The sequence below is a fragment of the Pseudomonas sp. RGB genome, from assembly GCF_007713445.1.
In the GTDB taxonomy this organism is placed as follows: domain Bacteria; phylum Pseudomonadota; class Gammaproteobacteria; order Pseudomonadales; family Pseudomonadaceae; genus Aquipseudomonas.
On the sequence record NZ_VMSH01000002.1, the window covers coordinates 629,023 to 719,832 of the forward strand.

At 60.8% G+C, this 90,810-nt stretch carries 98 protein-coding genes and 1 pseudogene (1 of these 99 only partly in view); 46 read left to right on the forward strand and 53 right to left on the reverse strand.

The features are described from left to right. Positions 1–717, reverse strand: partial view of a LysR family transcriptional regulator gene (locus tag FPT15_RS06615; RefSeq protein WP_145159415.1) — the 5' portion only. It extends 162 nt beyond the left edge of the window; only the first 717 of its 879 coding nucleotides appear in the window; its start codon is at positions 715–717; the stop codon falls past the left edge of the window. 80 nt (positions 718–797) lie between these two features. Between FPT15_RS06615 and FPT15_RS06620 the strand changes: the two genes are divergently transcribed. Then, positions 798–1,505 carry a CTP synthase gene (locus FPT15_RS06620; protein ID WP_145159417.1) on the forward strand — a complete coding sequence of 236 codons (708 nt, stop codon included), beginning with the start codon at positions 798–800 and terminating at the stop codon, positions 1,503–1,505. Further along, the gene (locus FPT15_RS06625) at positions 1,502–1,822 is read left to right on the forward strand and encodes an antibiotic biosynthesis monooxygenase (protein WP_145159419.1); all 321 of its coding nucleotides are present in this window, start codon (positions 1,502–1,504) and stop codon (positions 1,820–1,822) included. The genes FPT15_RS06620 and FPT15_RS06625 overlap by 4 nt, the downstream gene beginning before the upstream one ends. A gap of 132 nt (positions 1,823–1,954) precedes the next feature. Here the strand turns inward: FPT15_RS06625 and FPT15_RS06630 are convergent, their stop codons facing one another. Beyond that, positions 1,955–2,278, reverse strand: coding sequence for a DUF2025 family protein (locus FPT15_RS06630; protein ID WP_145159421.1), 324 nt, complete (start codon positions 2,276–2,278; stop codon positions 1,955–1,957). A gap of 232 nt (positions 2,279–2,510) precedes the next feature. Between FPT15_RS06630 and FPT15_RS06635 the strand changes: the two genes are divergently transcribed. The 5 genes from FPT15_RS06635 to FPT15_RS06655 all read left to right on the forward strand — a co-directional run bounded on the left by FPT15_RS06635 (position 2,511) and on the right by FPT15_RS06655 (position 8,405). Further along, positions 2,511–3,638: a glycerophosphodiester phosphodiesterase gene (locus FPT15_RS06635; RefSeq protein WP_145159423.1), complete on the forward strand. Its 1,128-nt coding sequence runs from the start codon at positions 2,511–2,513 to the stop codon at positions 3,636–3,638. Between the two features lie 99 nt (positions 3,639–3,737). After that, positions 3,738–4,043, forward strand: coding sequence for a PepSY domain-containing protein (locus tag FPT15_RS06640; RefSeq protein WP_145159425.1), 306 nt, complete (start codon positions 3,738–3,740; stop codon positions 4,041–4,043). Positions 4,044–4,228: 185 nt separating this feature from the next. Further along, entirely contained in the window at positions 4,229–5,401 is a 1,173-nt protein-coding gene (locus FPT15_RS06645) for a GAF domain-containing sensor histidine kinase (protein WP_145159427.1), read from the forward strand. Positions 5,402–5,501: 100 nt separating this feature from the next. Next, positions 5,502–6,524, forward strand: coding sequence for a transporter (locus tag FPT15_RS06650; RefSeq protein WP_145159429.1), 1,023 nt, complete (start codon positions 5,502–5,504; stop codon positions 6,522–6,524). A 264-nt stretch (positions 6,525–6,788) separates the two neighbouring features. Next, entirely contained in the window at positions 6,789–8,405 is a 1,617-nt protein-coding gene (locus FPT15_RS06655) for an inorganic phosphate transporter (RefSeq protein ID WP_145159431.1), read from the forward strand. A gap of 60 nt (positions 8,406–8,465) precedes the next feature. Here FPT15_RS06655 and FPT15_RS06660 read toward each other — a convergent pair whose 3' ends face one another. From FPT15_RS06660 to FPT15_RS06670, 3 genes are all read right to left on the reverse strand, one after another. Beyond that, positions 8,466–9,440: a biotin-dependent carboxyltransferase family protein gene (locus FPT15_RS06660; RefSeq protein ID WP_145159433.1), complete on the reverse strand. Its 975-nt coding sequence runs from the start codon at positions 9,438–9,440 to the stop codon at positions 8,466–8,468. After that, positions 9,437–10,315: an allophanate hydrolase subunit 1 gene (locus tag FPT15_RS06665; RefSeq protein WP_145159435.1), complete on the reverse strand. Its 879-nt coding sequence runs from the start codon at positions 10,313–10,315 to the stop codon at positions 9,437–9,439. Before FPT15_RS06665 ends, FPT15_RS06660 begins: the two co-directional genes overlap by 4 nt. 331 nt (positions 10,316–10,646) lie before the next feature. Further along, entirely contained in the window at positions 10,647–11,450 is an 804-nt protein-coding gene (locus FPT15_RS06670; protein ID WP_145159437.1) for a 5-oxoprolinase subunit PxpA, read from the reverse strand. A gap of 104 nt (positions 11,451–11,554) precedes the next feature. Here FPT15_RS06670 and FPT15_RS06675 point away from each other — a divergent pair, with 104 nt between their 5' ends. Further along, entirely contained in the window at positions 11,555–12,472 is a 918-nt protein-coding gene (locus tag FPT15_RS06675) for a LysR family transcriptional regulator (protein WP_145159439.1), read from the forward strand. On the opposite strand, the gene FPT15_RS06680 is transcribed toward FPT15_RS06675, so the two are convergent. Further along, entirely contained in the window at positions 12,469–13,365 is an 897-nt protein-coding gene (locus FPT15_RS06680) for a LysR family transcriptional regulator (protein WP_145159441.1), read from the reverse strand. The two genes, FPT15_RS06675 and FPT15_RS06680, sit on opposite strands and share 4 nt — an antisense overlap. 106 nt (positions 13,366–13,471) lie before the next feature. Between FPT15_RS06680 and FPT15_RS06685 the strand changes: the two genes are divergently transcribed. Both FPT15_RS06685 and FPT15_RS06690 read left to right on the forward strand, forming a co-directional pair. Beyond that, positions 13,472–14,230 (forward strand): SDR family NAD(P)-dependent oxidoreductase, encoded by a 759-nt coding sequence (locus FPT15_RS06685; RefSeq protein ID WP_145159443.1) that lies wholly within the window; start codon positions 13,472–13,474, stop codon positions 14,228–14,230. 50 nt (positions 14,231–14,280) lie between these two features. Continuing rightward, a complete protein-coding gene (locus tag FPT15_RS06690) occupies positions 14,281–15,186 on the forward strand; it encodes a LysR family transcriptional regulator (protein WP_145159444.1) in 906 nt (301 codons plus the stop codon). Here FPT15_RS06690 and FPT15_RS06695 read toward each other — a convergent pair. Then, entirely contained in the window at positions 15,173–15,613 is a 441-nt protein-coding gene (locus tag FPT15_RS06695) for a multidrug/biocide efflux PACE transporter (protein ID WP_145159446.1), read from the reverse strand. The genes FPT15_RS06690 and FPT15_RS06695 overlap by 14 nt on opposite strands. Positions 15,614–15,701: 88 nt before the next feature. Here FPT15_RS06695 and FPT15_RS06700 point away from each other — a divergent pair, with 88 nt between their 5' ends. Further along, positions 15,702–16,556 carry a LysR family transcriptional regulator gene (locus tag FPT15_RS06700; protein ID WP_145159448.1) on the forward strand — a complete coding sequence of 285 codons (855 nt, stop codon included), beginning with the start codon at positions 15,702–15,704 and terminating at the stop codon, positions 16,554–16,556. Positions 16,557–16,618: 62 nt separating this feature from the next. Here FPT15_RS06700 and FPT15_RS06705 read toward each other — a convergent pair whose 3' ends face one another. From FPT15_RS06705 to FPT15_RS06720, 4 genes are read right to left on the reverse strand one after another with little or no spacing between them, the layout of a single operon-like run. After that, a complete protein-coding gene (locus FPT15_RS06705) occupies positions 16,619–17,842 on the reverse strand; it encodes an RNA polymerase sigma factor (RefSeq protein WP_145159450.1) in 1,224 nt (407 codons plus the stop codon). Beyond that, positions 17,839–18,315 carry an SRPBCC family protein gene (locus FPT15_RS06710; RefSeq protein WP_145159452.1) on the reverse strand — a complete coding sequence of 159 codons (477 nt, stop codon included), beginning with the start codon at positions 18,313–18,315 and terminating at the stop codon, positions 17,839–17,841. Before FPT15_RS06710 ends, FPT15_RS06705 begins: the two co-directional genes overlap by 4 nt. Positions 18,316–18,342: 27 nt before the next feature. Further along, positions 18,343–18,687 (reverse strand): YciI family protein, encoded by a 345-nt coding sequence (locus tag FPT15_RS06715; protein WP_145159454.1) that lies wholly within the window; start codon positions 18,685–18,687, stop codon positions 18,343–18,345. 42 nt (positions 18,688–18,729) lie between these two features. Continuing rightward, complete coding sequence (locus FPT15_RS06720; RefSeq protein ID WP_145159456.1) at positions 18,730–19,149, reverse strand: nuclear transport factor 2 family protein; 420 nt, start codon at positions 19,147–19,149, stop codon at positions 18,730–18,732. Between the two features lie 147 nt (positions 19,150–19,296). On the opposite strand from FPT15_RS06720, the gene FPT15_RS06725 reads away from it, so the two are divergent. Both FPT15_RS06725 and FPT15_RS06730 read left to right on the forward strand, forming a co-directional pair. Beyond that, positions 19,297–19,785 (forward strand): N-acetyltransferase, encoded by a 489-nt coding sequence (locus FPT15_RS06725; protein WP_145159458.1) that lies wholly within the window; start codon positions 19,297–19,299, stop codon positions 19,783–19,785. 21 nt (positions 19,786–19,806) lie between these two features. Then, positions 19,807–20,412 (forward strand): pyridoxamine 5'-phosphate oxidase family protein, encoded by a 606-nt coding sequence (locus tag FPT15_RS06730; RefSeq protein ID WP_145159460.1) that lies wholly within the window; start codon positions 19,807–19,809, stop codon positions 20,410–20,412. 38 nt (positions 20,413–20,450) lie between these two features. Here the strand turns inward: FPT15_RS06730 and FPT15_RS06735 are convergent, their stop codons facing one another. Further along, positions 20,451–20,933, reverse strand: a complete 483-nt coding sequence (locus FPT15_RS06735; RefSeq protein WP_145159462.1) for a GyrI-like domain-containing protein — start codon at positions 20,931–20,933, stop codon at positions 20,451–20,453. A gap of 197 nt (positions 20,934–21,130) precedes the next feature. Between FPT15_RS06735 and alaC the strand changes: the two genes are divergently transcribed. Next, positions 21,131–22,348, forward strand: coding sequence for an alanine transaminase (gene alaC, locus FPT15_RS06740; protein ID WP_145159464.1), 1,218 nt, complete (start codon positions 21,131–21,133; stop codon positions 22,346–22,348). Between the two features lie 122 nt (positions 22,349–22,470). On the opposite strand, the gene FPT15_RS06745 is transcribed toward alaC, so the two are convergent. Together FPT15_RS06745 and FPT15_RS06750 are read right to left on the reverse strand one after the other, a co-directional pair. Beyond that, positions 22,471–23,823: a GntP family permease gene (locus FPT15_RS06745; RefSeq protein ID WP_106578477.1), complete on the reverse strand. Its 1,353-nt coding sequence runs from the start codon at positions 23,821–23,823 to the stop codon at positions 22,471–22,473. Between the two features lie 84 nt (positions 23,824–23,907). Then, positions 23,908–24,441 carry a gluconokinase gene (locus tag FPT15_RS06750; RefSeq protein WP_017139216.1) on the reverse strand — a complete coding sequence of 178 codons (534 nt, stop codon included), beginning with the start codon at positions 24,439–24,441 and terminating at the stop codon, positions 23,908–23,910. A gap of 212 nt (positions 24,442–24,653) precedes the next feature. Here FPT15_RS06750 and FPT15_RS06755 point away from each other — a divergent pair, with 212 nt between their 5' ends. After that, positions 24,654–25,685, forward strand: coding sequence for a LacI family DNA-binding transcriptional regulator (locus FPT15_RS06755; protein ID WP_178119666.1), 1,032 nt, complete (start codon positions 24,654–24,656; stop codon positions 25,683–25,685). A gap of 456 nt (positions 25,686–26,141) precedes the next feature. Then, a complete protein-coding gene (locus tag FPT15_RS06760) occupies positions 26,142–26,375 on the forward strand; it encodes a DUF6124 family protein (RefSeq protein ID WP_145159469.1) in 234 nt (77 codons plus the stop codon). A gap of 133 nt (positions 26,376–26,508) precedes the next feature. Here FPT15_RS06760 and FPT15_RS06765 read toward each other — a convergent pair whose 3' ends face one another. Then, entirely contained in the window at positions 26,509–27,384 is an 876-nt protein-coding gene (locus FPT15_RS06765; protein WP_145159471.1) for a LysR family transcriptional regulator, read from the reverse strand. 109 nt (positions 27,385–27,493) lie between these two features. Here FPT15_RS06765 and FPT15_RS06770 point away from each other — a divergent pair, with 109 nt between their 5' ends. The 5 genes from FPT15_RS06770 to FPT15_RS06790 all read left to right on the forward strand — a co-directional run bounded on the left by FPT15_RS06770 (position 27,494) and on the right by FPT15_RS06790 (position 31,599). Next, positions 27,494–27,928, forward strand: coding sequence for a PACE efflux transporter (locus FPT15_RS06770; RefSeq protein ID WP_145159473.1), 435 nt, complete (start codon positions 27,494–27,496; stop codon positions 27,926–27,928). 59 nt (positions 27,929–27,987) lie between these two features. After that, complete coding sequence (locus FPT15_RS06775) at positions 27,988–28,620, forward strand: glutathione S-transferase family protein (protein WP_145159475.1); 633 nt, start codon at positions 27,988–27,990, stop codon at positions 28,618–28,620. A gap of 15 nt (positions 28,621–28,635) precedes the next feature. After that, a complete protein-coding gene (locus FPT15_RS06780; protein ID WP_145159477.1) occupies positions 28,636–29,373 on the forward strand; it encodes an NAD(P)-dependent oxidoreductase in 738 nt (245 codons plus the stop codon). 140 nt (positions 29,374–29,513) lie between these two features. Continuing rightward, positions 29,514–30,929 carry an MFS transporter gene (locus FPT15_RS06785; RefSeq protein ID WP_145159479.1) on the forward strand — a complete coding sequence of 472 codons (1,416 nt, stop codon included), beginning with the start codon at positions 29,514–29,516 and terminating at the stop codon, positions 30,927–30,929. 133 nt (positions 30,930–31,062) lie between these two features. After that, entirely contained in the window at positions 31,063–31,599 is a 537-nt protein-coding gene (locus FPT15_RS06790; protein ID WP_145159481.1) for a hypothetical protein, read from the forward strand. A gap of 116 nt (positions 31,600–31,715) precedes the next feature. On the opposite strand, the gene FPT15_RS30300 is transcribed toward FPT15_RS06790, so the two are convergent. From FPT15_RS30300 to FPT15_RS06805, 3 genes and pseudogenes are all read right to left on the reverse strand, one after another. Beyond that, positions 31,716–32,285, reverse strand: coding sequence for a methyl-accepting chemotaxis protein (locus tag FPT15_RS30300; RefSeq protein ID WP_372241441.1), 570 nt, complete (start codon positions 32,283–32,285; stop codon positions 31,716–31,718). Further along, a pseudogene (locus tag FPT15_RS30305) lies at positions 32,259–33,035 on the reverse strand (PAS domain-containing protein); the annotation flags it as partial. The gene FPT15_RS30300 and the pseudogene FPT15_RS30305, both read right to left, overlap by 27 nt. Positions 33,036–33,203: 168 nt before the next feature. Beyond that, the gene (locus FPT15_RS06805; RefSeq protein WP_145159484.1) at positions 33,204–34,073 is read right to left on the reverse strand and encodes a LysR family transcriptional regulator; all 870 of its coding nucleotides are present in this window, start codon (positions 34,071–34,073) and stop codon (positions 33,204–33,206) included. Positions 34,074–34,169: 96 nt separating this feature from the next. Here FPT15_RS06805 and gstA point away from each other — a divergent pair, with 96 nt between their 5' ends. After that, a complete protein-coding gene (gene gstA, locus FPT15_RS06810; RefSeq protein WP_145159486.1) occupies positions 34,170–34,772 on the forward strand; it encodes a glutathione transferase GstA in 603 nt (200 codons plus the stop codon). Between the two features lie 283 nt (positions 34,773–35,055). On the opposite strand, the gene FPT15_RS29970 is transcribed toward gstA, so the two are convergent. The 6 genes from FPT15_RS29970 to FPT15_RS06845 all read right to left on the reverse strand — a co-directional run bounded on the left by FPT15_RS29970 (position 35,056) and on the right by FPT15_RS06845 (position 40,201). Continuing rightward, the gene (locus FPT15_RS29970) at positions 35,056–35,325 is read right to left on the reverse strand and encodes a hypothetical protein (protein ID WP_256676379.1); all 270 of its coding nucleotides are present in this window, start codon (positions 35,323–35,325) and stop codon (positions 35,056–35,058) included. Positions 35,326–35,553: 228 nt separating this feature from the next. Then, positions 35,554–36,480 (reverse strand): aliphatic sulfonate ABC transporter substrate-binding protein, encoded by a 927-nt coding sequence (locus FPT15_RS06825; protein WP_145159488.1) that lies wholly within the window; start codon positions 36,478–36,480, stop codon positions 35,554–35,556. Then, complete coding sequence (locus FPT15_RS06830; RefSeq protein ID WP_145159490.1) at positions 36,480–37,493, reverse strand: ABC transporter substrate-binding protein; 1,014 nt, start codon at positions 37,491–37,493, stop codon at positions 36,480–36,482. Before FPT15_RS06830 ends, FPT15_RS06825 begins: the two co-directional genes overlap by 1 nt. A 65-nt stretch (positions 37,494–37,558) precedes the next feature. Then, positions 37,559–38,362, reverse strand: a complete 804-nt coding sequence (locus tag FPT15_RS29975; protein WP_145159492.1) for a sigma-70 family RNA polymerase sigma factor — start codon at positions 38,360–38,362, stop codon at positions 37,559–37,561. Between the two features lie 108 nt (positions 38,363–38,470). Then, on the reverse strand, positions 38,471–39,262 hold the full coding sequence (locus FPT15_RS06840; protein WP_145159494.1) for a phosphate/phosphite/phosphonate ABC transporter substrate-binding protein: 792 nt from the start codon (positions 39,260–39,262) through the stop codon (positions 38,471–38,473). A 9-nt stretch (positions 39,263–39,271) separates the two neighbouring features. Continuing rightward, the gene (locus FPT15_RS06845) at positions 39,272–40,201 is read right to left on the reverse strand and encodes a fatty acid desaturase (protein WP_145159497.1); all 930 of its coding nucleotides are present in this window, start codon (positions 40,199–40,201) and stop codon (positions 39,272–39,274) included. Positions 40,202–40,502: 301 nt separating this feature from the next. Here FPT15_RS06845 and FPT15_RS06850 point away from each other — a divergent pair, with 301 nt between their 5' ends. Together FPT15_RS06850 and FPT15_RS06855 are read left to right on the forward strand one after the other, a co-directional pair. Beyond that, positions 40,503–40,934 (forward strand): GNAT family N-acetyltransferase, encoded by a 432-nt coding sequence (locus FPT15_RS06850; RefSeq protein ID WP_145159499.1) that lies wholly within the window; start codon positions 40,503–40,505, stop codon positions 40,932–40,934. 66 nt (positions 40,935–41,000) lie between these two features. Further along, complete coding sequence (locus tag FPT15_RS06855; RefSeq protein ID WP_145159501.1) at positions 41,001–41,819, forward strand: class I SAM-dependent methyltransferase; 819 nt, start codon at positions 41,001–41,003, stop codon at positions 41,817–41,819. Between the two features lie 75 nt (positions 41,820–41,894). Here FPT15_RS06855 and def read toward each other — a convergent pair whose 3' ends face one another. The 3 genes from def to FPT15_RS06870 all read right to left on the reverse strand — a co-directional run bounded on the left by def (position 41,895) and on the right by FPT15_RS06870 (position 43,766). Beyond that, positions 41,895–42,434 (reverse strand): peptide deformylase, encoded by a 540-nt coding sequence (def, locus tag FPT15_RS06860; protein ID WP_145159503.1) that lies wholly within the window; start codon positions 42,432–42,434, stop codon positions 41,895–41,897. Then, positions 42,431–43,399 (reverse strand): YihY/virulence factor BrkB family protein, encoded by a 969-nt coding sequence (locus FPT15_RS06865; RefSeq protein ID WP_145159505.1) that lies wholly within the window; start codon positions 43,397–43,399, stop codon positions 42,431–42,433. The genes def and FPT15_RS06865 overlap by 4 nt, the downstream gene beginning before the upstream one ends. 181 nt (positions 43,400–43,580) lie before the next feature. Further along, complete coding sequence (locus FPT15_RS06870; protein WP_076015848.1) at positions 43,581–43,766, reverse strand: CsbD family protein; 186 nt, start codon at positions 43,764–43,766, stop codon at positions 43,581–43,583. Positions 43,767–43,964: 198 nt separating this feature from the next. Here FPT15_RS06870 and FPT15_RS06875 point away from each other — a divergent pair, with 198 nt between their 5' ends. Continuing rightward, the gene (locus FPT15_RS06875; RefSeq protein ID WP_106578452.1) at positions 43,965–44,342 is read left to right on the forward strand and encodes a hypothetical protein; all 378 of its coding nucleotides are present in this window, start codon (positions 43,965–43,967) and stop codon (positions 44,340–44,342) included. Between the two features lie 166 nt (positions 44,343–44,508). On the opposite strand, the gene fadD1 is transcribed toward FPT15_RS06875, so the two are convergent. After that, on the reverse strand, positions 44,509–46,200 hold the full coding sequence (gene fadD1 / locus FPT15_RS06880) for a long-chain-fatty-acid--CoA ligase FadD1 (RefSeq protein WP_145159507.1): 1,692 nt from the start codon (positions 46,198–46,200) through the stop codon (positions 44,509–44,511). A gap of 391 nt (positions 46,201–46,591) precedes the next feature. Then, the gene (gene fadD2, locus FPT15_RS06885) at positions 46,592–48,280 is read right to left on the reverse strand and encodes a long-chain-fatty-acid--CoA ligase FadD2 (RefSeq protein WP_145159509.1); all 1,689 of its coding nucleotides are present in this window, start codon (positions 48,278–48,280) and stop codon (positions 46,592–46,594) included. A 222-nt stretch (positions 48,281–48,502) separates the two neighbouring features. Here fadD2 and FPT15_RS06890 point away from each other — a divergent pair, with 222 nt between their 5' ends. Both FPT15_RS06890 and FPT15_RS06895 read left to right on the forward strand, forming a co-directional pair. Further along, positions 48,503–49,447, forward strand: coding sequence for an alpha/beta hydrolase (locus FPT15_RS06890; RefSeq protein WP_145159511.1), 945 nt, complete (start codon positions 48,503–48,505; stop codon positions 49,445–49,447). Between the two features lie 71 nt (positions 49,448–49,518). After that, positions 49,519–49,989 (forward strand): MaoC family dehydratase, encoded by a 471-nt coding sequence (locus FPT15_RS06895; RefSeq protein ID WP_003175719.1) that lies wholly within the window; start codon positions 49,519–49,521, stop codon positions 49,987–49,989. 68 nt (positions 49,990–50,057) lie between these two features. On the opposite strand, the gene FPT15_RS06900 is transcribed toward FPT15_RS06895, so the two are convergent. Further along, positions 50,058–50,525, reverse strand: a complete 468-nt coding sequence (locus tag FPT15_RS06900; RefSeq protein ID WP_145159513.1) for a PA2169 family four-helix-bundle protein — start codon at positions 50,523–50,525, stop codon at positions 50,058–50,060. Between the two features lie 205 nt (positions 50,526–50,730). On the opposite strand from FPT15_RS06900, the gene FPT15_RS06905 reads away from it, so the two are divergent. Both FPT15_RS06905 and FPT15_RS06910 read left to right on the forward strand, forming a co-directional pair. Continuing rightward, positions 50,731–50,967 (forward strand): DUF3820 family protein, encoded by a 237-nt coding sequence (locus FPT15_RS06905; protein ID WP_145159515.1) that lies wholly within the window; start codon positions 50,731–50,733, stop codon positions 50,965–50,967. Between the two features lie 10 nt (positions 50,968–50,977). Next, positions 50,978–52,153, forward strand: a complete 1,176-nt coding sequence (locus FPT15_RS06910; RefSeq protein WP_145159517.1) for an aminotransferase class V-fold PLP-dependent enzyme — start codon at positions 50,978–50,980, stop codon at positions 52,151–52,153. Positions 52,154–52,355: 202 nt separating this feature from the next. Here the strand turns inward: FPT15_RS06910 and FPT15_RS06915 are convergent, their stop codons facing one another. The 3 genes from FPT15_RS06915 to zwf are packed head-to-tail and all read right to left on the reverse strand — an operon-like array spanning position 52,356 to position 55,205. Beyond that, positions 52,356–53,021, reverse strand: a complete 666-nt coding sequence (locus tag FPT15_RS06915; protein WP_106578446.1) for a bifunctional 4-hydroxy-2-oxoglutarate aldolase/2-dehydro-3-deoxy-phosphogluconate aldolase — start codon at positions 53,019–53,021, stop codon at positions 52,356–52,358. A gap of 17 nt (positions 53,022–53,038) precedes the next feature. Then, complete coding sequence (gene pgl, locus FPT15_RS06920; protein ID WP_145159519.1) at positions 53,039–53,752, reverse strand: 6-phosphogluconolactonase; 714 nt, start codon at positions 53,750–53,752, stop codon at positions 53,039–53,041. Then, a complete protein-coding gene (zwf, locus tag FPT15_RS06925; RefSeq protein WP_106578444.1) occupies positions 53,739–55,205 on the reverse strand; it encodes a glucose-6-phosphate dehydrogenase in 1,467 nt (488 codons plus the stop codon). Before zwf ends, pgl begins: the two co-directional genes overlap by 14 nt. A gap of 219 nt (positions 55,206–55,424) precedes the next feature. On the opposite strand from zwf, the gene FPT15_RS06930 reads away from it, so the two are divergent. Then, positions 55,425–56,285, forward strand: coding sequence for a MurR/RpiR family transcriptional regulator (locus FPT15_RS06930; protein ID WP_170039859.1), 861 nt, complete (start codon positions 55,425–55,427; stop codon positions 56,283–56,285). 121 nt (positions 56,286–56,406) lie between these two features. On the opposite strand, the gene FPT15_RS06935 is transcribed toward FPT15_RS06930, so the two are convergent. The 10 genes from FPT15_RS06935 to FPT15_RS06980 all read right to left on the reverse strand — a co-directional run bounded on the left by FPT15_RS06935 (position 56,407) and on the right by FPT15_RS06980 (position 67,656). Further along, positions 56,407–57,252, reverse strand: a complete 846-nt coding sequence (locus tag FPT15_RS06935; protein WP_124418336.1) for a D-hexose-6-phosphate mutarotase — start codon at positions 57,250–57,252, stop codon at positions 56,407–56,409. Between the two features lie 103 nt (positions 57,253–57,355). Further along, complete coding sequence (locus tag FPT15_RS06940) at positions 57,356–58,702, reverse strand: carbohydrate porin (protein WP_145159521.1); 1,347 nt, start codon at positions 58,700–58,702, stop codon at positions 57,356–57,358. A gap of 97 nt (positions 58,703–58,799) precedes the next feature. Further along, on the reverse strand, positions 58,800–59,960 hold the full coding sequence (locus FPT15_RS06945) for an ABC transporter ATP-binding protein (RefSeq protein ID WP_145159523.1): 1,161 nt from the start codon (positions 59,958–59,960) through the stop codon (positions 58,800–58,802). Between the two features lie 2 nt (positions 59,961–59,962). After that, entirely contained in the window at positions 59,963–60,808 is an 846-nt protein-coding gene (locus tag FPT15_RS06950) for a carbohydrate ABC transporter permease (protein ID WP_106578440.1), read from the reverse strand. Further along, a complete protein-coding gene (locus tag FPT15_RS06955; RefSeq protein WP_053257700.1) occupies positions 60,801–61,709 on the reverse strand; it encodes a carbohydrate ABC transporter permease in 909 nt (302 codons plus the stop codon). The genes FPT15_RS06950 and FPT15_RS06955 overlap by 8 nt, the downstream gene beginning before the upstream one ends. Positions 61,710–61,801: 92 nt before the next feature. Then, positions 61,802–63,088 (reverse strand): ABC transporter substrate-binding protein, encoded by a 1,287-nt coding sequence (locus FPT15_RS06960; protein WP_106578439.1) that lies wholly within the window; start codon positions 63,086–63,088, stop codon positions 61,802–61,804. 104 nt (positions 63,089–63,192) lie between these two features. Further along, entirely contained in the window at positions 63,193–64,452 is a 1,260-nt protein-coding gene (locus FPT15_RS06965; RefSeq protein ID WP_145159525.1) for an AGE family epimerase/isomerase, read from the reverse strand. Between the two features lie 255 nt (positions 64,453–64,707). Then, positions 64,708–65,535, reverse strand: coding sequence for an ATPase (locus FPT15_RS06970; protein WP_124418339.1), 828 nt, complete (start codon positions 65,533–65,535; stop codon positions 64,708–64,710). A 127-nt stretch (positions 65,536–65,662) separates the two neighbouring features. Continuing rightward, complete coding sequence (locus tag FPT15_RS06975; protein WP_145159528.1) at positions 65,663–66,661, reverse strand: NAD(P)-dependent oxidoreductase; 999 nt, start codon at positions 66,659–66,661, stop codon at positions 65,663–65,665. Between the two features lie 98 nt (positions 66,662–66,759). Further along, complete coding sequence (locus tag FPT15_RS06980; protein WP_145159530.1) at positions 66,760–67,656, reverse strand: LysR family transcriptional regulator ArgP; 897 nt, start codon at positions 67,654–67,656, stop codon at positions 66,760–66,762. A gap of 100 nt (positions 67,657–67,756) precedes the next feature. Between FPT15_RS06980 and FPT15_RS06985 the strand changes: the two genes are divergently transcribed. The 7 genes from FPT15_RS06985 to FPT15_RS07015 all read left to right on the forward strand — a co-directional run bounded on the left by FPT15_RS06985 (position 67,757) and on the right by FPT15_RS07015 (position 75,356). Further along, entirely contained in the window at positions 67,757–68,158 is a 402-nt protein-coding gene (locus FPT15_RS06985) for an ACT domain-containing protein (protein WP_145159532.1), read from the forward strand. Between the two features lie 5 nt (positions 68,159–68,163). Further along, positions 68,164–68,763, forward strand: a complete 600-nt coding sequence (locus FPT15_RS06990) for a LysE/ArgO family amino acid transporter (protein ID WP_145159534.1) — start codon at positions 68,164–68,166, stop codon at positions 68,761–68,763. A gap of 178 nt (positions 68,764–68,941) precedes the next feature. Then, positions 68,942–69,538, forward strand: a complete 597-nt coding sequence (locus tag FPT15_RS06995) for a superoxide dismutase (RefSeq protein ID WP_003212997.1) — start codon at positions 68,942–68,944, stop codon at positions 69,536–69,538. A gap of 149 nt (positions 69,539–69,687) precedes the next feature. Further along, positions 69,688–69,927 carry a hypothetical protein gene (locus tag FPT15_RS07000; RefSeq protein ID WP_145159536.1) on the forward strand — a complete coding sequence of 80 codons (240 nt, stop codon included), beginning with the start codon at positions 69,688–69,690 and terminating at the stop codon, positions 69,925–69,927. Between the two features lie 200 nt (positions 69,928–70,127). Continuing rightward, positions 70,128–72,179, forward strand: coding sequence for a bifunctional diguanylate cyclase/phosphodiesterase (locus tag FPT15_RS07005; RefSeq protein ID WP_145159537.1), 2,052 nt, complete (start codon positions 70,128–70,130; stop codon positions 72,177–72,179). 126 nt (positions 72,180–72,305) lie between these two features. After that, positions 72,306–73,649, forward strand: a complete 1,344-nt coding sequence (locus FPT15_RS07010) for an imelysin family protein (RefSeq protein WP_145159538.1) — start codon at positions 72,306–72,308, stop codon at positions 73,647–73,649. A 252-nt stretch (positions 73,650–73,901) separates the two neighbouring features. After that, entirely contained in the window at positions 73,902–75,356 is a 1,455-nt protein-coding gene (locus FPT15_RS07015; RefSeq protein ID WP_106578429.1) for a TrkH family potassium uptake protein, read from the forward strand. Here the strand turns inward: FPT15_RS07015 and FPT15_RS07020 are convergent. Further along, the gene (locus FPT15_RS07020) at positions 75,313–76,371 is read right to left on the reverse strand and encodes an AraC family transcriptional regulator (RefSeq protein ID WP_145159539.1); all 1,059 of its coding nucleotides are present in this window, start codon (positions 76,369–76,371) and stop codon (positions 75,313–75,315) included. The genes FPT15_RS07015 and FPT15_RS07020 overlap by 44 nt on opposite strands. Before the next feature lie 158 nt (positions 76,372–76,529). Between FPT15_RS07020 and FPT15_RS07025 the strand changes: the two genes are divergently transcribed. From FPT15_RS07025 to FPT15_RS07030, 3 genes are all read left to right on the forward strand, one after another. Beyond that, the gene (locus FPT15_RS07025; RefSeq protein ID WP_124418341.1) at positions 76,530–76,841 is read left to right on the forward strand and encodes a DUF962 domain-containing protein; all 312 of its coding nucleotides are present in this window, start codon (positions 76,530–76,532) and stop codon (positions 76,839–76,841) included. A gap of 392 nt (positions 76,842–77,233) precedes the next feature. Continuing rightward, positions 77,234–77,407 (forward strand): hypothetical protein, encoded by a 174-nt coding sequence (locus FPT15_RS29730; RefSeq protein WP_178119659.1) that lies wholly within the window; start codon positions 77,234–77,236, stop codon positions 77,405–77,407. A gap of 103 nt (positions 77,408–77,510) precedes the next feature. Beyond that, a complete protein-coding gene (locus FPT15_RS07030; RefSeq protein ID WP_145159540.1) occupies positions 77,511–78,707 on the forward strand; it encodes an MFS transporter in 1,197 nt (398 codons plus the stop codon). Here the strand turns inward: FPT15_RS07030 and arfB are convergent. The 3 genes from arfB to FPT15_RS07045 all read right to left on the reverse strand — a co-directional run bounded on the left by arfB (position 78,704) and on the right by FPT15_RS07045 (position 81,340). Next, positions 78,704–79,117, reverse strand: a complete 414-nt coding sequence (gene arfB / locus FPT15_RS07035; RefSeq protein WP_034109044.1) for an alternative ribosome rescue aminoacyl-tRNA hydrolase ArfB — start codon at positions 79,115–79,117, stop codon at positions 78,704–78,706. The two genes, FPT15_RS07030 and arfB, sit on opposite strands and share 4 nt — an antisense overlap. A 12-nt stretch (positions 79,118–79,129) precedes the next feature. Next, entirely contained in the window at positions 79,130–79,813 is a 684-nt protein-coding gene (locus tag FPT15_RS07040) for a pentapeptide repeat-containing protein (protein WP_145159541.1), read from the reverse strand. A gap of 105 nt (positions 79,814–79,918) precedes the next feature. Further along, on the reverse strand, positions 79,919–81,340 hold the full coding sequence (locus tag FPT15_RS07045; RefSeq protein ID WP_145159543.1) for an amino acid permease: 1,422 nt from the start codon (positions 81,338–81,340) through the stop codon (positions 79,919–79,921). 647 nt (positions 81,341–81,987) lie between these two features. Here FPT15_RS07045 and FPT15_RS29735 point away from each other — a divergent pair. After that, positions 81,988–82,125, forward strand: a complete 138-nt coding sequence (locus FPT15_RS29735) for a hypothetical protein (RefSeq protein ID WP_003237751.1) — start codon at positions 81,988–81,990, stop codon at positions 82,123–82,125. 73 nt (positions 82,126–82,198) lie between these two features. Continuing rightward, positions 82,199–83,158 carry a leucyl aminopeptidase gene (locus FPT15_RS07055; protein WP_145159546.1) on the forward strand — a complete coding sequence of 320 codons (960 nt, stop codon included), beginning with the start codon at positions 82,199–82,201 and terminating at the stop codon, positions 83,156–83,158. A gap of 244 nt (positions 83,159–83,402) precedes the next feature. Here the strand turns inward: FPT15_RS07055 and rluB are convergent, their stop codons facing one another. The 6 genes from rluB to FPT15_RS07085 all read right to left on the reverse strand — a co-directional run bounded on the left by rluB (position 83,403) and on the right by FPT15_RS07085 (position 88,421). Continuing rightward, positions 83,403–84,647: a 23S rRNA pseudouridine(2605) synthase RluB gene (gene rluB / locus FPT15_RS07060; RefSeq protein WP_145159548.1), complete on the reverse strand. Its 1,245-nt coding sequence runs from the start codon at positions 84,645–84,647 to the stop codon at positions 83,403–83,405. Between the two features lie 144 nt (positions 84,648–84,791). Beyond that, a complete protein-coding gene (locus FPT15_RS07065) occupies positions 84,792–84,983 on the reverse strand; it encodes a DUF1289 domain-containing protein (protein WP_145159550.1) in 192 nt (63 codons plus the stop codon). 134 nt (positions 84,984–85,117) lie between these two features. Further along, positions 85,118–86,083, reverse strand: a complete 966-nt coding sequence (scpB, locus tag FPT15_RS07070; protein ID WP_145159553.1) for an SMC-Scp complex subunit ScpB — start codon at positions 86,081–86,083, stop codon at positions 85,118–85,120. A 12-nt stretch (positions 86,084–86,095) separates the two neighbouring features. Further along, positions 86,096–86,794: a ScpA family protein gene (locus tag FPT15_RS07075; RefSeq protein ID WP_178119667.1), complete on the reverse strand. Its 699-nt coding sequence runs from the start codon at positions 86,792–86,794 to the stop codon at positions 86,096–86,098. A gap of 120 nt (positions 86,795–86,914) precedes the next feature. Beyond that, a complete protein-coding gene (locus FPT15_RS07080; protein ID WP_106578417.1) occupies positions 86,915–87,544 on the reverse strand; it encodes an L-threonylcarbamoyladenylate synthase in 630 nt (209 codons plus the stop codon). 13 nt (positions 87,545–87,557) lie between these two features. Continuing rightward, positions 87,558–88,421, reverse strand: a complete 864-nt coding sequence (locus FPT15_RS07085) for a PHP domain-containing protein (RefSeq protein WP_145159557.1) — start codon at positions 88,419–88,421, stop codon at positions 87,558–87,560. An 87-nt stretch (positions 88,422–88,508) separates the two neighbouring features. On the opposite strand from FPT15_RS07085, the gene FPT15_RS07090 reads away from it, so the two are divergent. The 4 genes from FPT15_RS07090 to FPT15_RS07105 all read left to right on the forward strand — a co-directional run bounded on the left by FPT15_RS07090 (position 88,509) and on the right by FPT15_RS07105 (position 90,619). Continuing rightward, positions 88,509–89,105: a septation protein A gene (locus FPT15_RS07090; protein ID WP_106578415.1), complete on the forward strand. Its 597-nt coding sequence runs from the start codon at positions 88,509–88,511 to the stop codon at positions 89,103–89,105. Between the two features lies 1 nt (position 89,106). After that, positions 89,107–89,406: a YciI family protein gene (locus tag FPT15_RS07095; protein ID WP_015885584.1), complete on the forward strand. Its 300-nt coding sequence runs from the start codon at positions 89,107–89,109 to the stop codon at positions 89,404–89,406. A 120-nt stretch (positions 89,407–89,526) separates the two neighbouring features. Further along, positions 89,527–89,934: a translation initiation factor 2 gene (locus tag FPT15_RS07100; RefSeq protein WP_145159560.1), complete on the forward strand. Its 408-nt coding sequence runs from the start codon at positions 89,527–89,529 to the stop codon at positions 89,932–89,934. Positions 89,935–89,941: 7 nt separating this feature from the next. Then, positions 89,942–90,619, forward strand: coding sequence for a response regulator transcription factor (locus tag FPT15_RS07105; protein ID WP_145159562.1), 678 nt, complete (start codon positions 89,942–89,944; stop codon positions 90,617–90,619). Positions 90,620–90,810 lie beyond the last annotated feature (191 nt).

Sequence of the window (90,810 nt, forward strand, 5' to 3'; positions counted from 1 at the left end):
CGCCACGCCCAGGCCCGCGCGTACCAACTCGGTGACCGACAACATGCCGTTGCAGCGATAGCTGGGACGCACGCCCGGCAAATGCTCGCGGCGCCAGGCGACGGTGGGGTGATCGGGCAGGAAGTCGTCCGGGGCGATCCACGGCAGCTCAGCCAACTCGCGGCCTGCGTGCTGGCGCGCAAAACCGGCACTGGCACACACTTGATAGGCGACTGTGCCCAGGCATCGACCGACAAGGTGCTCCGGCGGCGTCTTGGTCAGGCGCAGGGCAATGTCCGCATCGCGGCGGCTGAGGTTGGCGAAATCATTCGATGTGCTCAACTCCAGGGTCAACGCTGGGTATTCGGGCATGAACCGCGCCAGCGCCGGCAGCAGCAAACCTTGCAGCACTGAGTCGGTACAGGTCAGGCGCACGGTGCCGCTGATCACTTCGCCGCCCTGCTCCACGCCAATGCGCGCCGCCTCCAACGCTTGTTCTGCGTGCTCGGCCTGCTGCGCCAGGTTGCTGGCCAGACTGGTGGGCAGGTAACCGGCACGGCTTTTTTCAAACAGGGTCTGGCCCAAGGCGGCCTCCAGCCGACGCACCGCACGGAACACCGTGGACACATCCACCCGCAACAGCGCCGCCGCCCGCGCCAGGGTGCCACCGCGTACCAGGGCGAGGATCAGCGAGAGGTCGGGATAGTCGATTTGATAGTGCGTGGCTGCATTGAGCATGTGGGCGAACGCCAATTTTGATTGCGTGAGCGCCAATCTATAGTGGGCACCAGGACACAACAAGCCATGGGACGTACACGATGAAAGCCAGCACCTTGCACCTTGCCCTGATCGGCGACTACAACCCCGACGTCACCGCGCACCAGGCCATCCCCGTGGCGCTGCAACAGGCGGCCGACGCCCTGAACCTGAACGTTCACGTGCAATGGCTCGACACGGACTCGATCACGCCCACCACTCAGTTGCATATGTTCGACGGCTTCTGGTGTGTGCCCGCCAGCCCCTACCGCGACACCGACGGCGCACTGCGGGCGATCCGGTTTGCCCGCGAACACAAGCGCCCTTTCCTCGGCACGTGCGGCGGTTTTCAACATGCGGTGCTCGAATATGCCCGCAACGTGCTGGGTTGGGCGGATGCCGAACATGGCGAGCTGGCCCCGCACGCCAAGCGTGCGGTGATCACACCGCTCAGTTGCGCGCTGGTAGAGGCCACGGACACCGTGCGCCTGGCGCCCTACACCCGCATCGCCGAGGCCTACGGCACGCTGGATATCCACGAGGGTTATCGCTGTCGCTACGGCATCAACCCCGAGTTCGCCAACGCACTGTTGGAAAGCGACCTGATTCCCAGCGGCCACGACTCGGCCGGCGATCTGCGCGCCATCGAATTGCTCGACCATCCGTTTTTTGTCGCCACGCTGTTCCAACCGGAACGCGCCGCGCTCAAGGACGTTACGCCACCCTTGGCGATCGCTCTGCTCAAGGCCTGTCTGGCGTTGTCACGATGATCGCCAACACACCCGCCACGCCCTACTACGCAGTGATTTTCAGCTCATTGCGCAGCGAGGGCGATCAAGGCTACGGCCAGGCCGCCGCCCGCATGCTGGAACTGGCGCGTGAACAACCGGGGTTTCTGGGGGTGGAGTCGGCGCGCGAGGACGGCTTGGGGATCACCGTGTCCTACTGGGAAAGCGAGGCGGCGATCCTGGCCTGGAAGCAGCAGGCCGAGCATCGCGAGGTGCGCGAGCAGGGGCGCGCCACCTGGTATTCGGCGTTTCACACACGCGTGTGCAAGGTGGAGCGGGCCTACACCTTCCAGAAGTGAAATGCGTTCCCCTGTGGGAGCTGGCTTGCCTGCGATGGCACCAACTCGGTTTTACTCAGAGACCGCGTCGTCTGCATCGCAGGCAAGCCAGCTCCCACCTCTGATCTTCATTGCCGGCAAAACAACAGGTGCTTAGCTCACCAAACTGCGCAACGCACTGATCTGCGGGATTTCTACCCGGCGCATGTACACGCGCAACGGCTCGGTGATGTTGATGCGGTCGTCGATGTTCTGGTCCAGCAGCAACTGCAGGCGTTCGCGCGACAGGGTCATGGTGTGGTCGGCCACTGGCAGCCAGACAAATTCAGCAGTGGGGATGATGCCGTCATCGGCCACGTCCATACCGAAGGCATCTTCGCTGAAACGCACGATGTACTGGCCGGTTTTGCGGTTCAGGCCGACAAAACCGTGGAGCTGGTCGGCGGCCTGGCAGATGAGTTCTGAAGTGATGCGCATGGTAAACCTCACTGAAAAGTCCCACTGGGACTGGAAAGATGGTTTACACGCGTGGCAGAAATTACGGCCCTCTGACGGGGCAGCTGCGGCCAAGAATACTGCAATACAGCACAAAAAAACCCAGAAAAATGGCGCCTGAGCACCTTAATGTCGGTTTGGTGATAGCGCCTTTCGCAATCAATTGTTAAAAAGGACGCCTTCTCAAAGTTACCTCCACGAAAGGACTTCGCATATGCCTGTCACGTTTACCAAGAGCGCCTTGCTGCTCGCTCTGATGCTCGGCCTTGGCCAGGCACAGGCTGCCGACCCGATCAGCCCGGCTGAATTGGCAACAAACGAAGGCATTCCGTACCCGGCCGTCATTGCGCACCGTGGCGCTTCCTACGACGCTCCCGAATCCACCGCGGCGTCCTACAAGCTCGCGCGCGACCTGGGCGCCGACTACCTGGAAATGGACCTGCAGCGCAGTAAAGATGGCGTGCTGTTCGCCCTGCACGACAATAACCTGCAGCGCACCACCGACGTGGCCACCAAGTTCCCCGAGCGCAAAGACGCCCCGGCCAACGAGTTCACCTGGGCCGAACTGCGCACCCTGGACGCTGGCAGCTGGTTCAACGCCGCCTACCCGGATCGCGCGCGCCCTGCGTTCGTCGGCCTGAAAATCCAGAGCCTGGACGAAATCATCAAGATCGCCGAAGGCAACCCGCAGCACAAACCCGGCCTGTACATCGAAACCAAAGAGCCCAAGCAATTTCCGGGCATCGAAGCCGACCTGAAAAACAAGCTGCTGGACAAGGGCTGGTTGAGCTCCGCCGGCTCCAAGCTGGGCAAGAGCAACACGGGCGTCGGCCAGGGCAAGGGCCGCGTCGTGCTGCAAACGTTTGAAAAAGACAGCTTGAAAGAGCTGCAGAAAGAAATGCCCAACACCCCGAAAATCCTGCTGTTGTGGGTCGGCCCTGGCAGCATCGAGCCAAAATCCGCGCAAACATTTGCCGAATCCGGCGAGACCACCAAAGCGGCCTACTACGCCAAGCAAGAGCCCAAAGACGCTGCCGAATTTGAAAAATGGATCGACGAAGCCAAGAGCCTCGGCGCTATCGGCACCGGCCCATCGGCCGAGCTGACCAACCATGGCGACCAGAGCTACACCGACCTGGTGAAGCCGCAAATGAACAAGCTGACCCACGACAAAGGCTTGCTGGTGCACGTCTATACCGTCGATGAGCCCGTGGACTTCGAGAAAGTGATGGCCGCCGGCGTCGATGGCATCTTCACCAACCGCGCCGCCGAACTGCTGAAGTTCTACAAGCGCTGGCCGTCCTCGAGTGTGCAGGACCTGCTCAAGGACAACGGGTACTAAGCGTCAGGCCGCAATAGGTGTCGGTTCGCCATTAAGGATGAATTAAGTTGCGCTGGTTAATCTGGCGCCACTTAAACAGCTCACCCAGAAGGACACACCATGAAAACCCTGACCGCCCTGTTTGCCGCTACCGCCATGACCCTGACTGCCGGCCTGGCCCAGGCGGATGTTCGCCCGGATCACATTGAAGGCCTGCTCAAATCCGGCGCAGTCATGCCGTTCGAGAAACTCAACGCCGCCGCCGTGGCCACTCACCCCGGCGCCAGCATCACCGACACCGAGCTGGACCACAAAAACGGTGTGCTGGTGTACGAAGTTGACGTGACCGACACCGCCGGCAAGCGCTTTGAAGTCAAGCTCGACGCCAAGACCGGCGCGGTGCTGGAAAACAAGCAAGACACTTGAGTCAACCGCCAAAAAAACCGCGCCACTTTTTAAGTGGCGCGGTTTTTTTATGCGTGCTGCAAAGCCAGAGGCAGGAAAAGTACCCACCTGGATAATGAAATTACACCTACAGCGCGCAAGGTCGCTAGAATCCCACTCATTAACCTGGGCACAACGCCCACCCTCCTCCATATCGAGACCGCTGCATGGGGCAGAAAGCCGCCGACATCGCCACTATTGGCCGTATCAGTGCCGTACCTGCGATGCTCAAAGTCATCAGCGACATGACCGGCCTGCGTTTTGCCGCCGTGGCGCGCGTGACCGAGGACACCTGGACCGCCTGCGCTGTGCTCGATCAATTGGAGTTCGGCCTCGGTGTGGGTGGCGAGCTGGACCTGTCCACGACGATCTGTCACGAAATCCGGGGTTCCCACGCCTCCGTGGTGATCGACAAGGCCAGCGAAGACCCGCGCTACCACGACCACCACACCCCGCGCATGTACCAGTTTGAAAGCTACATCTCGGTGCCGGTGTTCCGCACTGACGGGCGCTTTTTCGGCACTATTTGCGCGTTGGACCCCAACCCGGCGCAGCTGCGCAGCAGCACGATCCAATCGACCATGGAGTCGTTCGCCCGGGTGCTGTCCTTGCAGATCGAAGCCGAGGAGGCCTTGCAGAATACCCAGGCGCAATTGCAGGAAGAGCGCGGCACCGCCGAGCTGCGCGAGCAATTCATCGCCGTGCTCGGCCATGACCTGCGCAACCCGCTGTTCGCCATCAACTTCGGTGCCGAGCGGCTGCTGCGCAAACACCCCAACGCGGCGACCGACCCGCTCGTACGGCACATTCTCGCCAGCGGCCGGCGCGCCTCGCAACTGGTCGAAGATGTACTGGATTTCGCTCGCGGGCGCATGGGCAGCGGCATACCGCTGCACCTCAATGATTGCCTGGATCTGCAGGACGCTTTTCGCCATGTGGTCTTCGAAGTGCAAAGCGTAAACCCGCAACGCTTGATCAAGGCCGATATCGGCGACCTGCGTGGCGTCTACGGCGACCGCGATCGGCTGGCGCAATTGCTCTCCAACCTGGTGGCCAATGCCATCCATCATGGTAGCCACGACGGCCCGGTGGAGGTCATGGCGCGGGTTGAACAGGGCCACTTCACGCTGACCGTGAAAAACCCCGGCCAGATCGACGAACTGGCTTTGCCTCGGCTCTTCCAGCCCTACTCGCGGCTGGTCCGGGACACGCCGCAAGCCGGCCTGGGCCTGGGTTTGTATATCGTCAAGCAGATTGCCGATGCCCACGGCGGGCAGCTTGAGGTGTCGTCCTGCGCAGAAAATGGCACGCGTTTCACCTTCACACTGAAAACCCGCTGAACTGGTTTTCAAACCGTCACAAAATCGTCATCCAGCCTTGCAATGATTCGCCCACGCGAACCTGTGAAACGTCCTACAGGCGCTTTCTCTGCGAGCCTCCATGAACCACAGCATCGACCACGGCCATCAGGATCCCGATCTGTTTGGCCTGCTTTACGGGTTTCGTTTTCGACCCGGCGAAAAGGGCGAGCAGATTGACTCGGCCACGGCGCTCGCGGCCTTGCAGGCGCCGCACAACCCGGAGGAATTTCTCTGGCTGCACCTGAACCTGGCCCACGCCGCGTGCGAGCGCTGGATGCAGACGCATCTGGCGCTGCCGGAAGAGTTTTTCGAAGCCTTGCACGAAGGTTCACGCTCTACGCGCATCGAACACGTCGACTCGGCCTTGCTGGCGGTGGTCAACGACGTGGTGTTCAACTTCAGCAGCATGGTCTCCTCGGATATTTCCACGCTGTGGGTGTGCGCCCGCAGCCACTTGCTGGTGAGTGCGCGCCTGCAACCGTTGCATTCGGTGGACAAATTGCGCTCGTCGGTCAAAGCCGGTGAACGCTTTCGCTCGCCGCTGGAGCTGCTGGTGCATTTGTTGCGCGACCAGGGCGAGGTGCTGACCCAGATCGTGCGCAAGACCAGCCTCAGCGTCGACCAGATCGAAGACCAGTTGCTGTCCTCGCGCCTGTCTACCAATCGCGCCGAACTGGGTGCCGCGCGCCGGGTGCTGGTGCGCCTGCAACGCCTGCTGGCGCTGGAGCCGGGCTCGTTGCTGCGCCTGCTCAATCGCCCGCCGCAGTGGCTGCAAAAGGAGGACGTGAAGGAATTGCGCAAATCCACCGAGGAGTTTGCGCTGATCATCAACGACCTGATGGCCCTGGGCGAGCGGATCAAATTGTTGCAGGAAGAGATCGCCGCCAACCTCAATGAACAAAGCAACCGCACGCTGTTCACCCTTACGGTGGTGACCGTGCTGGCGCTGCCGATCAACATCATTGCCGGCTTTTTCGGCATGAACGTGGGAGGCGTGCCGCTCTCTACCGACCCGGAAGGCTTCTGGATTCTGGTGGCATTGGTGGCCACGTTCACCTTGATTGCCGGCCGCTGGGCATTCCGCAAACGCAAAGATTACTGACCTTGTAATGCAATCAACTGTGGGAGCTGGCTTGCCTGCGATAGCATCACCCCGGTGTCTCTGAAATACCGAGGTGCCTGCATCGCGGGCAAGCCCGGCTCCCACACAAGCCAGCTCCCACATTGATTGCACTCTGACATTACTTTTGTGGCGGTTTGTAGACCAGTGGCACGCCCAATTCCCTAAACACTGACTTACCGCAGCATCTCTGTAACATTCTGCAATGATCATCAACGACATCCTCCCCACACTGGATGCTCCGGCATGGCCACCCCTTCCCTGACTGCCTCCACCACCGCCTCACACGCAGACCCCAAACCCCGGCTGGACAAGAAACCCGGCCTGGTGACGGTGATCATCTTCTTCGCCGTGCTCGCCATGGGCCTGCTGTTTACCGCCTACAGCCTGATGCACGACATGCACGAACTGGGCACGGTGGTGACCACCTGGACGCCGTTCCTGCTGCTCGGCGTGGCGCTGTTGATCGCCCTGGGCTTCGAGTTCGTCAACGGCTTCCACGACACCGCCAACGCGGTGGCGACGGTGATCTACACCAACTCGCTGCCGCCGCACTTTGCGGTGGTGTGGTCAGGCTTTTTCAACTTCCTCGGCGTGCTGCTGTCCAGCGGCGCCGTGGCGTTCGGCATCATTGCCCTGCTGCCGGTCGAGCTGATTTTGCAGGTGGGCTCCTCGGCCGGTTTCGCGATGATTTTCGCCTTGCTGATCGCCGCGATCCTGTGGAACCTCGGCACGTGGTGGCTGGGCCTGCCGGCTTCGTCTTCGCACACCCTGATCGGCTCGATCATCGGCGTCGGCGTGGCGAACGCCTTGATGCACGGGCGTGACGGCACCAGCGGTGTCGATTGGAGCCAGGCGATCAAGATTGGTTATGCGCTGCTGCTGTCACCGTTGATAGGCTTCGCGTTCGCCGCCTTGCTGTTGCTGGCCCTGCGCGCCTTTGTGAAAAACCGCTCGCTGTACAAGGCGCCCAAGGGCGACACCCCGCCGCCGTGGTGGATTCGCGGCATGCTGATCGCCACCTGCACCGGCGTGTCCTTCGCCCACGGTTCAAATGACGGCCAGAAAGGCATGGGCCTGATCATGCTGATCCTGGTCGGCACCCTGCCAATGGCCTACGCGCTGAACCGCACCATGCCGGCCGAGCAGTCGTTGCAGTTTGCGGCAGTGGCCGAGGTGACCCAGGTCGCCTTGATGAAAAGCGCGCCGCAAGCACTGCCGGGCGACCCACGGCCGATCCTGTCGACCTACGTGCGCACCAAGGAAGCCACCGCGGAACTGATACCCGCCCTCGCCGCCCTGGCAGGCCAGATTGGTGACGAAGTCAAAGGCTACGGCTCTCTGGCCAAAGTCCCTGCCGAAGCGGTAGGCAACGTGCGTAACGACATGTACTTGAGCAGCGAAACCATTCGCCTGATGGACAAGGACAAGGTCGGCAGCTTCGACGCCGACACCCAAGGCAAATTGAAGCTGTTCAAAGAACAGATCGACAGTTCCACGCGCTTTATTCCGCTGTGGGTGAAAATCGCCGTGGCCATCGCGCTCGGCCTGGGCACCATGGTTGGCTGGAAGCGCATCGTGGTGACGGTGGGCGAGAAGATCGGCAAAACCCACCTGACCTATGCCCAAGGCGCCTCGGCCGAGACCGTGGCGATGCTGACGATTGGCGCAGCGGATATGTTCGGGTTACCGGTATCGACCACCCATGTGCTGTCGTCCGGTGTGGCCGGGACCATGGTGGCCAATGGCGGAGGGTTGCAGATGAAGACCATCCGCAATTTGCTGATGGCCTGGGTGCTGACCTTGCCGGCGGCGATTCTGTTGTCGGGCAGTTTGTACTGGCTGTTCACCAAACTGTTCTGACCCAACGCAATTGGAAAGGTGGGAGCTGGCTTGCCTGCTCCCACAGGGGTTTAGGGTGTGTCAGGAAGTAAAGAGGCCAGCCATCGCCTTCAGCCGCTTCTTGTACACCCGCCGCGCCTCCAAGGCCTCCTCCAGCGTCACCGCCACAAACCCCGCCCGCTGGTTCGGCTGCATCTGCCCGATCAAATCCAGATCCGCACTGATCACCGTGCCAATCATCGCGTAGCCACCGCCCGAGACCGCATCCCTGTGCAGCACAATCGGCTCCAACCCCGCCGGCACCTGGATCGAGCCAATGGGGTAGCAACTGTCGACGATATTCGACGGGTCCGAGCCCGCGCCAAATGGCTGCTCACGCGGCTGAAAACTCAGCGCGCTACCACCCTTGAAGCGATAGCCGATGCGATCCGCCTCGGAGCCCACCGTCCACGGTTCGGCAAAAAAGCTGCTTTTCGCGCCGTCAGTCAGCCGGTCGTAATACAGCCCCGGCACCACACGCAAGGTCACATCGCCGCCGACTGAGCGACGCAGTGCCATCGGCAAACTGTTGCCCGCACGCCCCTGCCCACTGGCATCGCCGATCGGCAGTTCATCGCCCGCCTGCAAGCGCCGTCCCTGAAACCCACCGAGCGCGCCGAGGGTGTACGTCGAGCGGCTGCCGAGCACCAATGGCACATCAATGCCGCCCGCCACCGCCAGGTAGGTGCGCGCGCCCGCCTTGGGAAATTCAAAGCGCAACACCTGCCCGGCGCGCACCTGAAACGCGGTGTCCTGGTGCACCACGTCGCCGTCCAGGCGCGGCGCCATCAGCGCACCGCTGAGCGCCACCAACGCGTCCCGTTGGAACTGCAACTCCGGGCCAATCAACGTGCATTCCAGGCCCGCCGCACCCACCGGGTTGCCCACCAGGTGGTTGGCCGCGCTCAAGGCGTATTGGTCCAGTGCACCCGAGGGCGGGATGCCCAAGTGGTAATAGCCTTCACGACCAAGGTCCTGCACAGAGGTGGCGAGGCCGGGTTTGATGACTTTGATCATGCCAGCGCCTCCTGCAGGGTTTTCGGATAGCCAACGGGGTCGGCAAGAAAGGCGTCGAGGGAAAATTCCACCGGGCGGATTCGCAGGTCGAAACGCCCCGCGTCCACCTCGGCGACCGCCAGGTCATAGGCGTCGCGGTCCAGCGGTTTGAACTGCACGATGTCACCGGGGCGGAAGAACACCATGTGTTCCTTGAGGTACGCCAATTGCTGCGCCGGGTCATAGATCGGTGCCGGGGTCACGCCAAACATCTGGTAACCACCGGCGCCGCGTACCGAGTAGATACAGCCAAAGCAGCCGCCATGCCCGAGGGTCAATTTGGGCGTGTCAGTGCGCGGGCGCAGGTACTTGGGCACCTGCAATTGCCGTTCGCGCTCAACCATCTGGAACATGAACGGCAGGCCTGCGACAAAGCCCACCATCGACACAAACCACGGCGCGCCACTGTGGGCGGCGATAAACGCGTCCACGTCGGCCAGGCCGTTGATGCGCGCGGCGTATTCCAGGTCCGTGCCCGTGGGGTCTTGGTGACGGTCGCGAAAACGCATCAGCGTTTCGTGGGTCCACGGGTCGTTGTAGAGCACCGGGATTTCAATGATGCGCGTGTGCAACGTGCGCTCGGCCACGGCCTGGGCTTCGGCGCTTTGCACGGCGTCGAGCAGCACGTGTGGCGCGATGCGGTCGGGGTCGAAGCGAATCTGAAACGACGCATTGGCCAGGCACACATCCAGCACGCCTTCCAGCGCCAGACGCTCCACGGCGCGGGTCACGGCCATGCCTTTGAAAAAGGCCTGCAAGGACATGCTGTCGCTGACCTCGGCAAACAGGTGTTCATCACCGCCGAAGCTGTAGCGGATGGGGGACGTTTCAGCCATGTCTGTTCCTCTTGGAATCATTGTAGAAAGGCAGGCAAAAAATAATGTGGGGGCGCACGCTTTTTGTTGTGGTGAGCGCATGTCGTTGTGGCAAGCGGTCTTACTGTGGTCAGTGGGCCTACTGTTGCCAGCGGGCCTACTCTGTTCAGTGGGCCTACTGTTGCCAGTGGGCTTACTGTGGCGAGGGGGCTTGCCCCGCGTTGGGCTGCGCAGCAGCCCTTAAATCAGGCGACCGGGTGCTACCTGATACTACGCGGCGATTATTGGGGCGGCTTCGCCGCCCAACGCGGGGCAAGCCCGCTCGCCACAGGCCACAGCAAGTCCGGTTGTCTCAGCAAGCCCGCTCGCCCTCAGAGAGTCCTCTCACCCCAACACGTCCACTCGCCGCAGTGACTACGATGCCCGCCTGGTCCAACGCTTCGCGAGTGGCCTCGACCAATTCCAGCGCGCCGGGCGTGTCGCTGTGCAGGCAGATGGAGTCGAATTCGATAGGCAGGTCTTCGCCCTCTACCGTTCGCACCAACCCCGTCTGACAAGCACGCAAGACCCGCGCCGCGACCGTTGCAGGGTCAAGCGCGCGCACATTGCGGGTAAACACGATGGAGCCGGTCAGGTCGTATTCACGGTCGGCATAAAACTCGCGCACCACAGGCTGCCCGAGTTCCTTGGCGACGCGCCAGATCACCGAGTTGGGCATGCAGTACAGCAGCAGTGTCGGCTCAATGAGTTGCAGGTTTTGCACCAGCAAGCGCGCGGCCTCTTCGTCGCGGGCCAGGTGCATGTAGAGCGCGCCGTGGGGCTTGATGTGTTGCAGGGGCACGCCTTGGGCGCGGGCGATTTCGCGCAGGGCGCCGAGCTGGTAGAGCATGTCGTCCACCAGTTCCTGCGCCGGTGCGTTGATGTGCCGACGGCCGAAACCCACCAGGTCGCGAAAGCCTGGATGCGCGCCGATGGCCACGCCCAGTTGCTTGGCGCGCGCGACGGTGCGGCGCATGGTACCGGGGTCGCCGGCGTGGAAGCCGGTGGCGATGTTGGCTGAGCTGATGTAAGCCATCAGTTCAGCATCCACGCCATCGCCGATGGTCCAGGGGCCGAAGCCTTCGCCCATGTCTGAATTGAAATCCACTGCCTGCATCGGTGTCGCTCCGCCAAAGGTGATGCCAGGAAAGTAGGCTGGCGCTTGACCCCTTGGGAAGATCTATTATCAGATGGCCCATCTTCTGAAAATCAGATAAAGCCATGTCCCTGACTTTGCGCCAAGTTCGCTACTTCGTCGCCACTGCCGAGATCGGCCAGATTTCCCAGGCGGCCATCCACTTGAACATCTCCCAGTCGGCGGTGACCACGGCGATCAAGGAACTGGAAGCCATGCTCGGCGTGCAGCTGTTTGTGCGTTCGGCCCAAGGCATGAACCTGACCGATGCCGGGCGGCACTTTCTCAACCGAGCCTACGTGATTGTGCGCAGCGTGGACGACGCGCTGAACAGCCCGCTGCCGGATTACCGCGCCAGCGGCGTGCTGCGCGTGGCGGCCAGTTACACAGTGCTCGGCTACTTCCTGCCGCATCACTTGCAGCGCATGGAACACTGGCACCCGGACGTGACCATCGAGGTGTTCGAGCAGGAGCGCCAGGCCATCGAACACGGCCTGCTCGACGGTCAATTCGACATGGCCGTGGTGCTCACCGCCAACCTCACTCACCCGGATATCGTCTCGGAGATCCTGTTCAATTCCGAACGCCGCCTGTGGCTGCCCAGCCACCACCCGTTGTGCGAACGCGGCGCCGTGAGCCTGGCCGATGTGGCGCAGCAACCCTACATCCTGCTCACCGTCGACGAGGCCGAACACAGCGCCATGCGCTACTGGGAACAGGCCGGGCAAACGCCCAAGGTGCGGCTGCGCACCAGTTCAGTGGAAGCGGTGCGCAGCATGGTTGCCAATGGCAGCGGCGTGGCGATCCTATCGGACCTGGTGCACCGGCCCTGGTCCCTGGAAGGCAAGCGCATCGAAACGCTGACCGTGACCGACCCGGTGACGCCCATGAGCGTCGGCCTGGCCTGGCACCGCGAGCGCGCGTTCACGCCGGCGATGCAGGCGTTTCGGGATTACTTCCACGATGCCTTCCTGGCACCGCAGCAATTGTCGGCGCGGCGTTAAATCCGGGCTTGCAAGGTGGCGGCCAGCCAATCCATGAACACCCGCACGCGCTGTGGCAAATGCCGTTGCCCGGCATAGAGCAGCGACACGTCCAACGCCGGCGCGGGGTAGTCAGGCAACACGGCCACCAGTTCACCGCGCTCGAGTAAATCGCGAATCCCCAGGACCGGCACCTGAGTGATGCCAAAACCGCCCAGGCACGCCGACTTGTACGCATCGGTGCTGTTGACCGTGACGCGCCCGGCCATCGGCACGCGGTGCACTTTGTTGCCCTGCTGGTATTCGAACCCCGGCGAACGCGAACCCAATGGCCGCACGTAATGCACCAATTGGTGATGCGCCAGGTCGGCCAGGGTCTCGGGCTTGCCATGGCGCTGAACATACTCGGCGCTGACGCAGTTGATCATCGGCATGCTGTACAGCAGGCGCGCGACCACCGACTGATCGGGCTGCGCGCCAACGCGCAACACGCAGTCGAAACCTTCGGCGAGCAGGTCTACCTGACGGTCGGTGGTGCTGATCTCCAGCTCGATCAACGGGTGGGCGTGCATGAATTCGGGCAGGCGCGGCAGGATCAGGTCCCGCGCCATGACGTTGGGCATGTCCACGCGAATGCGCCCGCTCAGTTGCGCTTCATCCTGACGAAACAGACCTTCAAGTTCTTCCATGTGCGACAGCAAGTCCTTGCTGCGCTCATACAGCACGCGCCCGTCCTGAGTGGCCTGCACCTTGCGTGTGGTGCGCTGCAACAGGCGCGCGCCGAGCAATTCTTCAAGTGCCTGCACGTGCTCGGACACCGTGGAGCGCGGCAGGCCCAGGCTCTCGCCGGCCTGGGTGAAACTCGACAGTTCGGTGACCCGCACGAAGGTGCGCAACAGCTCAAGCTTGTTCATGAGATTGTTCGCCTTATCCGGCCAGTGATTCCGATAACGCCCTGTTTATCACGTTACGAGCGGACAAATACACTCAGTCCCACTGATCACACACGAGGACTGCACCATGACCCGTAAAATCGCACTCATCACTGGCGCCAGCCGCGGCCTGGGCAAAAGCGCAGCGCTGCACCTGGCGGCACAGGGCGTCGACATCATCGGCACCTACCACAGCGCCGCAGCCGAAGCCCAAGCGGTGGTGGAACAGATTCAAGCGCTGGGTGGCCGTGCGGCCATGCTGCAACTGGATGTCAGCCAAAGCGGCACGTTCAATGACTTCGTCGGCGAGATCAGCACAGTACTCAAGGATGTTTTCGCACAGGATCACTTCAATTTTCTGATCAACAACGCCGGCATCGGCGCTCACGCCAGCTTCGCCGAAACCACTGAAGAACAGTTTGACCGCCTGGTGGCGATCCACCTCAAGGCGCCATTTTTCCTCACGCAAAAATTGCTCCCGCTGATCAGCGATGGCGGGCGCATCATCAATATCTCCAGCGGTCTGGCGCGGTTCAGCCTGCCAGGGTATTCGGCGTATGCCTCGATGAAGGGCGGGGTTGAAGTGCTGTCGCGCTACCAGGCCAAAGAGTTGGGCCCGCGCGGCATTACCGTCAACACCCTGGCCCCGGGCGCCATCGCAACCGACTTCGGCGGCGGCGCGGTGCGCGACAACAAGGACCTCAACGCAATGGTCGCCAACAACACCGCGCTGGGCCGTGCCGGTTTGCCAGACGACATCGGCGGCGCGATCTCGACCTTGCTGGCCGATGGCAGCCACTGGATCACCGGGCAACGCGTCGAAGCTTCGGGCGGCATGTTTCTGTAGGCATTGTGCGCTAGCATCAATGCCTACAAGTCACAGACAGGCAATCACCGATGAGTTTCGATCCAGGTTTGGCCGGCGGCATGGGCGTATTGGCAGCCGTGGTCGACAGCGGCAGTTTTGCCCGCGCCGCCGACAGCCTGGACATGACGCCTTCGGGGGTCAGCCGAGCGATTTCGCGGCTGGAAAAGCGCCTGGGGATTCGCCTGTTCGACCGCACCACGCGCTCGGTGCAACTGACCGACGAAGGCCGACGTTTTTATCAGCAAATCGCGCCGTTGCTGGCCGGTCTCGAAGAGGCCGCCAGCTCCGCCGCCGACAGTGCATTGACCGTACGAGGGCGCTTGCGGGTAAATATCGACCCGTACTTTTCGCGCCTGGTATTGGGCCCGGTGCTGGGCGACTTCATGCGCCGCTACCCGCAATTGCAGTTGGACTTGCACACCCGCGACCAACTCGGCGACCTGGTCGCCGACGGTTTTGACGTGGCGATTCGCTTCGGCATCCCGCAATCCTCCTCGCTGATCGCGCGCAAATTGATGCAAGTGCGCGTGCTCACCGTGGCCTCCCCCGCTTACCTTGAGCAATACGGCCGACCGGCCACGCCACAAGACTTGGAAACCGGGCATATGTGTCTGGACTTTCGCGACTCGCAGACCGGCCGCCCGTTTGCCTGGGAGTTCCACCGCAAGGGCGAGCAGGTGATCGTGCGCACCGACGGGCGCTTGGTGGTCAACGACGCCAGCACCTTGTACAGCGTGTGTGAACACGGGCACGCGGTGGCGCAAATGCTCGACCTGGGCCTGACGCCGGCGCTCAATGCCGGCAGCCTGGTGGAGTTGTTTCCCGACTGGCCGGACGAGCGTTTTCCGTTGTACGCCTACTACCCGTCGCGGCATTTGCCCGCCGCCAAGGTGCGGGCGTTTCTGGAGTTTGTCGCCTCGCTCAAGCTTGGCTGACCAGCCGGCGCTGTACGAACTTTTCCCGCAGCACGTCATAGCCCCAGTGATACACATAGGTGTACGGCAGGAAGAACAGCAGCACGCCGATGTCGAGAATAAATGCCTGCATCAGGCTGATGTTCAGCCACGCTGCGATCAACGGCACACACATCAGAATCAGGCCGCCCTCGAACATCAACGCGTGCAGCACACGCGTCCAGCCATTGTTGGCGAGTTTCCAGCGTGCCTTCAGGCGGTCGAACAGGCCGTTGAAGATCACGTTCCAGGTCAGCGCCATCAGGCTGATCGCCAGGGTGACCATGCCCATCTCCAGGGCGGGCTTGTCCATGATCCACGCCAGCAACGGGGTGCAGATCAACAACGCCAAACCTTCAAAACCAATGGCTTGGCAAACACGTTCAGTAATCGACTTGGTAGGGTTCATGGCCCGGCTCCGTGAGTGACGACGGTTGCCATGATTACCCCTTGAATCGATACTTCATAACTAATAACCATCGATCAAGGCGATAGTCATGGCCTCTCATGAAGTGCTGCAGGCGTTTGTCCAAGCGGCCACCCAAGGCTCTTTTTCCGCCGCGGCGCGCAAGTTGGGCAAGAGCCAGTCCACGGTCAGCGCGGCGGTCGCGAGTCTGGAGATTGACCTGGATGTGACGCTGTTTGATCGCAGCAGCCGCAAGCCAACGCTCACCCCGGCCGGCCACGTGTTGTTGCAACGCGCCGAGCAGGTGCTGGAGGCCAGCAGCCGCCTGGCGCTGGCGGCGAGCCAGTTGTCACAGGGCCTGGAGCCTAAGTTGACCATCGCCATGTCCGATACTTACCAGTCCGACCGCTTTGAAATCGCCCTCAAAGCGTTTGAACAGCGCTACCCGGACCTTGAGCTGGAATGCCTGATCGCCGAGTGCGAAGACTTGGTCGCTCTGGTGCAGAGCGGCCGAGCGCAGATTGCGTTTATCGAGCAACAGGACACCTACCCGCCCGACCTGACGGGCGCTCCCGTGGAAGAGCGCACCGAAATTGCGCTGTTCGTCGCGCCTTCACACCCGTTGGCCCACTTGAAAAACATCTGCGTGAACACCTTGCAGCAACATCGCGAGCTGCGCCTGGCCAGCATCATCAACCCGAATGAAATCCGTGCCACTGGGCGCGTGTGGTCGGCCCCCAGTTACCTGATGTTGATGGAAATGGCGCAGCTGGGGTTCGGCTGGGCGCCGATACCGCGCTGGCTGGTGGAGCGTTTTGGCGGCGACCACCTGGTGGAGCTCAAGGCCCGTGGTTGGCCACGTTCGGTGGCGGTGGATGCGCTGTGGTCAAGGCACCATCCGCCGGGGCCGGCGGGAAGTTGGTTGCTCGGCAAGATGTTGGAGTGATTGCCCCCAGACAACGCGTTTGCATGTGGGAGCTGGCTTGCCAGCTTCCACAGGGTTGATCCTTATTGTCTGGGGGATTTGAGTTCAGCCAGGCGCCGCTCTAAAAAGCGCTTTTCTGGGGTTTGCTGAGTGAGTGACAGGGCTTTTTCGTACGAAGCACGGGCGTGTTCGCTACGCCCCAACTGCCGACAAAACTCCCCACGCGCCGAATGTGCCCAGTGGTAATCCAGCAACTCGCCTCGCGCAAAAATCGCCTCCACTGCCTGCAGGCCTGCCAACGGCCCATCGCGCATCGCCAGCGCCACCGCGCGGTTCAACTCGATCACCGGCGACGGCACCGCCCTGAGCAACACGTCGTAGAGCCCGACAATCTGCGGCCAGTCCGTCTCCCCCGCGCTCGACGCTTCGGCGTGCACCGCCGCAATGGCGGCTTGCAGGCAATAGGGGCCAAAACGCCGTGTGCTCAACGCCTGCTCCACCAGCGCGCAGCCTTCAGCAATCAAGGACGCGTCCCACAACCCACGGTCCTGTTCATCCAGCAACACCAACTCGCCGTCGGCCGAGGTGCGCGCCGCTCGGCGTGATTCGTGCAACAGCATCAGCGCCAGCAGGCCGATGACTTCCGGCTCTGGCAGCAGCTCCACCAGCAAGCGCCCCAGCCGAATGGCTTCGCGGGTCAGGTCCTCCCGAGTAAGGTTCGCGCCCATCGACGCCGAATAGCCCTCGTTGAACACCAGGTAAACCACGCGTAACACGCTGTCCAGGCGCTCGGGCAATTCGTCGCGGGACGGCACCTGATAGGGAATCTTCGCCTCGCGAATCTTGGCCTTGGCGCGCACGATGCGTTGGGCGATGGTGGTGGGCGTGGCGAGAAAGGCGCGGGCGATTTCTTCGGTGCTGAGGGCGCAGATCTCACGCAAGGTCAGCGCCGCCTGGGCGTCAGGCGCCAGCGCCGGGTGGCAGCAGGTGAACATCAGGCGCAGGCGGTCGTCTTCCACATCGTCCTCACTCCACGCGGCCGCTTCCAGCGCGTCGGCCTGCTCCTGCAACAAGGGGGTAAAACGGGCCTGGCGGCGCAGGCGGTCGATGGCTTTGAAACGGCCGGTCGAGACCAGCCAGGCGCGTGGATTGCTCGGCACACCGTCGTGCTGCCAGCGCTCGACCGCGACGAAGAACGCCTCGTGCAGGGCTTCTTCGGCGAGGTCGAAATCACCGAGCAAACGGATCAGCGTGGCGAGCACGCGGCGTGACTCGCTGCGGTAGATCGCCTCCAGTTCAGGCGTCAATCGGGCATGCCCTGGGTCACCAGCGTCACCAGGCGATCCAGGCTCTGGCCCCAGCCGTCATGAAACCCCATGGCTTCGTGCGCCTGTTTATCGGCTTCGCTCCAGTGCATGGCGCGAGCGGTATACAGCGTCTTGCCTTCGACCTCTTCGAAGGTCACTTCGGCGGTCATGAACGGCTTGCCCGACGGCACCCAGCCTGGCGAGTAAGCATCGGTAAACACCAGCCGGCTGGGCGCCTGGATCTCCAGGAATACGCCCTGGGTCGGGTACTCGGCGCCATCCGGTGCACGCATCAGGGTGCGAAACAGGCCACCGACCCACAGGTTCATTTCGCACTCTGGCGTGGTCATGCCGTGGGGTCCCCACCATTGTTGCAACAAGGCAGGTTCGGTCCAGGCGCGAAACACACGGTTGCGCGGGGCGTCGATCAAGCGGCTGATGGACAGTTCAAATTCGGCAATTGGCGTTGTCATGGGATAAACCTCTTGTGGTTGTTGTTTTCAGAGATTCAATTCACGCACGGGGCGTACTTCCACACTGCCGACCCTGGCCGCCGGTATGCCACCGGCCACCTGGATCGCTTCGTTCAAGTCCTTGGCCTCGATCAGGTAAAACCCGGCGAGCTGCTCCTTGGTCTCGGCAAACGGCCCATCGGTGATCGACAACTTGCCCTTGCGCATGCGCACGGTGGTGGCGGTGCTCACCGACTCCAGTGGCTCGGCGGCGAGCATGCGCCCGCTGGCCTGGATGGCCTCGGCATAGGCAAAACACTCGGGGTCCGCAGGGCTGTCCGGCGAGGTGTGCAACACCTGCTCGTCGCTGTAGATCAGGCAGAGGTATTTCATGGGCGTCTCCGTTTTCGGACTACTGACTATAGTTCGTGGCGGTCAGGGTTTCAGGTCGAACAATGCGCTGCCGCTGCCCATGTCGAAGGGCGCTGACCAATGCTCATGCACCACGCGCCATTGACCCTCGATGCGCTGGTAACCGGCGGTCACCCGCATCCAGCAGGCCTTCACCACGCCATCCGGCCCGGCACCGCCGCAATGCGCCAGCCAATGGGCAAACGCACTCTCGGGTGCCTCGACGATATGCAGCTCATGGAACTCAAAAATACCGGGGCCGGGGCAGTGTTTCATGCAGTCCTCCCAATGCGTGCGGTAGGCCGCCTTGCCCTTGAATTGCAACGCGGTGACGGCGTCGAACGAGACGATATCGTCGGCGTAAAAGCTGACAATTTTGTCGATATCACGGGCCAGCACAGCCTGCTGCCATTCATCGATCAGACGGCGGATTGCAGTGCTCATGGCGATACTCCTGAGGGTGGAAAATCACGTGGGACACCCTTAGTCGAACGCGCTTTGGGTAAATCGACAGCGCGCTGAAAAATAATTTCGCCACGCGCAAACCCGCTAGAATCCACGCCTCTTTGTAGGATTTGGGATGCGCCCTGGATGGAAACCCGCCTCGTGCCCTATGAGACGCTGAGCCTTGTGCAAAAACAGCAACTCGACACCCTGCAAGTGCATCCCGAGCAACTGGCGTATTCAGGCGATATCTACTGCGCGCTGAACAGCCTGCTGGTCAATCCCAGCCCCAACGCCATCAAGGGCTTTGCCCTGCTTGCCGATGACGTGCCCGTCGCGTTCCTGCTGCTTAAACGCCCGCCCTGCCTGCCTCATTGGGCCGATGAACACAGCGCCACGCTGCATGCGTTGCAGGTTGATCGGCATCAGCAGGGCCGTGGGTTTGGCAAAGCCTGTTTGCAGGCGCTGCCGGCGGCGGCCCTGCACGCGTGGCCGCAGATCAAAGCGTTGGAGTTGTCGGTGGACGCGCAGAATGTGGCGGCGATGGGCCTGTATCTGGCGGCGGGCTGGGTCGACAGCGGCGAGGCGTATAAGGGCCGGATTGGCCATGAGCGCCGGCTGGCGTTAGTGCTTTGAAACGATAAGGAGGTGGTGAACATGCTGACAACCCTGGAACAACTCGAAACCCTCTACGGCCTCCCGCACGAGCGGGCGGTGCGCAAGGAGATCCCGTTTCTCAACGAGGATTACCAGGCCATGGTGCGGGCGTCGCCACTGGTGGTGGTCAGTTCATCCGGGCCGGAAGGCATCGATGGCTCGCCGCGCGGCGATGTGCCGGGGTTTGTGCGGATTGTGGATGAGCGCACCCTGGCGATCCCGGATCGGCCGGGCAATAACCGCCTCGATACACTGCGCAACTTGGTCCAGGACCCACGCATCGCATTGCTGTTCATCATCCCCGGAATTGGCGAGACCTTACGCGTGAATGGCCTGGCGCAGATTTGCATCGAGCCCGAGCTACTGGAGAGTTTTGCGGTGAACGGCAAGCCTGCGCGCTCGGTGATTCTGGTGCAGGTGCAAGCCGCGTATTTCCATTGCTCGAAAGCGTTTGTGCGCTCGGACTGCTGGAACCCCGAGAAGCACCTGGACCGTTCGGAATTGCCGTCGGCCGGGGCGTTTCACAAGCGGCTCAATGACGGGCAGTTTGACGCCGAGGCGTATGACCGGGAAATGCCGGAGCGGGTCAAGGCCACGCTGTATTGAAGGACCTGTGGGGCCGGAGCGCCGGCCCCTGTGAGTCATCAGGCTTTCTTTTCGATCGGCATCCAGATCTCAACGGAACCGGTGCCTTTGCGTGCATCAAAATCCGCGCTGTAGCGCTCGAAATCCGCCCCGGCCACCTTGTAGCCAGAGTGTGGCAACCACTCGAACATGATGCGCTCGTAGGTCTGCTCAAGCGCTTGCACCGGGCCGTGGTGCGCGAATACCGCGTAATGGCGGGCAGGCAATTCAACCGATTGGAAATTGCTGGGCACATCGCTTTTGGCCGGTACTTCAACGCCGGCCAGATAGTCGAACTCGCCTTGCTTGGCGTTGTAGCACACGCCGTATGTCTGGCGGTCAACGCGCTTGCTGATGTCTTTGATGTTGTTGTCGAGCACTTCCCACAACTTGGGAATGTCCCCCACGGTGGCTTTGTCGTAATGGCCCTTGAGCCCGGCAATCACCAGGGCTTTGCCCTCTTCCAGGCGTGGCTGCAACGGTAGTTTTGTCTGCTGATCCATCTGAACAGTCTCCTTCTTGTGAGGGCACAAACCCGCATCGAGTATAGGGGCATATTGACGCCTCACCCCAATCGGAAATTTTTCCTGCGCCATCTGGACAACTGGCCATCATCGACCGTATTGTCTGCCCCGCAGGCCACCGCAGTGGCCGACGTCGCTCGGACGGTTCCGGGCGCTTACGTACTCTTGAGGCAACAATGGCAGACCAAGGTTCGCCGCGCCGCTTTGCGCGCATAGATCGACTCCCCCCTTACGTTTTCAATATCACGGCCGAGCTGAAGATGGCTGCGCGTCGGCGCGGCGAAGACATCATCGACTTGAGCATGGGTAACCCTGACGGCGCCACGCCTCCACACATTGTGGAAAAAATGGTCACCGTCGCCCAGCGTGAAGACACCCACGGCTACTCCACCTCCAAAGGCATTCCGCGTCTGCGCCGGGCGATCTCGCGCTGGTACAAGGACCGCTATGAAGTGGACATCAACCCGGAAACGGAAGCCATCGTCACCATCGGCTCCAAAGAAGGCCTGGCGCACTTGATGCTCGCCACCCTCGACCAGGGCGACACCGTGCTGGTGCCCAACCCCAGCTACCCGATTCACATCTACGGTGCCGTGATTGCCGGCGCCCAGGTGCGCTCGGTGCCGCTGATTCCGGGGGTGGATTTTTTCGCTGAACTGGAACGCGCCATTCGTGGTTCGATTCCCAAGCCGAAGATGATGATCCTCGGCTTCCCGTCCAACCCCACCGCGCAGTGCGTGGAGCTGGACTTCTTCGAACGGGTGATCGCCCTGGCCAAGCAGTACGACGTACTGGTGGTGCACGACCTGGCCTACGCCGACATCGTCTACGACGGTTGGAAAGCCCCGTCGATCATGCAGGTGCCGGGCGCCAAGGACATTGCGGTGGAGTTTTTCACCCTGTCCAAGAGCTACAACATGGCCGGCTGGCGCATTGGTTTCATGGTCGGCAACCCGGAACTGGTCAACGCGCTCGCGCGCATCAAGAGCTACCACGACTACGGCACCTTCACCCCGCTGCAGGTGGCGGCGATTGCGGCGCTCGAAGGCGATCAGCAGTGCGTCAAAGACATCGCCGAGCAGTACCGCCAGCGCCGTAATGTGCTGGTCAAGGGCTTGCATGAACTGGGCTGGATGGTGGAGAACCCGAAGGCGTCGATGTACGTCTGGGCCAAGATTCCCGACGCGTATGCCGCCATGGGCTCGCTGGAATTTGCCAAGAAATTGCTGCTGGAAGCCAAGGTGTGTGTGTCGCCGGGCATCGGCTTTGGTGAGTATGGAGACGATCATGTGCGCTTTGCGCTGATCGAAAACCAGGACCGCATTCGCCAGGCAGTGCGCGGGATTCGCGGGATGTTCCGCGCGGATGGGTTGGTACCCAAAACCGGGGCATAACTCGGTCAACAATGTGGGAGGGGGCTTGCCCCCGATAGCAGAGTGTCAGTCACTGCATCGGGTGACTGGTCCACTGCCATCGGGGGCAAGCCCCCTCCCACATTTGTTTTGTGGTGAGCCTGTTACACCACCATCGACAGCAACATGATAAAGATCAGCGCCACCACCGACAGGATGGTCTCCATCGCTGTCCAGGTCTTGAACGTCTCGACCACGGTCATGTTGAAGTACTGCTTCACCAGCCAGAAACCCGCATCGTTGACGTGAGACAACACCAGTGAGCCTGCGCCCGTCGCCAACACCAGCAACTCACGGTTCACGCCTGGGATCATGCCCACCACCGGCACCACAATGCCTGCGCCGGTAATGGTTGCCACGGTCGCGGAACCAGTCGCCACGCGAATCACTGCCGCCACCAGCCACGCCAGCAAAATCGGGTTGATCTGCGCGTTCACCGCCATGTGGCCGATCACGTCACCCACGCCGCTGGTCACCAGCATCTGCTTGAAACCGCCGCCGGCGCCGATGATCAAAATGATCGCCGCGGTCGGCGCCAGGCTGGCGTCGAGCAGCTTGAGGATTTGCTTGGAATGAATGCCCTGGCGATGGCCAAAGGTGTACAGCGACAGCAGCAACGCCAGCAGCAACGCGGTGATCGGGTGACCGATCATGTCCATCCAGTTACGAATGGCGTGGCCGTCCGGCAGCGCGACGTCAGCGAAGGTTTTGAGCAGCATCAGGAACACCGGCAGCAGCACGGTGATCAGGGTGATGCTGAAGCTCGGCAGGTCTTTGGACTCCGGCTCGCGGGCCAGTTGATCGACCAGTTCCTGGGACGGGTTGCCCGGAATGTACTTGGCGATAAACGTACCGAAAATCGGCCCGGCAATAATGGCGGTCGGCAGTGCGACGATCAGGCCGTACAGGATGGTCTTGCCGATGTCGGCGCCAAACACGCCGATGGCCAGCAGCGGGCCCGGGTGCGGTGGCACCAGGCCGTGCACCGCCGAAAGGCCGGCGAGCAGCGGGATGCCGATTTTGATCAGCGACACGCCGGTGCGGCGCGCAACGATAAACACCAGCGGGATCAGCAGTACAAAACCGATCTCGAAGAACAGCGGGATGCCCACCAGAAACGCGGCGAACATCATCGCCCACTGGACTTTTTCTTTGCCGAAGGCGCGGATCAAGGTCTGTGCGATCTGATCGGCGCCGCCGGATTCGGCCATCATTTTGCCAAGCATCGTGCCCAGCGCGAGGATGATGCCGACAAAGCCGAGCACGCCGCCAAAGCCGTCCTGGAATGCCTTGATGATCTTGTCCACGGGCATGCCCGAGGTCAGGCCGAGGAAGCCGGCCGCGATGATCAGTGCAATGAACGGGTGCACCTTGAACTTGGTGATCAAAAAGATCAGCCCGATGATAGTGACCACTGCATCTAGCAGCAGGTAAGACTCGTGGGACATGCCAAACATGGGGGGTCTCTCCTGTTTGTTGTTGTTATTAAAGCGGGTGTTGAATTTCCTGCCGGGGATAGCGCTATCTTTTCCGGCAAAAAATTAATGGGTTGGTTCAAAGCCGTGTTGCAGCCACCAGGCATTGGTTTGCTCGGCCAGGTCCTCGACGCTGTCTTCGCTGGCGTTGAGCGCCAGGGTCAGCGGCTCGCCCACGGGCGATTCAAGGGTGGCGAACTGGCTGTCGATCAGGCTGGCCGGCATGAAATGGCCGGGGCGATGGGACACGCGGTCGGCGGCCACGGCACGGGTCAGCTCCAGGAACACAAAGCCCAGGCCCGGCGCGGCTTCGCGCAGGTGGTCGCGGTATTTTTTCTTCAGCGCCGAACAGGTCAGCACCGGATGCTCGCCGGCTTTGAGCGAGCGACGCAGTTCATCGCACAGGATGTCGAGCCAGCCGGCGCGGTCGTCGTCGTTGAGGGGATGGCCGGCGCTCATCTTTTCGATGTTCGCGGCGGGGTGAAAGCTGTCGCCTTCGATGGCGGTGGCGCCGTTCAGGCGGCACAGGGCTTCGCTGACGCTGGACTTGCCACAGCCAGAAACACCCATGATGACCAGGGCGGTAACAGGTTGACTCATGAAACACCTCAGGACGCAGATAGCGCTACCTTCGCACGCTGTAAGGCTAGTGCAAAAACAGGCTTTTCCCGCGCCGACTTGTCATTTTTATGGAGTGACGCGTGCATCCTCTCCGAAACCGTTGAACCGGATCAGGCAACCCTGCGTTCAAGCATTTGCAGCCTTTTGGAGACAGCGCTACCTTAGTGCCTCGATTTTTGTTTGGCAACCGCCTGATGACCTCCAAGAACGATAAAAATACCCGCACCACCGGTCGCCCGACCCTCAACGAAGTAGCCCGCCTGGCCGGCGTCAGCCCGATCACCGCCTCGCGCGCCCTGCGTGGCATCAGCACCGTGGCCACCGAGCTGGTGGAAAAAGTGCAATGGGCCGCCGCCGAACTCAACTACGTGGTCAACCCCGCCGCCCGCGCCCTGGCCTCGGCGCAAAGCCACTCGGTGGTGGTCATCGTGCCGTCGCTGTCCAACCTGCTGTTTATCGAAACCCTGGAAGCCATCCACCAAGTGCTGCGGCCCAAGGGCTTTGAAGTGCTGATCGGCAACTCTCACTATTCGCGCGACGAAGAAGAAAACCTGTTGCGCAACTACATGGCCTACCAGCCACGCGGGTTGCTGCTGACCGGCTTTGACCGCACCGAAAGCGCGCGCCGGATGGTCGAGGCCAGCAATGTGCCGTGCGTGTACATGATGGACCTGGACCCGAATGCCGGCGTGAACTGTGTGGGCTTCTCGCAACTGGCCGCGGGTGAAACGGCGGCGGCGCACTTGATCTCGCGGGGGCGCAAGCGCCTGGCCTACATCGGCGCGCAATTGGACCAGCGTACGTTGCTGCGCGGCGAAGGTTTCCGCCGCGCGCTGCAACAGGCCGGCATGTATGACCCGGCGCTGGAATTGCTGACGCCGCGCCCCTCCTCCGTGGGTTTGGGTGGCGAGCTGTTTCTGCAGTTGCTGGCGGCGCATCCGGACGTGGATGCGATTTTCTTCGGCAACGACGACCTGGCCCAGGGCGCACTGCTCGAAGCCCTGCGCCACGGCATCAACGTACCGCAGCGCGTGGCCGTGTTGGGTTTCAACGACTTGCCCGCCTCTTCTTTCATGGTGCCGCGCTTGAGCAGCATCAGCACACCGCGTGAAGCGATTGGCCGGCGTTCGGCGGAGCACCTGTTGACGATCATGGCCGGCAACAAGATCGCCAAGCCGGTGGTGGACATGGGCTTTGAGTTGCAAGTGCGCGAAAGCACCTGATTTTTGAAGGCCAAACACACTCAACGTGTGGGAGCTGACTTGCCTGCGATGGCGCAGTGTCAGGCAATGATGTGTTGACTGATTCACCGCCATCGCAGGCAAGCCAGCTCCCACCTTTTTTACCGTGCCCGCTTGAGATGTAGGACGCCTGTAGGACGCGGCTGACATTGCGGTCAGCGCCTTGCCCGGCTGCCTACGCTTACGTCAGAATCCGCCGGCTTGTGCGCTTGGGTGGTGGTCTTTAGGGTTTGACGGTCGCTGAATTTCTCGGTGACCGGGTTTAGTAGCCCGAACCTCCCAACACAATATGCACAAGCCCATTATGGCGGCTGTGCGTAGGGCGCCTTCGGGCGCGCCGGGTTTGTGTGGGATTACCGGTCTACTAACCTGCGTACAGTTGCCACCCAACTTGTTTAGTAGCGATGCGGGTGTTGGCACAAACCAGGTACTTCAACCATGCAAAGCGTCAATCCCCCGAATACGCTCTTCACCATCATCCCCGATACCCCAATCGAATCCTTGCTGATCAACAGCTACGAAACCGTGTGTTCCGTCAGCGCCTTGTTGCTCGACCTCTCCGATGACCTCACCGGCAAGCACCGCGACGTAGCCCTCGCCATTCATCAATTGAGCGAGCTATCAGTGCTCATGGTAGGCAAAGCCATGGACCAGCAAACACCGCGCACCTGACGCCCTGCTCGGTTAAACATGTGGGAGCTGGCTTGCCTGCGATGGCGGCGGGTCAGCTACACATGGGCTGACTGACCCAGCGCCTTCGCGGGCAAGCCCGCTCCCACCTTTACCGTGCCCACTTGAGGGCGGGTTAGTCTGTTTGAGCCAGCATTTTTACCAATGCCGACGCTCCTCTGTGCAACGGCTGATTTTTCAACCACACCGCATTCACCACCATCGCCAGCCCGTTCTCGATGTTCTTGAAGTTCAAGCGCCGCAAGCGCCCCGCCGCCAGCAACGGCGCCACCACCGACTGCGGGAAGTTGCCCCAGCCCAGCCCGGCTTCCACCATCTCCAGCGCCATGCCCAGGGTGTCGGTCCGCCAATAGGATTGCCCCACCAGTGGCCGACGATCGCCGAGAGGCAAGTCCCGACCGGCCACCAGAATCTGTCGCACCCGCACCAAATCTTCCAAAAATGGTTCGCCGCCCGCCTGGGGGTGTCGCGGGCTGATACAGGCCATCAGTTGCTCGCTGCCGACAAACTGAAACCGCTCCAGCACATTCACGCTCAACCCCGCATAGGCCAGGCACAGCTGCACCCGGCCGCTGTGCAGCAGCTGCAAAACGTCATCTTGCGGGGCGGTCAGCACTTCGATGTCGAGCAACGGAAATTGCTCACTGAGTTCGCCAATGGCGGCCAGCAGGCGCCGCGTATTGATGTCGGCGCCCACGCCAATCGACAGCTTGCTCTCCAGCCCCTGGGACAGCTGCAACGCATGCACCTGCAACTGTTTGAGTTGCTCGGCCATCAGCCGTGCATGGGGAATCAACGCCAGCGCCAAGTCGGTGGGCACCGGCTCGCGGTGGCTGCGATCGAACAACGGGTAACCCAGCTCGGCTTCAAGGTTGGCAATGCCCATGCTCACCGCTGAAGGCACCTTGCCCAACGCCCGCGCTGCCGCCGAAAACGAGCCGCGCTCCACCACCGCCAAGAACAACTGGACACTGTCGCTGGTAAAACTCATCGCGCCACCTATCAATAAAACTGAAATCTTCTGACTTTTAGTATCAGCCAAGCTGACGCTATGGTCTGCGCCCTCTGACGTTCCTGTCACGTAAAAAAGAGGAAGTGGTATGCAAGGCGTGAAACGCAAACTGGTGTATGTGTCGCTCTACGAGCTGATCGGCATGACCTTCTCGGCGCTCGGGCTGGCGCTGCTGTCGGGCACTCACCCCTCCAGCACAGGGCCGTTGGCGGTCGTCATCACGACCATCGCGGTCACCTGGAACTTCATTTACACCTCAATGTTCGAGCGCTGGGAAAGCCGCCAGGCCGACCGCACGCGCACCGTCAAACGCCGCATTGCCCACGCGGTCGGGTTTCAACTGACGCTGATCGTCTTCCTGATTCCGCTGATCGCCTGGTGGATGAAGGTCAGCCTGGTGCAGGCGTTTATGCTGGACCTGGCGTTGATCCTGTTCATTCCCTGCTACACGTTTGCCTTCAACTGGCTGTTCGACCGCACCTTCGGTTTGCCCGCGTCGGCGCTGCCGGCCACAACCGCGTAGCGTCGAAGGTTTACCCCTGATAGATTCCCATGGGTCATCTCCATCGTCAGGGAAGTACCATGGGACACTCACTGAAAATCCTGGGTCGCACGTCTTCCATCAACGTGCGCAAAGTGCTCTGGACCTGCCAGGAACTGGGCATCGATTACGTGCGTGAAGACTGGGGCATCGGTTTCAAACCCACCCAGTCGGCCGAATTTCTCGCCCTGAACCCCAACGCCCAGGTGCCGGTGCTGATCGACGACCACGGCGTGCTGTGGGAATCCAACACCATCTGCCGCTACCTGATAGGCCTTTACCAACGCCACGACCTGTTGCCCGCCGAGCCGGCGCCACGCGCTCGGGTCGAGCAGTGGATGGACTGGCAAGCCACCGAACTCAACCGCGCCTGGGGCAATGCGTTCACCGCCCTGGTGCGCAACAACCCGGACGGTCTCGACCCGGCGCAAATTGCCGCCGCCGTGCAGGTCTGGAATGACAAGATGGGCCTGCTGGAGCAACAGCTGGCCAAGACCGGCGCCTACGTGGCTGGCGACGAATTCACCCTCGCCGATATCCTCATCGGCCTCTCGGTGCATCGCTGGCAGAACGCCCCGATGGAGCGCCCGCCCTACCCCGCAGTGGCGGCCTACTACCAGCGCCTCAGCCAACGCCCGGGCTTTCAGACCTTCGCCCTTGGCGGTCATAACTGAAACAAGGACACCCCCGTGAAAGGACTCAACGTATTACTCACCGGCGCCTGCGGCAGAATCGGCAAGGTATTTTTCGAAGCCTCGAAAGACCGCTACCGCTTCACCCTTACTGACCGCATCGCACCGGACTTCGACCTGGGCGAGCACCGTTACATCAACGCCGACCTCAGCGACAAAGCCAGCCTGGACGGCCTGCTCAACGGCATCGACGTGATCGTGCACCTGTCCGGCATCCCCGACGCCAGTGCCGCGTTCGAGGAGCTGCTGCCCAACAACATCCTCGCCACCACCTACCTGTTTGAAGCCGCCGTGGCCGCGGACGTAACACGCCTGGTGTACGCCAGCAGCGCGCAAGCCATCGAGGGCTACCCGGTTGACCGGCAGATCACGCCCGGCATGCAGGTCATGCCCGCCAACCTCTACGGCGTGAGCAAATGCTACGGCGAGGCGCTGTGCAGCTACTACGCGGCAAAAACCGCGCTGTCGACCATTGCCCTGCGCATCGGCGCCTTCGAATCGCGCCAAGCCCCCGACCTGAACAACGCCCGCGACCTCAGCGCCTGGCTCAGCCCGCGTGACGCTGTGCAATTGCTGCAACGCTCGGTTGAAGTCCAAGGGGTCAAACACCTGATCGCCCACGGCATTTCCAATAACCGCTTCAAGCGCCTGGACCTGAGCGAAACCACACGGGTGCTGGGCTATCAGCCGGTGGACGATGCATTCCAGACCTTCGAGATGCCCATCACCTACTGACCCCTTGCGCCATAAAACCTTCAAACCTGAAGCCTTGGCGCAATAAATCGGCAATTGCGTGCCGTGGCGCACGCAATTTCACAAGCACCGGTTGACGTTAGCCCGCTAAGATTCCAGGTCACTGCCCCTGGAATCCGCCCATGTCGACACTCACCGCCTCAGCCACGGACGGCATTGACCCGATCCGTGCCGCCCATATCAGCGCGCGCATTGACCGTTTGCCCGCCGTCGCCACGCTCTGGCGCCTGGTGGCGTTGCTGTCGATCGGCGGTTTTTTCGAGCTGTATGACTTGTTCCAGACCGCCTATATCAGCCCCGGCCTGATCAGCGACGGGATTTTCCACACCGGCAGCGAGGGCGTATTCGGGTTTTCCGACCAGGCCGCTTTCGCCTCGGCGACCTTCCTCGGCCTGTTCCTCGGCGCCAGCCTGCTCAGCCCCATTGCCGACCGCTTCGGGCGTCGGGCGATCTTCACCTTTGCGTTGATCTGGTACACCGTCGCCACGGTGTTGATGGGCATCCAGACCTCCGCCCTGGGCATTATCTGCATGCGCTTTCTGGTGGGCATTGGCCTGGGCATCGAACTGGTGACCATCGACGCCTACCTTTCGGAATTGGTGCCCAAGCGCATGCGCAGCTCGGCCTTTGCCTTTGCGTTTTTCATCCAGTTTTTGTCAGTGCCGACGGTGGCGTTGATGTCATGGTGGCTGGTGCCCCAGGCGCCGTTCGGGGTGTCGGGCTGGCGCTGGGTGGTGCTCAGCAGTGCAGTGTTTGCGCTGTTTATCTGGCAACTGCGCAAGCGTCTGCCGGAGTCACCGCGCTGGCTGGCGCAGAAAGGCCGTTTTGACCAAGCCGGGCAGATCATGGACAGCCTGGAAGCACGCTGCCAGAAAGACCACGGCAAAGCGCTGGATGAACCCGAACCCGAAGCCGTCAGCGTGCAGGGCAACGGCCGCTTTGCCGATATCTGGCAACCGCCTTACCGCCGCCGCGCGTTGATGCTGATTGTGTTTCACGTGTTCCAGGCCATCGGCTTTTTCGGCTTCGGCAATTGGTTGCCGGCGTTGCTCTCGGGCCAGGGCGTGAGCGTGACCCACAGCTTGCTGTACGCCTTTATCATCACCCTCGCCTACCCGCTGGGCCCGTTGCTGTTTGTGAAGGTGGCCAACCGCTTCGAAAACAAATGGCAGATCGTCGGCTCGGCCATGGGCGCGGTGATCTTCGGCAGCCTGTTCGCCCTGCAAACCACGGCGGTGGGGCTGGTGATCTGCGGGGTGATGATCACCTTTTGCAACGCCTGGCTAAGCTTCAGTTATCACTCGTACCAAAGCGAACTGTTCCCCACCAATATCCGCGCGCGGGCGGTGGGCTTCTGCTATTCGTTCAGCCGTTTGTCCACGGTGTTCAGCAGCCTGTTGATCGGTTTTATCCTCGAACACCTGGGCACGCCGGGCGTGCTGGCGTTTATCGCCAGCAGCATGTTGATCGTGATGATCACCATCAGCTGGTTCGGGCCGCGCACGCGTAACCTGGCGCTGGAAAATATTGCGCACTGACGGCAAGCCTTGGCCGCCGACAGGACAATGATTGCCGCGGCGGCGGTGTCATCCCCAATAAAAACGGGCACATCGCCCTCGGCATGCTATTTGCTCCACCTCAAACACCGAACACATCCTCAGGTGACCGATCATGCTGGTTAACAACAACGCCCAAGCGGTGTCGACCGTCCAACAGCTCAAGCGACCCGACATGGACCCGGCCAATGCCGCCGCCAGCACGCTGTACAGCGGTGCCCTGCAAGCGGCGCAGCAAAGCGTGACCGTACCGGCCGCGCAGAAGGACCTGGACAAGGCCAACGACCGTATCGACGAAGCCTTTGCCAAGACCCGTGTGCAGTTGCAAGCCAGCACGGCGGCAACGACCGCCACGACGGCATCCACCACGACGGCAACAAGCACCGATGTGCCTGCCGCCGGCTCGACCACCAGCAGCGCGCGCGCCGACTTCACCGACTACATGAACAAATCCCCGGCCGAACGCATTCGCGAACAGCTGCTCAAGGAGCAGGGTTTGACCGAAGAGCAGGTGCAAGCCATGCCGCAGGAAAAACAGGACGCGATTGCCAAGCAAGTGGCTGATCGTGTGAAGCAGCAGCAAGAACAGCAAGTAGCGGCGAAAGCCACGGACCCGGCGCAGTCGGTGAAAGAGACCCTGGCTGCGATTTAACCGACACGCCCAATCAAACTGTGGGAGCTGGCTTGCCTGCGATAGCCTCACCTGGGTGTACTTGATACACCGGGGTGTCTGCATCGCAGGCAAGCCAGCGCCCACAGGGACCGTGCTTACTGCAGTTGCAGGGTCGAGTTGAACTGACTGATCGCATCCACCACATGCCGTGACCCTTCCTGAATTTCCAGGATCACCTGCCCCGCTTCATTCGCCAGCTCCACCCCAAGCCCGGTGCGGCTCAGGCTCGACTGCATGCTCGAAACCGCGCTCAGCGACAGGTCGTGGTTCTTGCGCACCACATCCACAATCTCCACCGTCGCCTGGCTGGTACGCGCCGCAAGGCTGCGCACTTCGTCAGCCACCACCGCAAACCCGCGCCCATGCTCGCCGGCCCGCGCAGCTTCAATGGCGGCGTTGAGCGCGAGCATATTGGTCTGCTCGGCGATGCTGCGAATGGTCTGCACGATGGAGCCGATGATGTCCGACTGCTTGCTCACCGCATCGATGCTCTGGGCCGCCTGGTTCAGGTCGTGGGAAATCTCTTCGATGATCTGCACGGTTTGCTGCACCACCTCCGAGCCCTTGCGTGCGCAGGCGTCGTTTTGTACTGAGGTGGCATGGGCCGAGTCGGCAGCGGTACGCAGGGTGGTGACCTGATCGGTGATGTCACTGGCGAACTTCACCACTTTGTACAGGCGCCCATTGGTATCGAAGATCGGGTTGTAGGAGGCCTCCAGAAACAGGGTTTTGCCGTACTTGTTTTTGCGTTCGAAGCGGTGGGAATGGTATTCGCCGCGGTTGAGCGAGGCCCAAAAGGCCTTGTACGCCGGGGCTTCCACTTCGCCGCGATGGCAAAACATGCTGTGGTGCTGGCCAATGATTTCTTCGCGGGAATACTGCACGGTGCGCAAAAAGTTGTCGTTGGCGTTGATGATCTGGCCTTGTGGGGTGAACTCGATCACGGCCATGGACCGGCTGATCGCGTCGATCAGGCTTTGGTTCTCGTGTTCATGGTGAACCCGCGCAGAAATGTCCGACGCCACTTTGATCACGCTCAGCACCTGATTGCTGCTGTCCAGCACCGGCATGTAGCTGGCTTCGAGCCACACTTGCTCACCGCGCTTGTTCAAGCGCATGAACGTGCCGCTGAGCGCTTCACCCCGCGCCAGGTCGCGCCACAACTTGGCGTAGGTCTCGGTGTGGGTGTACGCCTCTTCGCAAAAGATGCGGTGATGTTTGCCGCGAACCTCCTCCACGCTGTAGCCCATGGTTTTGCAGAAGTTGAGATTGGCGTCGAGGATCACGCCGTTGCGGTCGAACTCGATCATCGCCATGGAACGGCTGATGGCAGCCAGCTTGGCGTTGGCTTCGGTGAGGGCACAGGAAAAACGTTCGATTTCTTGCAGGTCGGATTTGTGATGGCGGTTGAACATGGTCAGATCACCCTAGATTCCCAGCGCCTGAGACGGCGCATTCCATTCTTCAGTTGGCTATTGCTGGCACACCGTCATGGGGAAAAAACCATCCGAATCGCTTTACATGCCAAGCGTCATCAACGGTTGTGGGTGAGCATAGACAGGGCATGGCGCTATGCAAGGCCACTAGTCAGCCAGCATTTTTAACAATGCACCGACCGCCGCCGAGGGTGGAAGGGTCGGTGAACCGACCAAGGCAAACTCACGGTACAACGGCACCGTCAGCGGCATCACGCGCAGGCCAGTGCGCTGCGCCGGCAAGGCCATTTCCGGCACCAGCGTGACACCGACGCCCTCGCGCACCAGGCTGTAGGCGCTGCTCCATTCACGTACTTCCACGCGGATATCGCGCAGGCGCAAACCGGCGTCGGCCGCCAGGCTGCGGGCATTCGCGGTACAGCCGCCGGTGGCCAGTACGAAGGGTTGTTCGAGCAAGGCTTCGAGCGCCACGCTGGCATCCTCCGCGCGCTGCGCCAGTGCATGATGGGATGGCAGCACTGCCATCCACAGGTCGCGACCCAATACCGTGGCGTTGCGCTCGGGCTTGGGGTTGAGCACCACGCCCAAATCGATCAGGCCCGCGTCGAGCAAGGTGTGCACTTCGCTGTCGGTCACTTCCAGGGTGGTGACCTCGATACCCGGGTTCAACTGGCGGAAACGCTGCAGCAACGGCGTCAGAAAAGTCGCCAGCACCTTCGGAAAACTGGCGATGCGAATGTTCCCACGCAGCAGCGGGCGCGCTTCATCCACCGTGGTGCGAATGGCCTGCAGCGCGCCCATCATCACCCGCGCCTGCGCGATCACGTTGAGCCCAAGCGCTGTGGGCAACGTCTTGCGCGGTTCACGGGTAAACAGTTGCGCGCCCAGCGTCGCCTCCATGGACGCCATGGCCTGGCTGGCGGCGGACTGCGTCATGCCCACCTGTTCGGCAGCCGCCGTGATGCTGCCGTGGTCGGCGACGGCCACCAGCAGGCGCCAGTGCATCAGGTTCATCATGGCAGTAGCTGTCCTTATGGATGGGGTCTGCAGGTTTAATTTTACGCACGGTGCCACGCCCGCGAGACTGGCGCAAACCCAACGGAGTCGCCTTTGATGAAACTGTATTTTTTTCCCAACGCCTGTTCGCTCGCCCCGCATATCGTGCTGCGCGAATTGGCGCTGCCGTTCGAGCTGGTGCAGGTGAACAACCAGGCTAAAACCTTCGGCGACGGCGAAGATTTCCTGCAGATCAACCCCAAGGGCTACGTGGCGGCGCTGCAACTGGACAACGGCGATGTGCTGACCGAAGCCAGTGCCATCCTGCAATACCTGGCCGACCTCAAACCCGCCGCCCTGCTCGCCCCGGCCAATGGCAGTTGGCAACGCGTACGGTTGCAGGAATGGCTGAACTTTATCGCCAGCGAGATTCATGGCGGGTTGGCGATTTTCTTCAACCCGGCCATTCAAGGCGAAGTGCGGACGATGTTTGTGGCCACGCTGTTCAAGCGCTTTGCGATTCTGGTGCAGACACTGGAGCGTCAGGATTACCTGCTGGGCGAGCAGTATTCGGTGGCGGATGCGTATTTGTTTGTGGTGCTGCGTTGGGCGGGTGTCCACGCTATTGATTTGCAGCAGTGGCCGGCGTTGGCGGCGTTTCAACACAGAGTGGGTGAGCGCCAGGCTGTGATCGAGGCCTTGGCTGCCGAAAATCCATGACCTGAAATGCAATCAACCCTGTGGGAGCGGGCTTGCTCGCGAAGGCGGTGGGTCAGTCAACACATGCATCAGCTGATACACCGCCTTCGCGAGCAAGCCCGCTCCCACAGTTGATCTGCTTCGTTTCAAAGAAAGGGTTTCAAGCTGCCATTGGTGATGAACGCACTCAACGCCAGCACATCCACCGAGCCCGACCGGTCCTGATGCAGATGCGCCACTTGGCTGCGCACCGCGTCATGGACCCGCCGCGTGCCCTGCCCCAATCGCGATACACCACGCAGGTCTACCGGCGGGTCTTGTCGACCACCGCCAGCGCCTGCCCGGCGTAGTCTTCCACCCGATCGGCCACCGGCGTGTCCACCGCGGCACCGAGCCCGGTGAAGTGGCCGTTGATGCCGCCGCCAGGAATCAGGTGAGTGCGCGGCTCGATCACCGCCTCGCCACGGCCCTGAAGCGCCAGGCTGGCCTGGATGGCAGTGAGGATTTCCTCGTTGGACAGGTTGAGCGCGTCGATGTCCAGGCCGTTGAGAAAGTCGATGTAGATCGGTTGCATGGTCTGCTCACTGATGGGAGGTTTTAGAGCTGGTTGTGGCGAGCGGGCTTGCCCCGCGTTGGGCTGCGAAGCGGCCCCATTCCAGACCTGCGCGCGTCCCCTGACACACTGCGGTGAATGGGTTTGGGGCTGCTGCGCAGCCCAACGCGGGGCAAGCCCGCTCGCCACAACAAGCCCGCTGGCCACGGGAAGCCCGGTCGCTCACAGGAGGCTTGCTGGCCGCAGGATTCAGGGGGCCTTGAACACGATCTGCTGCACATCGACCTTCTTCGGGATCAGGCCATTGGCAAAAAACAGGTCGGCAGTGCGTTGCTGGTTGGCGATGTCAACGGCTTCCAGCGGACGAATCGGCGCGGGTGAGCGGTGTTCGAAGTAGCTTTTAACCACCGCCGGTGGCAGGCCCAGGGTCTTGGCCATCAGCGCAATGCTTTGCTCGGGGTGGTCCAGGGACAGGCGCTGGGCCTTGGCCAGGGTGTTGATAATCGTGCCGACCGCTTGCGGGTGCTGCTTGGCAAACGGGCTGCTGACCACAAAGAAACTGCCCGCCGGGTTGAGGCCTTGGCCATCGCCCAGCACGCGGGCGGAACCGTCGACCACGGCCGCGGAGTAATACGGGTCCCACACTACCCAGGCGTCGACCTTGCCTTGTTCAAACGCGGCACGGCCATCGGACGGCGACAGGTACACCACGTCGACATCCTTCCACTGCAAACCGGCGCGCAGCAGGCTCTTGAGGAACAGGTTGTGTGCGCTGGAACCCTTGAGCAGCGCCACGCGCTTGCCCTTGAGCTCGGCCACGCTCTGAATCGCGCTGGCTTTGGGCACCAACACCGCTTCGGTCTTGCCCTCGTTCGGCTCGACCGCGAAGTACTGCAAATCAATGCCGGCGGCCTGGGCGAAGATCGGCGGGATGTCGCCGATGTTGCCGATGTCCAGGCTGCCGCCGTTCAGTGCTTCGATCAGCGGCGGGCCGCCGAGGAATTCGATCCATTGCACCTGGGTGCCGGGCAGCGCGTCTTCAAACAACTTGTGCTCGCGGGCCAGCACCATGCTCACCGAGCTTTTCTGGTAGCCGATGCGCAACGTGGAAGGTTCGGCGGCGAGCACATGGCTGGCCACCAGCGAAAGAACCACAACAGCGAGGGCTTTGAGCATCAGAGGGCTCCCTTGACCTTGGCCGCGACATCCGCCGGCACCCATTGCTGCCAGACGTTCGGCTGCTCTTTGAGGAACGCCAGCGCGACCTGGTGTGGCTGTTCACGTTTCTCGCTCATCTGCGCAAGGATGCCGTTGAGCAGGTCGATCGGCAGGTCGACTTTTTCAAAGAACGTGACCAGTTGCGGGTACTGCGCCTTGAACGGCGCCGACACGCCAATCGCCAGGTGCGCCGGCATCGAGCGGGTGCCGATGGGGTGCGGGTTGTTGGCGTCGGCCAGGGTTTTCCAGGCCTCGGCGTTGAACGGCGGTTCTTCCAGTTTGATCAGCTTGAAACGCCCCAGCAGCGGGGTGGGCGACCAGTAGTAGAACAACACCGGTTTGCCGCGGCGGATCGACGACGCCACTTCGGCATCCAGCGCCGCGCCGGAGCCGGTGCGGAAGTTGACGAAGGTGTCGGTCAGGCCATACGCCTTGAGCTTCTGGCTGTTGACGATTTCCGAGGTCCAGCCGGTGGGGCTGTTGAGAAAGCGGCCTTTGCTTGGGTCTTCGGGGTCGCGGAACACGTCCTTGTAGCGCGCAAGATCAGCGACGGACTTGAGGTCCGGCGCCAGGGGTTTGATGCCGCGCTCGGCGTCGCCCTTGATCACGTATTCCGGCACCCACCAGCCTTCGGTGGCGCCTTTGACCGTGTCGCCCAGGCCGAACACTTTGCCTTCGCCTTCGGCCTTGACCCACGCCGGACTGCGCCCGGCCCACTCTTCGCCGATCACTTGAATGTCGTCCTTGGCCAGCGCGGCCTCCAGGCTCACGGTGCTGCCGGGCAAGGTGTCGGTGGGCAGGCCGTAGCCTTTCTCGACGATCAGGCGCAGCACTTCGGTGATCAGGCTGCCGCTTTCCCAGGTGATGTCGCCGAAGTGGATCGGTTTGACGGCGTCGGCGGCGTGGGCCGGCTGGGCCAGGACGGTCAGTGCCAGCAGCGAACCACCGAGCAGGTTTTTTAGTGTTTTCATGAGTAGCCTCTTGGAGATTCGATTCACAACGCATTCAAAGTGGGCAGGGTCACTGAATGAAGCCTTCAGGCCGCATTGACGGTCACCCACAACCCGGTGCGGCGGGTAATGTGGATCGGCAAGGTGCGCGCCAGGGTGTCGAGGATTTGCTGCGGGTTGTCCAGCCGATAAAGGCCGCTGACGCGCAAGCCGGCGACCGACGGGTCCAGGCGCAACACGCCACGGTGATAGGGCCGCAACGCGTCGATGACTTCCGCCAACGGGCGGTCGCGCACTTGCAGCAAGCCGTCGATCCACGCCGTGGCGCCGGCCGAACTGACCCGCACCGGGCCGAAGCCGGCGCGGTCGAAATGCACTTCATGGCCGGCGGCGAGTGGCAGGCAACGGTTGAGCGCGCGGGCCATGTAGTCGCTGACCGAGCGTTGGGAAATCCCCAGTTCGGCGGCGATCTCGGGATACGTCAGGCCATTGAGTTGCGACAGCAGGAAGGTCGCCTTGACCTTGGCCGGCAAGCCGTCGAGCAATTGGTCGATGGCCTGCAAGGCTTCGAGCATGTGCGCCAGGTCTTCGGGAGACGGTGCGGTGCAGGCTTCGTCATTGTCCAGGGCATCGAGATACGCGCGCTCCAGATCGCGCCGGCGCCACAGCTGGTACATCAGGCGCTGGGCGATGGTGGTGAGCAAGGCGCGGGGCTGGCGTATCGGCACCACGCCGGGCGAATTCAGCAGTTGGACGAAGGTGTCGGCGGCGATGTCTTCGGCGTGGGCACGCGAATCGAGATGGCGGTGCAAACGGCTGCACAGCCAGTCGTAATGACTGCGGAACAATCCGCCCACGTAATCGCTGTGAGAAGTGTCGGCGCCGGACATAGTGGCTCCATCTGAGTAGGTTGCGCGTTATGTCCGGTGTTCCGGTGGAGCGATCCTAGCAAGACTGCTTATTCTTTAATAATATTTAAAAGGTATTTTTATATAACCTTATTGAAGCTTCGAATAGCCCGCGTTGACCGCCTGTTGCTGGTAATCCAACAGCACGCGGTAGTCGTCTTCGCGGGCGGGCAGCACTTGCTGGATACCCAGCGTGTCGACCACCTGCGGTAAATCCTGCAACGCCAGGTTCATCGCCTCGCGGATCTGCGCCACGCGTTCATCGCTCAGCTTGAGCGGCCCGATGTAAGGCAAGGTCGGGCTCGGCGCGCTGCGGGTGACGATGCGCAGCCCCGCCACTTCCTGCGGGGCGAAACGCGCCAGGTAGTCGTAGGTGACGCTGTCGATGGCGGCGAGGTCGGCAAGGTTTTCGCGCAGCCAGCGCAGGCTTTCACGGTGGGCGCCGCTGATGCCGACGCTGGCAAAGAAACGGCCGCCGCGCTGCAACGGCGCGAGACGTTCGCGCAGCAGATTCATGCCGCTGTTGGAGTCATGGCCGTTGATCACGCCACGGCTGTGGTAGAAGTCCGCCAGCGCGGTGCGCGGGTTGTCGTCGCGGGTGAGCAGCAGGCTGCAATGTGCGCCCTGGCTGCTGTGGGCCAACTCGTAGCGTGGGCGACCGATCACGCGCACCTGGCCGCGCAGTTGGGTCATCAGCGGATAGCCGCAGGTTTGCGTGACGAGCAGTTCGGGCGCCAGCCACAGGCCGTGCAGGTCGAGGTGGTCGGCGTTGCGGCGGCTCAGGTTCAGACGCTCGACTATCCGCGCCAGCCACTGCTGGTTGGCGCGCTGCACCGCTTCGGGGGCGACGTACATCAGCAGTTCGGCGTAGTGATCACGCATGGGCGTCTCTCAGGCAAAAGGGTGCCGGGGGCTGTCGATGGCCTTCAGGCCGTGGCGGCTGATCAACTGGCCATAGCCCTGCACCACAAACCCGCCGCTGCGCGCCACCCATTGTTCGCGGCGGGCGCGATAGACGGTGGGCAACAAGTACCAGGGCAGTTTCGGCAAGTCATGGTGCACCAGGTGCAGGTTGTTGTTGAGGAACAGCCAGGTCCAGGGCCAGGCCGCTTCGTTGAGGACGGTGCGCTGTTCCGGCTGCCGGTGCGGACGGTGCTCATAGTAGGAACGGATCGACGCCAGGGACAAGGCCGGCACGCTGACCAGCAGCAGGTAATGCCACACCGGCAGTGCGCTGCAGTGGGCAATGAAGCTCAGCATCAATAAAGTCACCACGCCGTGGGCCAGCCACATCGGCCACACGTGGGGCAAGCGTTGAAGCTCATGACGCGCCAGTCGGCCAATCGCCAACGGCGCCGCGAGCAGGAACCGGCCGAGCACGGTTTTGGTCAACCAATGCACGCGGCGTTTGAACAACGAGCTGTTGTCCCATTGCGATTGGTTGAGGTAGCGGCTTTCCGGGTCGATGCCCGGCAGCGTCAGGTCTTCATCGTTGTGGTGCAACAAATGGCTTTCGCGGTACAGCGTGTAGGGATACCACACGGCAAATGGCGCATAGCCGAGCAGTTTGTTTACAAGAAGCGAGCGGGTGGGATGACCGTGGAGCAATTCGTGTTGCACCGACAGCCACAGCGTCACCAACGGGATCAGCAGCAGGGTGCTCAGCCACAGGCCCAGCCATTGACTGGCGAGCATCACGGCGAACCAGCCTGTGTACACGCCGATCAGCAACAGCCAGGTCGGCCATTCGGTTCGGGCGGTAAAACGGTGCACCAGGGCTTCGATTTCCCGGCGCTGGGTCAGATCAAGGTAGTTGGCCATCGGCAGCTCAGAGCAGGTGTTTCCTGCTCTGTGCATTGAGGCTCGAAAATCTTGCAGACCGTTTGGTTCTAAGCTTGTAACTCAGTGACCGAACAGGCCTGTGTCGGACTTCTTGGCTTTCTTGTCGGCGCGTTTTTCATCGGCGGTTTTTGCCGGTTTCTTCTTCGCGGCTTTCTTTGAATCCATACCTTTGGCCATGATGCATGCTCAACTGAAGGGGATGTAACAGTGGGTATACCACCTATTGCCGGGCAGAAGGCGCTTATAATCCCCGGCCCTTGATATTGCTCGCTTGAAGACCATGCCCGAACTGCACCTCGAACCGCTGGCAGCGCCGCTGTGGCCGCTGCTCAACAAGTTTTACCGTAGCCATGATTCGTCGATGAAGGCCATCAAAGGTGGGCGTTTATGGGTGGCGCGCGACGGCGAAATCGTGGCCGGGTTGTGCCTGAGCCCGGTGGTGGGTGGGCAGTGGCTGACCGGGGTGTTTGTGGACCCCGCGTATCGCGGCAATGGGTTGGCGGCGCGGCTGATTCTGCAGGCTGTGGCCGAGGTGGAAGGCACAGTCTGGCTGCTGTGCCATCCGGATCTGGAAGGTGTGTACCAGCGCATGGGCTTCACTCAGGACACGGTGCTGCCACAATCGCTCAGCGAGCGGCTGGTGCGCTACAAACGCAATAAACCCATGATCGCCATGGGGCTTATAACCAAGGGTGAGGTGCACCTCGGATAATGTGTGATCGCCCGGCAGAGGGCCCATGCTAGCCTCGACGGCACAGTGGCCCCTTACAGGATGATCATGAAAACGACGCTTGCAGCTTTGTCCCTCACCGCCCTGCTCGTTCCAACGCTCAGCCAGGCAGCCGACGCACCGATTACCGCCAAGCAGTACGCCAGCGTGCTCGCCGGCAGCTGGCGCGACCCGGCCAACAGCGCGCGCGATGTTTACCGTCATCCGCAGCAAACGTTGGAATTCTTTGGCCTGGGCGCCCAGCAGACGGTGATCGAAATCACCCCGGGCGGCGGCTGGTACAGCGAGGTGCTGGCGCCGTTGCTCAAGGACCATGGGCATTACGTGGCCGCCGTGCAGGCTGCGAGCAGCAGTGCTTACGCCGCGACGTCCGAACAGAACCTGAAAAACAAATTCGCCGCCGACCCTGCGCGTTATGCCAAGGCCGCGGTTGTCGAGTTCGATCCCAAGGCGCCGGTGTTCGGTAAGCCTGCGTCGGCCGATGCCGTTCTGACCTTTCGCAATGTGCATAACTGGGTTGATGCGGGCACCGCGCCGGCCACCTTCAGCGCGTTCTACACGGTGCTCAAGCCCGGTGGAGTGCTGGGCGTGGAAGATCATCGGGCCAAGGACGGGGCGGATCTGGAAGCGATCAAGGACAGTGGTTACCTGACCACCGCGCAGGTGGTGAAGCTGGCAACGGACGCCGGGTTCAAGCTGGCGGGGCAAAGCGAGGTGAATGCCAACCCGAAGGACACCAAGGATTACCCCGGTGGGGTATGGACCTTGCCGCCGGCATTGAAGTTGGGTGAGCAGGACAAGGCCAAGTATGTGGCGATTGGCGAGTCGGATCGGATGACGTTGCGGTTTGTGAAACCGGCTAAATAACCCGCTTTGAAATGCAATGCAAATGTGGGAGCGGGCTTGCTCGCTCCCACATTTGGATCTCATTGGGCCTGAAAGCTATTCGTCAGCCTTCGGATCCATGTCCGGAAACATCACTTCAATGAACCCGAACTTGCTGAAGTCGGTAATTCGCGAGGGATACAACCGGCCGATCAGGTGATCGCATTCATGCTGCACCACGCGCGCATGGAAACCCTCGGCGATGCGTGTGATCGGCTCGCCTTTGGGGTCGAAACCCTCGTAGCGAATCTGCTGATACCGGTCTACCGCGCCACGCAGGCCGGGCACGGACAGGCAACCTTCATAGCCCTCTTCCACCACCGGGCTGAGCGGGGTGATCAACGGGTTGATCAGGATGGTCTGCGGTACCGGTGGCGCATCCGGGTAACGCTCGCTGGCCTCGAAACCAAAGATCACCAATTGCAGATCGACGCCGATCTGCGGTGCGGCCAGGCCAACGCCGCCGACGTGTTCCATGGTCTGGAACATGTCGTCAATCAACTGCCAAAGCTCGGGGCTGTCGAACATTTCCGGCGGAACCGGCGGTGCAATACGCAGCAGGCGCTCATCGCCCATTTTCAGGATTTCACGGATCATCGATCAGGCTCAATGGGTGTGGGCTTGGAGTGGTCCCGGCCTAGGCCTGAGACGTGCTGTTTTTCATCCGTGTCAGAAACCTGTTCGGCGGGTTCATCGAACTCTTTTTCTCCCGGGTCCTTGCCTTCAGTCGACATGTGTTCGATCACGGCATTCATCTCCGCGCCCAGCAGCAGCACCGCGGCGGAAATATAGAAGTACAGGAGCAGGACGATGATCGCACCGATACTGCCATACATGGCGTTGTAGTCGGCGAAGGTTTTAACGTAGTAGCCAAAGCCCAGGGAAGCAACGATCCATACGACCACGGCGAGCACCGAGCCTGGCGTGATGAAGCGGAACTTCTGCTCCACATCGGGCATCACGTAATACATCAGGGCCACGGCGAACATCAGCAAAATCACGATCAGCGGCCAGCGCAGGATGGTCCACAAGGTCACCACGAATTCCTGCATGCCGATCTGCCCGGCGAGCCATTCCATCACCTGCGGGCCAAGCACCATCAACGCGGCGGCGGCGAGCAGCATGCCGGCGATGCCGACGGTGTAGAACACCGAGAGCGGGAAGCGCTTCCAGATCGGACGGCCTTCGACCACATCGTAGGCGGCGTTCATCGCGCTCATCATCAACCGTACACCGGCGGACGCGGTCCACAGGGCGATCACGATACCCACGGAGAGCAAGCCACCCTTGGACTGCTGCAATTGGTCGATCACCGGGTTGACCTGCTCCAGCGCCTGGGGCGGCAACACCAGTTCCGATTGCATGCGCAGCCAGGTGAAGAAGTCCGGCAGGTGCAGGAAACCGATCAGGGCGATAAGGAACAGCAGGAAGGGAAACAACGAGAACAGCATCTGGTAGGCCAGTGCCGAGGCATAGGTGGGCATTTCGTCATCGACGAATTCCTTGACGGTGCGCACCAGCACTTTATGCAGGGGTAAACCTTGTAATACCGGAAAAAGCATAGCGTCTCCTTTCGCCGCAAAAGGGTGAGGTCGTGGGCGACTCAGGGGCCGTTTTCTACATCAAAAGTAGCCTACTTGGCGACTTTGAAACAATTACCAGATTTTAGTTGCAGCATCTGACATAAAAACGGCCATCCGTGGATGGCCGTCGGGCTGCACGCATACAGCCAGCGATTCAGACTTACTTGGTGGCTTTTTTTACCGCATCTTTGGTGTCGCCCACCGCTTTCTGCACTTCGCCTTTCTTTTCTTGAACCACGCCTTCGGCGCGCAGCTTGTCGTTGCCAGTCACTTTGCCAACACCTTGCTTGACGTTGCCGACGGCTTCGTTAGCCAAACCTTTTGCCTTATCCGATGTGCTGCTCATGGTATTTCTCCTGGAACAATCGAGGTTTTTGGTCATTACGTAGAGATTGACCCGAGGCTGTTCGGCAGAGTTTCAATTATTTTTCGACCGGCATTTCATCGCCGCCTGCAGGTTTGGCTTTATGTTTTGCAGCCAACCCACGAGAATGCCCCGCACATTCAGGCTATAACGCTGAATAACAGATCCCGTAGGAAGGTTATGAAACTCAATAAAGCACAGGCTATCGCCCGCAGAAACCAGGAACTGGGCGGTGCCGTACTCGGCCTCAACAACTGCCACTTCACCGACCTGGACCGCAAACGCAACATCTGGTGGTTCGACCTGCCGGTGGGCCGTATTGCCGTGGGCCAGTACGAGTGGATTCACCTGTTGATGCACAACGCCGAGTCCGACCAGTTGCTGCACCTGAAGGTGCCGACAGCATTTTTGCGTGAAAAACTTGAAGGCCTGGTGGTGCGCAATGCAGGCAAGCGCAGCCCGGAAATCACTCTGGAGCTGAGCGCGGACAAGGACTCGTTCCTCACCGATGTGCGCCCGGCAGGTGCGGGTGTGAGCTTCGCGCAGTTTGCGGTGTAAAGACGCAGATCAACAATGTGGGAGCGGGCTTGCTCGCGAATGCGGTGTGTCAGTCGCCGGATGTGTTACTGACCCACCGCTTTCGCGAGCAAGCCCGCTCCCACATTTGGATTGCATTCCAATCCAGGCCATAAAAAAACCCCGCAATTGCGGGGTTTTTATTGGGTTACTTTTTCAGGCCGAGCTTTTTCAGTTCTTCATCACGCAACTCACGTCGCAGGATCTTGCCCACGTTGGTGGTCGGCAACGCATCACGGAACTCAACGGCCTTGGGCACCTTGTAGCCGGTGACATTGGCGCGCATGTGCTCCATCACCTGGTCTTTGGTCAGGGTGGCACCGGGCTTGACCACGATGAAGATCTTGATGTGCTCACCGGATTTTTCATCCGGCACGCCGATGGCCGCGCACTGCAGCACGCCCGGCAAGGTTGCCAGCACGTCTTCCAGCTCGTTGGGATAGACGTTGAAGCCGGAGACCAGAATCATGTCTTTCTTGCGGTCGACGATGCGCATGTAGCCGTCAGGCTGGATGATCGCGATGTCACCGGTCTTCAACCAGCCTTCGCTGTCGAGGATTTCGGCGGTGGCGTCTTCGCGCTGCCAGTAGCCCTTCATCACTTGCGGGCCTTTGACGCACAGTTCGCCGATTTCACCGAGGGCCAGCTCGACGCCGTCATCGGTGATAACTTTGCACACGGTCGATGGCACTGGAATGCCGATGGTGCCGATCTGGATGTTCTGGATCGGATTGACCGTCGCCACCGGGCTGGTTTCGGTCATGCCGTAGCCTTCGCAGATGTTGCAACCGGTCACGTCTTTCCAACGCTCGGCCGCAGCCAGTTGCAGGGCCATGCCGCCGGACAGGGTGACTTTCAGCGCAGAGAAGTCCAGCTTGCGGAAGCCTTCGTTGTTGCACAGCGCCACGAACAACGTGTTGAGGCCGACAAAGCCGCTGAACTTCCACTTCGACAGTTCCTTGACCATCGCCGGCAAGTCGCGCGGGTTGCTGATCAGGATGTTGTGGTTGCCGATCAGCATCATCGCCATGCAATGAAAGGTGAAGGCATAGATGTGGTACAGCGGCAGCGGCGTGATCAGGATTTCGCAACCTTCGTTGAGGTTGGAGCCCATCAGCGCCTTGCACTGCAGCATGTTGGCGACCAGGTTGCGGTGGGTGAGCATCGCGCCCTTGGCCACGCCGGTGGTGCCGCCGGTGTATTGCAGCACGGCAACATCGCTGCTGGCCGGGCTGGCATCATTGACCGCTTGGCCGTGCCCCTTGGCCAGCACGTCGTTGAACTTGATCGCCTTGGGCAAGTGATAGGCCGGGACCATTTTCTTCACATACTTGATGACGCTGTTGATCAGCAGGCGCTTGAACGGCGACAACAGGTCGGCGACTTCAGTGACGATCACGTGTTTGACGGCGGTCTTGGGCACTACTTTTTCAGCCAGGTGCGCCATGTTCGCCAGGCAGACCAGGGCCTTGGCCCCGGAATCATTGAATTGGTGTTCCATTTCCCGCGCGGTATACAGCGGGTTGGTGTTGACCACGATCAGGCCGGCACGGATGGCGCCGAACACCGCAACCGGGTATTGCAGGACATTGGGCAGTTGCACGGCGATGCGATCGCCAGGCTTCAAGTCGGTATGTTGTTGCAGGTAAGCGGCGAAAGCACCGGACAATTCGTACAGTTCACCGTAGGTGATTGTTTTGCCCAGGTTGCTGAAAGCCGGCTTGTCGGCGAAGCGCTGGCAGGACTGTTTCAGTACCGCCTGAATATTTGGATACTCGTCTGGATTGATGTCTGCAGCAATCCCGGCGGGGTACTTATCCTTCCAAAAGTCTTCGTTCATGGAAGCCCACTCCTCAGCGACGCGAATTCATCATCGCATTTGATGCGATTATTATTGGTGTATGTTTTTTTAAAGGTGAGTCTGGCGCTTTCAAGCAGGCCGAGAAGTCACAAAGCGCGCCGAGAGTAGCAGCTTTGCCAAGGGCCGCCTAGAGCCAAAAGGGGCCCCTACGGTCATAAACATGACTGTCCTACAATATTTGGTCACACTTTAAGCTGCGATGAAATATCCCAGCAAAAGGCTCTGGAATAGGGTTTTCAGGGCAATAAAGAATCTATGTGTAAGGGGGCTTGCCCCCGATAGCGGTGTTTCAGCCAACACATCTGCTGACTGATACACCGCCATCGGGGGGCAAGCCCCCTCCCACATTTTGAGTGGATTTCAAGCAGGGTCAGGCGATGTCGCGAAGCTCCCTGCGCAAAATCTTGCCCACCGGCGTCATCGGCAGCGAGTCGCGCAACACAATATGCTTGGGCACTTTGTACCCGGTGAAATTGGTCTTGCAGTACGCCTTCAGTTCTTCAAGGCTCACGCCTTGGGTACGCGCCACGACAAACAGCTTCACCGCCTCCCCGGTGCGGTCATCCGGCACGCCGATGACCGCGCAGTTGGCCACCGCCGGGTGGGCCATCACCACGTCTTCGATCTCGTTGGGGTAAACGTTGAAGCCCGAAACGATGATCAGGTCTTTCTTGCGATCAACAATGCTGACGAAGCCATCGTTGTCGATCACCGCAATGTCACCCGTCTTGAACCAACCGTCGGCGTCCAGCGCCTCGGCGGTAGCGGCCGGCTGCTGCCAGTAACCCTTCATCACCTGCGGGCCCTTGATGCACAGCTCGCCGCGCTCACCCAGTGGCAGCTCGTGCCCGTCATCGTCGATCACCTTCATCGCTGTACCCGGCACCGGAATGCCTACCGTGCCCAGGCGCGATTGGCTGCCGTACGGGTTGGTGCTGGCCACGGGTGAGGTTTCTGTCAGGCCGTAGCCTTCGCCGATGGAACACCCGGTCACCGCCTTCCAGCGCTCGGCCGTGGCCTTGATCAGGGCGGTGCCGCCGGAGTTGGTGATCTTGAGGTGGGAGAAATCCAGGGTCTTGAAGTCGGGGTGGTCCAGCAGTGCCACAAACAGGGTGTTGAGCCCCAGCAGGCAGGAGAACCGCCACTTTTTCAGCTCTTTGATGAACCCGCCGATGTCGCGCGGGTTGGTGATCAGCACGTTGTGGTTGCCGGTCACCATCATGCACATGCAGTTCGCCGTGAAGGCATAGATGTGGTACAGCGGCAGCGGCGCGATCATCACCTCCTGCCCTTCCTTTACCAGCGGCTGGCCATCGTCGGTGACCTGGGACATGCACGCCCGGACCTGCTGCATATTCGCCACCAGGTTGCCGTGAGTGAGCATCGCGCCCTTGGCCAGGCCAGTGGTGCCGCCGGTGTATTGCAGCACGGCGATGTCATCCAGCGTGACCGGATGCCGGATCACCCCTTGCCCCGCGCCCATGCGCAACGCGCGTTTGAACGACACCGCCCGCGGCAGGTGGTAGGCCGGGACCATTTTCTTGACTTTGTCGACCACGGTATTGATCAACCAGCCCTTGGCGGCCGGCATGAAGTCGCCCATTTTGGCTTCGATCAGGTAGTCGATCTCGGTGTCGGCGCACACCTCCTGCACCCTCGCACCGAACAGGTTGAGGTACACCAGCGCACGCACGCCGGCATCCTTGAACTGGTGACGCATCTCGCGCGGGGTGTACAACGGGTTGGTGTTGACCACGATCAGCCCGGCGCGCAGTGCGCCGAACACGGCAATCGGGTAATGCAGCACGTTGGGCAGCTGCACCGCGATACGCTCGCCCGGCTTGAGGTCGGTGTGTTGCTGCAGGTAACCGGCGAACGCTGCACTCTGGCGCTCAAGCTCGGCGTAGGTCAGGGTGATGCCCATGTTGCTGAACGCCGGACGGTCGGCAAAGGCCTTGCAGGGACGTTCGAAGACTTCGATCACCGACTTGTACGTGGTGAGGTCGATGTCATTAGGAACGCCCGCGGCGCGTTTGTCATTCCAGAAATCAGGTTGCATTATTCTTGTCCTCTTACCTGAGTGTGTCCGACCGCTGCAGCGATAAAAAACGTGCTGCTATAAAAAGCGGAGCTTTGGGGACGTTAGCAGCTATGGCCAAACAGGCAAATACAGGAAAGAGCGTCATTAATTGCGTGAATCTTCCTACAAGGGCCTGCACTGATCAGCCGCAAGCCCGAGGATGAGCTATACACTGCAACGACCCTGAGCAAAGGAAGCGCCATGAACCACAGCACCTTCTGGCTGACCGCGAATGACCGCAGCCGCCTGTACGTCAATCAATGGCTGCCGGAAGGCGAGACCCGGGCAATCATCATGCTGTCCCACGGCATGGCCGAGCACAGTGGTCGATATTCACGCCTGGCCCAAGCCCTGTGCGGTGCCGGTTACGGCCTGTATGCGCTGGACCAGCGCGGTCATGGCCGCACCGCCGATGAAGGCACGCTGGGGCTGTACGCCGAAAAGGACGGCTGGAATAAAGTGGTGGGCGACCTGGCCAGCCTCAACCAGCACATCGGCCAGCAGCAACCGGGGCTGCCCATTATTCTGCTGGGCCACAGCATGGGCAGCTACATCGCCCAGGCCTACCTGCTGCACCACAGCGCCAGCCTGAATGGCGCGATTCTCAGCGGTTCGAATTTCCAGCCGATTGCGCTGTACCGCGCGGCGGCGGTGATTGCTCGTATCGAACGCGCACGCCAGGGCTTGCGCGGACGCAGTGCGCTGATCGAGTTCCTGTCGTTCGGCTCGTTCAATAAAGCCTTCAAGCCCAACCGAACGGCGTTTGATTGGCTCAGTCGCGACCCGGTCGAGGTCGACCAGTACATCACCGACCCGCTTTGCGGCTTTCGTTGCACCAACCAGTTGTGGATCGACCTGCTGGGCGGCTTGCAGCAAATCAGCAAAGCGTCCAATCTCGCGCAGATCGATCCGGGCCTACCGATCCTGGTAATGGGCGGCGAATGTGATCCGGTGAGTGAAGGCAAGCGTCTCAAAAGCCTGGCCCATGCGTTGCGTGAGGCCGGCTGTCAGCACCTGCAATTGAATATCTACCCGCAGGCGCGTCATGAAGTGTTCAACGAAACCAACCGTGATGAAGTCACAGCGGATGTACTGGCGTGGTTGCAACAGGCTCTAACCTTGCGCAGGCCGACCCGCTGCGAATAATTTTTCGTTTTAAATCAAACGTTTAAAATCATACTGTTTAATTACCGATTAGCCACAGGATGCACCCCGAGATGACTCAGGTTACCAACACCCCGTACGAAGCCCTCGAAGTCGGTCAGACCGCCAGCTACAGCAAGACCGTCGAAGAGCGTGATATCCAGTTGTTTGCCGCGATGTCCGGCGACCACAACCCGGTGCACCTGGATGCCGAGTACGCCAAGGCGACCATGTTCAAGGAGCGTATCGCCCACGGCATGTTCAGCGGCGCCCTTATCAGCGCGGCCGTTGCCTGCGAGCTGCCTGGGCCGGGCACTATCTATATCGGCCAGCAGATGAGCTTCCAGAAGCCGGTGAAAATCGGCGACACCTTGACCGTGCGTCTGGAAATCCTCGAGAAGCTGCCCAAGTTTCGCGTGCGCATCGCCACTCGCGTGTTCAACCAGCGTGATGAGCTGGTAGTGGACGGTGAGGCGGAAATCCTCGCACCCCGCAAGCAGCAGGTGGTGACATTGACCGAACTGCCGCCGATCAGCATCGGCTGATACCCGGGTATAAAAATCGCCCATAAAAAAGCCCCGCATCAGCGGGGCTTTTTCTATTCAGGAGCGACTCAAGACTGAGCGCGAGCCTGGTTACGCAGGGCTTTCACCTGGTCGTGGTTACGTTGGGCGCCGTGGAACTGACGCTCAACCAGGTCACGAATACCCAGCAGGTTGTGCTTGTTGATCTTCTCGATCGCTTCTTTGTAAGCCTTCAGTGCATGGTCTTCACCGCGCTCAGCTTCGTTCAGCACGGCTTCTTCGTCTTTGCCGGTAACCATCGATTTCACGTCGACCCAACCACGGTGCAGTGCGCCGGCAACCGAACCGGAATTTTCCGGATCGCCACCCAGGGCTTTCACAGCGGTTTGCAGCTCAGCGGCAGCGCTGGCGCAATCGGCGGCACGTTTCTGGAAGAGCGCTTTGAGCTCTGGGTGCTTGATGTCTTCAGCACAAGTTGCGAAGCCTTTCTGGCCGTCTTTGCTGGTCTCGATCAGGTCGTTAAGTACAGAGATCGATTCTTTGTTGATATCAGTCATTTTTCAATTCCTTGTGCGGGTTAAGAAACGTGTATTAATGATTGCAGCGCCCGTGCCAAGTTTTAAAAAACAACTTTTCCCTTATTTTTCAACAAGATAAAAATTATTGAACCATCTGTATGCGAGTTATTTGCATGATCTGTCATTTGGCCTTCATGCAGAATGCCTGTATTTTCCAAGGTCTCGACTTGAACGCTTGAAGCTCATGAACCCCGACAAACTTGAATTGCTGATCACCCGCGAAATGCCCTTCGGCAAATACAAGGGACGGATCATCGCCGACTTGCCCGGCCCCTACCTGAACTGGTTTGCCCGTGAGGGTTTCCCTCACGGCGAGTTGGGCGGCTTGCTGGCGTTGATGCAGGAAATCGACCACAACGGCCTGTCCGAACTATTGGAACCGCTGCGCGTAAAGCACGGCAAACCTGCCCCCCGCCACTGAGAGCCTCGCCATGCCAAGGAACGCAGATAACGAACGTCACTGGCAGGCCATTGCCCAGCGCTATGAGCTGGAACCTGGCCCGATCAATCTGGAAAACGGCTACTTCGGGCGTATGAGCCACGCGGTACGGGCGCAGTACCTGGAGCACGTCGCGTTTATCAACCGCAGCAACTCGCTGTATGTGCGCCAGCGCTTTGAGCAGGGTGAAAACGACGAGGTGTGCCGCCAACTGGCCGGACTGATCGACGCCGACCCGGAGTCGATTGCGTTCACCCGCAACGCCACAGAAGCTTTGCAGTCACTGATCCGCAACTACAACAACCTGCAACCGGGCGACCAAGTGCTGATCAGCGACCTGGAGTACGACACGGTCAAAGGCGCGATGCGCTGGCTGGCGGGCTATCGCGGTGTGGAGGTGATCGAGTTATCCCACGCTCACCCGGCCAGTTTCGACAGCCTGGTGCAGACTTATCGCACTGCGTTTGTGCAGTACCCGCGCCTCAAGTTGATGGCCCTGACCCACGTGACCCACCGCACCGGCCTGGTAATGCCCGTCGAGGCGATTGCCACAGCCGCACGTGAGCACGGCGTGGATGTGATCCTCGATGGCGCCCACGCCCTGGGCCAGATCGAATTCAACCTCGCCCAACTGGGCATCCAGTTCGCCGGCTTCAATTTGCACAAATGGATCGGCGCGCCGCTGACCCTGGGCTTTCTGTACATCGCCCCGGAGCGCCTGGCCGATATCGACCCGGACATGGGCGAGTGTCATTACCCGGCCACCGATGTTCGCGCGCGTACGCCCTACAGCACGCCGAATTTCCCGGCACTGATGACCTTGCCGCTGGTGCTGCAAGAGCACCGTGCACTGGGTGGCTCGGCGGCCAAGGGCGCACGGGTCAATTACCTGCGGGATCTGTGGGTGAACCCGGTGCGTCAGCTGCCGGGCATCGAGGTGCTGACGCCGGATGACCCACGGCTGTATTGCGGGATCACGGGGTTCAAGTTCACCGGACGTGATCAGCAGGTGATGGCGGATCGGTTGCTCAAGGACTACGACCTGTTTACCACCACCCGTGTCGGCGCGGCCTTTGGCAGCTGCATTCGGGTGACGCCGGGGTTGGTGACTTCCGCGGCAGACATCGATGCCTTGGTCAAAGCAATAACCGAGCTAAGCGCGGACTGAAATGTAGTAGCGGGCTTGCTCGCGAATAGGCTGGGTCAGTCGACGAATAGGCCAACTGAACCAGCGCATTCGCGAGCAAGCCCGCTCCCACATTGCTCAGCGTTAGATTTGAGGTTTTCTACAGGCAAAAAAAAGCGGCACACCGACCAAGTGCGCCGCAAAAATGCCGTTAAGCACAGCAACAACGATTCGGTAAATCAGCTCAATCCAGCAGTGCCAGCGCCTGTGCGGTGACTTCCTGGATGCGGGCCCAGTCGCCGTTCTTGATCCACTCCGGATCAAGCATCCAGCTACCGCCCACGCACATCACGTTTTTCAACGCCATGTAGTTTTTGATGTTGGCCGGACCAACGCCGCCGGTTGGGCAGAATTTCACTTCGCCGAACGGACCACCCAGCGCCTTGATCGCAGCAACGCCGCCACTCACTTCTGCCGGGAACAGCTTGAAGCGGCGATAACCCAGGCCATAGCCTTCCATGATGCCGGAGGCATTGCTGATGCCTGGCAGCAACGGGATCGGGCTGTGCACCGAGGCTTCCAGCAGGTCACGGGTAATGCCTGGCGTGACGATAAACTGCGAGCCGGCCACTTCGGCGGCTTCGAGCATGTGACGGTCGAGCACGGTGCCGGCACCGGTGCACAATTCAGGGCGTTGCTCGCGCAGCACTTGAATCGCCTTGAGGCCGAACTCGGAACGCAAGGTCACTTCCAATGCGGTCAAACCGCCAGCTGCCAGGGCATCGGCCAGCGGCAGGATGTCCTGTTCGCGGGCGATGGTGATCACCGGCAGGATCCGCGCCTTGGCGCAGAGGCTGTCGATCAAGGCAACTTTATCCGCCATGGACACGGTCGGTTGAGGGCTTTTCATAGCGGCTGATCCTTGGCTCATGGGCACCAGTAAATCTCTAAAGTAGGTTGCAAAAACGCGCGTATCGGCATGGCAGCAACGTCATCACTGGCCAGCGCGGCGCTCAAGGTGGTCAATTTTGCGCTGCCGGAAATCGACAGCACGGTGTAGTGGGCCGTGGCCAGCAACGCGCGACTCATGGTCAGGCGCTGGTGCGGCACGGTCGGCGCAAGCATCGGCCAGCAACGGCGGGTACCGTCGGCCTTGAGTGCTTCAGCCAGGTTCGGGCTGTTGGGGAACAGCGACGCGGTGTGGCCGTCATCGCCCATGCCGAGTACCAGCACGTCGATGGCGGGCAACTCTGCCAACTGGCGATCGGCCAATTCGGCGGCATCTTCAAGCGTGGCGGCAACGTGATACAGGCTGAGGAACTTGGCCTTGGCCGCCGGACCTTGCAGCAAGTATTTCTTCAGCAGCCCGGCATTGCTGTCGGCGTGTTCCACCGGCACCCAACGTTCGTCGGCCAGCGTGATGGTGACCTTGGACCAGTCCAGCCCCTGTTTGGCCAGGTTCTGAAAAAACGCCACAGGGCTGCGGCCGCCGGACACCACCAGGGTCGCCTCGCCACGGGCACTGATGGCCGCGCGCAGTTGCTCGGCCACGTCATTGGCCAAGCCATCGGCCAGCAAAACGGGCGTGCGGTACTCATGAGCAGTTACGCCCTGAGGCAGTTTCAATTCAGATATCGCCATACCATGACCTCCCATCCCGCGTGATCAGTGCAATTGAGCTCATCGGCCCCCAGGAACCCGCCGCGTACGGCTTGGGCGCATCACCGGACTTTTTCCACCCGGCGATCAACTGGTCACACCACTTCCACGCGGCTTCGATTTCATCTTTGCGAACAAACAGGTTCTGATTGCCGCGCATCACTTCCAGCAACAACCGCTCGTAGGCATCCGGAATACGGGTGCTGCGATAGGTGTCGGAAAAATTCAGTTGCAGCGGGCCACTGCGCAGCTGCATGCCCTTGTCCAGGCCCTGCTCCTTGGTCATCACACGCAAGGAAATACCTTCGTCCGGTTGCAGGCGGATGATCAGTTTGTTGCTGATCTGCAGGCGCTGCTCGGGGGCGAAGATGTAGTGGGACGGTTCCTTGAAGTGGATGACGATCTGCGACAGCTTTTGCGGCATGCGCTTGCCGGTACGCAGGTAGAACGGCACCCCGGCCCAACGCCAGTTACGGATATCGGCACGCAGGGCGACAAACGTTTCGGTGTCGCTCTGGGTGTTGGAATTCTCTTCTTCCAGGTAACCCGGCACCGGTTTGCCGGCACTGTAGCCGGCGATGTACTGGCCGCGCACCACTTGGGTGGTCAGGCCTTCCGGGCTGATCGGCGCCAGCGCCTTGAGCACCTTGACCTTCTCGTCACGGATGCTGTCGGCGGACAGGTCGGCCGGCGGGTCCATGGCGATCAGGCAAAGCAGTTGCAGCAGGTGGTTCTGGATCATGTCGCGCAGCTGGCCGGCCTTGTCGAAGTAACCCCAGCGGCCTTCGATACCGACCTGCTCGGCCACGGTGATTTCCACGTGGGAAATGTAGTGCTGGTTCCACTGGGTTTCGAACAGGCTGTTGGCAAAACGCAACGCGATCAGGTTCTGGACCGTCTCTTTGCCCAGGTAGTGGTCGATACGGTAGGTGCGGTTTTCCGGGAAAAACTGCGCCACGGCGTCGTTGACCTTGCGCGAGGACTCCAGGTCCGAACCGATGGGTTTTTCCAGCACGACGCGGGTGTTTTCCGCCAGGCCAACCTTGGCCAGGTTTTCGCAGATTGCCCCGTAAACAGCCGCCGGAGTGGCGAAATAGGCGATCAGGCGTTGGTCGCTACCGACCTTCTCGGCCAGGCCGACGTAATCGTCGGCTTTCATGAAATCGACATGCACATAGGCCAGGCGCGCGAGGAAGCGTGTGGCCACGGCTTCATCGAGTTCCTTGCCGACGTACTTACGCAGTTCTTTCTCGATGTGGGCCATGTGCTGCTGTTCGGAGCCGGCCTCACGGGCCAGGGCCAGGATGCGCGTGTCGTCGTGCAGGAGGCCCGCGCCATCGAGTTGATAGAGAGCAGGAAATAACTTGCGCAGCGCCAGATCACCCAACGCGCCAAACAGGGCAAAGGTGCAGGGTTCTACGGTTATCGAAGGCATGATGTTTGTTCTTTTATCAAGTTAAGCTACAAATACCTTTTTTCAAGGCATCACTCAAGGAAAAATGTAGTAATAACCACAACATTTTCCCGAAATACGCATTCCGAGTGGTGGTGTTCAGCTACCCTCAGTAGGATAGGCCACCGCAAAGAACCACTCGTCGATTGGTTACCGCCCTTAATTTGCATCGTCGCCCGAAGGAAAGACTGAATGGACCGCGTGCGAAATCTTCTGGAACAGATCCGGAACCGCCTCGAAGAATTGAACAAGGCCGAGAAAAAAGTCGCCGAGGTTATCCTGCTCAACCCGCAGCAGGCGACCCGCTTCTCTATCGCCGCCCTCGCCCAAGCCGCCTCGGTCAGTGAACCGACGGTCAACCGTTTCTGCCGTTCGTTCGGCGTCAGCGGTTACCCTGAACTTAAATTGCAGCTGGCGCAAAGTTTGGCCAGTGGCGCGGCGTATGTCAGCCGCGCCGTGGAAGCCGATGATAACCCTGAGGCCTACACGCAGAAGATCTTTGGCAGCGCCATCGCATCTCTGGACAGCGCCTGCCAGGCCCTGGACCCGGCCCTGATCAGCAAGGCCGTGGACCTGTTGATCCAGGCGCGGCAGATCCACTTCTTCGGCCTTGGCGCTTCGGCCCCGGTGGCCATGGATGCGCTGCACAAATTTTTCCGCTTCAACCTGGCCGTGACCGCCCATGCCGACGTGCTGATGCAGCGCATGATCGCGTCTGTGGCGCATACGGGCGAGCTGTTCGTGATTATTTCCTACACCGGGCGTACCCGTGAGTTGGTGGAAGTGGCGCGCATCGCCCGGGAAAACGGTGCATCAGTGCTGGGCGTGACCGCCGAGAACTCGCCACTGGCCAAGGCCAGTACGGTAAGCCTGAACATTCCGCTGCCCGAAGACACGGACATCTACATGCCGATGACCTCGCGGATCATCCAGCTCACCGTGCTGGATGTGCTGGCGACCGGCATGACCTTGCGCCGTGGGGTGGATTTCCAGCCGCATTTGCGCAAGATCAAAGAGAGCCTGAATGACAGCCGGTATCCGGTGGGGGATGAGTTCAACTAAGCCAGCCTGTGTGCTGGCTTCACTGGCCTCATCGGGGGCAAGCCCCCTCCCACAGTTTGATTTGTGAATACCTTCAAATGTGGGAGGGGGCTTGCCCCCGATGAGGCCATCAGCCGCACCACTAAGCCCCTGCCCTGGCCTGCAAACTCAAATGCGCCCTCTCCCCCGGCGCCAAGCTCGCCCCGGCCATCGCCGACTCCACGCACACAAACCCTGACGCCTCGTTAAAGCTCACGCCCAACAACGGCCGGCTGCCCGGGTGCCACACCACGGTGTCGGCGCTGTCGCCGGTGTCGATGCACAATTCGCGTTGCCAGGCGTGGTCCTTGAGGTGCAATTCGCCCTCGTGCTGGAACACCCGTTGGCACCCGCCATCCACGCGCAGCTCGCCTTCCTGCTGGCAAGCCTGGCGATTGAGCTGGTCGTAACCTTGCGCGCCATCAAGCCCAGACAGCGCTATCTCATCCACGTGACCAATACGCCAATAGGCGTGCAAAGCATGGCTCAATTGGCACGGCAACTCGTCCTGATGCTCGGTGCACAGGCGCAGCTCCAGGGTTTCACCCAGGTGTGCGTGCAGGTCGACCTGCCAGTCGCACAGCTGCAATTGCCAGTGCAGGCGCACGCCGTCGTCGTCGGTGCTGCTGTCGAGCAGCTTCCAGTCGATCAGCCGCGCCCACCCATGGGAAGGCCACGCGTTTTCGCTCGGATGACGCCCATACCACGGCCAGCACACCGGCACGCCGCCTCGGATGGCGCCGACTTGCGGCCACTTGGCTGCGCACCACAGCCAGGGTTTCTGGCCACGCGGTTGAAAGTGCAGCAATTGCGCGCCCTGACGGCTGAACACTGCCTGGCACAACGGATGGTCGATGACCAACACGTCGCGCATCTGAAAGCGTTCCCAGGCGAACACCGGACGCTCGCGCAGGGATTTGAAAAAGCGTTGCAGCGGATGCTCATGCATGTGCCACGGTCCTGAAGTTCTTCACAGTGCAATCCAAAAAAAAGCGGATAGCCATGGCTATCCGCAAAATGCGCACAGAGAGAAGGAGCTTATCGCAACAGTGTTAGAACGTAGACTGAATTTTCAGGCCCGCTACTACCGCGTTGTCGACTTGTTTCACACCACCTGGGTTGGCGATGTATTGCAGGTTAGGACGCACGGTCAGCCAGTTGGTGACGTGGATGCCGTAGTTGAGTTCGACGTTGTACTCGGTGTTACGCAGCGGTGCGTAACCGGACTGGTCGTAGTCGGTGAAGCCACCGGCCGCGTTGAGCAGCTCAGCGTTTTTCTTCACGTCACTGTTGGCATGGATGCGGGAAACACCGATACCGACGTCATCTTTGGTACGCGCGTCGAATGGACCTTTATACACAAGCATCAGCGACTGGTAGTTGTCGACCAGGTTGGTGTCTTTGTCGTGGAAGGTCACGTTGGCCGCAATGTTCAGGCCGCGCGAAGCATCGCCATTGTGCGTGGTGAGTTGCTGTTGCAGAACGCCCCAGTAGCCGCTTTTGCTGCTGCGCACACGGAACGCTGCACCGGTGGTGCCCGCATCGTTACCGTTGACGTCTTCACGTACGTCGGTAGCGTCAGCGGTGCTCTTGTAGTAACCCACACGGTATTCGCCCGGCAGGCCATTGACCTTCGGCGACCAGACCAACTCCACCGGCAATACGGTGCCCTTGGTGCCGCTGCCGCTGAGTTTGAAGCCGTTGCCGTGCTCCAGTTGCGATGGGTTCTGGTTGTACGCACCGATTTGCGCATACAGCTCAGGCGTGATGTTGTACTTCACGCGGATCGCCGCCTGGCTGACAGGCCAGTTGTACCAGGTGTTGACGTAGTTACCCACTTGCGAGCCGCAGAACGACAGGTTCTGGAAGTCGCACGGGAAGGTGTTGAAGTCTTCGCCTTCACCGAAGTAACCGAGCTTCACGTCCAACTTGTTGTCGAACATCTGGTGCTGAATCCAGAACTGGGTCAGACGCACCATGTGGCCTCGGCCATCAACTTCTTGAGACGAACTCAAGGTGCCGGCACGCGGATCACCAATACGGTCATTGGAGATGTTTGCGCCGTTCCGGTTGGTCAGTTGGATCTTGGCCTGGGTGTTATCCCAGCCCCACAGCTTTTGCAGATCCAGTGCTACGCCCAGACCGAACTGGTCAGCGTAACGGGCAGTTTTGTCGTTGTTGTAGCCACCGCTCAGGTTGCCACCGACTTCCCCAACGTAGTCAGCCTTGATATCGATACCTTGCTCGATCAGCTTGGTACGCTCACCGCCCCAATCGCCGGTCATCCACTTGGAATCGGCACTGAAAGCATCGTCCGCCATCGCATTGGCGGACAATACCAGGGCTGCTGCCGCTGACAGTTGGCAGATCAGCCGGGTGTTGTTGTGTTGCTTTTTCATCCCTACATCCTCGTCTTTATTGTTATTAAACTGTTTTTATCTAACGCGGGTTACTTTTTTTAACCAAAACAACAAGTTATCCATTCAGGCGCAACACTCAGCGTCCCTTGAATTGGGCCACATTATCCGCACGGTCCTGTGCTGGCAATGAAGCGGCAGTGCCCAGGCGCTCGCCGGTGTTGGCGTCAAACAGCAGCACCTTGGCTGGATCGAATTGCAGGGTCAGGGTCTCGCCCACCTGCGGCGCCACGTCGGGCGCCAGGCGGCAGCAGACCTTGGTGTCGTTCAGTTGCACAAACACCAGGGTGTCCGGACCGGTCGGCTCGGTGACCTGGACTTCGGCACGAATGCTCGATGCGCTGTCGCCCTCGCCTGCCGCCAGCATGATCTGCTCAGGGCGCAGGCCCAGGATCACATCACGGTCTTCGAGGCCGGCGTCCGACACGTTAAGCGCCAGCTCACAGCGCGCTTGGCCGCTGTCGAGCAGCGCCACCAGACGACCGTCCTTGCGTTGCAGGCGCAGCGGCACGAAGTTCATCGGCGGCGAACCAATGAAGCTCGCCACAAATTGGTTGGCCGGGTTGTTGTAGATCTCTTTTGGCGTGCCGAACTGCTGGATGATGCCGTCCTTCATCACCGCCACTTTGTCGCCCAGGGTCATCGCTTCGATCTGATCGTGGGTGACGTAGACGGTGGTGGTTTTCAGACGCTGGTGCATCAGTTTCATTTCGGTGCGCATCTCGACGCGCAGCTTGGCGTCGAGGTTGGACAGCGGTTCGTCGAACAGGTAGATCTTCGGCCGACGCGCCAGGGCACGGCCCATGGCCACACGCTGTTGCTGGCCACCGGACAGTTGTCCCGGTTTACGGTTGAGCAAGTGTTCGATCTGCAGCAGCTTGGCCACGCGCGCTACTTCGGTGTCGATATCGGCCTGGCTCATTTTGCGAATCTTCAGGCCGAACTCGATGTTCTCGCGCACGCTCATGGTCGGGTACAGCGCGTAGGACTGGAACACCATGGCGATGTCGCGATCCTTGGGGCTCATGCCGCTGACGTCTTTATCACCGATCATGATCGCGCCGCCGGTGATGGTCTCAAGCCCGGCGATGCAGTTCATCAGCGTGGATTTGCCGCAACCCGAAGGGCCGACCAGGATCAGGAATTCGCCTTCCTTGATCGACAGTTCGATGTTCTTCAAGGTGTCGGGCAGGCCGGCGCCATAGGTCTTGTTTACATTGCGAAGTTCAAGCGTAGCCATGATTACCCCTTGACCGCGCCGGCCGTGAGGCCGCGCACGAAATACTTGCCTGCGATCACATAGACCAGCAGGGTCGGCAGCCCGGCGATCATCGCCGCCGCCATATCCACGTTATATTCCTTGGCCCCGGTGCTGGTGTTGACCAGGTTGTTCAGCGCCACCGTGATGGGCTGCGAGTCGCCGCTGGAGAACACCACACCGAACAGGAAGTCGTTCCAGATCTGGGTGAACTGCCAGATCAGGCAGACCATGATGATCGGCGTCGACATCGGCAGAATGATCTGACGGAAGATGGTGAAAAAACCCGCACCGTCCAGTCGTGCCGCCTTGATCAGCGCATCCGGAATGCTCACGTAGTAGTTACGAAAGAACAGTGTAGTAAACGCCAACCCGTAGACTACGTGCACAAACACCAGGCCGGTGGTGGTGCTGGCCAGGCCCATTTTGCCGAGGGTGAACGAGGCCGGCAGCAGCACGGTCTGGAACGGCAGGAAGCAGCCGAACAACAGCAGGCCGAAGAACAACTGCGAGCCTTTGAAGCGCCAGAACGACAGCACATAGCCATTCAACGCGCCGATGGCGGTGGAGATCAATACGGCCGGAACGGTGATCTTGATCGAGTTCCAGAAGTAGCCATCTACAGTGGCCCAGGCCTTGACCCAGCCGATGCCGGTGACCACGGTCGGCCAGCTCAGCAGGTTGCCGGTGCTGATGTCTTCCGGGGTTTTGAAGCTGGTCAGCAGCATCACCACCAGCGGCACCAGGTACAGCAGCACCGCGAGGATCAGCACCGCGTAGATCGCGACGCGACTCAGGCTGATGGTCGGTTTGGAAGCGAGACTAGTCATTACGCTTGGTCCTCAGCTCGGAGTACAGGTAAGGCACGATGATCGCGAGGATCGCGCCGAGCATCAGGATTGCACTGGCCGAGCCCATGCCCATCTGGCCACGACTGAAGGTGAACGAGTACATGAACATCGCAGGCAGGTCGGAGGAGTAGCCCGGGCCGCCGGCGGTCATTGCCGCCACCAGGTCGAAGCTCTTGATGGCAATGTGCGCCAGGATCATTACCGCACTGAAGAACACCGGACGCAGGCTGGGCAGCACCACGCTCCAGTAGATGCGCGGCAGGCTCGCGCCGTCGATCTGCGCGGCACGGATGATCGACTGATCAACGCCACGCAGGCCGGCGAGGAACATCGCCATGATGAAGCCCGAGGCTTGCCACACGGCGGCAATCACCAGGCAGTACACGACGCGGTCGGGGTCGATCAGCCAGTCGAGACGGAAGCCTTCCCAGCCCCAGTCACGCAGAAGTTTGTCCAGGCCCATGCCCGGGTTGAGCAGCCATTTCCAGGCGGTACCGGTGACGATCATCGAGAGCGCCATCGGGTACAGGTAAATGGTGCGGATAAAACCTTCGCGGCGGATTTTCTGGTCGAGGAAAATCGCCAGGGTCACGCCAATCACCAGGGTGATACCGATAAACATCCCGCCAAAAACCGCCAGGTTCTTGCTCGCTACCCACCAGCGGTCGTTGTCGAACAACCGCGCGTATTGCGCAAGGCCGGCCCATTTGTAACTTGGCAGGAAGGTGGATGTGGTGAACGACAGCACGAACGTCCACAGGATGTAGCCATAAAAGCCCACCAGCACGATGAACATGCTGGGCGCCAGCACCAGTTTAGGGAGCCAGCGCTGCAGTGCATCGAACGGCGAGGCCTTGCTGAACACAGCAACAGAACTCATGGGAAAATCCAGTACAGGGAAAAAGGACTACAGGAACAAACCTTGTGAGGGGTCAGGGGGTTTCCCCTCACAAGGATCAGCCGTGCTAACCGTTACTTCGCAGACTTGATCGCAGCGCCGAGTTTCTTGGCGGTGTCGGCCGGGTCGGCTTTCGGGTCGTTGATGTAGTTGGTCACGACATCAAAGAACGCACCTTGCACGGCCAGGGTGGTGGCCATGTTGTGCGCCATGCTTGGCTGCAGGCCGCCCGTCTTGGCGTCAGCCAGGAAGTCTTTGGCAGCGGTCTGGGCGCAGGAGTCGAAACCGAGCTTGTCCATTTCGTTGAGCATGTCGGTGCGCACAGGGATCGAGCCCTTGTTGATGCTGAAGACTTTCTGGAAGTTTTCACCCAGCACGACTTTGGCGATGTCCTGCTGACCGGCAGCAGTGCCTTTGTCTTTCTGCTTGAACACCGCCAGGGAGTCGATGTTGTAGGTGAAGGCTTTGTCGGTGCCCGGGAAGGCTACGCACTCGTAATCCTTACCGGCGACTTTCTTGGCGGCGGTCCACTCGGACTTGGCCCAGTCACCCATGATCTGCATGCCGGCCTTGCCGTTGATGACTTTGCCTGCTTCCAGGTTCCAGTCCTGGCCTTTGCCGTCGACGTCCATGTAGGTCGCGACTTTCTTCAGCTCAGTCAGAGCCTTGACCATTTCAGGACCGGTCAGCGCGCCGTTGTCCAGGTCAACCAGGGCTTTCTTGTAGCCGTCGGCACCCATCACCGACAGTACGACCGCTTCGAATACGGTGCTGTCCTGCCAAGGCTGGCCACCGTGGGCGAGCGGAATGAAGCCCGCGGCTTTGAGCTTGTCGCCGGCTGCGTAGAATTCTTCGAGGGTGGTCGGGTTCTTGGTGATACCGGCTTTCTTGAAGACTTCCGGGTTGATCCACAGCCAGTTGACGCGGTGGATGTTGACCGGTACGGCAACGTAGTTACCTTCGTACTTCACGGTATCGGAGACTTTCTTGTCGAGCAGGGAGTCCCACTTTTCTTCTTTGGCGACGTCTTTGAGCACGTCGGTGTCGAGCAAGCCAGTGGACGCCCATTCCTGGATGTCGGGGCCTTTGATCTGGGCAACGCCAGGCGGGTTGCCGGCAACTGCGCGGCTTTTCAGCACGGTCATGGCCGTGGCACCACCGCCGCCTGCGACAGCACCGTCTTTCCAGGTGAAGCCGTCTTTCTCAACTTGGGCCTTCAGGACATCTACAGCCGCTTTTTCACCGCCCGAGGTCCACCAATGCACAACTTCAACCGTCCCTTTCGAGTCGGCGGCAAATGCACTGAGGGGAAACAACGAGGCAATGGAAATAGCTACGGCGAGGCGATTAATCGCGTTCATCTGAGTACCTTTTCTTGTTGTTATGCATGCAAGTCTAGAGCTTGCGCTGCACGGAGTTTAAACAGGGATTTTCAAGGCGCAGGTAACAAAGGGACGTACAAATGTCACCATTTGGTGACATAACAACCCTGTGCCAAAGCGCTGGTCATGCTGGGTGACAAGGGCAGCGCAGGCAGCACCACCGCTTGCCAGGCGTGATAAAGGTCTGGCTTGCCGCCCCAGATCTTGCTGCTGGGCTGGTTGTGCGGGCTCAGCTCGTGGTGCCAGCTGCCATGGACACGGTCGATAAAGTGGTTTTCGCAAAACTCCCAAAACCGCCGATACCAGGTTTCGTAATGCAGCTCTGCGGTGCGTTTGAGCAACGCTTGGGCAGCGGCGCTGGCTTCGGCATGGGTCCAGTGCAGGCGCTCGCGCACCACCGGGCGGTGGTTCCAATCGAGCGTGTAGACAATGCCCGGCGCACCGTCCACGGCCCAGGCGTATTCGCAGGCACTGGCGAACAAGCCCTTGGCATCGGTGACCAGCCAGTCCGGGGTCGTCAGCCCGGCTTGCAGGCGGGCCGCCTCCAGGTGCAGCAGCAGCCGCGCCCACTCAAAACCGTGCCCGGGGGTGATGCCATAAGGGCGAAAACCATCGGCGGGATTGTCTTCGTTGTAGCCCAGCAGCGGTTGCCACCGGGCGTCGAAATGCTCGATGACCATGAACTGGTTGCCGGCGGCGCAGGTGTGAATAACGCGCTCGACAATACGCAGTGCGCGGTCCAGCCAGCGCGTGTCTGCGGTGACATCGGCCAGCGCCAGAAACGCTTCGGTAGCGTGCATGTTGCTGTTGGCGCCGCGATAAGCCTCCACACCGGTCCAGTCCTGGGCAAAGGACTCGAGCATGGCGCCCTCCGCCTCGCTCCAGAAGAACTGGTCGATGATGTGCACGGCGTCGTTCAACAGATTCTGAGCACCGGGCGCGCCCACTGCCACCGCCGAACTCGCGGCGAGGGCAACGAAAGCATGCAGGTAAGCGGCCTTGCCACGGTTGCCATCGACCGCGTGGGCCGCGGCGAACCAACCGCCGTGCTCGCTATCACGCAATGGGCCACTCAGGGCCGCAACGCCGTGCGCCACCAGGTCGGCGTAACCGGGCAGGCCCATGGCGTGGGCCATGGCAAAGCTGTGGGTCATGCGGGCGGTGTTCATGGTTTCGGCGTGGGCATCGGCCGGCAATTGGCCTTGATCATCGAGGTTGCCAAAACCGTCAGGCAGGCGCGAGGCCTTGGCGAATGCCAGCAGGCGCTGGCCTTCGGTGGCGAGCCAGCTGTGATGGGCAGGTGCGTTCAGCCAACTACTGGCAGGCAGTGGTTGCATGGTCATGGGTAGCCCTTATTATTTTTTATGGGATGACCGGAGTCTAAACAAGGGTGCGATGAGGGCAAGTAACGAAGGGGGCTGGAAATGTCACCAGCCGGTGACAATTCAGGCACGAGCCCTGCGCCCAACTCTGGCCCTCATCTGATTGTGGGAGCTGGCTTGCCTGCGACAGCGGTGGGTCAGTTACAAAGCATGAGCTGACAGACCGCTATCGCAGTCAAGCCAGCTCCCACAGTTAAAACCGGCTCACACCGACTATCACTGCCCTCCTAGAGGCCTGACTTTCGCCGGCTCGTTGAGCTGTTGCTGCAGGTTCTGCACCTGGCTCTGCAACGTGGTGATGTTGCGCGTGGTCTGGATGCGGAACACGTCGAACTCTTTATTGGTCGGCGCATCGCTGTTGGCGGGCTGGTTTTCCTGAGCGCTTTTGAGTACCACCAGGTCCTGCTCCAGGCGCGCAATCGCCGCGCTCGGGTTGCCCTGTTTTTTCAGGGCAGCCACGTCGGCAGACAGGTCCTTGATTTCGCCTTGCGCCGCCTTGAGCGTTGCCACCGCGTCGGTCAACGCCTGCACCTGGCCCTGTAACTTGGCATTCGCATTGGCCAGGTCGGTCGTGCTGGCGGTCATCTGTGCCAGGCGCTGGTCCAGCTCGCTCGCCTGGCCGGCGACGCCGACCTGCTGCTTGCCTTGCTCCTGCAACTGCGCTTCCAGCTGCTTGATTTGCAACTTGAGCGCTTCGCTGCCGTTGTTCACGTTGGCTTCGCTGGCGACCACCTTGCCGGATATGTCCTGCAAACGCCCCGCCGCTTCTTCACTGATGCGCGCAAAGCTTTCTTGCGTGGCAACCAATTGCTGGCCCATCAGGGAAATCTGCTGAAAGCTCCACCAGGCAAGGCCCGCAAAGGCGATCAGCAGCGCGCCCACCAGTGCCCACAACGGGCCGGTCGTGGCGCTCTTGACCTTGACCACCGGCGTATTGCGCGAGCGCACGGAGGTAGCAGGTGTCGGCTCGAAATCATCATCGTCCCCGATGTCTGCCCGCAGGCTGGGAACGTTGTCGAAATCGTCTTTAGCATCGTTACGCATGAATCAACCCTGAATCGGTGAGATGGCTACCTGAAAAGCCGAGCGACGGCAGTATAAACCGCGTTCGCGCCGCACTGATCGACCCGGAACCGCACATTCGGTTCCCGATGTATTGCCGCTTGTGAACCTACTTGAGCCCCGGATCCTGAGCTTTCCACCAACTGCAGAATTCGTCGAGGGCGGTCCACAGGCTGACCTTGGGCTCGTAGTCGAGATAATGCCTCGCGCGGCTGATGTCGAGGGTGAAATCTTTGTTCATCACCTGCATGCCCAAGCGCGACAACGCTGGCTCCGGACGCCCCGGCCACATCGCGCAGAATGCCTCGTTCAACGCCGCCACGCTGTAGGACAAGCCGTAAGACCGATAACGCGTGACCTGCGGCATGTCCATCTGGCGCATTACGTAGTTGACCACGTCCCACACCGGCACAGGCGCGCCGTTGCTGATGTTGTAGGCCTTGCCCAGCGCCGAGCCGGTCGCCAGCAAACTGCTGAGCAACGCTTCGTTGAGATTGTGCACGCTGGTGAAATCGACCTTGTTCAGGCCATCGCCGACGATGGCCAGGCGGTTCTTGCGCTGCATTTTCAACAGGCGCGGAAAAATGCTCATGTCACCGGCGCCCGTGACAAAGCGCGGGCGCAAGGCCAGCACTTCCAGGCCGAACTCCTGGGCGCCGAACACCTTCTGTTCCGCCAGGTATTTGGTAGCGGCATACGGGTGCTTGAAGCGCTTTGGCACTTGCTCTTCGGTCAGCCCCAGGTGATCACGCCCGTCAAAGTAGATCGACGGCGACGACAGGTGCACCAGCCGGCCGACGCGCTGCTTGAGGCAGGCTTCGACGACGTTTTCAGTGACCAGCACATTGCCTTGATGGAAGTCCTGATACTTGCCCCACAACCCGACGGCACCGGCGCAATGCACCACGGCTTCGACGTCTCGGCACAGATCGCGCACAAGGTCGGCATCATTCAAATCACCCTGGATAAACTCGGCACCGCGCCGTACCAGGTGTTCCACACCTTCGGCGCGCCGCCCGTTGACCCGTACGTCCAGGCCTTGCTCCAGAGCGAACCGCGCGAAGCGCCCGCCGATGAAGCCGCTTGCGCCGGTGACCAGAATCTTCATGTAGCCTCCTACGGATGCAGCTGCCAGCGTCAAGCTTCAAGCCACAAGTTAAAAACGATCCGCAAGCTTTTCTCTTGCAGCTTGCAGCTTGACGCTTGTTACTGCTGATAGGGCACCAACCATTGGCCACATGCCTGGGCCAAATGGTCGGTCAACAAGCCCAACAGTTGCCCGCCACTGCGCCAATGATGCCAGTACAACGGCACGTCGATGGGCTTATCTGGCAACAACTCAACCAATACGCCGGTTTGCAGTTGGTCGCGCACCTGTAATTCGGGCACCAGCCCCCAGCCCAGGCCGGCTTCGGTCAAACGGATAAAGCCTTCGGACGACGGGCATAAATGGTGCTCGAAACCGCCATCCACTCCCAGGGACGCCAGGTACCGGTGTTGCAGGAAATCATCCGGGCCGAACACCAGCGCCGGTGTTCGCGCCAGTTGATCGGCGCGCACACCGTCAGGGAAATGCCGGGCAATAAACGCAGGGCTGGCCAACGCGCGATAGCGCATGGCGCCGAGCAACAGGCTGCGCGCCCCAGCCACGGGGCGCTCGCTGGCGCAAATACAGGCCGCCACCTCACCGGCGCGCATGCGCTTGAGGCCAACGGTCTGGTCTTCCACCACCAGGTCCAGCAGCAAATGCTGCTCGGCGCAAAAGTCGCTGACGGCCTCAGCCCACCAGGTGGCAAGGCTGTCGGCATTCAGCGCGATGCGCAAACGCTCGGGCATGCCCTCCTCGTCCAGCGCCGGCACCTGGCTTTGCAGGTCGCGCTCCAGCAAGCGCACTTGTTGCACGTGGTTGAGCAGGCGCCGGCCGATGTCGGTGGGCGTCGGCGGCGAGGCCCGCACCAACACCGGCTGACCGATGCGCGCCTCAAGCAACTTGATGCGTTGAGAAATCGCCGACTGCGAAAGCCCCAGCACCTGGGCGCCGCGTTCAAAGCCGGCCTGTTCCACCACCGCGGCCAATGCGGACAGCAATTTATAGTCGAACATCAGTTTCTCTAATGAGCGATCAGCAATATTGGTTTTTCTTATACAGCGTAGCCCGTGAGAATGACCAGCATTGCTTCTCTCTCTATCAAGGAATTCTCACATGGCCGGTGAAACCGCCCTGGCAACCCTGCTGCGCAGCATGAGCCCGCACCTCAATGACGGCGATTATGTGTTCTGCACCCTGCCCGATCAGCGCGTGCCGCAGGGGTGCGACGTGATCGGCAGCTTTCGCGAACAGGAAGGGCTGACGCTGATTCTAGAGCGCCAACAGGCAGAGCACGCAGGGCTGGCGTTTGACTATGTCGCTGCGTGGATCACCTTGAACGTGCACTCCGCCCTGGAAGCCGTGGGTTTAACCGCGGCCTTTGCCAGCGCGCTGGGCCAAGCCGGCATCAGCTGCAACGTGATCGCCGGTTACTACCACGACCACCTGTTTGTCGGCCGCAGCGATGCTGAGCGGGCCATGGATGTATTGCGCCAATTGGCAGCAAACGCGGAGTAACCCTTATGTGGCAAAGCTATGTGAACGGGCTGCTGGTGGCCCTCGGCCTGATCATGGCGATCGGCACCCAGAATGCGTTTGTGCTGGCGCAAAGCCTGCGCCGTGAACACCACCTGCCGGTGGCCGCGCTGTGCATCGTGTGCGATGCAATACTTGTAGCTGCCGGGGTATTCGGCCTGGCTACGGTGCTGGCGCAGAACCCGCTGCTGCTGGCAATCGCCCGCTGGGGTGGCGCGGCATTCCTGCTGTGGTACGGCACCCTGGCGCTGCGCCGAGCGTGTTCCAGGCAAAGTCTGGAACAGGGCGAAAACCTCAAGGTGCGTTCGCTGCGCGCGGTGTTGCTCAGCGCCCTGGCGGTGACCCTGCTCAACCCGCACGTGTATCTGGACACCGTACTGTTGATTGGCTCATTGGGCGCTCAACAAACTGAACCCGGCGCCTATGTAGCCGGTGCCGCCAGCGCGTCATTCCTGTGGTTTGCCACACTGGCATTGGGCGCTGCGTGGCTGGCACCCTGGCTCGCGCGCCCCGCTACGTGGCGGCTGTTGGACTTTCTGGTGGCGGCGATGATGTTCAGCGTGGCGTATCAATTGATCAGTGCTTGATGAATATTCCAAAACGCTCTGGAACCTCTATCCCACACAGTTGTTGCGTGGTTTTGCCGCACCCCCGGTGCTATGATCCGGACCCTGCGCCGCAAAGAGTACAAACTCCCCGGCGCTTGTTTGGCCGCCCGTGATCGGCCTTGCGCTCACCGCAACTGACCTGATTAGGAGAATCATCATGGCTTTCGAATTGCCGCCGCTGCCCTACGCACACGATGCCCTGCAGCCGCACATTTCCAAGGAAACCTTGGAATACCACCACGACAAGCACCACAACACCTATGTCGTGAACCTGAACAACCTGGTGCCAGGCACCGAGTTCGAAGGCAAGACCCTGGAAGAAATCGTCAAGTCTTCTTCAGGCGGCATCTTCAACAACGCCGCTCAGGTCTGGAACCACACTTTCTACTGGAACTGCCTGGCGCCAAACGCCGGCGGCCAACCTACCGGCGCACTGGCTGAGGCTATCAACGCCGCTTTCGGTTCGTTCGACAAGTTCAAAGAAGAGTTCACCAAGACGTCCGTCGGCACCTTCGGTTCCGGTTGGGGCTGGCTGGTGAAAAAGGCTGACGGTTCCCTGGCCCTGGCCAGCACCATCGGCGCCGGCAACCCGCTGACCAGCGGCGACACCCCGCTGCTGACCTGCGACGTCTGGGAACACGCTTACTACATCGACTACCGCAACGTGCGTCCAAAGTATGTGGAAGCGTTCTGGAACCTGGTCAACTGGAAGTTCGTGGCTGAGCAGTTCGAAGGCAAGACCTTCACTGCCTAAGCAACGCTTGCGGTAAAGAGAGCCCGGCCATCGTGCCGGGCTTTTTTATGGGCAGTGAATTGTGCTCTGGTGGCTGGAACTCGGTGCGCGGATCTTGCCACGTAGACAGTGTGAGGAATTCGCCTCTCATACCTGTCGGAGAAATTACTATGACCATCGGCGCAATAACATCCATGCTCCCTATGGTTGCCGGTTTGGCCCAAGAGGGCCTCAAAGCTGTGACCGAGCTCGCCAAAGCGGCCGGTCAAATGGCTCAGTCGCAATCTGGCAACAAGCAAGGTGAAGGTGATCAAAACAAGATTGCGCATGAAGACATGCACAACAAGGAACGTGTGAATTTTTCGAACAACGAATCCACCAACAGCACCGTCAACATCAACGTCGCGTAAAAAAGCGTCAGTTCCCAGCGCATCCGCTGCGCCCACGGGAATTGCTCAAGGCAGGCGGATCCATGTCCGCCTCGCCCCGGCGCCCCTCTCAAGTTCCTTGTCAAACCTGCCGATGCCCTAATGTTCCTTTGACTGCCATCACGAGATTGCCAATACTCATGGCATATTGAGGCCACCCGCATGGAACAAGGAATGCCCCTTTGAAGCTGGAACTCAAAAACAGCTTGTCGGTGAAGTTGCTACGGGTGGTGCTGCTGTCGGCATTGATCGTGGGCGTGGCGCTGAGCGTGGCGCAGATCGTTTTCGATGCCTACAAGACGCGCCAGGCCGTGGCCGGCGATGCCCAGCGCATCCTCGACATGTTTCGCGACCCCTCGACACAGGCCGTCTACAGCCTGGACCGCGAGATGGGCATGCAGGTAATCGAAGGCCTGTTTCAGGACGATGCCGTGCGCATGGCCTCCATCGGCCATCCCAACGAAACCATGCTCGCGGAGAAAAGCCGCGCATTACAGCAATCGCCCACCCGCTGGCTGACCGACCTGATTCTTGGCCAGGAGCGCACCTTCACCACCTCATTGGTCGGCAAAGGCCCCTACAGCGAGTATTACGGTGACCTGAGCATCACCCTGGACACGGCTACCTATGGCAAAGGTTTTCTGGTCAGCTCGGTGATCATCTTTATTTCCGGCGTACTGCGCGCGCTGGCCATGGGGCTGGTGTTGTACCTGGTTTATCACTGGCTGCTGACCAAGCCGTTGTCACGGATTATCGAGCACCTGACGTCGATCAACCCGGACCGGCCCAGCGAACACAAGATCCCCCAAATCAAGGGCCACGAACGCAACGAGCTGGGCCTGTGGATCAACACCGCCAACGAGTTGCTCGAATCCATCGAACGCAATACTCACCTGCGGCACGAGGCAGAATCGAGCCTGCTGCGCATGGCCCAATACGACTTCCTCACCGGCCTGCCCAATCGCCAGAAACTGCAGGAGCAACTGGACAAGATCCTGATCGACGCCGGCCGCCGACAGCGCCGCGTTGCGGTGCTGTGCGTAGGCCTGGATGACTTCAAAAGCGTCAACGAACAGTTTACTTATCAGGCCGGCGACAAACTGCTGCTGGCCCTGGCCGATCGCTTGCGCGCCCACAGTGGCCGCCTCGGCGCCCTGGCCCGGCTGGGCGGCGATCAGTTCGCGCTGGTGCAGGCGGATATCGACCAACCTTACGAAGCCGCCGAACTGGCACAAAGCATCCTGGATGACCTGGAAGCCGAATTTGCCCTCGAGCATGAGCAGATTCGCCTGCGCGCGACCATCGGCATCACGTTGTTCCCGGAAGACGGCGACAGCACCGAGAAGCTGCTGCAAAAAGCCGAACAGACCATGACCCTGGCCAAGAGCCGCTCGCGCAACCGCTATCAGTTCTATATCGCCAGCGTCGACAGTGAAATGCGCCGGCGCCGCGAGCTGGAAAAAGACCTGCGCGACGCCCTCAGCCGCGACCAGTTTCACCTGGTCTACCAACCGCAGATCAGCTACCGCGACCACCGCGTGGTGGGCGTGGAAGCCTTGATCCGCTGGCAGCATCCGGAACACGGCCTGGTGCCGCCCGATTTGTTCATCCCGTTGGCCGAACAGAACGGCACCATTATTCCGATTGGCGAATGGGTACTCGACCAGGCCTGCCGGCAATTGCGCGAATGGCATGACCTGGGCTTCACCACCCTGCGCATGGCGGTCAACCTGTCCACCGTGCAGTTGCACCACACCGAGCTGCCGCGGGTGGTCAACAACCTCATGCAGATTTACCGCCTGCCGCCGCGCAGCCTTGAACTGGAAGTGACCGAGACCGGCCTGATGGAAGACATCAGCACCGCCGCCCAGCACTTGCTGAGCCTGCGCCGTTCCGGGGCGCTGATCGCGATTGATGACTTCGGCACCGGCTATTCGTCCCTCAGCTACCTGAAAAGCCTGCCGCTGGACAAGATCAAGATCGACAAGAGCTTCGTCCAGGACCTGCTCGATGACGACGACGACGCAACCATCGTGCGCGCCATTATCCAACTGGGCAAAAGCCTGGGCATGCAGGTGATCGCCGAAGGCGTGGAAACCGCCGAGCAGGAGGCCTACATCATTTCCGAGGGTTGCCACGAGGGCCAGGGCTACCACTACAGCAAACCGCTGCCGGCCCGGGAGTTGGCGGCGTATCTGAAACAGTCCGAGCGCGACAACGCGGCGATTCTCTGAACGCTGAAAACAATACTAAATATTTCCCTCGTATAAACCTTTACACAAAATGCAAATCTTTCGCATTATGTCGCAGTTTTTGCGCTCCCCGCGCGCCCCATCAACAACCGAAGCAGGATGTTCGCCATGATTCGTATGCCCCTGGCCACCGCCAGTCTGCTGGCCATTGCCATTTCTCTCGCCGGTTGCGGCGAAGGTAAAGACAAGGCCGCCGCGCCCCAAGCGCCGACCCCGGCTGCCAGCACCACCGCTCCAGCGGCTGCCACCCCGGCAGGCCAGGTCGACGAAGCGGCCGCCAAGGCCGTGGTCGCGCACTACGCTGACATGGTGTTCGCGGTGTACAGCGATGCCGAATCCACCGCAAAAACCCTGCAAACCGCAATCGACACCTTCCTCGCCAACCCGAACGACGACACCCTCAAAGCGGCCCGTACCGCCTGGATCGCCGCGCGCGTGCCGTACCTGCAGAGCGAAGTGTTCCGCTTCGGCAACACCATCATCGACGACTGGGAAGGCCAAGTTAACGCCTGGCCGCTGGACGAAGGCCTGATCGATTACGTCGACAAATCCTACGAGCACGCCCTGGGTAACCCAGGCGCCAACGCCAACATCATCGCCAACACCGAGATCCAGGTGGGCGAAGACAAGGTCGACGTGAAAGAAATCACCCCGGAAAAACTCGCCAGCCTCAATGAGCTGGGCGGTTCCGAGGCCAACGTCGCCACCGGCTACCACGCCATCGAATTCCTGCTGTGGGGCCAGGACCTCAACGGCACCGGCCCAGGCGCGGGCAACCGCCCTGCGTCGGACTACATGACCGGTGACGGTGCCACCGGCGGCAACAACGAGCGTCGTCGCACCTACCTGCGCGCGGTGACTCAGCTGCTGGTCAGCGACCTGGAAGAAATGGTCGGCAACTGGAAACCCAACGTCGAAGACAACTACCGCGCCACCCTGGAGGCCGAACCGGCCACCGACGGCCTGCGCAAAATGTTGTTCGGCATGGGCAGTCTGTCCCTCGGCGAGCTGGCCGGTGAGCGCATGAAGGTGTCCCTGGAAGCCAACTCGCCGGAAGACGAGCAAGACTGCTTCAGCGACAACACCCACAACTCGCATTTCTACGACGCCAAGGGTATTCGTAACGTTTACCTGGGCGAGTACACCCGCACTGACGGCACCAAGATGACGGGGCCGAGCTTGTCGTCCCTGGTGGCCAAAGCTGATCCGGCCGCCGACACCGCGCTCAAGGCTGACCTGGCGTCGACCGAAGCGAAGATCCAGGTCATGGTTGACCACGCCAACAAGGGCGAGCACTACGACCAACTGATCGCGGCAGGTAACGACGCGGGCAACCAGATCGTGCGTGACGCCATCGCCGCGCTGGTCAAGCAGACCGGTTCGATCGAGGCCGCGGCGGGCAAGCTGGGTATCAGCGACTTGAACCCGGATAACGCTGATCACGAGTTCTGATCCGCGCCGCGTTGAATGAGGCGACCTTCGGGTCGCCTTTTTTATGCCCGCTCCCGACCACCCCATAACCCTGTGGGAGCTGGCTTGCCGGCGATGGCGGTAGGTCAGGCAACGCAGTGGCTGAAAGGTACATCGCCATCGCAGGCAAGCCAGCTCCCACATGTGTGAACCGAGTCGCCTCGGACAGCCCGGTTTACAAGCCCTGCACCGCGGGTAGAATGGCGCCACTCTCCCAACACCCGAGCTTTCTTCATGGCGTTGCCGACCTTACGCATCATCGGTTTCATCATCGGCATCTTCCTGATCACCCTCGCGATCGCCATGGTCATCCCGATGGCCACCCTGGTGATTTTCGAACGCACCAGCGACCTGCCCTCGTTCCTGTGGGCCAGCTTGATCACCTTTCTCGCTGGCCTGGCGCTGGTCATTCCTGGCCGCCCCGAACACGTACACCTGCGCCCCCGAGACATGTACCTGCTGACCGTCAGCAGTTGGCTGGTGGTCTGCGTGTTCGCCGCGCTGCCGTTTTTACTGACCCAGCACATCAGCTACACCGACTCCTTCTTCGAAAGCATGTCGGGCATTACCGCCACCGGCTCCACCGTCTTGAGCGGGCTGGACAGCATGTCACCGGGCATCCTGATGTGGCGCTCGCTGCTGCACTGGCTCGGCGGCATCGGCTTTATCGGCATGGCGGTGGCGATCCTGCCACTGCTGCGCATTGGTGGCATGCGCCTGTTCCAGACCGAGTCCTCGGATCGCTCTGAAAAAGTCATGCCGCGCTCGCACATGGTGGCGCGCCTGATTGTGGCCGCGTATGTGGGCATCACTATCCTCGGCAGCCTGGCGTTCTGGTGGGCCGGGATGGGGCTGTTTGATGCGATCAACCACGCGATGTCGGCCATTTCCACCGGCGGGTTTTCCACCTCTGATGAATCCCTGGCCCACTGGAAACAACCGGCGGTGCACTGGGTCGCCGTGGTGGTGATGATCCTCGGCAGCTTGCCCTTCACCCTGTATGTCGCCACCTTGCGCGGCAACCGTCGGGCGCTGATCAAGGATCAACAGGTGCAAGGCTTGCTCGGGTTGCTGCTAGTGACCTGGCTGGTACTGGGCACCTGGTACTGGTGGACCACCGACCTGCCGTGGTTCGATGCGCTGCGCCATGTGGCGGTGAACGTCACGTCGGTGGTGACGACGACCGGTTTTGCACTCGGGGACTACAGCATCTGGGGCAACTTCTCACTGATGCTGTTCTTCTACCTGGGCTTTGTTGGCGGCTGCTCGGGCTCCACGGCGGGCGGGATCAAGATCTTCCGTTTCCAGGTCGCCTATATCCTGCTCAAGGCCAACCTGAACCAGCTGATTCACCCGCGCGCGGTGATCAAGCAGAAGTACAACGGCCACCGCCTCGACGAAGAGATCGTGCGCTCGATTCTGACCTTTTCGTTCTTCTTCGCCATCACCATCTGCGCCATTGCCCTGGCATTGTCGCTGCTGGGGCTGGACTGGATGACCGCATTGACTGGCGCGGCCAGCACCGTTTCCGGCGTGGGCCCGGGCCTGGGCGAAACCATCGGCCCGGCCGGTAACTTCGCCAGCCTGCCGGATGCGGCGAAGTGGATCCTGTCGTTCGGCATGCTGCTGGGCCGACTGGAGATCATTACAGTCTTTGTTCTGTGCATTCCGGCGTTTTGGCGGCACTGACCGCCGACGCTTCGAGCAACCGCGCCCGGTACTCGCCGGGCGTGGCATCGAACCAACGGCGGAACGCGCGGAAAAAATTGCTCGGGTCGGCAAACCCCAACAGGTAGGCAATTTCCAACAGGGTCATGCTGGGCTGCGCCAGGTACTGCTCGGCGAGTTCGCGGCGGGTGTCGTCGAGCAATGTCTGGAAACTGGTGCCCTCCTCCTGCAAGCGCCGCTGCAAGGTGCGCTGGGACAGGTGCAAAGTCTGGGCGACCACTTCGCGTTTGGGTTCGCCCTGGGGCAGCAGACGGCACAGCACTTGCCGCGCCTTGTGGGTCACGCGGCTCTCGGAAAAACGCGCGAGGTATTCACCGGCAAACCGATCATGCAGCAACGCCATGGCTTCGTTCGCTGTGGGCAACGGCGCGTCCATGTCGGCCTGCTCAAAAATCAGCGCGTCATAAGGTGCATTGAATTCCAGGGGCGCATGGAAGGCTTGTTTGTAAGGCGTCAGGTCCGCCGGTTGATCGCCTTGCAGCACCACTTTGCGCGGTTGCAAGGTGCGGCCGGTCAGCCAGCCGCACAACGCCAAAGCACTGGCCAGCGAGGCTTCGGCGCTCTGGCGGGTCGGTGGCAAGTGGTCGCCGTGCACTGTCAGAATCAGCGCGTAGCCTTCAGGTAAGAGTCGGAAGCTCAAGTCGGCGCTTTCGGCGATGATGCGCTGATAACGCACCAGGCGCATAAAGCCCTCGGCCAACGTGTTGCTGGACATCAGCGCATAACCGGCCACATGAAACGACGCCGGGCGAACAACCTTGCCCATGTTCAGGCCGATCGCCGGGTTGCCCGACAGCTCAACTGCCCGTTGCCAAAGCCGCGTCATCGAGTCCTGAGGAAAACGCGCGTCAGGGTCACTGAGGGCGGCGTAGTCCAGGCCCAATTGCTTGAACAGCATACGGCAGTCCAGGCCGTCCATTTCCAACGCCTTGACTATCCCCATCGCCCAGCTTGCAGAAGTTGTTCGTTCGCTCATGGCGTCTTCTTAAAAAGCAGGCTTAACGGCAGCCAGGAAGCCAAGGATACTAAAGTGGCATCTATTGTCACTGGCTGTTACCACTGATCACTCTAGACTCAAATAAGCTCCCCGCCGAACATCTGTTAGGCGGTACAACCACCCAAGGGCCGGCCAACGTGGAAAACGTCAAACAATTCAATAGCTTCGCCGAGTTCTATCCTTACTACCTGAGTGAACACGGCAATAGCACATGCCGGCGTTTGCACTTCATCGGCACCACACTGGTGATTGGCATCCTGGCGTACGCCATCGGCAAAGGTTCGGTGGGGCTGCTGCTGGCTTTGCCCATCGCCGGTTACAGCTTCGCCTGGATCGGCCACTTCTTCTTCGAAAAGAACCGCCCGGCGACGTTTCAACACCCGCTCTACAGCCTCTTGGGCGACTTTGTGATGTACCGCGACATGATCTTGGGCAAGGTCCCTTTTTAAACAGGGCGCCCTTTAAGGGGGCGTCCTTGAAGGTGTGACCTCTTGTCACTTGCCTAAACAATGAAAATTCGTACATACGTCGACATAAAATTCTTTTTGTCATTTTCAGTGCTGTATCCTGCCAAGGCTTTTTGAGAGCGCGCAATCACACTGCGATTGATAAACAGACCTTGCGAGGAGCGACGACGATGCACGAGATACCTAATCTCCCCTTCCCAAGCCTGCACCCAACAGAGCAGCCAACACCGCAGCAGGCCAGCGACAACCGGCCTGAAACCAAAGAAGCACAACCAGTCGACAGCAAAAGCCAGGACTGACGCCGTACCAGACCGTGTGGAAAGCGCACCTTTGAGCGCTTTCCACACTGCCTGAATCACCCCGAGATGCCCGCCATGACTGATACCCTCCCCGACGCCGCTGTACTCGACGCAGCCCTGCAAATGATCGACGTGTGGAACCGCCTCAGCCCTGAAAAACAGGCGCTCCTGCTCAAGCGCTTCGGCACCCAGGAAAACGCCCTGGCTGCCCTGGTGACCACGCAAATGCTGGCGCCGGCCAAACCCTGATCTGTCGGTAATCTGAAGTTTTTACGTTTTGCCGCCCCGCGAGGCGTAAGCGCCGGTATCATTAGCAGCCTATCTTTACCTGCTGCGACAGTGGACCTCTCCCATGCCAGATACCCAGCGCCCCATGGCGGTCACGCTGCAAGTCGTTTCCATCGTGCTGTTCACCTTTATCGGTTACCTCAATATCGGCATTCCCCTGGCCGTGTTGCCGGGCTATGTCCACAGTGAACTGGGCTACGGCGCGGTGATTGCCGGCCTGGTGATCAGCGTGCAGTACCTGGCCACGCTGCTGAGCCGCCCGTATGCCGGCAAAATCATCGACAACCTGGGCAGCAAGCGCGCAGTGTTGATCGGCCTGGCGGGCTGCGGCCTGAGTGGCGTGTTCATGTTGCTGGCCGCGTGGTTTTCCAGCCTGCCGGCCGTCAGCCTGATCAGCCTGCTCATCGGCCGACTGGTGCTCGGCAGCGCCGAAAGCCTGGTGGGTTCGGGCGCCATCGGCTGGGGCATTGGCCGGGTCGGCGCGGCCAACACCGCCAAAGTCATTTCATGGAACGGCATCGCCAGTTACGGCGCACTGGCCATCGGCGCACCACTTGGGGTGGTGCTGGTCAGCCATTTCGGATTGTGGAGCATGGGCGTCAGCATCATTCTGCTGGCGGTGCTCGGCGTGTTTCTGGCCTGGAACAAGGTTGCAGCGCCGATTGTGGCCGGTGTGCGCCTGCCGTTCATGAATGTGCTGGGCCGCGTGCTGCCCCACGGCTGCGCGTTGGCCCTGGGCTCGATCGGCTTTGGCACCATCGCCACCTTTATTACCCTGTATTACACCACCCAGCACTGGGACAACGCCGTGTGGGCATTGAGCCTGTTCGGCGCCAGCTTCATCGGCGCGCGCCTGCTGTTCGGCAATTTGATCAACCGCATCGGCGGCTTTCGCGTGGCGATTGCCTGCCTGTCCGTGGAAATCCTCGGGTTGCTGTTGCTGTGGCTGGCGCCTGACGCCCACCTCGCCCTGGCCGGTGCGGCGTTGAGCGGGTTCGGCTTTTCCCTGGTGTTTCCGGCGCTGGGGGTGGAGGCGGTCAACCTGGTGCCGGCCTCCAGCCGGGGCTCGGCGGTGGGGGCTTACTCGCTGTTTATCGACTTGTCGTTGGGCATCACCGGCCCGCTGGCAGGTGCGGTGGCGGCGGGGTTCGGCTTTGCCTCAATCTTCCTTTTCGCTGCGCTCGCCGCCGCCGGTGGCTTACTGCTGAGCCTGTACCTGTACCGGCAAGCGCCCAAGGCCCGCGAGGCGCGCGACGCTTAAAAGTCGACCTTACCCCGCCCGGCCTTGATGCTGCCGCGCTTGGTCTTGGATTCCAGGCGGCGCTTTTTCGAGCCCAGGGTGGGCTTGGTCGGGCGGCGCTTCTTCTCGACCTTGGTAGCGCTGAGGATCAACTCCACCAGGCGCTCCAGCGCATCCGCGCGATTCTGTTCCTGGGTCCGGTATTGCTGGGCCTTAAGCACCAGCACGCCTTCACTGGTGATACGGCTGTCGCGCAGCGCCAGCAGCCGTTCCTTGTAAAAGTCCGGCAACGACGACGCCGGAATATCAAACCGCAGGTGCACCGCGCTCGATACCTTGTTGACGTTCTGCCCACCGGCGCCTTGGGCGCGAATGGCGGTCAGCTCGATCTCGGCATCGGGCAGGTGCACGTTGTTGGAAATTACCAGCATCACTCAAAAACCTTAGGCAACGGACAAGCCCAACTCGGATAACAACATCGACGCCTGGGCTTTGGAAATCACGGCGCCTTTGAACAGTTTGGCATCATTGAGGCGAAAGCCGCTCAAATCCGCGCCCCGCAAGTCAGCGCCGGCAAAATTGGCACCGTTGATGCGGGCGTGGGCGAGGCTGCAGTCGATCAGTTCGGCCTTGCGAAAGTCTGCATCCGACAAGTCGCTGTCGGAAAAATCCAGATTATTGAGCACGGTTCGGGCAAACGACAGACCGGACAAGAACGCACTGTTGAGCAAGGTCTCGCTGAAGCCCAACCCCAGGGACGCGCAATGGGTGAAGTTGGCGCCGGTCAGTTTGCACTGCGTGAAATGGGCTTGGGACAACTTGCTGCGCTGCCAACGGGTGTTGTTCAGGTCGCAGCTGATGAATTGCGCCTCGAGCAGGTTGGCCGCCTCGAACACGGCGTGCCCGGCCCGGCAACTTTTCCACTGCGTGCCTTCCAGGCGCGCACCGAGAAAGGACGTTTGCGCCAGTGTGCAGCGCTCGAACACCCAATGCTCCAGCACCCTCCGCGACAGGTCTGCCCCGCTCAAATCGACGCCGATCAAGCGCAACGGCCCGCGGTGCTGGTCGATCAGGTCTTGCACCTCATCGCGCTGCAAGCTGCCGCCGTCGATATCGATGTGCTGCATGAAGCCTCCGGGCAAGGGTCGATGAAAAAGAAGGCGCGAGTCTACCCTGTCGGCGCCGACAAAAAACCCGGCAAGGCGCCGGGTTTTCTGTTGAGGCAAGACGGCTTACTTCAACGCCGCACTCGCCGTGGTCAACGCCGCTTCAGCGCTGCGCTTGTTCTTGATCCAGTAGCACAGCCCCATGAACGCCACCCATACCGGAATCGCGTACACCGAGACCTGAATGCCCGGAATCATCAGCATGATCACCAGGATAAACGCCACGAACGCCAGGCAAATGTAGTTGCCGTACGGGTACCACAGCGCTTTGAACAGCGGCACCTGGCCGGTGCGGTCCATGTGCTGGCGGAATTTCACGTGCGAGAAGCTGATCATCGCCCAGTTGATCACCAGCGTGGCCACGACCAGCGACATCAGCAGTTCGAGCGCGTGTTGCGGGATCAGGTAATTCATCAGCACCGCCACCAGGGTGACCGCCGCCGACGCGAGGATCGAACGCACCGGTACGCCACGCTTGTCGATCTTCGCCAAGACTTTGGGCGCATCGCCCTGCTCAGCCATGCCCAGCAGCATGCGGCTGTTGCAGTAGGTGCCGCTGTTGTACACCGACAGCGCTGCGGTCAGCACCACGAAGTTGAGGATGTGCGCGGCAGTGTTGCTGCCCAGCATCGAAAACACCTGCACGAACGGGCTGCCACTGTAGGCATCGCCGGACGCGTTGAGGGTTGCCAGCAAGCTGTCCCACGGCGTCAGCGACAACAGCACGACGAGTGCGCCGATGTAGAAAATCAGAATGCGGTAGATCACCTGATTGATCGCTTTGGGGATCACGGTGCGCGGCTGGTCGGCTTCAGCCGCGGTAAAACCGAGCATTTCCAGGCCGCCGAACGAGAACATGATGATCGCCATGGCCATCACCAAACCGCTGACGCCATGCGGGAAGAAACCGCCGTGGTCCCACAGGTTGCTCACCGAGGCTTGCGGCCCGCCACTGCCGCTGACCAGCAGGTAGCTGCCCAGGGCGATCATGCCAACGATGGCCACCACCTTGATGATGGCAAACCAGAACTCGGCCTCACCGAAGACTTTGACGTTGGCCAGGTTGATCATATTGATCAGCACGAAGAACGCTGCCGCCGAGACCCAGGTCGGGATCTCCGGCCACCAGTAGTGCACGTATTTGCCGACCGCCGTCAGCTCCGACATGCCCACCAGAATGTACAGAATCCAGCAGTTCCAGCCCGACAGGAAGCCGGCAAAACCGCCCCAGTACTTATGGGCAAAGTGGCTGAAGGAACCGGCGACCGGCTCTTCGACGATCATTTCGCCGAGCTGGCGCATGATCATGAAGGCGATGAAGCCGCAGATAGCATAGCCTAGGATCATCGACGGCCCGGCTGATTTAAGCACCCCGGCCGAGCCCAGGAACAGGCCGGTGCCGATGGCGCCACCGAGGGCGATCAACTGGATATGCCGATTTTTCAGGCCGCGTTTCAGCTCGCCTGATGAGGAATGGGGTCCACTCATGAAAAGGGTCTCACGCAAGGTTTGATGATGTTGAATGCACGTTGCTGCCTTGAATCTCGACTCAAGCAGCGCCGCTCAAACCCCAGCGCAGGCACCAGGAGTACAGCGTCTTTCTAACGGTCATGCGTCACCTGTTTGTTTTTATCTGTGACGAAATCGAACCCGTCCGGCTCGTGGCCAGGCGGAGTGATCAGGGTGGATAAACCCTGAGGTCTTGGCCTTTTGCGTAGGTACGCAAGGGAGTCACAGTAAAACGCGGCGCATTGTACACCGCTCGACAGCTTCGGGCCGCCACTGGGGAGCGCCTGTGACAATCTGTCAGGCATTCCTTACAGCGCCGGGTCGCTCAATGACAGCGCGCTTTTAGCGTAAATTAATCGTTACAGCCCGGAAAATAAGCGTTACAGGCGCGCTTGATCCGTCAGAAAACGGAAAAATGTCAGTATGAAAAATCCTACAAATTAGCTTCGCCAGTCCGTTGTTTTTTCTCAATAAAAAACCACCGCGAAAAAACAGAAGAAAAAATCCAAATGAGACCGTGTCAATAAATATTTTGCATTCTGAAACACACTCTCCTAGGTTCTTTCACTTGCCAGCGAAGCCCGTTGGCAAGCCGTTCTCAAACAACGTCCTCTAGGAGATACACCATGCAAGCACTGGAAAAAGACCTGGAAACCGAACTGCAACTCGACGATTGGTTTGAAGCGCCGACCCATGAGGCCGCCGTTGAAATGATGCAAGCTGATGCCGTTGTGCCTTTTGGCACCGCGATGTGGCCTTTCTAACACCCGGCAGGCAACCGGCAGGTGTTGTGCACGGCACCTGCCCCCTTACCCCAGGCACAGAAGGACACACGTCATGGACAAGGCCCGCGCCGTCGAACATTTTCTCTACTACCTTGCGCATCACCCGGCCCTCAACGGCCTGAGCCGCCCCACCGTGCTGCTGGGCCACACCGAGCGCTACGACGCCATTGCCCAGGCAATCACTCACGGCAGCGCCGCCCGATTCAATTTCCAGCTGCAGCGCCTGGACCTGGCCGCCAGCGACACCCTGGCCCAGGCCATCGAAACCTCTGACCTGTATCTGTTTCTCTACGATTCCTCGACCCTGCCCAACCCACGCGCCGAAGGCCCGGACTTTATCCGCGCCCTGCAGGGGGTGATGGCCGAGCACTGGAAGAAATCCCTGCTGTTCAAGGATTACGGCGACTATTTCTACGACACCTTCAGCGTCGAGCCGCAACGCATCGCCGACCTCAATGCCACGCTGATCCGGCGCATGTCCCAGGCCAACGTGCTGAGCTTTACCGACAAACACGGCTCGCGCCTGGAAGCGCCGATGAGCAGCATCAAGAAGTGGACCAATATCAATGGCGTCGGCAACCATGACCTGGCGCCGGGCGAGATCGCCACGCACAGCGAAGCCATCAACGGCCAGGTGCGGTTTGTCGGCACCTTCCTCAGCACCATCCCGTTTGCGCGCAAATACGGCGTACTGCAATCACCGCTGGAGCTGTGGATCGAGAACTCGACCATTTGCAGCGTGGCCAGTGATGTGCCGGGCCTGGCGGACGATTTCAACAAGTACTTGAATGCCAACCCGTCCAACCGTCGCGTGGAAGAGCTGGGGATTGGCACCAATGAAGGGGTCAAGGATTTGTACGCGCGCAATGCCGGGTTCGAGGAGCGCCATTGCGGCTTGCACCTGGGCTTGGGCGGCGGGCAGAAAGGCAGTCATCACCTGGATTTGATCTTTGCCAGCGGCGTGTTGGCGCTGGATGACAAGCCGGTGTTTGATGGAAGGTTTGCGTTCTGAGCACACGGCCTCCGTGTAGCAGCCGGCTTGCTGGCGATGCCGCCGGTTAGCCATGCGCCAGCTTTAGGGCGCTGAAGACCAATGTGGGAGCTGGCTTGCCTGCGATAGCATCACTGCGGTCTGTCAGAAATACCGAGGTGCCTGCATCGCAGGCAAGCCAGCTCCCACATTGGATTGGGTGATCAAATTGAGAGCAAAAAAAACGCCAACCCGAGGGTTGGCGTTTTTTTGTGCAGCACTTACATCACTGCGGCTTCTTGCGACCAAAACCAGGACGCTGGCCGGAACCGGCCGGGGCGCCACGGCGCTTGCCCGACGGCTCGTCCGCGACCAGTTTCGGCCCAGGACGCTTGTTCGCTGCCGGCTTGGCTGGACGCTTGGTGCTGGCGCTGTCGGCTGGGCGGTCGGATGCCGGAGCACCACGGCCTTCACCACGGTTGCCGCGGCCGCCGCTTGGTGCTTCGCCGCCACGCGCAGGACGCGGGGTGCGAGGGGCACGCTCGCCTTCCTGGCGGGACGGAGCGGTTGGGCGACGCTCGCCTTCGATGTGCGGCTCACGCGAGATGCGACCGCCGGTGGCCGGCGCGTTCAGCGCAGGGCGCAGGGTGCGGGCAACACGTTCGGTACGGGCCACAGGACGCGACGATTTACGCTGCATACGCTCAAGCTTGTCTTTGCTCTTGGCGTTCATCTGCGGCATGGCAACCGGCGTCAGGCCGACCTCAGCACTGAGGATATCGACTTCGTACTGGCTCATTTCGCGCCAGCGGCCCATCGGCAGGTCGGAGTTCAAGAACACCGGGCCGAAACGCACGCGTTTCAGGCGGCTGACCACCAGGCCCTGGGATTCCCACAGGCGACGCACTTCACGGTTACGGCCTTCCATCACCACGCAGTGGTACCAATGGTTGAAACCTTCGCCACCTGGCGCCTGCTTGATGTCGGTGAACTTGGCCGGGCCGTCCTCAAGGACGACGCCCGCTTTCAAGCGCTCGATCATCTCGTCATCGACTTCACCGCGTACACGCACGGCGTATTCACGGTCCATTTCGTAGGACGGGTGCATCAGGCGGTTGGCCAGCTCGCCGTCGGTGGTGAACATCAGCAAACCGGTGGTGTTGATGTCCAGACGGCCGATGTTGATCCAGCGGCCTTCTTTAGGCTTGGGCATCTTGTCGAACACGGTCGGACGGCCTTCCGGGTCGTCACGGGTGCAGATCTCGCCGTCGGGCTTGTTGTACATGATGACGCGGCGCACCGATTCGGCGGCCTCTTCACGCTTGATGACCTTGCCATCAATGGTGATTGCATCGTGCAGGTCGACGCGCTGGCCAAGGGTGGCTTCAACGCCGTTGACCTTGATGCGCTTCTGGGTGATCCAGGCTTCGACGTCGCGGCGCGAGCCCACGCCGATACGCGCCAGCACCTTTTGCAGTTTTTCGCCTGCTGGGCCGATTTCCTGGCTGTCGTTCTGGTCTTGGTCGTTCATCTTAAGCACCTCCCGGTGGGTCGATTCAGGCGTGGCCTGAAGAGTGTTGAAAGCGGGGCTTTGGGCGAATACGTCGCCAAAGGGTCGCGAATCATACGCGCATGGCGCGCATTGCGCATCACAGACTAGTCGATTAAGCCGCAGTCATTTGCTTTTCCGCCGACCGGTGGCGCCCAGGGCCAACAGGCGCAGCTCGGCTTCGGCCAGCACTGTGCGTTTGTCGACCTTGTCGAGTTTCTTCCAGGCGCGGATTTCGCGCTTGCTGCGGCCACAGCCGACGCAGATATCGTCGCTGAATTTGCAGATGCTGATGCACGGGTCTTTGCTGGAGCTCATGTTTTCTCCCAGACAACCCAGACAATGCAGATCCAATGTGGGAGGGGGCTTGCCCCCGATGCAGTGTCTCAGCCTGCATTTTTGTCACTGGGGCGTTGCTATCGGGGGCAAGCCCCCTCCCACATCGAGTTGCGTCAGTCTTCGAGTTGACGGCGTTCGTTTTCGATGGCTTCGGCCAGGGCCCGGGCTTCGTCTTCCTCGTCGCTCAACGGCGGTTGTTCGAGGGCGGCGACGGCAGCCAGGAGTTTCTCGCGGGCTTCAGCCACGCCAAGGATGTCTTCCTCGGGCTCCGGTTCTGGCTCGGCTTCCGGTTCCGGTTCCGGCTCAACTTCTTCGACCTCGGGCACGGTTTCACCGTTCACCTGGGTTTGCGGTTCACTCGCACCGTCACGCAGCAAGTCGTCGAAATCGGTCTTGATCCCCTGTTCCATGTCGTCCAATTCGAGCAACAAGGTATGGAAACTGGTCTCGTCCTTCGGCTCTTCCGGCTCGGCCGTGGCGTCGGCGAGTTCCTGCAGGCTGGCGGGAACCGGTGCGTCGTCGAAATCCAATACCGGCTCGGCCTCCATCTCGCGCAGTTCGGCGAGCGGCGGCAGGTCATCCAGGTTTTTCAGGTTGAAGTGGTCGAGGAACACCTTGGTGGTGGCAAACATCGCCGGTTTGCCGGGCACGTCGCGGTAGCCGACGATACGGATCCACTCGCGCTCCAGCAGCGTCTTGACGATATGGCTGTTGACCGCCACACCGCGCACGTCTTCGATTTCGCCCCGGGTGATCGGCTGGCGATAGGCGATCAGCGCCATGGTCTCAAGCATCGCTCGCGAATAACGCTGCGGGCGCTCTTCCCACAGACGGCCGACCCACGGGGAAAACTTCTCACGGATCTGCAGGCGATAACCCGACGCCACTTCGCGCAGCTCAAAGGCGCGGCCATCGCAGGACTTGCGCAGGATCTCCAATGCCTTCTTGAACACCGGTGGCTCAGGGCGCTCGGCCTCTTCAAAGAGTTCGAACAGGCGCTCAAGGGATTGCGGTTTACCCGAGGCCAGGAGGAAGGCTTCCAGCAGCGGCGCCAGTTCGCGGGGTTCAGTCAAATTCATCGATTCAGCTCGTTATTCGGCTCGCGCCCGCACGTGGATAGCCGCAAAAGGCTCATTCTGGACCAGCTCGACCAAGGACTCCTTGACCAGCTCAAGGATTGCCATAAAGGTCACCACCACCCCCAGGCGCCCTTCTTCTTTGGTGAACAACTCGACAAAGGGTACAAACCCGCCGCCCTTGAGGCGTTCGAGCACATCGCTCATACGCTCACGGGTCGACAGTGCCTCGCGACTGACCTGGTGGCTTTCAAACATGTCGCCCCGGCGCAGCACTTCGGCCATGGACATCAGCAATTCTTCCAGGCTCACATCCGGCAACAGCTTGCGCGCCCGGGCTTCCGGGGCATCGAGCTTGGGCACCACCACATCGCGGCCCACACGGCTCAGGTTGTCGATGCCTTCGGCGGCGGCCTTGAAACGTTCGTACTCTTGCAGGCGGCGGATCAGCTCGGCGCGCGGGTCATCCTCTTCGGCTTCGACGGTCTCCGAGCGCGGCAACAGCATGCGCGATTTGATCTCGGCGAGCATCGCGGCCATCACCAGGTACTCGGCGGCCAGCTCCAGGCGCACGGTCTGCATCAGCTCGACATACCCCATGTACTGGCGGGTGATTTCCGCCACCGGGATGTCGAGGATATTGATGTTCTGCTTGCGAATCAGGTACAGCAGCAGGTCCAGCGGGCCTTCGAAGGCTTCAAGGAACACTTCCAGGGCGTCCGGCGGGATGTACAGGTCCAGCGGCATTTCCAGGACCGCCTGGCCATAGACCATGGCAAAGGGCAGTTCCTGCTGGGCGCCGGCCTGGCTGTCGACGGTTTCGACGACCGACATTCAGGCCTCAACCATGAACGGCGTCGGATCGCCGCAACCCACACGCACCACTTCCGGCTCGCCGTCGGCCAGGTTGATCACGGTGGAGGCCTTGTTGCCGCCGTAGCCGCCGTCGATGATCAAGTCGACGTGTTTTTCCAGCAGGCGGCGCATTTCGTAAGGGTCGTACAGCGGCTCTTCTTCACCGGGCAGGATCAACGACACGCTCATCAGCGGCTCGCCCAGTTCAGCCAGCAACGCCAGGGCAATCGGGTGCTCCGGCACACGCAGGCCGATGGTGCGCTTTTTCGGGTGCAGCAACAGGCGCGGCACTTCGCGGGTGGCGTTGAGGATAAAGGTGTAGGGCCCAGGCGTGTGGGCTTTAAGAAGGCGGAAGGTGCCCGTGTCGACCTTCGCAAACAGTCCAAGCTGGGACAGGTCGCTGCAAATCAGTGCGAAGTTGTGATTCTTGTCCAGGTCACGCAGGCGTCTGACCCGTTCAACCGCGTTCTTGTCGCCGATCTGGCAACCAATGGCGTAGGACGAGTCGGTTGGGTAGATCACCACGCCGCCGGCGCGGATGATCTCCACGGCCTGTTTAATCAGGCGCGCTTGAGGGTTTTCCGGATGAATCTGGAAGAATTGACTCACGTGTTCTACCTGTTCAGACGGTGGCAATAATGGGGTCATGCTTGAATCGCCCCCACAACAGCGGCAGATCTTCCGGTACTTGGCGATACTCGCCAATCTCGGACCAGCCGCCTGGGCCATGAAAGTCACTGCCGGCGCTGACCAGCAGACCAAATTCGCGAGCAAGTATCGCCAGGCTGCCCACCTGATCGGCGGGTTGGTGCCCGTTAACCACTTCAATAGCGTGGCCGCCCGCTCCAATATAGTCGGCAATCAGCTTGCGGCGCTTGCTGCGAGTGAAATCGTAATGCCACGGATGCGCCAGGCTGACCCAGGCCCCAGCGGCCCGCAGCGTGCCGACGGTGTCTTCCAGGGTCGGCCAGTGTTGCTTGACGTCACCCAACTTGCCGGCGCCCAGCCATTTGCGGAACGCCTCGGCGCGATCCTTTACAAAACCTTCACGCACCATCCAGTCGGCAAAGTGCGGACGGGCCGGTGCGTTGCCGCTGTCGCCCAGTTCCTGCTGGATGGCGCGGGCGCCTTCCAGGCCGTTGGGCATGCCTTTAAGGCTGAGCTTGCGGCTTATTTCTTCGGACCGCAGCCAGCGGCCATCGTGCAATTGGGCAATGGCCTCGACCAACGGCGCGGCGTTCTGATCAAAACCGTAACCGAGCACATGAATGGTGGCGCCGCCCCAGGTGCAGGACAATTCCACGCCATTGACCAGTTGCATGCCCAGCGCATGCGCGGCCGTACGGGCTTCGTCGAGGCCTTCGAGGGTGTCGTGGTCGGTCAAAGACAGGACTCGCACGCCTTTTTCAAACGCACGCGCAACCAGAACCGCGGGCGCCAGGGCGCCGTCGGAGGCCGTGCTGTGGCAGTGCAAATCAACATTCACGGGGGTGTGTAACCTCAAGTCAGCTGGCGCTATCGCAACCAAGGATGTTTGTTATTATGCCGCCACATCCAGCTTCTGGCTCTTACTGTGAAACAATTCATCGACTTCATCCCGCTGTTGCTGTTTTTCATCGTTACCAAACTCGACCCCAGGGTCATTGATATCGCCGGTCACGAGCTGACATTCGGGGGCATCTACAGCGCCACCGCCGTGCTGATCATCAGCTCGATCGTGGTCTACGGCGCCATCTTCATCTCCCAGCGCAAACTGGAAAAAAGCCAATGGCTGACCCTGATTGCCTGCCTGGTATTCGGTGGCCTGACCCTGGCCTTTCACAGCGAAACCTTCCTTAAATGGAAAGCCCCGGTGGTGAACTGGCTTTTCGCCCTGGTCTTTATCGGCAGCCACTTCATCGGTGATCGCCTGCTGATCAAGCGCATCATGGGCCATGCACTGACCCTGCCGGACCCGGTGTGGACACGCTTGAACGTGGCCTGGATCGTGTTTTTCCTGTTCTGCGGTGCCGCCAACCTGTTCGTGGCCTTTACCTTCCAGGCCTACTGGGTCGACTTCAAGGTCTTCGGCAGCCTGGGCATGACCGTATTGTTCCTGATCGGCCAGGGTATCTACCTGTCGCGCCACCTGCATGACACCGCCCCTACCACGCCGAAAACCGAGGACTGACATGCTCTACGCCATCATTGCTACCGACGTCGCCAACTCGCTGGAAAAACGCCTGTCCGTGCGCCCGGCCCACGTCGAACGCCTGAAACAGCTGCAAGCCGAAGGCCGCATCGTGCTGGCCGGCCCACACCCGGCAGTGGACAGCAACGACCCGGGCGACGCCGGTTTCACCGGCAGCCTGATCGTCGCCGAGTTCGCCTCGTTGGCCGACGCCCAAGCCTGGGCCAAGGCCGACCCGTATGTAGCAGCAGGCGTCTACGCCGATGTGGTGATCAAGCCGTTCAAGCAAGTCCTGCCTTGAACCCGCTTTGTTTAATAAAGCCGGGCCGAACCTAATCGGTTCGGCGCGCTCCTAATGGCTCATTATTCTCGGTAACCTGCCGACAACGTTCTGAATATTCGTGTGGAATCAGGAGTTCCGATGCGCTTACCTCAGTTGTGTCTGTTGGCAGTGTTAACGATCGGGGCTACGGCCCACGCTGAAGAAACCTCGAACACCGGCAGTTCCACGCCCCTGTCCGTGAGTGCCGCCAGCCAGATCACCGAGTTGCAGCAACGTTTGAAAGAAAGCGAACGGCTGCGTGAAGAACTGAGCAAGCAACTGCAAAGCGCAGACACTGCCCGCGAAAGTGCCCAACTGAATCGCTTGCGCCAAGAGAACCAACGCCTGGCCCAGCAACTCAAAGAATCACAAGGCGGCGCCTTGACCCGCTGGCTGACCGAGCAACAACAGTGGTTTGTCACCGGCGGGGCCGTCGCACTGATCGCCCTGCTGTGCGGGATCTTCGCCAGCGGTGGGCACCGTCGCCGTCGACAATGGCTAAATTGAGTGAGTCATGAGCGAGCTGTTACTGATAGATGATGACCAGGAGCTCTGTGAGCTGCTGACCAGTTGGCTGAGCCAGGAAGGTTTCCAGGTGCGTGCCTGCCACGACGGCTTGAGCGCGCGTAAAGCCTTGGCCGACAGCGCCCCTGCGGCGGTGGTGCTCGATGTGATGCTGCCCGACGGCAGCGGCCTGGAGCTGCTCAAGCAATTGCGCAACGACCATCCGGAATTGCCGGTGCTGATGCTTTCGGCACGGGGCGAGCCGCTGGATCGCATCCTCGGCCTGGAGCTGGGCGCCGACGATTACCTCGCCAAGCCCTGCGACCCGCGCGAACTGACTGCCCGCTTGCGCGCCGTATTGCGCCGCAGTCATCCGGCGGCGGTGTCTACTCAGCTGGAACTGGGCGACCTGTGCTTCAGCCCGGTGCGTGGGGTGGTGACCATCGATGAGCAGGAGTTTGCTCTCACCGTGTCTGAGAGTCGCCTGCTTGAAGCCTTGCTGCGCCAGCCGGGTGAGCCGCTGGATAAGCAGGAACTGGCGCAGATCGCGCTGGGGCGTAAGTTGACCCTCTACGATCGCAGCCTGGATATGCACGTGAGCAACTTGCGTAAAAAGATCGGCCCACATCCGGATGGCCGACCGCGGATCATGGCGTTGCGTAGTCGCGGGTATTATTACAGCCTCTGAGTGGTATGGGGGTTGGGCTTTTGGGGTGGGTGTATATCCGTTATTTGGGTGATGGCCGCTTTGGGTTCCGCCCTTACGGCGGGTCACTTTTGAAAAGAGCCCAAAAGTAACCCGCTGTAAGAGCGGAACCCTAAGCAGCCGTTACCGCAGCAACGGATATGTACTCACTCCCCCTACAACCCTCCGCGACT

Coding starts and splice junctions, on each gene's coding strand:
- FPT15_RS06910 (WP_145159517.1), top strand. CDS start 50,978: ATGCCAAGGAACGCAGATAACGAACGTCACTGGCAGGCCATTGCCCAG.
- FPT15_RS07010 (WP_145159538.1), top strand. CDS start 72,306: ATGATTCGTATGCCCCTGGCCACCGCCAGTCTGCTGGCCATTGCCATT.
- FPT15_RS06985 (WP_145159532.1), top strand. CDS start 67,757: ATGGCCGGTGAAACCGCCCTGGCAACCCTGCTGCGCAGCATGAGCCCG.
- FPT15_RS06980 (WP_145159530.1), bottom strand. CDS start 67,656: ATGTTCGACTATAAATTGCTGTCCGCATTGGCCGCGGTGGTGGAACAG.
- FPT15_RS06645 (WP_145159427.1), top strand. CDS start 4,229: ATGGGGCAGAAAGCCGCCGACATCGCCACTATTGGCCGTATCAGTGCC.
- rluB (WP_145159548.1), bottom strand. CDS start 84,647: ATGAACGACCAAGACCAGAACGACAGCCAGGAAATCGGCCCAGCAGGC.
- FPT15_RS06950 (WP_106578440.1), bottom strand. CDS start 60,808: ATGACTAGTCTCGCTTCCAAACCGACCATCAGCCTGAGTCGCGTCGCG.
- FPT15_RS06640 (WP_145159425.1), top strand. CDS start 3,738: ATGAAAACCCTGACCGCCCTGTTTGCCGCTACCGCCATGACCCTGACT.
- FPT15_RS06685 (WP_145159443.1), top strand. CDS start 13,472: ATGACCCGTAAAATCGCACTCATCACTGGCGCCAGCCGCGGCCTGGGC.
- FPT15_RS06915 (WP_106578446.1), bottom strand. CDS start 53,021: ATGAAAAGCCCTCAACCGACCGTGTCCATGGCGGATAAAGTTGCCTTG.
- FPT15_RS06845 (WP_145159497.1), bottom strand. CDS start 40,201: ATGGCCAACTACCTTGATCTGACCCAGCGCCGGGAAATCGAAGCCCTG.
- FPT15_RS06630 (WP_145159421.1), bottom strand. CDS start 2,278: ATGCGCATCACTTCAGAACTCATCTGCCAGGCCGCCGACCAGCTCCAC.
- FPT15_RS06620 (WP_145159417.1), top strand. CDS start 798: ATGAAAGCCAGCACCTTGCACCTTGCCCTGATCGGCGACTACAACCCC.
- FPT15_RS06725 (WP_145159458.1), top strand. CDS start 19,297: ATGGAAACCCGCCTCGTGCCCTATGAGACGCTGAGCCTTGTGCAAAAA.
- FPT15_RS06840 (WP_145159494.1), bottom strand. CDS start 39,262: ATGCGTGATCACTACGCCGAACTGCTGATGTACGTCGCCCCCGAAGCG.
- FPT15_RS06900 (WP_145159513.1), bottom strand. CDS start 50,525: ATGACTGATATCAACAAAGAATCGATCTCTGTACTTAACGACCTGATC.
- arfB (WP_034109044.1), bottom strand. CDS start 79,117: ATGCTGGTAATTTCCAACAACGTGCACCTGCCCGATGCCGAGATCGAG.
- FPT15_RS06965 (WP_145159525.1), bottom strand. CDS start 64,452: ATGACCATGCAACCACTGCCTGCCAGTAGTTGGCTGAACGCACCTGCC.
- FPT15_RS06890 (WP_145159511.1), top strand. CDS start 48,503: ATGAACCACAGCACCTTCTGGCTGACCGCGAATGACCGCAGCCGCCTG.
- FPT15_RS07095 (WP_015885584.1), top strand. CDS start 89,107: ATGCTCTACGCCATCATTGCTACCGACGTCGCCAACTCGCTGGAAAAA.
- FPT15_RS06760 (WP_145159469.1), top strand. CDS start 26,142: ATGCAAAGCGTCAATCCCCCGAATACGCTCTTCACCATCATCCCCGAT.
- FPT15_RS06790 (WP_145159481.1), top strand. CDS start 31,063: ATGCTGGTTAACAACAACGCCCAAGCGGTGTCGACCGTCCAACAGCTC.
- FPT15_RS06785 (WP_145159479.1), top strand. CDS start 29,514: ATGTCGACACTCACCGCCTCAGCCACGGACGGCATTGACCCGATCCGT.
- FPT15_RS06650 (WP_145159429.1), top strand. CDS start 5,502: ATGAACCACAGCATCGACCACGGCCATCAGGATCCCGATCTGTTTGGC.
- FPT15_RS07030 (WP_145159540.1), top strand. CDS start 77,511: ATGCCAGATACCCAGCGCCCCATGGCGGTCACGCTGCAAGTCGTTTCC.
- FPT15_RS06805 (WP_145159484.1), bottom strand. CDS start 34,073: ATGATGAACCTGATGCACTGGCGCCTGCTGGTGGCCGTCGCCGACCAC.
- FPT15_RS06855 (WP_145159501.1), top strand. CDS start 41,001: ATGAAAACGACGCTTGCAGCTTTGTCCCTCACCGCCCTGCTCGTTCCA.
- FPT15_RS07105 (WP_145159562.1), top strand. CDS start 89,942: ATGAGCGAGCTGTTACTGATAGATGATGACCAGGAGCTCTGTGAGCTG.
- FPT15_RS06960 (WP_106578439.1), bottom strand. CDS start 63,088: ATGAACGCGATTAATCGCCTCGCCGTAGCTATTTCCATTGCCTCGTTG.
- FPT15_RS06710 (WP_145159452.1), bottom strand. CDS start 18,315: ATGACAACGCCAATTGCCGAATTTGAACTGTCCATCAGCCGCTTGATC.
- def (WP_145159503.1), bottom strand. CDS start 42,434: ATGATCCGTGAAATCCTGAAAATGGGCGATGAGCGCCTGCTGCGTATT.
- FPT15_RS06935 (WP_124418336.1), bottom strand. CDS start 57,252: ATGCATGAGCATCCGCTGCAACGCTTTTTCAAATCCCTGCGCGAGCGT.
- FPT15_RS06975 (WP_145159528.1), bottom strand. CDS start 66,661: ATGAAGATTCTGGTCACCGGCGCAAGCGGCTTCATCGGCGGGCGCTTC.
- FPT15_RS07045 (WP_145159543.1), bottom strand. CDS start 81,340: ATGAGTGGACCCCATTCCTCATCAGGCGAGCTGAAACGCGGCCTGAAA.
- FPT15_RS06635 (WP_145159423.1), top strand. CDS start 2,511: ATGCCTGTCACGTTTACCAAGAGCGCCTTGCTGCTCGCTCTGATGCTC.
- FPT15_RS06670 (WP_145159437.1), bottom strand. CDS start 11,450: ATGCAGGCAGTGGATTTCAATTCAGACATGGGCGAAGGCTTCGGCCCC.
- FPT15_RS06955 (WP_053257700.1), bottom strand. CDS start 61,709: ATGAGTTCTGTTGCTGTGTTCAGCAAGGCCTCGCCGTTCGATGCACTG.
- FPT15_RS06675 (WP_145159439.1), top strand. CDS start 11,555: ATGTCCCTGACTTTGCGCCAAGTTCGCTACTTCGTCGCCACTGCCGAG.
- FPT15_RS07065 (WP_145159550.1), bottom strand. CDS start 84,983: ATGAGCTCCAGCAAAGACCCGTGCATCAGCATCTGCAAATTCAGCGAC.
- FPT15_RS06730 (WP_145159460.1), top strand. CDS start 19,807: ATGCTGACAACCCTGGAACAACTCGAAACCCTCTACGGCCTCCCGCAC.
- FPT15_RS06865 (WP_145159505.1), bottom strand. CDS start 43,399: ATGCTTTTTCCGGTATTACAAGGTTTACCCCTGCATAAAGTGCTGGTG.
- FPT15_RS06770 (WP_145159473.1), top strand. CDS start 27,494: ATGCAAGGCGTGAAACGCAAACTGGTGTATGTGTCGCTCTACGAGCTG.
- alaC (WP_145159464.1), top strand. CDS start 21,131: ATGGCAGACCAAGGTTCGCCGCGCCGCTTTGCGCGCATAGATCGACTC.
- FPT15_RS29970 (WP_256676379.1), bottom strand. CDS start 35,325: ATGCAACCGATCTACATCGACTTTCTCAACGGCCTGGACATCGACGCG.
- FPT15_RS06695 (WP_145159446.1), bottom strand. CDS start 15,613: ATGAACCCTACCAAGTCGATTACTGAACGTGTTTGCCAAGCCATTGGT.
- FPT15_RS06990 (WP_145159534.1), top strand. CDS start 68,164: ATGTGGCAAAGCTATGTGAACGGGCTGCTGGTGGCCCTCGGCCTGATC.
- FPT15_RS06720 (WP_145159456.1), bottom strand. CDS start 19,149: ATGAGCACTGCAATCCGCCGTCTGATCGATGAATGGCAGCAGGCTGTG.
- FPT15_RS29735 (WP_003237751.1), top strand. CDS start 81,988: ATGCAAGCACTGGAAAAAGACCTGGAAACCGAACTGCAACTCGACGAT.
- fadD2 (WP_145159509.1), bottom strand. CDS start 48,280: ATGCAACCTGATTTCTGGAATGACAAACGCGCCGCGGGCGTTCCTAAT.
- FPT15_RS06660 (WP_145159433.1), bottom strand. CDS start 9,440: ATGATCAAAGTCATCAAACCCGGCCTCGCCACCTCTGTGCAGGACCTT.
- FPT15_RS06850 (WP_145159499.1), top strand. CDS start 40,503: ATGCCCGAACTGCACCTCGAACCGCTGGCAGCGCCGCTGTGGCCGCTG.
- pgl (WP_145159519.1), bottom strand. CDS start 53,752: ATGGCGATATCTGAATTGAAACTGCCTCAGGGCGTAACTGCTCATGAG.
- fadD1 (WP_145159507.1), bottom strand. CDS start 46,200: ATGAACGAAGACTTTTGGAAGGATAAGTACCCCGCCGGGATTGCTGCA.
- FPT15_RS06970 (WP_124418339.1), bottom strand. CDS start 65,535: ATGCGTAACGATGCTAAAGACGATTTCGACAACGTTCCCAGCCTGCGG.
- FPT15_RS06750 (WP_017139216.1), bottom strand. CDS start 24,441: ATGAGTCAACCTGTTACCGCCCTGGTCATCATGGGTGTTTCTGGCTGT.
- FPT15_RS06735 (WP_145159462.1), bottom strand. CDS start 20,933: ATGGATCAGCAGACAAAACTACCGTTGCAGCCACGCCTGGAAGAGGGC.
- FPT15_RS06765 (WP_145159471.1), bottom strand. CDS start 27,384: ATGAGTTTTACCAGCGACAGTGTCCAGTTGTTCTTGGCGGTGGTGGAG.
- FPT15_RS07100 (WP_145159560.1), top strand. CDS start 89,527: ATGCGCTTACCTCAGTTGTGTCTGTTGGCAGTGTTAACGATCGGGGCT.
- FPT15_RS06875 (WP_106578452.1), top strand. CDS start 43,965: ATGAAACTCAATAAAGCACAGGCTATCGCCCGCAGAAACCAGGAACTG.
- FPT15_RS06945 (WP_145159523.1), bottom strand. CDS start 59,960: ATGGCTACGCTTGAACTTCGCAATGTAAACAAGACCTATGGCGCCGGC.
- FPT15_RS06870 (WP_076015848.1), bottom strand. CDS start 43,766: ATGAGCAGCACATCGGATAAGGCAAAAGGTTTGGCTAACGAAGCCGTC.
- FPT15_RS06665 (WP_145159435.1), bottom strand. CDS start 10,315: ATGGCTGAAACGTCCCCCATCCGCTACAGCTTCGGCGGTGATGAACAC.
- FPT15_RS29730 (WP_178119659.1), top strand. CDS start 77,234: ATGACTGATACCCTCCCCGACGCCGCTGTACTCGACGCAGCCCTGCAA.
- FPT15_RS07020 (WP_145159539.1), bottom strand. CDS start 76,371: ATGAGCGAACGAACAACTTCTGCAAGCTGGGCGATGGGGATAGTCAAG.
- zwf (WP_106578444.1), bottom strand. CDS start 55,205: ATGCCTTCGATAACCGTAGAACCCTGCACCTTTGCCCTGTTTGGCGCG.
- FPT15_RS06745 (WP_106578477.1), bottom strand. CDS start 23,823: ATGTTTGGCATGTCCCACGAGTCTTACCTGCTGCTAGATGCAGTGGTC.
- FPT15_RS06895 (WP_003175719.1), top strand. CDS start 49,519: ATGACTCAGGTTACCAACACCCCGTACGAAGCCCTCGAAGTCGGTCAG.
- FPT15_RS06700 (WP_145159448.1), top strand. CDS start 15,702: ATGGCCTCTCATGAAGTGCTGCAGGCGTTTGTCCAAGCGGCCACCCAA.
- scpB (WP_145159553.1), bottom strand. CDS start 86,083: ATGAATTTGACTGAACCCCGCGAACTGGCGCCGCTGCTGGAAGCCTTC.
- FPT15_RS07055 (WP_145159546.1), top strand. CDS start 82,199: ATGGACAAGGCCCGCGCCGTCGAACATTTTCTCTACTACCTTGCGCAT.
- FPT15_RS07040 (WP_145159541.1), bottom strand. CDS start 79,813: ATGCAGCACATCGATATCGACGGCGGCAGCTTGCAGCGCGATGAGGTG.
- FPT15_RS06625 (WP_145159419.1), top strand. CDS start 1,502: ATGATCGCCAACACACCCGCCACGCCCTACTACGCAGTGATTTTCAGC.
- FPT15_RS06680 (WP_145159441.1), bottom strand. CDS start 13,365: ATGAACAAGCTTGAGCTGTTGCGCACCTTCGTGCGGGTCACCGAACTG.
- FPT15_RS06690 (WP_145159444.1), top strand. CDS start 14,281: ATGAGTTTCGATCCAGGTTTGGCCGGCGGCATGGGCGTATTGGCAGCC.
- gstA (WP_145159486.1), top strand. CDS start 34,170: ATGAAACTGTATTTTTTTCCCAACGCCTGTTCGCTCGCCCCGCATATC.
- FPT15_RS06775 (WP_145159475.1), top strand. CDS start 27,988: ATGGGACACTCACTGAAAATCCTGGGTCGCACGTCTTCCATCAACGTG.
- FPT15_RS06940 (WP_145159521.1), bottom strand. CDS start 58,702: ATGAAAAAGCAACACAACAACACCCGGCTGATCTGCCAACTGTCAGCG.
- FPT15_RS06995 (WP_003212997.1), top strand. CDS start 68,942: ATGGCTTTCGAATTGCCGCCGCTGCCCTACGCACACGATGCCCTGCAG.
- FPT15_RS06715 (WP_145159454.1), bottom strand. CDS start 18,687: ATGAAATACCTCTGCCTGATCTACAGCGACGAGCAGGTGTTGCACACC.
- FPT15_RS07000 (WP_145159536.1), top strand. CDS start 69,688: ATGACCATCGGCGCAATAACATCCATGCTCCCTATGGTTGCCGGTTTG.
- FPT15_RS07015 (WP_106578429.1), top strand. CDS start 73,902: ATGGCGTTGCCGACCTTACGCATCATCGGTTTCATCATCGGCATCTTC.
- FPT15_RS06825 (WP_145159488.1), bottom strand. CDS start 36,480: ATGCTCAAAGCCCTCGCTGTTGTGGTTCTTTCGCTGGTGGCCAGCCAT.
- FPT15_RS06655 (WP_145159431.1), top strand. CDS start 6,789: ATGGCCACCCCTTCCCTGACTGCCTCCACCACCGCCTCACACGCAGAC.
- FPT15_RS06830 (WP_145159490.1), bottom strand. CDS start 37,493: ATGAAAACACTAAAAAACCTGCTCGGTGGTTCGCTGCTGGCACTGACC.
- FPT15_RS06905 (WP_145159515.1), top strand. CDS start 50,731: ATGAACCCCGACAAACTTGAATTGCTGATCACCCGCGAAATGCCCTTC.
- FPT15_RS29975 (WP_145159492.1), bottom strand. CDS start 38,362: ATGTCCGGCGCCGACACTTCTCACAGCGATTACGTGGGCGGATTGTTC.